This is a genomic window from Arthrobacter sp. UM1 (assembly GCF_020483305.1).
Taxonomy (GTDB): Bacteria; Actinomycetota; Actinomycetes; order Actinomycetales; family Micrococcaceae; genus Falsarthrobacter.
This window is the reverse complement of sequence record NZ_JACWAB010000008.1, coordinates 1-107,888: the sequence shown is the minus strand read 5'-3', so window position 1 is coordinate 107,888 and position 107,888 is coordinate 1. Positions and strand designations below refer to the sequence as shown.

93 protein-coding genes, 1 tRNA gene, 1 pseudogene and 1 riboswitch are annotated in these 107,888 nt (G+C 70.7%); of the genes and pseudogenes, 57 read left to right on the top strand and 38 right to left on the bottom strand.

Translation table 11 applies throughout. The features are described 5' to 3' along the window. From H9I38_RS09630 to H9I38_RS09620, 3 genes and pseudogenes are all read right to left on the bottom strand, one after another. A pseudogene (locus H9I38_RS09630) lies at window positions 1-1,650 on the bottom strand (hypothetical protein); the annotation flags it as partial. A gap of 13 nt (window positions 1,651-1,663) precedes the next feature. Next, a riboswitch (cyclic di-AMP (ydaO/yuaA leader) is annotated at window positions 1,664-1,869 on the bottom strand. A 210-nt stretch (window positions 1,870-2,079) separates the two neighbouring features. Further along, a complete protein-coding gene (locus tag H9I38_RS09625) occupies window positions 2,080-2,766 on the bottom strand; it encodes a DedA family protein (RefSeq protein WP_226338610.1) in 687 nt (228 codons plus the stop codon). A 98-nt stretch (window positions 2,767-2,864) separates the two neighbouring features. After that, a complete protein-coding gene (locus H9I38_RS09620; protein ID WP_226338609.1) occupies window positions 2,865-4,022 on the bottom strand; it encodes an ROK family transcriptional regulator in 1,158 nt (385 codons plus the stop codon). A 343-nt stretch (window positions 4,023-4,365) separates the two neighbouring features. Here H9I38_RS09620 and clpB point away from each other — a divergent pair, with 343 nt between their 5' ends. The 3 genes from clpB to H9I38_RS09605 all read left to right on the top strand — a co-directional run bounded on the left by clpB (window position 4,366) and on the right by H9I38_RS09605 (window position 9,146). After that, window positions 4,366-6,972, top strand: coding sequence for an ATP-dependent chaperone ClpB (gene clpB, locus H9I38_RS09615; RefSeq protein ID WP_226338608.1), 2,607 nt, complete (start codon window positions 4,366-4,368; stop codon window positions 6,970-6,972). 219 nt (window positions 6,973-7,191) lie between these two features. After that, window positions 7,192-7,413, top strand: a complete 222-nt coding sequence (locus tag H9I38_RS09610) for a DUF3073 domain-containing protein (protein WP_226338607.1) — start codon at window positions 7,192-7,194, stop codon at window positions 7,411-7,413. A gap of 206 nt (window positions 7,414-7,619) precedes the next feature. Further along, window positions 7,620-9,146, top strand: coding sequence for a sialidase family protein (locus tag H9I38_RS09605; RefSeq protein ID WP_226338606.1), 1,527 nt, complete (start codon window positions 7,620-7,622; stop codon window positions 9,144-9,146). A gap of 149 nt (window positions 9,147-9,295) precedes the next feature. Here the strand turns inward: H9I38_RS09605 and purM are convergent, their stop codons facing one another. From purM to H9I38_RS09570, 7 genes are all read right to left on the bottom strand, one after another. Then, a complete protein-coding gene (gene purM / locus H9I38_RS09600; protein WP_226338605.1) occupies window positions 9,296-10,414 on the bottom strand; it encodes a phosphoribosylformylglycinamidine cyclo-ligase in 1,119 nt (372 codons plus the stop codon). After that, window positions 10,407-11,993, bottom strand: a complete 1,587-nt coding sequence (gene purF, locus H9I38_RS09595; RefSeq protein ID WP_226338604.1) for an amidophosphoribosyltransferase — start codon at window positions 11,991-11,993, stop codon at window positions 10,407-10,409. Before purF ends, purM begins: the two co-directional genes overlap by 8 nt. Window positions 11,994-12,006: 13 nt before the next feature. Beyond that, window positions 12,007-12,465 carry an MFS transporter gene (locus tag H9I38_RS09590; protein WP_226338603.1) on the bottom strand — a complete coding sequence of 153 codons (459 nt, stop codon included), beginning with the start codon at window positions 12,463-12,465 and terminating at the stop codon, window positions 12,007-12,009. 10 nt (window positions 12,466-12,475) lie between these two features. Beyond that, entirely contained in the window at window positions 12,476-12,838 is a 363-nt protein-coding gene (locus tag H9I38_RS09585) for a sterol carrier family protein (protein ID WP_226338602.1), read from the bottom strand. Further along, complete coding sequence (locus tag H9I38_RS09580) at window positions 12,838-13,842, bottom strand: asparaginase (RefSeq protein ID WP_226338601.1); 1,005 nt, start codon at window positions 13,840-13,842, stop codon at window positions 12,838-12,840. Before H9I38_RS09580 ends, H9I38_RS09585 begins: the two co-directional genes overlap by 1 nt. Before the next feature lie 158 nt (window positions 13,843-14,000). Further along, window positions 14,001-14,570: a hypothetical protein gene (locus tag H9I38_RS09575; protein ID WP_226338600.1), complete on the bottom strand. Its 570-nt coding sequence runs from the start codon at window positions 14,568-14,570 to the stop codon at window positions 14,001-14,003. A 4-nt stretch (window positions 14,571-14,574) separates the two neighbouring features. Beyond that, window positions 14,575-15,663, bottom strand: coding sequence for an ImmA/IrrE family metallo-endopeptidase (locus tag H9I38_RS09570; RefSeq protein ID WP_226338599.1), 1,089 nt, complete (start codon window positions 15,661-15,663; stop codon window positions 14,575-14,577). A gap of 63 nt (window positions 15,664-15,726) precedes the next feature. On the opposite strand from H9I38_RS09570, the gene purD reads away from it, so the two are divergent. From purD to H9I38_RS09535, 7 genes are all read left to right on the top strand, one after another. After that, a complete protein-coding gene (gene purD / locus H9I38_RS09565) occupies window positions 15,727-17,067 on the top strand; it encodes a phosphoribosylamine--glycine ligase (RefSeq protein WP_226338598.1) in 1,341 nt (446 codons plus the stop codon). A 60-nt stretch (window positions 17,068-17,127) separates the two neighbouring features. After that, window positions 17,128-18,123, top strand: a complete 996-nt coding sequence (locus H9I38_RS09560) for a phosphoribosylaminoimidazolesuccinocarboxamide synthase (RefSeq protein WP_226338597.1) — start codon at window positions 17,128-17,130, stop codon at window positions 18,121-18,123. 129 nt (window positions 18,124-18,252) lie between these two features. Next, window positions 18,253-19,278 (top strand): hypothetical protein, encoded by a 1,026-nt coding sequence (locus H9I38_RS09555; protein ID WP_226338596.1) that lies wholly within the window; start codon window positions 18,253-18,255, stop codon window positions 19,276-19,278. A gap of 610 nt (window positions 19,279-19,888) precedes the next feature. Further along, window positions 19,889-20,596 carry a hypothetical protein gene (locus tag H9I38_RS09550; protein WP_226338595.1) on the top strand — a complete coding sequence of 236 codons (708 nt, stop codon included), beginning with the start codon at window positions 19,889-19,891 and terminating at the stop codon, window positions 20,594-20,596. A gap of 927 nt (window positions 20,597-21,523) precedes the next feature. Beyond that, complete coding sequence (locus tag H9I38_RS09545; protein ID WP_226338594.1) at window positions 21,524-21,928, top strand: hypothetical protein; 405 nt, start codon at window positions 21,524-21,526, stop codon at window positions 21,926-21,928. Between the two features lie 362 nt (window positions 21,929-22,290). Continuing rightward, window positions 22,291-23,283 carry a hypothetical protein gene (locus H9I38_RS09540; RefSeq protein ID WP_226338593.1) on the top strand — a complete coding sequence of 331 codons (993 nt, stop codon included), beginning with the start codon at window positions 22,291-22,293 and terminating at the stop codon, window positions 23,281-23,283. 488 nt (window positions 23,284-23,771) lie between these two features. Continuing rightward, window positions 23,772-24,635, top strand: a complete 864-nt coding sequence (locus H9I38_RS09535) for a hypothetical protein (RefSeq protein WP_226338592.1) — start codon at window positions 23,772-23,774, stop codon at window positions 24,633-24,635. 170 nt (window positions 24,636-24,805) lie between these two features. On the opposite strand, the gene H9I38_RS09530 is transcribed toward H9I38_RS09535, so the two are convergent. Beyond that, entirely contained in the window at window positions 24,806-26,083 is a 1,278-nt protein-coding gene (locus H9I38_RS09530; protein WP_226338591.1) for a DUF805 domain-containing protein, read from the bottom strand. 152 nt (window positions 26,084-26,235) lie between these two features. Here H9I38_RS09530 and H9I38_RS09525 point away from each other — a divergent pair, with 152 nt between their 5' ends. Beyond that, window positions 26,236-27,093, top strand: coding sequence for a hypothetical protein (locus H9I38_RS09525; RefSeq protein WP_226338590.1), 858 nt, complete (start codon window positions 26,236-26,238; stop codon window positions 27,091-27,093). Window positions 27,094-27,197: 104 nt separating this feature from the next. On the opposite strand, the gene H9I38_RS09520 is transcribed toward H9I38_RS09525, so the two are convergent. The 6 genes from H9I38_RS09520 to H9I38_RS09495 all read right to left on the bottom strand — a co-directional run bounded on the left by H9I38_RS09520 (window position 27,198) and on the right by H9I38_RS09495 (window position 35,857). Then, window positions 27,198-27,274, bottom strand: a tRNA-Pro gene (locus tag H9I38_RS09520). Between the two features lie 114 nt (window positions 27,275-27,388). Next, window positions 27,389-28,051, bottom strand: a complete 663-nt coding sequence (locus tag H9I38_RS09515) for a hypothetical protein (protein WP_226338589.1) — start codon at window positions 28,049-28,051, stop codon at window positions 27,389-27,391. 260 nt (window positions 28,052-28,311) lie between these two features. Then, window positions 28,312-30,102, bottom strand: a complete 1,791-nt coding sequence (locus H9I38_RS09510; protein WP_226338588.1) for an ABC transporter ATP-binding protein — start codon at window positions 30,100-30,102, stop codon at window positions 28,312-28,314. Continuing rightward, window positions 30,099-31,976: an ABC transporter ATP-binding protein gene (locus H9I38_RS09505; RefSeq protein WP_226338587.1), complete on the bottom strand. Its 1,878-nt coding sequence runs from the start codon at window positions 31,974-31,976 to the stop codon at window positions 30,099-30,101. Before H9I38_RS09505 ends, H9I38_RS09510 begins: the two co-directional genes overlap by 4 nt. A 624-nt stretch (window positions 31,977-32,600) precedes the next feature. Then, window positions 32,601-33,671 (bottom strand): metallophosphoesterase, encoded by a 1,071-nt coding sequence (locus H9I38_RS09500; RefSeq protein ID WP_226338586.1) that lies wholly within the window; start codon window positions 33,669-33,671, stop codon window positions 32,601-32,603. Between the two features lie 2 nt (window positions 33,672-33,673). Continuing rightward, a complete protein-coding gene (locus H9I38_RS09495; protein WP_226338585.1) occupies window positions 33,674-35,857 on the bottom strand; it encodes a transglycosylase domain-containing protein in 2,184 nt (727 codons plus the stop codon). A gap of 37 nt (window positions 35,858-35,894) precedes the next feature. On the opposite strand from H9I38_RS09495, the gene H9I38_RS09490 reads away from it, so the two are divergent. After that, window positions 35,895-36,050, top strand: coding sequence for a DUF4177 domain-containing protein (locus tag H9I38_RS09490; RefSeq protein WP_226338584.1), 156 nt, complete (start codon window positions 35,895-35,897; stop codon window positions 36,048-36,050). 39 nt (window positions 36,051-36,089) lie between these two features. Then, window positions 36,090-36,557 carry a RidA family protein gene (locus tag H9I38_RS09485; protein ID WP_226338583.1) on the top strand — a complete coding sequence of 156 codons (468 nt, stop codon included), beginning with the start codon at window positions 36,090-36,092 and terminating at the stop codon, window positions 36,555-36,557. 140 nt (window positions 36,558-36,697) lie between these two features. Here the strand turns inward: H9I38_RS09485 and H9I38_RS09480 are convergent, their stop codons facing one another. Next, window positions 36,698-37,375: a Crp/Fnr family transcriptional regulator gene (locus H9I38_RS09480; protein ID WP_226338582.1), complete on the bottom strand. Its 678-nt coding sequence runs from the start codon at window positions 37,373-37,375 to the stop codon at window positions 36,698-36,700. Between the two features lie 253 nt (window positions 37,376-37,628). Here H9I38_RS09480 and H9I38_RS09475 point away from each other — a divergent pair, with 253 nt between their 5' ends. Continuing rightward, a complete protein-coding gene (locus H9I38_RS09475) occupies window positions 37,629-38,813 on the top strand; it encodes a MarP family serine protease (protein WP_226338581.1) in 1,185 nt (394 codons plus the stop codon). Between the two features lie 11 nt (window positions 38,814-38,824). On the opposite strand, the gene H9I38_RS09470 is transcribed toward H9I38_RS09475, so the two are convergent. The 4 genes from H9I38_RS09470 to acs all read right to left on the bottom strand — a co-directional run bounded on the left by H9I38_RS09470 (window position 38,825) and on the right by acs (window position 43,264). Further along, the gene (locus tag H9I38_RS09470; RefSeq protein WP_226338580.1) at window positions 38,825-39,490 is read right to left on the bottom strand and encodes a hypothetical protein; all 666 of its coding nucleotides are present in this window, start codon (window positions 39,488-39,490) and stop codon (window positions 38,825-38,827) included. Then, window positions 39,487-40,077, bottom strand: coding sequence for a Panacea domain-containing protein (locus H9I38_RS09465; protein WP_226338579.1), 591 nt, complete (start codon window positions 40,075-40,077; stop codon window positions 39,487-39,489). The genes H9I38_RS09470 and H9I38_RS09465 overlap by 4 nt, the downstream gene beginning before the upstream one ends. Window positions 40,078-40,244: 167 nt before the next feature. Beyond that, entirely contained in the window at window positions 40,245-40,670 is a 426-nt protein-coding gene (gene aroQ, locus H9I38_RS09460) for a type II 3-dehydroquinate dehydratase (protein ID WP_226338578.1), read from the bottom strand. A 632-nt stretch (window positions 40,671-41,302) separates the two neighbouring features. After that, complete coding sequence (acs, locus tag H9I38_RS09455) at window positions 41,303-43,264, bottom strand: acetate--CoA ligase (RefSeq protein ID WP_226338577.1); 1,962 nt, start codon at window positions 43,262-43,264, stop codon at window positions 41,303-41,305. A gap of 164 nt (window positions 43,265-43,428) precedes the next feature. Between acs and H9I38_RS09450 the strand changes: the two genes are divergently transcribed. The 3 genes from H9I38_RS09450 to H9I38_RS09440 are packed head-to-tail and all read left to right on the top strand — an operon-like array spanning window position 43,429 to window position 45,791. Beyond that, window positions 43,429-44,325, top strand: a complete 897-nt coding sequence (locus H9I38_RS09450; protein ID WP_226338576.1) for a hypothetical protein — start codon at window positions 43,429-43,431, stop codon at window positions 44,323-44,325. Beyond that, complete coding sequence (gene nth, locus H9I38_RS09445; protein WP_226338575.1) at window positions 44,325-45,110, top strand: endonuclease III; 786 nt, start codon at window positions 44,325-44,327, stop codon at window positions 45,108-45,110. The genes H9I38_RS09450 and nth overlap by 1 nt, the downstream gene beginning before the upstream one ends. 9 nt (window positions 45,111-45,119) lie before the next feature. Next, window positions 45,120-45,791, top strand: a complete 672-nt coding sequence (locus H9I38_RS09440; RefSeq protein ID WP_226338574.1) for an NUDIX hydrolase — start codon at window positions 45,120-45,122, stop codon at window positions 45,789-45,791. 11 nt (window positions 45,792-45,802) lie between these two features. On the opposite strand, the gene H9I38_RS09435 is transcribed toward H9I38_RS09440, so the two are convergent. The 5 genes from H9I38_RS09435 to H9I38_RS09415 all read right to left on the bottom strand — a co-directional run bounded on the left by H9I38_RS09435 (window position 45,803) and on the right by H9I38_RS09415 (window position 52,435). Further along, the gene (locus H9I38_RS09435) at window positions 45,803-47,776 is read right to left on the bottom strand and encodes an ABC transporter ATP-binding protein/permease (protein WP_226338573.1); all 1,974 of its coding nucleotides are present in this window, start codon (window positions 47,774-47,776) and stop codon (window positions 45,803-45,805) included. A gap of 80 nt (window positions 47,777-47,856) precedes the next feature. After that, the gene (locus tag H9I38_RS09430) at window positions 47,857-48,966 is read right to left on the bottom strand and encodes a peptidoglycan-binding domain-containing protein (RefSeq protein ID WP_226338572.1); all 1,110 of its coding nucleotides are present in this window, start codon (window positions 48,964-48,966) and stop codon (window positions 47,857-47,859) included. Beyond that, window positions 48,963-49,631 (bottom strand): hypothetical protein, encoded by a 669-nt coding sequence (locus H9I38_RS09425; RefSeq protein WP_226338571.1) that lies wholly within the window; start codon window positions 49,629-49,631, stop codon window positions 48,963-48,965. The genes H9I38_RS09430 and H9I38_RS09425 overlap by 4 nt, the downstream gene beginning before the upstream one ends. Window positions 49,632-49,949: 318 nt before the next feature. Continuing rightward, complete coding sequence (locus H9I38_RS09420; RefSeq protein WP_226338570.1) at window positions 49,950-50,333, bottom strand: peptidase inhibitor family I36 protein; 384 nt, start codon at window positions 50,331-50,333, stop codon at window positions 49,950-49,952. A 344-nt stretch (window positions 50,334-50,677) separates the two neighbouring features. Then, window positions 50,678-52,435 carry a bifunctional 3'-5' exonuclease/DNA polymerase gene (locus tag H9I38_RS09415; protein WP_226338569.1) on the bottom strand — a complete coding sequence of 586 codons (1,758 nt, stop codon included), beginning with the start codon at window positions 52,433-52,435 and terminating at the stop codon, window positions 50,678-50,680. Between the two features lie 191 nt (window positions 52,436-52,626). On the opposite strand from H9I38_RS09415, the gene ssd reads away from it, so the two are divergent. From ssd to H9I38_RS09380, 7 genes are all read left to right on the top strand, one after another. Next, window positions 52,627-53,763, top strand: coding sequence for a septum site-determining protein Ssd (gene ssd, locus H9I38_RS09410; protein WP_226338568.1), 1,137 nt, complete (start codon window positions 52,627-52,629; stop codon window positions 53,761-53,763). Beyond that, window positions 53,756-54,931 (top strand): TadA family conjugal transfer-associated ATPase, encoded by a 1,176-nt coding sequence (locus tag H9I38_RS09405; protein WP_226338567.1) that lies wholly within the window; start codon window positions 53,756-53,758, stop codon window positions 54,929-54,931. Before ssd ends, H9I38_RS09405 begins: the two co-directional genes overlap by 8 nt. Window positions 54,932-55,071: 140 nt before the next feature. Further along, window positions 55,072-55,710 (top strand): hypothetical protein, encoded by a 639-nt coding sequence (locus tag H9I38_RS09400; protein WP_226338566.1) that lies wholly within the window; start codon window positions 55,072-55,074, stop codon window positions 55,708-55,710. Further along, window positions 55,707-56,243, top strand: a complete 537-nt coding sequence (locus tag H9I38_RS09395) for a type II secretion system F family protein (RefSeq protein WP_226338565.1) — start codon at window positions 55,707-55,709, stop codon at window positions 56,241-56,243. The genes H9I38_RS09400 and H9I38_RS09395 overlap by 4 nt, the downstream gene beginning before the upstream one ends. Before the next feature lie 210 nt (window positions 56,244-56,453). After that, a complete protein-coding gene (locus H9I38_RS11000; RefSeq protein WP_226338564.1) occupies window positions 56,454-56,618 on the top strand; it encodes a DUF4244 domain-containing protein in 165 nt (54 codons plus the stop codon). A 44-nt stretch (window positions 56,619-56,662) separates the two neighbouring features. Next, a complete protein-coding gene (locus H9I38_RS09385; protein ID WP_319002225.1) occupies window positions 56,663-57,040 on the top strand; it encodes a TadE family protein in 378 nt (125 codons plus the stop codon). Further along, window positions 57,037-57,426, top strand: a complete 390-nt coding sequence (locus H9I38_RS09380) for an Rv3654c family TadE-like protein (RefSeq protein WP_226338562.1) — start codon at window positions 57,037-57,039, stop codon at window positions 57,424-57,426. Before H9I38_RS09385 ends, H9I38_RS09380 begins: the two co-directional genes overlap by 4 nt. On the opposite strand, the gene H9I38_RS09375 is transcribed toward H9I38_RS09380, so the two are convergent. Continuing rightward, window positions 57,359-59,737 (bottom strand): DEAD/DEAH box helicase, encoded by a 2,379-nt coding sequence (locus H9I38_RS09375; protein ID WP_226338561.1) that lies wholly within the window; start codon window positions 59,735-59,737, stop codon window positions 57,359-57,361. The genes H9I38_RS09380 and H9I38_RS09375 overlap by 68 nt on opposite strands. A 29-nt stretch (window positions 59,738-59,766) precedes the next feature. After that, entirely contained in the window at window positions 59,767-60,471 is a 705-nt protein-coding gene (locus H9I38_RS09370; RefSeq protein WP_226338560.1) for a GNAT family N-acetyltransferase, read from the bottom strand. Window positions 60,472-60,619: 148 nt separating this feature from the next. On the opposite strand from H9I38_RS09370, the gene H9I38_RS09365 reads away from it, so the two are divergent. From H9I38_RS09365 to H9I38_RS09340, 6 genes are all read left to right on the top strand, one after another. Beyond that, window positions 60,620-61,522, top strand: coding sequence for a rhodanese-related sulfurtransferase (locus H9I38_RS09365; RefSeq protein ID WP_226338559.1), 903 nt, complete (start codon window positions 60,620-60,622; stop codon window positions 61,520-61,522). Beyond that, window positions 61,519-63,279: a methyltransferase gene (locus tag H9I38_RS09360; protein ID WP_226338558.1), complete on the top strand. Its 1,761-nt coding sequence runs from the start codon at window positions 61,519-61,521 to the stop codon at window positions 63,277-63,279. Before H9I38_RS09365 ends, H9I38_RS09360 begins: the two co-directional genes overlap by 4 nt. 35 nt (window positions 63,280-63,314) lie before the next feature. Then, complete coding sequence (locus H9I38_RS09355; protein ID WP_226338557.1) at window positions 63,315-63,998, top strand: ArsR/SmtB family transcription factor; 684 nt, start codon at window positions 63,315-63,317, stop codon at window positions 63,996-63,998. 181 nt (window positions 63,999-64,179) lie between these two features. Further along, window positions 64,180-67,023: a type I DNA topoisomerase gene (topA, locus tag H9I38_RS09350; RefSeq protein ID WP_226338556.1), complete on the top strand. Its 2,844-nt coding sequence runs from the start codon at window positions 64,180-64,182 to the stop codon at window positions 67,021-67,023. Window positions 67,024-67,031: 8 nt separating this feature from the next. Beyond that, entirely contained in the window at window positions 67,032-68,009 is a 978-nt protein-coding gene (locus H9I38_RS09345; RefSeq protein WP_226338555.1) for a Ppx/GppA phosphatase family protein, read from the top strand. Window positions 68,010-68,066: 57 nt separating this feature from the next. Continuing rightward, complete coding sequence (locus H9I38_RS09340) at window positions 68,067-68,864, top strand: sugar phosphate isomerase/epimerase family protein (protein ID WP_226338554.1); 798 nt, start codon at window positions 68,067-68,069, stop codon at window positions 68,862-68,864. On the opposite strand, the gene H9I38_RS09335 is transcribed toward H9I38_RS09340, so the two are convergent. Further along, the gene (locus tag H9I38_RS09335) at window positions 68,821-70,425 is read right to left on the bottom strand and encodes an alpha/beta fold hydrolase (protein ID WP_226338553.1); all 1,605 of its coding nucleotides are present in this window, start codon (window positions 70,423-70,425) and stop codon (window positions 68,821-68,823) included. The two genes, H9I38_RS09340 and H9I38_RS09335, sit on opposite strands and share 44 nt — an antisense overlap. Beyond that, a complete protein-coding gene (locus tag H9I38_RS09330; RefSeq protein WP_226338552.1) occupies window positions 70,422-71,654 on the bottom strand; it encodes a YncE family protein in 1,233 nt (410 codons plus the stop codon). The genes H9I38_RS09335 and H9I38_RS09330 overlap by 4 nt, the downstream gene beginning before the upstream one ends. A 125-nt stretch (window positions 71,655-71,779) precedes the next feature. Between H9I38_RS09330 and amiA the strand changes: the two genes are divergently transcribed. The 8 genes from amiA (at window position 71,780) to proC (ending at window position 80,905) form a co-directional block, all read left to right on the top strand. After that, window positions 71,780-71,881: a streptamidine family RiPP gene (amiA, locus tag H9I38_RS10830; protein ID WP_264177567.1), complete on the top strand. Its 102-nt coding sequence runs from the start codon at window positions 71,780-71,782 to the stop codon at window positions 71,879-71,881. Window positions 71,882-71,891: 10 nt separating this feature from the next. Next, window positions 71,892-72,842, top strand: coding sequence for a hypothetical protein (locus tag H9I38_RS09325; protein ID WP_226338551.1), 951 nt, complete (start codon window positions 71,892-71,894; stop codon window positions 72,840-72,842). Continuing rightward, a complete protein-coding gene (locus tag H9I38_RS09320; protein ID WP_226338550.1) occupies window positions 72,839-73,795 on the top strand; it encodes a CocE/NonD family hydrolase in 957 nt (318 codons plus the stop codon). Before H9I38_RS09325 ends, H9I38_RS09320 begins: the two co-directional genes overlap by 4 nt. Next, a complete protein-coding gene (locus tag H9I38_RS09315; protein ID WP_226338549.1) occupies window positions 73,792-75,150 on the top strand; it encodes a YcaO-like family protein in 1,359 nt (452 codons plus the stop codon). Before H9I38_RS09320 ends, H9I38_RS09315 begins: the two co-directional genes overlap by 4 nt. A gap of 11 nt (window positions 75,151-75,161) precedes the next feature. Then, entirely contained in the window at window positions 75,162-76,331 is a 1,170-nt protein-coding gene (locus H9I38_RS09310; RefSeq protein ID WP_226338548.1) for a hypothetical protein, read from the top strand. Further along, the gene (locus H9I38_RS09305; RefSeq protein ID WP_226338547.1) at window positions 76,328-78,013 is read left to right on the top strand and encodes an ATP-binding cassette domain-containing protein; all 1,686 of its coding nucleotides are present in this window, start codon (window positions 76,328-76,330) and stop codon (window positions 78,011-78,013) included. The genes H9I38_RS09310 and H9I38_RS09305 overlap by 4 nt, the downstream gene beginning before the upstream one ends. Then, on the top strand, window positions 78,010-79,668 hold the full coding sequence (locus H9I38_RS09300; protein WP_226338546.1) for an ATP-binding cassette domain-containing protein: 1,659 nt from the start codon (window positions 78,010-78,012) through the stop codon (window positions 79,666-79,668). The genes H9I38_RS09305 and H9I38_RS09300 overlap by 4 nt, the downstream gene beginning before the upstream one ends. Window positions 79,669-80,053: 385 nt before the next feature. Beyond that, window positions 80,054-80,905, top strand: coding sequence for a pyrroline-5-carboxylate reductase (proC, locus tag H9I38_RS09295; RefSeq protein ID WP_226338545.1), 852 nt, complete (start codon window positions 80,054-80,056; stop codon window positions 80,903-80,905). 152 nt (window positions 80,906-81,057) lie between these two features. Here the strand turns inward: proC and H9I38_RS09290 are convergent, their stop codons facing one another. Continuing rightward, the gene (locus H9I38_RS09290) at window positions 81,058-81,738 is read right to left on the bottom strand and encodes a potassium channel family protein (protein ID WP_226338544.1); all 681 of its coding nucleotides are present in this window, start codon (window positions 81,736-81,738) and stop codon (window positions 81,058-81,060) included. Further along, on the bottom strand, window positions 81,731-83,173 hold the full coding sequence (locus tag H9I38_RS09285) for a TrkH family potassium uptake protein (RefSeq protein WP_226338543.1): 1,443 nt from the start codon (window positions 83,171-83,173) through the stop codon (window positions 81,731-81,733). The genes H9I38_RS09290 and H9I38_RS09285 overlap by 8 nt, the downstream gene beginning before the upstream one ends. 142 nt (window positions 83,174-83,315) lie before the next feature. Here H9I38_RS09285 and H9I38_RS09280 point away from each other — a divergent pair, with 142 nt between their 5' ends. The 10 genes from H9I38_RS09280 to H9I38_RS09235 all read left to right on the top strand — a co-directional run bounded on the left by H9I38_RS09280 (window position 83,316) and on the right by H9I38_RS09235 (window position 91,197). Then, a complete protein-coding gene (locus tag H9I38_RS09280; protein WP_226338542.1) occupies window positions 83,316-84,506 on the top strand; it encodes an acetoin utilization protein AcuC in 1,191 nt (396 codons plus the stop codon). Window positions 84,507-84,623: 117 nt separating this feature from the next. Then, window positions 84,624-85,202, top strand: coding sequence for an ArsR/SmtB family transcription factor (locus H9I38_RS09275; protein WP_226338541.1), 579 nt, complete (start codon window positions 84,624-84,626; stop codon window positions 85,200-85,202). Window positions 85,203-85,410: 208 nt separating this feature from the next. Continuing rightward, window positions 85,411-85,509 (top strand): 30S ribosomal protein bS22, encoded by a 99-nt coding sequence (locus tag H9I38_RS09270; RefSeq protein WP_003792170.1) that lies wholly within the window; start codon window positions 85,411-85,413, stop codon window positions 85,507-85,509. Window positions 85,510-85,684: 175 nt separating this feature from the next. Next, window positions 85,685-85,969 (top strand): glutaredoxin family protein, encoded by a 285-nt coding sequence (locus H9I38_RS09265; RefSeq protein WP_226338540.1) that lies wholly within the window; start codon window positions 85,685-85,687, stop codon window positions 85,967-85,969. A 106-nt stretch (window positions 85,970-86,075) separates the two neighbouring features. Beyond that, on the top strand, window positions 86,076-86,762 hold the full coding sequence (locus H9I38_RS09260; protein WP_226338539.1) for a histidine phosphatase family protein: 687 nt from the start codon (window positions 86,076-86,078) through the stop codon (window positions 86,760-86,762). Window positions 86,763-86,835: 73 nt separating this feature from the next. Continuing rightward, on the top strand, window positions 86,836-87,468 hold the full coding sequence (locus tag H9I38_RS09255) for a TlpA family protein disulfide reductase (protein WP_226338538.1): 633 nt from the start codon (window positions 86,836-86,838) through the stop codon (window positions 87,466-87,468). Window positions 87,469-87,480: 12 nt separating this feature from the next. Continuing rightward, window positions 87,481-88,269 (top strand): cytochrome c biogenesis CcdA family protein, encoded by a 789-nt coding sequence (locus H9I38_RS09250; RefSeq protein ID WP_226338537.1) that lies wholly within the window; start codon window positions 87,481-87,483, stop codon window positions 88,267-88,269. A gap of 14 nt (window positions 88,270-88,283) precedes the next feature. Further along, the gene (locus H9I38_RS09245; protein ID WP_226338536.1) at window positions 88,284-89,906 is read left to right on the top strand and encodes a cytochrome c biogenesis protein ResB; all 1,623 of its coding nucleotides are present in this window, start codon (window positions 88,284-88,286) and stop codon (window positions 89,904-89,906) included. Then, window positions 89,903-90,916, top strand: coding sequence for a c-type cytochrome biogenesis protein CcsB (gene ccsB, locus H9I38_RS09240; protein WP_226338535.1), 1,014 nt, complete (start codon window positions 89,903-89,905; stop codon window positions 90,914-90,916). The genes H9I38_RS09245 and ccsB overlap by 4 nt, the downstream gene beginning before the upstream one ends. 29 nt (window positions 90,917-90,945) lie before the next feature. Next, window positions 90,946-91,197 (top strand): DUF4229 domain-containing protein, encoded by a 252-nt coding sequence (locus H9I38_RS09235; protein WP_226338534.1) that lies wholly within the window; start codon window positions 90,946-90,948, stop codon window positions 91,195-91,197. Between the two features lie 121 nt (window positions 91,198-91,318). On the opposite strand, the gene H9I38_RS09230 is transcribed toward H9I38_RS09235, so the two are convergent. Beyond that, window positions 91,319-91,750, bottom strand: a complete 432-nt coding sequence (locus H9I38_RS09230) for a helix-turn-helix domain-containing protein (protein ID WP_226338533.1) — start codon at window positions 91,748-91,750, stop codon at window positions 91,319-91,321. A gap of 261 nt (window positions 91,751-92,011) precedes the next feature. On the opposite strand from H9I38_RS09230, the gene H9I38_RS09225 reads away from it, so the two are divergent. From H9I38_RS09225 to H9I38_RS09205, 5 genes are all read left to right on the top strand, one after another. Next, complete coding sequence (locus H9I38_RS09225) at window positions 92,012-93,421, top strand: APC family permease (RefSeq protein WP_226338532.1); 1,410 nt, start codon at window positions 92,012-92,014, stop codon at window positions 93,419-93,421. Window positions 93,422-93,425: 4 nt separating this feature from the next. After that, complete coding sequence (locus H9I38_RS09220) at window positions 93,426-94,733, top strand: glutamine synthetase family protein (protein ID WP_226338531.1); 1,308 nt, start codon at window positions 93,426-93,428, stop codon at window positions 94,731-94,733. A gap of 88 nt (window positions 94,734-94,821) precedes the next feature. Then, on the top strand, window positions 94,822-95,937 hold the full coding sequence (locus H9I38_RS09215) for an amidohydrolase family protein (protein ID WP_226338530.1): 1,116 nt from the start codon (window positions 94,822-94,824) through the stop codon (window positions 95,935-95,937). A gap of 90 nt (window positions 95,938-96,027) precedes the next feature. Then, on the top strand, window positions 96,028-97,275 hold the full coding sequence (locus H9I38_RS09210) for a M20 metallopeptidase family protein (protein WP_226338529.1): 1,248 nt from the start codon (window positions 96,028-96,030) through the stop codon (window positions 97,273-97,275). Window positions 97,276-97,279: 4 nt separating this feature from the next. After that, window positions 97,280-98,122 carry a MurR/RpiR family transcriptional regulator gene (locus tag H9I38_RS09205; protein WP_226338528.1) on the top strand — a complete coding sequence of 281 codons (843 nt, stop codon included), beginning with the start codon at window positions 97,280-97,282 and terminating at the stop codon, window positions 98,120-98,122. Window positions 98,123-98,138: 16 nt separating this feature from the next. Here H9I38_RS09205 and H9I38_RS09200 read toward each other — a convergent pair whose 3' ends face one another. The 3 genes from H9I38_RS09200 to H9I38_RS09190 all read right to left on the bottom strand — a co-directional run bounded on the left by H9I38_RS09200 (window position 98,139) and on the right by H9I38_RS09190 (window position 101,411). Beyond that, a complete protein-coding gene (locus H9I38_RS09200; RefSeq protein WP_226338527.1) occupies window positions 98,139-99,050 on the bottom strand; it encodes a 1,4-dihydroxy-2-naphthoate polyprenyltransferase in 912 nt (303 codons plus the stop codon). Between the two features lie 175 nt (window positions 99,051-99,225). Continuing rightward, window positions 99,226-100,380, bottom strand: coding sequence for an AMP-binding protein (locus H9I38_RS09195; protein ID WP_226338526.1), 1,155 nt, complete (start codon window positions 100,378-100,380; stop codon window positions 99,226-99,228). Between the two features lie 71 nt (window positions 100,381-100,451). Further along, window positions 100,452-101,411 carry a 1,4-dihydroxy-2-naphthoyl-CoA synthase gene (locus H9I38_RS09190; protein WP_413463541.1) on the bottom strand — a complete coding sequence of 320 codons (960 nt, stop codon included), beginning with the start codon at window positions 101,409-101,411 and terminating at the stop codon, window positions 100,452-100,454. A 199-nt stretch (window positions 101,412-101,610) separates the two neighbouring features. Here H9I38_RS09190 and H9I38_RS09185 point away from each other — a divergent pair, with 199 nt between their 5' ends. From H9I38_RS09185 to H9I38_RS09170, 4 genes are all read left to right on the top strand, one after another. Next, complete coding sequence (locus tag H9I38_RS09185) at window positions 101,611-103,170, top strand: amino acid permease (protein ID WP_226338524.1); 1,560 nt, start codon at window positions 101,611-101,613, stop codon at window positions 103,168-103,170. 194 nt (window positions 103,171-103,364) lie between these two features. Further along, window positions 103,365-104,594 (top strand): thiolase family protein, encoded by a 1,230-nt coding sequence (locus H9I38_RS09180; protein WP_226338523.1) that lies wholly within the window; start codon window positions 103,365-103,367, stop codon window positions 104,592-104,594. After that, window positions 104,591-105,367 (top strand): enoyl-CoA hydratase/isomerase family protein, encoded by a 777-nt coding sequence (locus tag H9I38_RS09175; protein WP_226338522.1) that lies wholly within the window; start codon window positions 104,591-104,593, stop codon window positions 105,365-105,367. Before H9I38_RS09180 ends, H9I38_RS09175 begins: the two co-directional genes overlap by 4 nt. Beyond that, window positions 105,364-106,347, top strand: a complete 984-nt coding sequence (locus tag H9I38_RS09170; protein WP_226338521.1) for a 3-hydroxyacyl-CoA dehydrogenase family protein — start codon at window positions 105,364-105,366, stop codon at window positions 106,345-106,347. Before H9I38_RS09175 ends, H9I38_RS09170 begins: the two co-directional genes overlap by 4 nt. A 112-nt stretch (window positions 106,348-106,459) precedes the next feature. Here H9I38_RS09170 and H9I38_RS09165 read toward each other — a convergent pair whose 3' ends face one another. Continuing rightward, the gene (locus H9I38_RS09165) at window positions 106,460-107,074 is read right to left on the bottom strand and encodes a hypothetical protein (protein WP_226338520.1); all 615 of its coding nucleotides are present in this window, start codon (window positions 107,072-107,074) and stop codon (window positions 106,460-106,462) included. Between the last annotated feature and the right edge of the window lie 814 nt (window positions 107,075-107,888).

Here is a 107,888-nt window from a genome sequence, read left to right as displayed (position 1 = left end):
GTTCCACCACTGGGCGGGGGCGCTGGCGTCCACGTACGCCTTGGAGGCGGGAGCGGACGGCGCGGGCTTCGGCGCAGCCGGCTGGGCGGGCTTCGGAGCGGCGGGCTGCTGCACCGCCGGCGTCTGGGCCGGGGCGATCTTGTCAGCGGCCGCCTGCGCCTGCTCCTTGCTTCCCGTGGAGAAGAGGGCGTTGAGGTAGGCGTTGGCCTGCTTGCCGGTGCCGTAGTAGGTGCCCTTGGCGCCGTTGCCGTCCCAGTAGTTCCACCACTGGGCGGGGGCGCTGGCGTCCACGTACGCCTTGGAGGCGGGAGCGTAGGCAGCGGTCCGGGCCGGCTTCGACGCCGCCGGCTGCGTCGCGGCCTTGGAGGGCGCGGGCTGCTGAGCGGCGGGCTTCGAGGCGGCCGGCTTCTCGGAGGCCGGAGGCGTGATCGGGCCGAGCTTGGCCGCAAGCGCCTTGGCGGCCGCGAGGTCCCCGTTGCCGAGGTAGGCGTTGAGGAACACGTTGGCCTGCTTGCCCGTGCCGTAGAACGTGCCCTTGACGTCCTTCGAGTCGCCGCCCGTCCAGTAGTTCCACCACTGGGCGGGAGCGTCCGCGTCCACGTAGGGATGCTGGGCGCTCGTCTTGGCGGCCGCCGGCGACGACGGCGAGGTGGGCACCGCCGTGGACAGGGTGGCGTTCTTCGAGGCTGGAGCGGTCGAGGTCGTGGACTTCGGCGCCTCGGTGTTCGGGACCTGAGCGGAGGGAGCCAGCGAGACCGGCGTCTTCACGGGAGCCTTGGGCGCCTGGGCCTGAGTCTGGCCCTGGGCCGGAGCCGCGGGCGCGGTCTGCTGGGCCTTGGGAGCCGACGGCGCCGCAGGTGCGGAGGGTGCCTGCGGAGCCGGCGTCTTCTGGAGGGGAGCCTGCTGGACAGGAGCCTTCGGGGCAGCCGGGGCCTTGGCCTGCGGAGCCGGAGCCGTGGGCACCGCCGGAACGGACGGGGCCTTCGGGGCGGGCGACTGAGCCGCGGGGGCCTTCGGCGCCGTCGCGGACGTGCTCGGAACCGTGGGGGTGGTCCCGGAGGGCTTGGCGGCGGTGTTGCGCTGCACGGTGAGGTCGGCGGGGCTGCTGTGGGCCTCGCGGAGAGCCGACTGCATCGACTTCCCGGAGAACCACGCGTTGAGGAACGTGTTCAGCTGCTCGCCGGTGCCGGTGAACAGGCCCGTGACCGAGGTCTTGGCGTTCCAGTACTTCCAGACCTGGCGGCCGGCGCTCGGGTCCACGTAGGGGAGCTTGTCCTGCACGCGGGCCGAGTCGGCGGTGGTCTGGCCCGCCGCCATGAAGGCGTTGAGCTCGGCGCCGGTGCCGTAGTAGTAGCCGGTCCGGCTGTGGTCCTCGTTCCACCAGCGCCACCACTGGGCGGGGGCGGAGGCCGGGGCGTACTGCCGCGCGGCGGTGGTCGGGGCCTTCTTGGCGGCTGGCTCGGGTGCGACGCGCGGCGTGAACAGGTGGCTGCCGGCGGAGCGGCTGCTGTCCTGGAGGGCAGTGGCCGAGGGCAGGCTCGTGGAGATCAGGACGGCGGTGACGGCGCCGCCGGCCGCGGCAAGGCGGCCGATCGACTTCTGTGGGGCGGACGAGCGCGCGGGCGCTCTCCGGGTATCGATCAGGGGCATGAGTGGTCCTCCGCGCCTGCGAGGTGAGCTGTCGGATTCGCGCTCACACTTGGGTGTGGGCACGGTCCCTCAGCCGAGGCCCCGCGGACGGACGCGAGCACTCGGCCTTTCTCTGAGGGACTTCACCCCAAGGCACGGATCTTCCCCATCCATGCCGGGAATTCGGTTCCCCCGCTTCCACCTTCGAGGTCGATGCACGGACGCCGGTGGAACTTGGCGATGCGCCCGCAGTTGCCCGTAAATTCAAGACAACGGTTCAAAGTTACGGTTTGATCACGGGCCCGGCAAGGTTCCCATCAACCTCATGTAAAGGTTGAACCCTGAATCACCGGGCGGGGACGCCGCGTCTTTGAGTGAGGTTTCCTTCACGCTTTGCCGCCGTCGTCGCACCCCTGCTGAACGCCGTTCAGGGGGTGGGCGCCCGCGAATTCACGCGGATTCGGGCGAGTCTCCCCGTGCCGGCAGATCCGCGCCGGACTGCTCGGCGCGCTCCCGGGCCTCGAACGCCTTCACATTCGCCTGGATGCGGCGGTTGAGCACCGAGGCCGCGACGAGCGCGACCAGCAGCACAACGCCGAACCCGATCCAGGCGAACTCCTTGAGGTAGAGGTGCGCGGCCTCGCCGATGGTCACGATGAACCACACCGTGCCGAACGCCCATGCCAGGCCGCCGGAGGCGTTGGCGATGAGGAAGCGGCGGTAGTCGATCTTGAGCGTGCCCGCGAGCGGCCCGGCCAGGATGCGCAGCAGCGCCACGAAGCGGCCGAAGAACACAGCCCACGTGCCCCACCTGCTGAAGACGTGCTCCGCGTAGCGGATGTGCCCCACGGAGAAGTGGCGCGGGAAGCGCCGGGTCAGCCAGAGCAGCAGCCGCGAGCCGTACCGCCGGCCGACCGTGTAGCCGATGGAGTCCCCGATGACGGCGCCGAGGGCCGCGCTCGCCGCCACGAGCCACGGGTTGACCGCGGAGTCCTGGTGCAGGGAGAGGAGGGCGGCGGCGATGAGCGCGGTCTCTCCCGGCAGCGGGACGCCGATGCTCTCCACACCGATGACGAGCGCGATGAGCACATAGACCAGCAGCGGCGGGATGGCGGCGAGAAACGCGGTGAAATCCACTCGGCGGGTCCTCCTCGGTCTGCGGCGCGCGGCGGCCGCGCCGCGCATGAGGACACAGTTTATGCGCCGAAACCGGGGAAACCCCTGGACGGGGCGTCTCAGCGCGCGGTGGCGCCCCCGAAGGTGACCGTGCCGTTCCCGCGCTGGGCGTAGGCGCTCCAGAGCGCCTCCAGGCCGAGCTGCTGGGCGAGGATCTCGGCTCCCCGCATCGGCTCCTGCGTGCCGAGGCGCATCGGAGGGGTGAACTCGCCCAGGGAGGTGCGCGCCGCCTCGAGGATGCGCTCGGGAAGACCCTGCGCTCGGGAGAGGGGGCCGCCGAGAATCAGCAGATCGGGGTCCACCACCATGCCGAGGACGGCCGCCGCCTCGCCCAGGGCCTTGACGAGCCCTTCAAGGCGCTTGTCGCCGGGGTCCTCGGCACAGAGCCGCTTGATGAGCGCTTGGTCGAGGAGCGGCAGGTCCGGCGCGGTGAGCCCCAGGTCGAGGAGGATGCTGGAGAGCGTCCCGCCGCGGATGCTCACGTGCGAGAACTCGCCGGTGAGGCCGCGGGCGCCTCGGACCACCGTGCCGTCGACGACGAGCGCCGCGCCCACGCCGCCTCCGACGTGGAGCTGCAGGACCACGGTCTGGCCCACCGCGGCTCCCTCGGTGCACTCTGCGATCGCGGACAGGTTGACGTCATTGTCCACACGGGTCTGCTCGGCTCCCACGGCGGCGAAGGCCGAGGAGAGGTCCAGGCCGTCCGCGGGGAAGGGCCAGCCCGGAATCGGGTAGGGCCGCTGAGTCTTCGGGTACACCGGGGCCGTCAGCGCTGCGACTGCCGCCCGGCAGGGGGTGTTGAGCGAGGCGCTGAGCTCGGTGAGAGCCTGCGTCACCTGCTCCGTGACCCCGGGGCCGGAGGGGGCGGCGCCGAGCGGGAACTCCTTCTCCGCGAGCTGCTCCCTCCCGAGGGAGTGGGCCCGGATGAGGCAGCGGCGCGAGGTGAGGAGCAGGGAGAGCGTGTGCCCGGCCGCCGGGTTGATGTCGTACAGCTCCGGTGCGCGGCCCGGGCCGCCCTGGACCTTGCCGAGGTAGCGGAGGATGCCGGAGGCCAGGAGGCGCTCTGCCGCGTCCGAGGCGGTGGGGCGGGACATGCCGGTGGCGGCGGCGACGGCGGCGCGAGAGGAGGGGCCGTTCTGCCGCAGGTGTTCCACCATGGCCACGTCGCTGGCCGCAGCCGGCGGCGGCGAGAAGGGCTCAGGGGATGAGCTTGTCATCCGCGAGGCTGAGGTTCGGTAAGGCATGGGGGACCTTAGAAGACTGAGGGGGCGGGGACGGTGTTGCAGTTGTCACATGCTGTGGCGTCATCCTATCCGCAATTCCCGACGCCGCCGAACAGCGACGCTCCCCGTCTCGGTCTGGCGGGGGCGGCGGTCCGTCCCAGGGCGTGTGCAGCGGTCTGCCGCGGGACGGGGCAGGGCCCGCGGCTGAGCGGGAAGAGCGCCGGAAAAAAGTTGCAGATTCCCAGTGACTTTCAAACTTGAGCGGAGTAGACTCAACTTTAGAACGTGTCTTCCCGGGGACACCTGAAACCGAACATCCGTCAGAGAGAGGAGCGCCATGGACGCCCAGTTCACCACCACGTCCCAGCAGGCCGTGCAGGCGGCCGTCAACAACGCCAAAACCGCCCAGAACGGCGTCATCGAGCCGGTTCACCTGCTCAAGGCGCTCATGGACATCCGCCAGTCGGTCGCCGTCGCCGTCCTCAAGGCGGTGCCCGCGGACCCGAACGCCGTCTCGGAGGCGGCGAGCGAGGGCATCCGGACGCTGCCGCGCGTGAGCGGCGGGGCGGCGGAGCCCCGTGCCTCCCGCGCGTTCGGCGAGGCCGTGCAGGCGGCTCAGGCCGAGGCGGAGCGCCTCGGCGATACATACATCTCCACCGAGGTCCTGCTCCTCGGCATCGCGTCCGGCGGTCAGAATGACGCAGCCGCCCGGGCGCTCCATGACAACGGCGCCACCCGTGAGGCGCTGTCCCACGCACTCGAGACTGTCCGAGGAGGCAGAACTGTGACCACTGAAAACCCCGAGGCGACGCATGACGCCCTGAAGCAGTACGGAACGGACCTCACCGAGGTGGCCCGCTCCGGCAAGCTGGACCCGGTCATCGGCCGGGACCAGGAGATCCGCCGCGTCGTGCAGGTGCTCTCGCGGCGCACCAAGAACAACCCGGTGCTCATCGGCGAGCCGGGCGTCGGCAAGACGTCCGTCGTCGAGGGCCTCGCGCAGCGCATCGTGGCCGGGGACGTGCCCGAGTCCCTCAAGGGCAAGACGCTCATCAGCCTGGACCTCGGCGCCATGGTGGCCGGCGCCAAGTACCGCGGCGAGTTCGAGGAGCGGCTCAAGGCCGTCCTCGAGGAGATCAAGCAGGCGGAGGGGCAGATCGTCACGTTCATCGACGAGCTGCACACCATCGTCGGCGCGGGTGCCGGCGGGGACTCCGCCATGGACGCGGGCAACATGCTCAAGCCCATGCTGGCCCGCGGCGAGCTGCGTCTCATCGGCGCCACCACGCTGGACGAGTACCGCGAGAACATCGAGAAGGACCCGGCCCTCGAGCGCCGCTTCCAGCAGGTCTACGTGGGCGAGCCGAGCGTGGAGGACACCATCGGCATCCTCCGCGGACTCAAGGAGCGCTACGAGGCGCACCACAAGGTGCAGATCGCGGACGGCGCCATCGTGGCCGCCGCCGCGCTCTCGGACCGCTACATCTCCGGCCGCCGGCTGCCGGACAAGGCGATCGACCTCATCGACGAGGCCGCGAGCCGCCTCCGCATGGAGATCGACTCGGCGCCGGAGGAGATCGAGATGCTCCGCCGCTCCGTGGACCGCCTCCTCATGGAGGAGCTGGCCCTCAAGGGCGAGCACGACGCCGCCTCCCGGGAGCGCCTCGAGGCCCTCCAGAAGGACCTCGCGGACAAGCGAGAGGAGCTGGACGCGCTCAACGCCCGCTGGGAGAAGGAGCGCGAGGGCCTCAACGCCGTCGGCGATCTCAAGGTGAAGCTGGACGAGCTGCGCGTCCAGGCGGAGCGCGCCCAGCGCGAGGGAGACCTCGCGGCCGCCTCCAAGCTGCTCTACGGGGACATCCCCGCCGCCGAGGCCACGCTGCGCAAGGCCGAGGCGGAGGAGGGCTCCCCGGCGGACGAGGACCTCATGGTCCCCGAGGAGGTCAGCGCGGACGACATCGCCGAGGTCATCTCCTCCTGGACCGGCATCCCCGCGGGGCGCATGCTCCAGGGCGAGTCGGAGAAGCTCCTCGACATGGAGAGCGTGCTCGGCGAGCGGCTCATCGGCCAGAAGCAGGCCGTGGCGGCCGTCTCGGACGCCGTGCGGCGCTCGCGGGCGGGCATCTCGGACCCGGACCGCCCCACGGGATCGTTCCTCTTCCTCGGCCCCACGGGCGTGGGCAAGACGGAGCTCGCCAAGTCCCTCGCGGACTTCCTGTTCGACGACGACCGCGCGATGGTTCGCATCGACATGTCCGAGTACTCGGAGAAGCACTCCGTCTCCCGGCTTGTCGGCGCGCCTCCCGGATACGTGGGCTACGAAACGGGCGGCCAGCTGACCGAGGCCGTCCGGCGTCGGCCCTACTCCGTGGTGCTGCTGGACGAGGTGGAGAAAGCGCATCCCGAGGTCTTCGACATCCTCCTCCAGGTGCTCGACGACGGCCGCCTCACCGACGGCCAGGGCCGCACCGTGGACTTCCGGAACGTGATCCTGGTGCTCACGTCCAACCTGGGCTCGCAGTTCCTTGTGGACCCCTCGCTGGACGAGAAGCAGAAGCACGAGGCCGTCATGAATGTGGTCAACGCCTCGTTCAAGCCGGAGTTCCTCAACCGGCTCGACGACGTCATCGAGTTCGACCCGCTCAGCATCGAGGACCTCGGCAAGATCGTCGAGATCCACGTCCGCGCGCTGCAGAAGCGCCTCTCGGACCGCCGTCTCACGCTGGACGTCACCCCGGCGGCGCGCGAGTGGCTGGCGCTCAACGGGTACGACCCGGCGTACGGCGCCCGCCCCCTGCGCCGGCTCGTGCAGCGGGAGATCGGCGACCGCCTCGCCAAGGAGCTCCTGGCAGGGGAGGTGCTCGACGGCGACACCGTGGTGGTGGACACCGACGGCTCGGACTCCTCGCGCGGGCTCACCGTGGAGCGGCGGCCCGCGGAGTAGGCCGGGGAGTCCTTGCCGGGGCGCCCTCTGGGGGTGGCGGGTTAAGCGCTAAACCTGGGAGGTTCCCGGAGGGGGCCTGGACGGCGAGGTCCGCCAGCCGAAGTGCCTCAGGGCGCTCGAAGTTGTATTCTTGGTGGACGAAAAGTTTTGTTCAGGCACCTCCGGGACCTCACGTGCGCGTGACGAGCCCGGCTTAACGTATGCGAAGGGGGTCACGCCATGGGGCGCGGCCGTCAGAAGGCTAAGGCAACTCGCCAGGCTCGCGAGATCAAGTACTACAGCCCGGCAACGGATCTCTCGGCGCTGCAGAACGAGCTCGGCGGGTCTCAGACCACGTCGTCGCGTTCCGGCTTCGAGTCAGACGAGCCGGACTACTCGGAGTACGCGGACAAATACGCTGATGACTATGAGGATGACGTCGAGGGCGGACCTCGGCGCTGATCCTGGTGTGACTTGAGTCCGCGCGAGACGCGGACGGCGGCGGGGCCGCTCCTGGAGACGGGGGCGGCCCCGCCGTTCTGTGTGTGGGGTGAGTCTCGGTCCGCGCCGGCCGCATGCCCCCCCGCCGTTCGGCGGGGGGGGGGGGCTGTCCACAAAGGATCCCTCAATGAAAACACGAGCGTGTGTTTGACACGTACCATCGTCGCATGCTGTCTCGACTGCGCGCCGGCGCGCTCACCCTCCTCCTCGCCCTCGGCCTCTGCATCGAGGCGCCTGTGCCCGCTCGCGCGGAAGGGGGCGGGGCCGCGGGCGGTTCAGGCAGCAGGGCCGGCAGCGGCGCTGTGTCCGAGACCGGGGAGATCCGCGTGGGGCGGCTGCGCATCCTGGAGATCGAGCAGGTGCCGCACACCGGGGACCCCGGGGAGATCAGCCGCAGCGCCCTCCGGCAGTTCCCCTTCGCGGTGAGCCTGCCGCGGCCGGGATCGGCCCCGGGGGACCCTCGGGTGGTGCTCCTGTCCTACAACGGGAACTTCGATGCAGGGGAGTACGAGGAGCAGATCCGGCTCAAGCGCTCGGAGGACGGCGGCCGCACCTGGGAGAACATGCCGCAGGCGGTGCCCATGACCAACGTGGCTGTCCTCGGCGGCGGGGCCCTGTACTCGGTGAACTTCCGGACGGCCCCGCGCGGCAGCGCTGTCCAGGCTCCCGTGCCCCCGCGGGACGAGACCGCCTCGGACGCCCGGACTGACCCGGACGCCCGGCAGGGGGAGGAAGACCGGGAGAAGGCGGACCGGGAGAAGCCGGGCGGGGATCAGAAGGACGGGAAGAAGCCGGGCGGGACGTCCAAGGACAAGCCCGCCGAAGACTCGAAGGCCGCGCCCAAGTCCAATAAGGACTCGCAGCCCGGGCCCAAGCCCAACAAGGACTCGCAGTCCGCGCCCAAGCCCAAGAACGGCCCGAAGAAGGCCCACAAGGAGTTCACCACGCTGTACTGGCGTTCTGAGGATGCCGGACGGCGCTGGACGGAGCACCAGGGCAGGGCTTTCGTGACGGAGCCGTTCGAAAGCCTCTACTTCCATCGCGGAGTTCTCGTGGCGCCGGACGGGGAATGGCTCGTCCCCGCCTACGGCCACAAGAAGGGCCAGCGCCATTACACGTCTCTGCTCATGTCCAGCAAGGACAAGGGCGAAACCTGGAAAAGCGTCTCCCAATTCGGCGAGGGAGTCCACGGCGGCGAGGGCGTGACCGAGCCCTCGGTGGAGTTCAACTCCCGAGGCGAGCTCGTAGCCGTCTACCGGGTGCAGGCAACCGTCAATCCGCGTATCTGCCGCGGCAGGCATCGCGGCACGGCCTCCGTCATGACTGTGGTCTCCAAGGACCGCGGCCGCACGTGGGGTCCCGCACGGAGAGTGCGGGTGGACGGGCACCGGGTGGGCTCGGCTGACCCGCATCTGGTCCGGCTGCCGACGGGCCAGCTGCTCCTCAGCGTCGGCCGTCCGCTCAATCAGCTCCTCGTGTCAGAGGACGGAACCGGCGATTCGTGGACCCTCCACGCCGACACCGGGCCTTCCGTCACCTCCGGCTACACCTCGGTGGTGCCGTCCGGGCGCGGGTCCGAGCTGCTTCAGATCGGCGACCTCGGCTCCAACTGGTGCTTTTCGGGGCCTGCCGGCTCCAGGGCCACCCGATCGGCCGGCCTGTTCGTCCAGCCGTTCACGGTCTCGTCCCGGTAGGCCCAGTTCCGCTCGGTAGCCCGGTTGCGTCCGGGTCCCCCCCACCGCCTCATCTGTTGCGACTTGGAGGAATGAGCGCCCTTATTCCTCCAAGTCGCAACAGATGAGGTGGAGGTGTGTGTGGTGGGGGGGGGTAGGTCCGAATCCCCCTACGCGTACCGGCCCTGCATGAGCACGGCGCCGCCGTCCACGCCCTTGGCGCCCTGGACGTAGTCGTCGCCGGCGGACTCGGCCCCGGTGAGGCTCGAGGACACGGCCACCTCGCCCATGCGCCAGGCGGGCACGCCCCGCTCGGCCAGGAGGGCCAAGGCGCGCTGCTCGGCCTCGGCCGGCACCACGGCCACCATGCCCACGCCGAGGTTGAGGGTCCGCTCGAGGTCGGCCAGCGGCACGCGGCCCGCCGACTGGACCCAGCCGAACACCGGCGGGATGCTCCAGGTGGAGCGGTCCACCACGGCGGTGAGGCCCTTGGGAAGCACGCGTGCCAGGTTCGCCGCGAGGCCTCCGCCCGTCACGTGGGACAGGGAGTGAACGGCGTCCGCCTCGGCCAGCGCCAGGCAGTCTGCGGTGTAGATGCGGGTCGGCACGAGCAGCTCCTCGCCGAGGGTGCGCGAGAACTCGTCGATGTGGTCGCCGAGCTTGGCCCCCGCGTGCTCCACCACCCGGCGGACCAGCGAGTACCCGTTGGAGTGCAGTCCGGAGGACGCCATGCCGATGACCACGTCGCCGGCGGCAACCCGCTCAGGCCCAAGCACCTTCGAGGCCTCGACCACGCCGGTCGCGGCGCCCGCGACGTCGTACTCGTCCTCCGCGAGGAGGCCCGGATGCTCGGCCGTCTCGCCGCCGACGAGGGGCGTCTCGGCGAGGCGGCAGCCCTCGGCGATACCGCGGACGATGTCCGCGATGCGCTCCGGCACCACCTTGCCGCACGCGATGTAGTCGGTCATGAGGAGCGGCTTGGCGCCGACCACGGCGATGTCGTCCACGACCATGCCGACGAGGTCCTGGCCGATGGTGTCGTGCTGGTCGAGCGCCTGCGCGATGGCCACCTTGGTCCCCACGCCGTCCGTGCTCGTGGCGAGCAGGGGCTTGGTGAAGGAAAGGAGCGCGGAGGCGTCGATCATCCCGGCGAATCCGCCCACGCCGCCGAACACGGACTCGTTGTGCGTGGCCTTGACGGCGGACTTCATGAGCTCGACGGCGCGGTCTCCCGCCTCGACGTCGACGCCGGCGCCGGCGTAGGTGATCGCGTCATTCTGCTCAGTCATGGGTGCCTTTCAGAGGTGCGGATTCGACGGGGGAGAGGACGTTGGCGAACTCGGCGTCGGGTCCCGGGTCGCACCCGTCGGAGCCCTCGTGCTCGCCGTCGTTCGGCTCGCCGTCCGGCGTGCGCTCGAGGATGTTCTTGCCGCGGCGGGAGTCCTCGGGGAGCTGGATGGGGTACTCGCCGGTGAAGCAGGCCGTGCAGAGGCGCTCGCGCTTCTGCCGGGTGGCGGCGATCATGCCGTCCTCGCTGATGTACGCGAGCGAGTCCGCCCCGATCGAGGCGCGGATCTCCTCGAAGGAGGCGCCGGAGGCGATGAGCTCCGCGCGGGAGGCGAAGTCGATGCCGTAGAAGCACGGCCACTGCACCGGCGGGGAGGAGATCTTGACGTGGACCTCGGCCGCGCCGGCCTCGCGCAGCATCCGCACGATGGCGCGCTGCGTGTTGCCGCGGACGATCGAATCGTCCACCACCACCACGCGCTTGCCCCGGATGACGGAGGGCAGGGCGTTGAGCTTCAGCCGGATGCCGAGCTGCCGCAGCGTCTGGGACGGCTGGATGAACGTGCGGCCCACGTAGGCGTTCTTGACGAACCCGTGCGCGAACGGGATGCCGGACTCCTCCGCGTACCCCACGGCCGCGGGGGTGCCGGACTCGGGGACGGGGATGACGACGTCGGCCTCATGGGCGTTCTCCCGCGCGAGCTGGCGGCCCATCTCCACGCGGGACTCGTACACGGACCGGCCGTTGATCTCCGCGTCGGGACGCGCGAGGTAGACGTACTCGAACACGCAGCCGGCCGGGGTGGGCTGGGCGAAGCGCTGGGAGCGGACGCCGTTCTCGTCGATGGCGATGAGCTCGCCCGGCTCCACCTCGCGGATGAAGCTCGCGCCGACGGTGGCCAGGGCCGCCTGCTCGGAGGCCACGACCCACCCGCGCTCGAGCCGGCCGAGGACGAGCGGGCGGACGCCGTGGGCGTCACGGGCGGCGTAGAGCGTGTGCTCGTCCGTGAAGACGAAGCAGAAGGCGCCCTGGATCTTGGGCAGCAGCTCCATGGCGGCGTCCTCGAGAGACTCGGTCTCGAGCCCGCCGAGCAGCGTGGTCACAAGCGCGGTGTCCGTGGTGTTGCCCTGGGCGATCTCGCCACGCTGGGGCACGCCCGTCGTCGTGCGGATCATGTCCATGAGGTCCGCCGAATTGGTGAGGTTGCCGTTGTGGGCGAGCGCCACGGTCCCGTGGTGCGTGGCGCCGAGGGTCGGCTGGGCGTTGGACCAGTGGGAGGAGCCGGTGGTGGAGTAGCGGCAGTGGCCGATGGAGATGTGGCCGGTCATGGAGTTGAGCGTGGACTCGTCGAAGACCTGGGAGACGAGGCCCATGTCCTTGTAGACGGCGATCCGCTTGCCGTCCGAGACGGCGATGCCCGCGGACTCCTGGCCGCGGTGCTGCAGGGCGTAGAGCCCGTAGTACGTCAGCTTGGCGACTTCTTCGCCGGGGGCCCAGACGCCGAAGACGCCGCATTCGTCCTGCGGGCCCTTCTCATCCGGGAGGAGGTCATGGTTGAGCTGTCCGTCGCCGCGTGCCATGTGGCCTATTCTCTCACGGAGCTGAGGGGGCCGAATCGTCCGCGCGAGGCCCGTCAGTGCGCGGCTCGGCTGCGCGGCCCGCGGGCTCGCGAGACTCCTCCGCCTCCTCCACGGGGCGCAGGCGCACGGACTCCGAGCGCTTGAGGCTGATCCGGTCCAGGATGAGCGCGGCGAGCGCGCCGACGCCTGCGCCGATCATGCCGAACAGCATGGCGAAGTACCCGAAGGCCGCGCCGCGCGAGTAGTCCTCGCTGCCCGGGCCGAGCATCGCGCTGAAGAGCGCCACGAGGATGCCCAGCACCGCGCCCAGCCCCACGAACGGCATGATCCGGGGCGCCGTCCTCACGCGGGCCTGCTGCGGCTCGGCGTCCCGGGGTGCGGGTTCCTGCACGCGGCGCTCGTCCCCCGGCTCGGGGCGCTCGGCGTCCCGGGGCTCGGGCTGGACAGGGGTCTGCGGGGAATCGCTCGGCATGCCGTCCAGTCTAGAAGAGGGGGAAGTGCCGGGACACATCGGCGCGGGTGCCGGAGACGGAGAGCCGCCCCGAGGCGGTGGCCTCCTCCCATGTGAGCCGCCCGGAGGCGAGGCCCATGAACGTGGCGGCGTCCGTCTCCACGACGTTCGGGGGCGTCCCGCGCGTGTGCCGCGGCCCCTCAATGCACTGGGCCACGCCGAACGGCGGCACCCGCACCTCCACGGAGTTCCCGGGGTGGGCGATCGCCAGCTCCTCGAGCAGGTACCGCACCGCCGTGGCGAGCGTGGGCCGGGGCGCGCCCTCGGGATCCCGGGACCAGGCCTCGAGCGCGGCGCGGCCCGCGGCGGGCTCGATCCTGCGCTTGGCCGGCATCAGCGGAAGAGGTCCGCGACGGGCTCGCCGAGGCGCAGGGACCCCACCGGCCGCTCCCCGCCCATGACCGGCTTCATCACCTTGGAGAGGACCCCGCCGGCCTGCTCCTGCGAGATCGCGCCGACGGCGGCGAGGAGGGAGACGCCCACCATCGTCGTCGCGCGCTGCGAGCCGTCGAGGACCTTGAGGGCGACGGCGGTGCCGTCCTCCGCGCCGAGCACGAGCAGGCCCTCGGCCCCGAGCTTGGCGATGACGCCGAGGTCCTCCATGACCACCGTGTTCGGGAGGCCGTGGCCCTGGACGGCCCAGGGGTAGTCGAGCATCGTGGTGGCCACGGTCATGGCGCGGGCGTTGCGGGAGAGGTCCAGCCGGGACTGCGCCAGGGTGCTGAACGCGGCCGCGAGGCCCCGGAGGGACACGGCCGGCACAGGGGCGCCGCAGCCGTCCACGGACCAGGCGCTCGGCTTCTCCTGCGTGTACTCCTCGATCACCTTGGCCACGCGCTGCTGCACGGGGTGCTCGGGGTCGAGGTAGGTCTCCGTGTCCCAGTCGTTCTCGGTGCAGGCCCAGAGGAACGCGGCGTGCTTGCCGGAGCAGTTGAAGGCGAGGCGGGTCTGGCCGAGTCCGGAGCGGAGGGCCTCCTCCTTGGCGGCCTCGTCCTCCGGCCAGGCGGCGGGGCAGCGGAGGTCCTCCGGCGTGAGCCCCGCCTTGGCGAGCATGCCCCGGACCACGTCCTGGTGTTCGAGCGAGCCGCTGTGGCTCGCCGCCGCCAGCGCCACCTGCGGGCCGCGGAGGGGCACGCGCAGCTCCATCGCGGCGATCGCCTGGAACGGCTTGACCGTGGAGCGGGCGAACACGGGCGCGGTGGTGTTGCCGAGCTGCACCAGCGTCTCGTCGTCCGGCCCGATCACGACGGCGGAGCCGATGTGCCGCGATTCGACGAACTCGCCGCGGACGTACTGGGCCAGCTCGACGGCCTCGTCTGCTCGGAAGGTTTCAGCCATGCTGACCATTATGGCCGCTTCGGAGGCCTTTGCACTCCTTGCGCACCCTGTTCTCCCGCTTGCGCACCCGGTTCTCCCCCTTAAGCACCCTCTGGTGTCAGCTTTCGGGCGGAATCCTGACACCAGAGGGTGCACAAGCGAGCGGGCACGAGTCCGGGTCAGCGGTGGAGCCAGCGGGAGAACTCCTCCGGGTCATGGACAAAGCTTCGGGCAGGAACCCTCCCGTAGTAGCGGAGGTCGCTGCGAAACTGGTGCAGCTGGGCTTCGCTGACCAGGCCTTTCCTCAGGGCAAACCGCAGGATGTCCCAGGTGTCAATGCACCGTGGATTTCCTTGAGCATGCTTCGCCGCGCCGGCATCGTCGGTGACAAGGAGGGCCTCCAGGAAACGCTTGCGGATGATCGTGATGACCTCGGCTTCGCCCAGATGCTGGTCTTCCGCATCACCGGGGGAGGCCATGGACCGCCGCAGGTCTCGAATCGCGCGGTGCTCGGATTCCTCCGGCGTCAGCGGCTCCCCGAGGACACTGTCCACGGCTTCAGTGAGTCCGTCCAGCTGGACCCTGCTTAAGGGGTTTTCGCGTTCTCGCTTCTCGCGGTGGAGACATTCTCGCCGAACCGTCTGCGTCCACCGTCCGTTTCCCGGGGCGATCTGCTCCAGCAGGTCCAGCTGCCGGACGAGGAACAGATTGATGAGAGCGGTGGTGTCGGTGAAGACCAGGAGCGCCATGGTGTCAGCCGAGAAGGTCCTCGAGCTCCTGGACGGACAGCCGGGCTTCACGGTCCGGCTCATCGAGCTCCAGGTCCTCGGGCGGTGTGCCGAGCATCCACGCGAGTGATCCCTTGGCCAGGGATCCGGCCGCCACGCGCTCTGTGTGCGTGTTCACCAGCCAGGCTGGGAAGCGCCGGAGGTTCGCGGCTTCCATGCGTGCTGTGATCGGGTCGAGTTCGCCTGGGCCGTGGGCAAAGCCTCCGTGTGCGCGCAGGATGGCTTGGGTCTTGGCGCCGTCCAGCAGGTTGCGGGTCTCGGCCGGCAGGCCGATCCGGAGTGCGTTCAGCCGCGTCGACAAGGCCGCCGCCGAGACTCCGCTCGTCCAGAGGAAAGAAGCGAGGTCCCCCGGTCCGGGGTTGTCCTCGGCAAACGCTCGCACAGCGTCCTCTGGGAGGAGGAGGTCAGCGGCGAACGCGTTCGCCCGGCTTTCCAGCGCCGCGACCGGCTGTTCGCCCAGACCGGTGCCCGGGTGTCCGAGTGCGAGGTGGCCGAGCTCGTGAGCGAGATCCCAATTCTGGCGGAACCAGTTCGTCGAGGAAGGCACCACAATCAGATTGCGGCCGAGCAGGGATCCAGACCATGCGGTGCCGATCTCCTCGAGCCGAAGGACATCGACTCCCATGCTCTCCGCCTGGACGCCCAGCTCGCGGGGAAAGCCCGGGCCGAGAGCGGTCCGCATCTCTTCCCCCGAGCCGGGCAGGCGTGGCGAGGGCGGGACCGGATCAGCCTGTTTGTAGACCAGGCGAATCGACTCCAGGACGGTTCTGTCCTGCTCGAGCGAGGCCACTGCCCGCTTGCCCGTCGCGTGGTCATAGCTGTGACGCGCCGAGACGAGCAGGCGCGAGGGATCAGGCTCGCCAGTGATGAGCTGGTGCAGGTCCGCATCCAGCTCGCGTGCCAGGTCCGCCAGCTCGAGCGCACCGAATCCGCGGCTGCCGTTCAAGGCGCGCGAGAAGGCGTCAGGCTTCATCTCGATGGAGGCGGCGATGTCAGCTTGCGTGCGCGGGGAGGCCTCGACCAGGGCTTTGGCGCGCGTGGCGATCGTGCTCATGGAGGAATGCTACCCGCGAATTGGGAAAATCCCAACTTTTCAGCCCCCGGTAGGGTGGGGGACGTGAAGACCCTGGTGATCGGCCCCGGCGGCCGCGAACATGCCCTTGTCCGCGCACTCGCACAGGACTCCTCGGTCTCCGAGGTCCATGCTGCTCCCGGAAACGCAGGCATCGCGCAGGACGCGCCCTGCCACCCGGTGGACGCGCAGGACCCCCAGGCCGTGACCGCGCTGGCGCGCGAGCTGGGCGCCGAGCTCGTCGTCGTCGGCCCCGAGGCCCCGCTCGCGGCGGGCGTGGCGGACGCGCTCCGAGAGGCCGGCTTCCTCGTCTACGGCCCCAGCAAGGCGGCGGCCGAGCTCGAGGCGTCCAAGGCGTTCGCCAAGGAGGTCATGGCGGCGGGCGAGGTGCCCACCGCGATGGCCCGCGTGGCCTCCACCGAGGAGGAGGCCCGGGATGCGCTGGAGGCGTTCGGCGCTCCGCACGTGGTCAAGGACGACGGCCTCGCGGCCGGCAAGGGCGTGGTGGTCACGGATGACCTGGAGGAGGCGCTCGCGCACGCGCGCTCCTGCTTCGAGGCGGGCGGAAAGGTGGTCATCGAGGAGTTCCTCGACGGCCCGGAGGTCTCCCTTTTCGCGGTGTGCGACGGCGAGCGGGCCGTCCCCCTCGAGCCCGCCCAGGACTTCAAGCGCATCTTCGACGGCGACAGCGGCCCCAACACCGGCGGCATGGGCGCGTACTCGCCGCTGCCGTGGGCGCCGGAGGGGCTCGTGGAGGAGATCATGGAGCGCGTGGTCGAGCCGACGCTGCGCGTCATGGCCGAGCGCGGCACCCCCTTCGTGGGCACGCTGTTCTGCGGGCTGGCGCTGACCTCGCGCGGCCTGCGGGTCATCGAGTTCAACGTCCGGTTCGGCGACCCGGAGACCCAGGCGGTCCTCTCCCGGCTGCGCTCGCCGCTCGGCGTGCTCCTGCGGCGGGCCGCGGAGGGGCGCCTGTCCGAGCAGTCGCCGCTGGAGTGGGCCCCGAGCTATGCCGTGGACGTGGTCATGGCCGCCGGGAACTACCCGGACTCGCCACGCAAGGGCGATCCGATCGAGGGCATCGAGGCCGCCGAGGCCCGCGGCGCCTCCGTGCTCCACGCGGGCACGGCGGAGAAGGACGGCCGCACGGTGACCTCCGGCGGCCGCGTCCTGGCCGTGGTGGCGCAGGGCAAGACCCTCGCGGAGGCCCGAGACAACGCCTACGCCGGCGTGGACGAGATCCGCTGGGAGGGCGAGCAGCACCGCACGGACATCGCCCGCAAGGCGATCGACGGCGAGATCTCCGTGGCCGGCCCCATCGGCTTCCGCGGGGACCACCCCGGAGACCGCGAGGGCGCCAGCCCCTCCGGCGAGGCCGGGCTCTAGACCGCCGGCCGCGAGGCCCTGAGGAACGACGACGTCGAGGCAGACATGGAGGAGACGCCGATGAGCGCAGCGGAAGACCAGTCCCAGCGGGGCCTGAAGGTGACCGCCCCGGAGCTGCCGGGATGGCGGCACGTGTACTCGGGCAAGGTGCGGGACCTCTACGAGCCGGAGGACGCGTCCGTCACGGACCGGGTGCTCGTGGTGGCCTCGGACCGCATCTCCGCCTATGACCACGTCCTGACGAGCGAGATCCCGGACAAGGGCGCGGTGCTCACGGCGCTCAGCCTCTGGTGGTTCGAGCGCCTCGCGGAGCCCTCCGAGGGCCGCCGCCCGGTCCGCGGGCACGTCATCTCCACGGACGTCCCGGAGGCCGTGGCCGGCCGGGCGATGGTCTGCCGGAAGCTGGACATGTTCCCGGTGGAGTGCATCGCGCGCGGCTACCTGACCGGCTCGGGCCTTGCGGAGTACCGCGAGTCCGGCACCGTGACGGGCATCCCGCTGCCGGACGGGCTCGTGGACGGCTCCCGCCTGGACGAGCCGATCTACACGCCGAGCGCCAAAGCCGAGGTGGGGGAGCACGACGAGAACATCACCTTCGCCGAGACCGAGCGCCGCATCGGCGCGGAGAACGCCGCCGCCCTGCGGGACCTGACGCTGGACGTCTACGCGCGGGCGGAGGAGATCGCGCGGGAGCGGGGCATCATCCTCGCGGACACCAAGGTGGAGTTCGGCGTGGACCCGGCCTCGGGCGAGATCACCCTGGGGGACGAGGTCCTCACCCCGGACTCCTCGCGCTTCTGGGACGTGGAGGACTACGAGCCGGGGCGGGCGCAGCCGAGCTTCGACAAGCAGTTCGTCCGCGACTGGCTCACCGGCCCGGACTCCGGCTGGGACAAGGCCTCCGGCGAGGAGCCGCCCGCGCTGCCCGAGGAGATCGTGGTGAAGACCCGCGCCCGCTACATCGAGGCCTACGAGCGCCTCACGGGCCGCCGCTTCGAGTCACCGCGGCGGGAGGCGCAGCGGGGGGCCCAGCGGCCAGCGCAGCCGGGTCTATAGCACACCGGCTGCGGGCGTAGGAGTCCGTAACAAAGCTTCATCTTCTTGGCGGAATAAAAAACCACCGTGTACCTTGCTGTCTCGTCCTGATGACACCCGTCATCTCGCACGAGTCGAAAGATCACCCCCGTGACCCCCACCCCCTCCCAGGGAGCAGTGCGCTCCGAAACCGGCAGGATCTTGCCGAACACCTCTTCTGTCTCCACGTCCCGCCGGCGCGTTGCCGCGGCGGCGGTGTGGTCCGTCCCGGCCGTCATGGCGACGACGGCGGCCCCGGCCTCGGCCGCCTCAACGCCGCCCTGCAATCAGTCCGCGATCACGCGGCCGCGTCCCTACCGGGTCTCCAAGCCGAAGGGCGCGGAGCCCGTGGTGCCCACGCTGCGCCCGCAGCCGCGCGGCTGCACGGACAGCAACAACCGTCCTGACGCGACCTGCCGCACCTGGCGCACCGAGCGCCGGAACCGCGATGCCCTGGCGCAGCAGCGCGCCGAGTACCTGAAGCAGATGCAGGCCTACCAGGCCTACAAGGCGGACGACGCCGCCTGGGATGCCGAGAACCCCGGCTGCAAGAACGTGGTGACGCGCTCCGACAAGCCGGTGGCCTCGCCCTCGCCGAAGCCGACCCAGCCGACACGGCCGACCCAGCCGGTGCAGCCCACGCCGGAAGCGTGCACGCCGTGGAACCGCTGGTCGGTCCACTACACGGACATCATCCAGGGCGGCATCGACGGCTGGGCAGGCGTCACCGTCTCGCTCAACGTGGAGGTGCGGGAGAACACGCAGCCCGTCGGCGGCTGCGCAGCCCCGGTGGAGAACACCAGCTACGTGAGCAACTTCGAGGTGCTGCGCGCCAAGGGCGGTCAGAACCAGATCCGCAAGGTGCGCCAGATGAGCATCAACGCCCCGCGGGCCAACTACCTCAAGGAGCGCCTCGTCAAGGAGCCGAAGACGGGGGAAGCCTTCAAGCCGGGCGACGTCGTCTGGCACTGGCAGTTCGAGCTCAACCCTGCGGCGCTCTACCGGCAGCTCAGGAATCACAAGGCGCTCATCACCCTGCACGCCCGCGACGGCGGCGCGGGTGACCGCATCAACAACCAGCTTCGGATCGACGGCTCCGTGGTCACCTTCCAGAACAAGGGGGACACCTACTTCTGATCCCTGGCCGAACGCGGCTCTCCTCGCTGAGGCTCGCAGGCGCCCCGGAGGCTTGTGCCTCTGGGGCGCCTGCCTGCGGGGCGGTCGGTGGACGGGCGAGGTGCAGTGACGGGTGGTTCCAGCCGGAGGGGCTCCGGCAAGGGGCTGCCGGTTTGTGCGGATCGCGGCTGACCGGCGCACATGCGCACTGAACTCATCGCGAGGTTGATCAATGAAGGGTGTCTCAGCATTCACCTGGAGAAGTCACGGATACCTACCTTGATGAGTCGACGGGTGGCATCCGGCCGCCGTCATGAGCAGAAGGATCACCCCCGTGACCCATACCCCCAATCCATCCCCGGCACCAGGGGCGGAGCGTTCCGCCAGGCTCCTCACGAGTCGCCGCGTGGCTGTCTCTGCCGCGTGGGCTGCGCCCGCCGTCGCGTTCTCGACGGCGGCGCCGGCCTCGGCGGCATCACACCAGCCCCCGAAGCAGGTCTGTGACCCGAACAGTTTCACGCGTCCACGGCCTCGCCCGGTCCAGGAGCCCGAGGGCAGTCAGCCGCGGGTGACAACCGTTCCGGGGGAGCGGCCTGCGAACTGCCCGGACGTGCCGACCGGTAGCTCGAGCGTGGCATGTCAGACGTGGCGCAAGAACACTGAACAGCGCAAAGCCGAGGAGGCGGCCAAGGCTGCCTGGGATGCGCAGTCCAACGCGTACCTCGCGTACAAGGAAGACGACAACAGGTGGCTGAAGGAGAACCCGGGCTGCATCGACGTCGTGACGCCGAAGGAGCCTCCGGTCCAGCCCCAGCCGAGCCCAGAGCCGACCACTGAGACCCAGCCGGCGGTGTGCAGGCCGTGGAAGAAGTGGGAGATCAAGTACCTCGATGATGTCTCTCGAAGAGGTCGCATCGGGTTTGCCTCCCGCATGAGGATCCGTATCTGGGCTGAGCAGAACAGCCACCCGGGTGCCGGATACTGCTCGACCCCGGAAGAGAACAGCACGGAAGACCTGCTCCTCGAAATCGTTCGCGAAACAGGCAACCCTACGCATATCCGGGGTCAACGTCTCAGGAATTACCGTGCTGGAGTGTTCGTGGAGGAGGTGCTCTCCGCGGCCGCCCACCCCCTGGACCCTCCTCTGACCAAGGGGACCGTCAGCCATAGCTGGAGGATCCGGGTCAACGTTCCCGAGCTGGCGAAAGCGAGAACTCCTTTCAAGGACAGCGGCACCCACCTGGACGTCGAGGGAAAAGCGGCAGGCGGCAAGATCACCAACTGGCTGCGTCTGAACGGACAACGGCTTGTGTCAACGGATGGGGACCCGCTCTACTGACTTGCTGATTGAAAACGTCTTGCTCGCGTTGAACCGGAGCGCCCCGCAGGCTGCAGCCTGCGGGGCGCTTGTATGCATGGGGTCCGGTGGATGGACGGGGGATTGTGGGGTGACTGATTGAGCCAACTGGACGTTGTCCGGCAAGGGGCTGCCGGTTTGCGCGCGTCGCGTCCGATCGGCTCCGCGGGGGCGTGGTGCTCGCTGGGCCATTGAGATGTGAAGGCTGCCTCTCAGCCCATCAGGGGAATGAACGGATGCGTACCTTGATGAGTCGACGGCTGGCACCCGGCCGCCGTCCTGAGAAGAAGGATCACCCCCGTGACCTATACCCGCAATCCATCCCCGGCACCAGGAACGGAGCGCTCCTCCATGCCTCTCACGAGCCGCCGCGTGGCGGTCTCTGCCGCGTGGGCCGTGCCGGTTGTCGCAATGTCGACGGCTGCGCCTGCTTCCGCGGCGTCGAACCAGCCTCCTAAGCAGGTCTGCGACCCGAACAACCTCACACGTCCGCGGCCGTACCTGGTCAAAGAGCCCAGCGGCCCACAGCCGCGCGTGACAACTTTTCCGAGGAGGCGGCCTGTCAGTTGTCCGAGGGTGCCAACCGGCCGGTCTAGCGAGGATTGTCAAGCCTGGCGAAGGGAGACGGCGCAGCGGAAAGCCGAGGAGGAGGCTAAGGCTGCGTGGGATGCGCAGTCGGACGCCTATCTTGCCTACAAGCAGGATGACAAGAAGTGGAGGACTGAGAACCCGGGCTGCAGCAAGGTCGTGCTGCCGCAGGAAGCACCGGCGGCCCCCAAGCCTAAGCCGGCGCCCCAGCCAACGCAGCCCACGGAGACCCAGCCGGCCGTGTGCAAGCCGTGGAAGAAGTGGGATCTCCAGTACCTTCACGATGCCTCTCGTGAAGGTCTCCCCGGTCGCCTCTCCCACATGAGGTTCTATGTCAAGGCTGCGCCGAACAGTCACCCGGGTGCTGGGTATTGCTCGACCCCCGAAGACAACAGCACGGACTATCTGCTGGTGGAAGTCATCCGCGAAACGGGCGACCCGTCGAGTTCGCGAGGCCAAGGTCTGAAGCAGTTCCGCGATGGGCTGTTCTTCGTAGAGACGCTCTCTACGCCCACCTTCCCCGAGAAGCGTCCCCTGACCAAGGGGACCGTCAGCCATAGCTGGAGGGTTCGGATCAACGTTCCTGAATTGGCGAAGACGAGAACTGCGTCCGGGAGCGGCGCCGTGCTGGGCGTCTATGGAAAGGCGGCAGGCGGCAACATCACCAACTGGGTGCGTCTGAACGGACACCGGCTCGTTTCAAAGGGCGGACACTCCATCTACTGACCAGCGAGTCGAAGTCGTCTAGATCGCGACATTCGGGAGCGCCCCGTGGGCTGTCTCCGCGGGGGCCCCTGCTGGGGCGAGAGCCGGTCTTGCGATGCGGACGGCGCTTCGTTGCCGATTAACGCTGTTTGCAAGCCTGCTCGGCGCGGCATGGCTAGGGAGGGGCCGTTGAGACTGTCGTCGGGCGGTGAGGGCTCCTGACCATGGTCACGAGTTTGCATAGCGATCGTGTACTTTAATTCGTCGAGACGCGGCGTTGTGCCGCTGTCCTGAGAAGAAGGGTCACCCCCGTGACACATACCCCCAATCCATCCCCGGCAACAGGGACGGAGCGCTCCTCCATGCCCCTCACGAGTCGCCGCGTGGCTGTGTCTGCCGCGTGGGCTGTGCCGGTCGTCGCGCTGTCGACGGCTGCGCCGGCTTCGGCGGCGTCGGTCGGCAAGTGCGACCCATCGAAGCTCACCCGCCCTCGGCCTGCTCGGGTGAAGAAGGCTGCAGATGTCCTTCCGGCGGCGCCTGCGAAGCCGGCCAACCCAGAGAAATGCCAGGAGTACAGGCCGAACCGTGAAAAGACGTCGTGTGTCACATGGCGCAAGAACGTCTGGGATCCGTACCAGGAGAAGCTGGCCAAGTGGAATGCCCAGAAGAAGAAGGCGGATCAGGCGTACGCGGCGTACAAGGCCGACGACGCCGCTTGGGACAAGGAGAACCCCGGTTGCAACAAGGTGGTTCCGCGGTCGAGTGCCGCTCCCAAGCCCACGCCGACGCCGACGACAAAGCCGACTACTAAGCCGACCGCGCAGCCCACCCAGCCCACGCAGCCGACTCGGCCGACGCGGCCACGGCCGGATGCCGAGAGCTGCACGCCGTGGAACCGCTGGACCTCGGTGTTCGACAATGTTCGCCGATTCGGCACCGTGGCTTATCCGGGAACCCATGTTGCCTTCCATCTGGCGGTCTCGGAGAACAAGCGGCCGAACGGCGGGTGCCCAGAAGCACAAGACGAGCACGCGGAACAGACGATGACCGTTGAGGTCCTGCGTTCCCGTGGCGGAGGGCCGCGAAATCAGTGGACTTGGAGGCAGCAAGAGCTGCATACCACCCGGCCGAATTACACCAAGCGGTTGGAGATCTACAAGCCGCAAGAGGGAAAGATCTACCAGCGTGGAGAGGTCACCTACATGTGGGAGATCCGCTTCAAGCCGCGCGACGTCTTCAGCCTCAACCAGCACTACACCTACTTCACTGTTACAGGCAGGAGGTCGGGCAGCGGTGATGAGATCGCGAACAATATCCGTCTGAACGGAAAGTTCATCGATTCGTGGGTCAACCACCCGGGCAACAACGAATGGTGATCCAGCGCTGTTGACGCCAGTGGCGCCCCGCAGGCCATCGCCTGCGGGGCGCTCCCGCTTTCGAGGGGGAGAGGTGTCTGTCTCGCTCTGTGAGCGGTGTTTCGTTGCCGGTACGGGCCGTCCCTGAATGTGATTGACACGACATGACGGGGAAGTGAGCTGTTGAGACCGGTGCTGGGTGAGGCGGGAAGGGAATTGCGCCGCAAAGTTTACATAGCGAGCGTGTACTTTAATTCCTCGACATGCGGCGCTGGGCCGCTGTCCTGAGAAGAAGGGTCACCCCCGTGACACATACCCCTGAATCGTCCCCGCCCCATCGGGCGGGAGGCACGTCCCTGCCTACGACCAGCCGCCGCGTGGCGGTTTCTGCCGCGTGGGCCGTGCCGGTGGTCGCGTTGTCGACGGCTGCGCCGGCGTCGGCGGCCTCGCAACCCTCATCCAAGCCGGCGTGCAATACGTCGAAGATCACCCGTCCCCGGCCTGCGCGGGTGAAGAAGGCGGCAGATGTCCTTCCGGCGGCGCCTGCGAAGCCGCGCAACCCAGAGAAATGCCAGGAGTACACGCCGAACCGTGAAAAGCCGTCCTGTGTGACATGGCGCAAGAACGTCTGGGACCCGTACCAGGAGAAGCTGGCCAAGTGGAATGCCCAGAAGAAGAAGGCAGACCAGGCATACGCGGCGTACAAGGCCGACGACGCCGCCTGGGACAAAGAGAACCCCGGTTGCAACAAGGTGGTTCCGCGGCCGGCAACCGCTCCAGAGAAGCCCAGGGCTGTTCCTGAGAACAGGACGCCTCAGCCCACGCAGCCGACCCGGCCTGTTCAGCCCACACAGCCGACCAGCCCGACGCGCACGCGGGGCCAGTGCACGCCGTGGAACAAGTGGAATCTCTTCACGGACAACTTCAGGTCTTTCGGAGATCCCGGAAACATGGGCTCGCACGCTGCCTTCCACATCGCCGTCAAGAAGAACGAGCGGCCCCAGGGTGGATGCAATGAGCCGGTGGACAACCACACCGAGGTCATCCGTGTCGAGATTCTGCGGGCCAAAGGGGGTGGCCGCCCTGGAGTTCGGGACATCACCTACGACAGGGCGAACCGGGAGCTCTCGAGTCCGGTTCTTGTCTACGAACCGGACAGGAACCGGATCTATAACGAGGGCGACGTGACCTGGATCTGGGATGTCATCGTTCACCCCAAGGAGATCTTTGACACCTGGGGCATCCACAAGTACACGAACATCAACTTCCGAGGGATGTCAGTGGACAGGGGCATCACGAACAGGATCCGAGTCAACGGGTACGTTCCGGAGAAGTGGAATACGATCATTCCGCGCAAAACCAACACCTTCTAGGAAAGGATCGGTTTCCTGCGCAACAGGGGCGGCGCCCCGCAGATCATCGTCTGCGGGGCGCCGCTCCTGTCTGTGTGCCGGATCAGTCCTCTAACTTGACGGGCGCCTCAGCGGGTGAGGCCACGTCAAGGTGACGGTACTGAACTGCCCGGGCTGGAATCTCCAGGCTTCTACTGCCCGCTGTTGTTCGGGCGGTCCTGACCCGAGTCAGGTCGTTGACCGGGACCCTGCTGGGGCCACTCGCCGTTGCCGTGCCACTGACCGTGACCCTGCTCAGGGTTCTGCCACTGGCCCTGCCCCTGGCCGGGGTTCTGCCACTCGCTGTTCCCCTGACCGGAGTTCTGCCAGCTGTTCTGCTCGTGCCCGGTGTTCTGCCACTGGTTGGAGCGGTCCCACTGGCTGGAGTCCTGCCACTGCTGCGGCTGCTGACCCTGCTGGAAGGCCTGGCCCTGGCTGTGCTGGCCGACCTGGGCCTCCGCGGGAAGCGGTCCCGGAACCGGGGGAGAGGGAAGGCGGCCGCTGCCCATGAGGTCGAACCGTGCGCCCTCCGGCTTGGAGTCAGAGGCCAGCCAGACGATGAGCAGAATCGAGAATCCCAGAAGGAGCAGCCCGATCAGGATGATTCCGAGCATCTGACCGCCGATGTTGGGCGTTCCCGTGGTTCCGACTGCCTTCACCAGCTCGGCGAACATCGAGAAGATGAGGATCATCGTGAGGATGTTGGCGATGACACTGCCGATGATGAAGCCGAAGTACCACCACGCGGACCGGTTGACGTCATGCAGACGGCGCACCGAGATGCCGAGAAGGCCGATGCCCAGGGCCAGCTGGATGAGATAGCCGATGATGGTTCCGGGGTTGAACATGAGCTGAGTCAGCCGCTGCATCGCCTCGGCGTCCGACATGCTGCTGCTGCTCGAGGTGCTCGCCCCCAGGCTTGCGGACGTGATCATCTGCGTGATCATCGAGATGGCGAAGTACGCGAGGGCCCAGGTCAGGATGATCCACCAGTACTCGGACCGGGAGGCCCGTCCGCGGAAGACGAAGAGGTTGCTCCACCACAACTTGATCGCGCTGCCCCAGTCTGCGTGAGGCCGCTTCCAGGGCTCGCGGAACGCCACGGGTCCTCCGTAGCCCTGCTGCTGCGGCGAGGCGCCCTGGTACGGGTACGGCTGCATCTGCCCGAACTGCTGGCCCTGGGGATAGGGCTGCCCCTGCGGGTACGGCTGGTTCTGCGGGGATGACTGCCCCTGCGGGTACGGAGTCTGCTGCTGGCCCCAATTCGGCTGCTGCCCGTACTCCGGTGCGTGTCCGTACGCGTCTCCCTGACCCCGGTTCCAGGACTGCTGCCCCTGAGGCTGGCCCCAGCTCTGCTGCTCCTGGTGCTCCGGCTGCCGTCCGTCCGGGCCTGACTGGCCTGGCACGCTGCCCCCACTCGCGTGGCTCATGTGCTTCTCCTTCTGAGTGATGACTCTCTTCTCACGATGCTATCGGCCCGACGTGCTATTGACCCCTGGATTCAGTCACACCTTGGTATCAAAAGCGGGGAATTGTGCCCTTTCCGCTCGCGCAGACCGCGATTGAGTGCCATGCTCGCAGTATGGCTCCACTGAAGACCCGTCCGCGCCTGGGGTTCCAGGCCCTCTCCGCCGCCGCCGTCCTGGCCCTGTCCCTCACGGGCTGCGGGCTCAAGACCGACAACGGCCAGGCGCAGAGCAGCTCTGACCCCTCGGCGTCCACCTCGGGCGATGCGGCGGGCTCGTCTGCGGCGCCGTCGTCGTCGCCCTCCAGCAGCGCGCCGTCCTCGAAGCCGAGCGCTTCGCCGAAGCCGACCGCTCGCGAGACCACCGCGCCGCCGGCGCCCTCGGCACCGAAGCCCAACCAGCCGAAGCCGGACGCCAACGGCATGATCCGGTACGTGTCCGAGGATCGGGCGTTCGCGTTCTCCTACCCCGCGGGATGGACGGTGGAGGAGAAGAGTGCGGCGCTGACGCTCGTGCGGGATGAGAACGGCGAGGTCCAGGCCGCCCTCACCGCCAAGCCGATGGGGCAGGACAGCATCCAGGTGCCGCGCCACCAGACCCTGGCCGCCCAGCGGACGCCGGGCGCGCAGGCCGGGGCAGGCCTCGGCGTCAGCGGCGTGGGCGTGGCGAGCGGCGTGCACCAGGGCAAGAAGCCGGGCACGGCGGTGTTCGCCATGGGGCTGCTCGCCCCGCAGGACCCCGCCTCCCTGGTGCAGTTCCCCACGCAGTTCGCGCTGACGCAGGAGAAGGCGCTGTTCGGGTTCCAGGGGGAGCACGACGTCACGATCACGGGGAAGCTGACGGAGCAGAAGGCCGCGGCGATCGCGCAGGAGTATCGCGCGACCCCGCAGTTCGCCCAGCTGCAGCAGATGATGCTCAGCCTCACCGTGGACCGGGACGCGCTGCACAAGCGGCTCGCGGGGCTGAAGCAGTAGCCTCGGGTCCCGGCGAGCGAACCGTTGTGGCCGGAGCAGGCACGAGCGGTTTGTGGCCGGGACAAGCAGAAGGGCCGCAGACGATGTCTGCGGCCCTTCTGTGATGGTCGGGGTGACAGGATTTGAACCTGCGACCTCCTCGTCCCGAACGAGGCGCGCTACCAAGCTGCGCCACACCCCGAGGTCTGTTGGCTCCACGAGTCAGGCTCAGCAAAACCAACTTCTCTAGCTTACGGCGCACGGCGGGGGATTGCAAAATCGGGCGGGCGGCGACGAGGGCCCTCACGCGGTTGGGCTAGAGGCCGCGCGCGGTGCGCTCTCGCATGAGAGCGGGCACGCTGTTCTGGCCCGAAACCCACTCGCGGACGGCCGGCTCGATGAATCCGAGGAGGCGATGGGCGTCCTGCATGCGTTGCGAGAGGTTGGCGCGCAGCAGGGGCTCCATGTGAGAGACACGGTTGCGGAGCTCGTGAAGCCTGGTGACGATGCTGTAAACGGCCTTGCCGCCGTCCTCGGGCCCCTCGGGGAAGGCGTGCTTCAGCGCCTGATCCCAGAGGAACTGGCGGCCGACGTTGGCGGGGGCTTCCGGTGCGGAATTCTGAGCGTGATTGGGGAGAAGGTCTTTCCAAAGGCCGAACATGGTCTGGGCCAAGACATCATCGTGCGTCGGAGGGGCGCCGTCTAGATTGGCGGCAGCCTTCTTGGCGTTCTCCGCATGCCGGAAAGCTCGATCTGCTTTGTCTTTCACAAGGCCCATGAGCGGGGGTTCCATGGGGCGAGCGAGGAGCCAGCCTGGGTCGCCACGGCGCTGAGCATGCCAGTCTCGCAGCTCTCGGTCCATTGCATTGCGCAAGACGACTTCAAGCACGCTCAATTGAGCGTAGACCGCTTCGGAGGCGCGAATATTCCACTGGTAGAGCCAGAGGGCTTCTTTGCGGTTTCCTTGGGCACGGTCCATATAGGGTTTGATCCGCGGGGTGCTCAGCGCTGTCAGGACAGATTGTCTGTGAAGTTCGGTTCGCCGAGCCACAAAGCCTCCCCGTTGCCTTGCATCCGCTCACTGATGAGCGTACACTTTTCTGTACAAAGGTGAGGACAAGGATATCTCATCGTACCAAGAAGGGCATCTGCGAGACTCAACGCGCTCGGAGGTGCCCTTCGCCTTGCCCGGCGTGCTCAGTCTTGTCCAGGCGTGTTCAGCCGGGCCTGGCCCCCCCCTCACGCCAGGGACTTCTGCCACGCCGCGTCCAGCTGGGCGAACTCTCCGCCCTGCCGCACGAGCTCCGCAGGCGAGCCGTCCTCCGCCACGCGCCCGTCCCGGATGACGAGCACCCGGTCCGCGATGGCCACCGTGGAGAGGCGGTGCGCGATGATGAGCGCAGTCCGCTCGCCGAGCAGGGTGGCCAGGCCCTCCTGGACCAGCCGCTCGCTCGGGATGTCGAGGGAGCTCGTGGCCTCGTCCAGGATGAGCACGGCCGGGTCCGCGATGAACGCGCGGGCGAACGAGATGAGCTGCCGCTGCCCCGCGGAGACGCGCCCGCCGCGCTTGTTCACGTCCGTGTCATACCCGTCCGGCAGCCTCGAGATGAACTCGTGCGCGCCCACGGCCCGGGCCGCGGCCTCGATCTCCTCGGGCGAGGCCCCAGGCTTGCCGAGCGCGATGTTCTCCGCCACCGAGCCGGAGAACAGATAGGACTCCTGCGTCACCATGACCACGCGGCGGCGCAGGTCCTCGTCCCGCATGTCCCGCAGATCCACGCCGTCGAGCCGTACGGCGCCGCCGGTGACGTCGTAGAACCGGCTGATGAGCTTGGCCAGCGTGGACTTGCCTGCGCCGGTCTGCCCGACCACGGCCACGGTCTGCCCCGCGGGAATCCGCAGGTCCAGGTGCTCCATGACGGGCTTCTCGGGGGAGTAGCCGAAGGAGGCGTCCTCGAACACCACCTCGCCCGCCGGCTCGGGGAGGGGAGCGGGGCGCTCGGGGTCGGTGACGGTCTCCGGCTCCTCGAGGAGGCCGGAGACCTTCTCCAGCGCGGCCTGCGCGGACTGGAGCGAGGAGAGGTACATGAGCATGACCTGGACGGGCGCGAAGATGCGGCGCGTGGCCAGCGTGACGGCGGCGAGCGCGCCCACCGTGAGCGAGCCCTCGATGACCCGGACGCCGCCCCACGCGAGCACGCCCACCATGCAGAGGTTGCCGAGCGTCACGATGGAGGGCTGGAGGACGCCGAAGAGGCCGATCGACCCCATCGTGGCCTTCTGATAGTCCGCCGCCACGGCCGAGTACGCCGCGTCATTCGCCGGCTCCTTGCGGAAGGACTGGACCGCGCGGATGCCGGTGAACGTCTCCACGAACTTCACGATGAGCCGGGCCGAGTGCGTCCGCGTGGCCCGGAACGCCGCCTCCGAGCGGCGGAGGTACCAGCGCAGCAGGAGCGCCACGCCCACGCCGCACACCAGCACCACGAGCATGGACGGCGGGTCCAGGACCAGCACGAGCCCCAGCGTGAACACGAGATAGAGGAACGTGGCGATCACGTCCGAGGCGCCGCCGTCCAGGAACTCCTGGATCGAGTCCATGTCCGAGGTCTGCCGCGCGATGGCCCGCCCGGAGGTGTACGTCTCATGGAAGCCCATCGGCAGGCGCTGGACCTTGCGGAACAGCCGCTCCCGCACCTCCATGAGGAAGGACTGGGACAGCTTGGCCGTCAGCCACGTGGACAGCCAGAACATGAGGCCCATGACGGCGCACGAGACCGCGAACACGATCCCGATCACCCACAGCGGCTGCGCGTCCCCGCGGCGCATCGCAGGCAGGCCCACGTCCAGCCCCTTCGCGAGGAACAGCGGCGTCAGCGCCTCGAGCAGCGCCGCGATGACGGAGGTCACCGCCGCCGCGGTGAGCAACGGCCAGCGGGGCTTGAGCGTCCGGCCCAGCAGGCGGTAGGCGCGGGCGCGGGACTCCCGGGCCTCCTCCGGCGTGAGCTCGCTCGTCTCTGCGCGGGTCATCGGCCCTCCCGTCCGTGCTGCTCGGCGTCGCGGCAGGCGTCGTCGTCGAGCACGTCCTCCAGGGTGTCCTGGGAGTCGAGGCTCGCGATGACGTGCCGGTAGTGCTCGTTGGACTCCAGGAGCTCGTGGTGGGGCCCGACGGCGGTCACCGTCCCGTCCTCCAGCAGCGCGACCCGGTCCGCCAGCGCCACGGTGGACGGGCGGTGGGCCACGATCAGCGTGGTGGTGTCCGCGAGCACCCGGCCGAGGCCCTCGATGACGCGCTCCTCGGTGCTGACGTCGAGCGCGGAGAGCGGGTCGTCCAGCAGCATGATGCGAGGTTTGGCCGCTACCACCCGGGCCAGCGCGAGCCGCTGCCGCTGCCCGCCCGAGAGGCTGAGCCCCTCCTCTCCGATCTGCGTCTGCGCGCCCTCGGGGAGCCGCTCCACGAAGTGCGCCTGGGCTACCTCGAGCGCCTCCTCCAGCGCGGCCCTGCGCGCCTGCGGGTCCTGGTCCCGGACGCCGAGCAGGACGTTGTTCTCCACGGTGTCGGAGAAGAGCGTGGCGTCCTCGAACGCGACGGCGATGCGCGTGCGCAGGTCATCCGTGTCCAGCTCGCGGACGTCGGCGCCGTCGACGAGGACCCGGCCCTCCCCTGCCTCGTACAGGCGCGGTATGAGGTTGAGGAGCGTGGACTTGCCGGAGCCGGTCTCGCCCACGAGGGCCATGGTCTCGCCGGGGCGGAGGCTGAGGCTCACCCCCGTGAGCAGGGGCTCCGAGTCCGGCTTGGCGTCGGGGTAGCGGAAGCCGACGTCGTGCAGTTCGAGCCGGCCCTCCGAGGCGGGACGGGCCGGGGACTCGGGGGAGCGGATGTCCCGCTCCACGCCCATGATCTCGATGTGGCGCTGCAGGGCCGCCTTGGTGGAGACGAACATGCCGATGAGCTGGCCCATGTCCTGAAGCGGGTTGGTGAGCACGGCGGCGGTGGCGAAGTAGGCCACGAGCGTGCCCGGCGTCATCTGGTCCCGGGCCACGAGCACGATCCCGCCGATGAGCGCCGCCGCCATGGTCAGCGCCGGAACGGCCGTGATGAGGCCGATGAACCAGCCCAGCGTGGACGCCTTGTAGAGCTCCGCCTTCCGGAGGCCGGCGAGCTGCTGGACGAGCTGGCGGGCCGTGAAGTCCGCGCGGCCGAAGGCCTTGAGGACGCGGATGCCCTGAACCGACTCCTCCACCGTGGTGGCGAGGTCCCCCTGGAGGTCCATGACCCGGCGGGAAGCCCGGTTGAAGCGGGTGCGGAAGGCGAAGGACGCGAGCGCCATCGGCACCACGATCACGGCGTAGAGCAGGAAGAACCGCCAGTCCAGGAGGTACATCATGACGAGGCCCACCGCGATGAGAATGGCGCTCGAGACCGTCATGACGCCGCCGAACGCGAGGTATCGCCGGACGAGGCTGAGATCCGACATGGAGCGGGAGAGCAGCTGGCCGCTGGACCACGCATCGTGGAAACCGGCGGGAAGACGCTGGAGGCGGGCGTAGAGGTCCTCCCGCATGGCCCGCTCGATGGCCACGGCCGGCTTGATGGTGAACTGGCGGCGGGCCAGGTACATGGCGCCCTCGATGAGGCCGAGGAGGGTCATGAGGCCGACCCCGACGAGCAGGACGGAGACGGAGGGATGCGAGCCGAGGTCGTCGATGACGCGGCGGAGGACCTGGGGGATGAGCAGCGCGGCGATGCCGGCCAGGGCGGCGCTGGCCGCTCCGAGGGCAAGCCGGCCCGCCGTGGGCCGGACGTAGGCCCGCCACAGGTACGGGACCGGCTTCCCCTCCTCCGGGCGCGGCAGAGCCTCAGCCCGTGCGGCCAGGGGTTCGGGGGACGCCTGAGTCTTCATCAGGTCTTTCACTTTACCGGCGGGGAGGGTGCTTGGGTAGGAGTGGTTGGGAGAAATCTATGGGTTGTGGGGGGGGGTGGTGGGGTTTGGCCTTGGGAGGGCCCGTCTGGTTCGGGTGGGGCCTGCGGGAGGGCTTATCCGGTACGGGCGGGGCCGTGGGGTGGCTGATGTGACTCGGACTGGGGCTTCGGTGTGGGCTTGTGTGCCCTCGGACGTGCCCTCAGAGGCTTGTGCACCCGGATCGTTCGGTTTTCGGGGCTTGAACCGAACGATCCGGGTGTTCAAGGCGGAGAACGGGCCTGAACGGGTCTGGGCTGGCCTGTCTCCTGGGCCCGGTCCTGGGCTACCCGCCCTCGCATGCCCTCGTGCGCGGTTGCGCTTGGGATCCGCCGGGCCTCACCCGGAGGTTCAAGAGGTCTCAGCGGCTTGTGCACCCGGTTCTTTTCCTTGCGCACCCGGTAGGACGAGTTGTGCACCCTCTGGTGTCAGGATTCGCGGCAAATCCTGACACCAGAGGGTGCATAAGGAATGGGGGTGTGGGGAGGAGTGGCTTGGCGGAGAGATGGACTCGGTCAGGCCGGGGCGGCGGTTCGGCCAGGCCGTGAGCGGAGGCCGCGGGCGCAGTCAGGCGCGCGGGACCAGGTCCAGGACCACAGCTTCCGGGCGGCAGAAGAGGCGGACCGGGGCGAACCGGGACTGGCCCAGGCCGGCGGACACGTTGAGCGGGATCCGGCGGACGGGCTGGGAGGGGGTGGCGCGGCCGGCGTCGTCGTGCTCAGGGGCGGAAGCGGTGGGCGCTGAAACGGGAGAGGCTGCGGCGCCGGGGGCGGGGGAGACAGGCGCAGCGGTTGGAGAGACCGGTGGGTTCGAGGAAGCGGCGGAGGCGGGGGAGGCGGTCACGGCGGGCCCGGCCGGGGGCCACTGGCTGAGGCCGCGGGCGAGCTGGGGCGGGAGGTCGCAGTTGGAGACGAGGGCGCGTCCGCCCGGCAGGCAGACCTGGCCGCCGTGGGTGTGGCCGGCGATGAGGAGGTCGGCCCCGGCGAGGGCGAGCCGGTCCAGCACCCGGACGTAGGGCGCGTGGAGGACGCCGATGCGGACCTGGGCCTCCGGATCCCCGAAGCCCTGGACGTCCTCGAGGCCGAGGTGAGGGTCGTCGACGCCGGAGAACTCGACGCGGGTGCCCTTGAGCGTGACCGAGGCGCGGCGGTTGGTCAGCGAGTCCCAGCCGAGCATCCGGAACGCGGAGAAGAGCTCGCGCCACGGCAGCTCCGCCTCCCGCTCCCTGGGCGCCTTGGACGGACCGCGGAGGTAGCGGAAGGGGTTCTTGAGCTTGGGCGGGTAGTAGTCGTTGGACCCCGGCACGTAGAAGCCGCCCACGCGCGGCAGCTCGGCCAGCGCGCGGACGAGCGGGGGAACCGCGCCCATGTGGGAGAGGTTGTCCCCGGTGTTGAGGATGAGGTCCGGCTCAAGGCGGCCCAGGGCGGCGAGCCACGCGGCCTTGGAATCCTGGCCGGGGACGAAGTGGATGTCCGAGAGCTGCAGGATGCGGATGGGCTCCGCGCCCTCCGGCAGGACGGGGACGGTCTCGGTGCGGACGGTGAAGCGACGGGTCTCGACGACGGCGGCGGCGAAGACCGCGGCCCCCGCCGCAACCGCGGAGAGCGCGGTCAGGGCGAGGGCCTTGGGAGCGGTCACCGTCACTGGATCTGGTTCCGGGCCAGGGTGGGCCAGCGCGGATCGTTGACCATGTTGGCGGGCGGGTTCGGGAAGTCCCCGTGCGGGTAGAGCGGCGAGGCCTGCTTCATGAACGCCTGCCACGTGGTGCCCGCGAGGCCCGAGCCGTCCAGCTCCGGATCCGTGCGGCCGTTGATGCTCTTGTCCGCGATGGAGGTCGAGGACTCCTTGTAGTTGCCGAGCCAGACGGCGGTGGTGAGGCCCGTGGTCGAGCCGATGAACCAGGTCTGGGACCGGAAGTCATTGGTACCGGTCTTGCCCGCGCTCGGCACGTCCAGCTGCTTGCCGCGGCCGGAGCCGTTCTTCATGACCTGCTGCTGGGCGTAGAGCGTGCCGTGGGCCAGATCCGCCGGGATGACCTGCTCGCACTTCTTGGACGGGACGGGGTATTTCTTGCCCGAGGGGTCCGTGATCGAGTCGAACACCAGGTTCTGGCAGAGCTTGCCGTTGTTGTTCCAGGTGGCGTAGGCGTTGGCCATCGTGATCGGCGCGATGTTGTCCGTGCCGAGGAGGGCCGAGGGCTGCTCGCTGAGGGCATCGCGGTTCTGGTCCGTGCTGTCCCCCTTGTGGATGCCCATCTTGCGCGCCGTGGCCTGGATCTTGCAGAGGTCCACCTTGGCGGCGGTGGCGAACGTGATGGTGTTGAGCGAGCGGGCGAGGCCGTAGAGGGCCGAGAAGCTGCCGTAGTTCTCGTTGCCGTAGTTCTGCGGCGACCACTGGTCCAGGATGGTGTACTTCCCGTTGGCGAAGCAGGAGCCGCCGAAGGACTGGTCTCCCACGCCGTAGGTCTTGCGGGAGCCGTCCACGATCTCGTTCATCGAGTGGCCCTCGGCGAGCCACTCCGTGAAGGTGAAGGGCTTGTACGTGGAGCCGGGCTGGAAGCCGCCGGCGCCGCCGCCCGGGCTGGCCGGGTCTCCGTTGATGTTGGAGTCCACGTTGAAGTTGAGGTCCGTGGAGGTGGGGTCATCCTGCGCCCCGCCGAAGTTGGTGTTCTGCGCCATGGCGAGCACGCGGCCCGTGCCCGGCTGCACCGAGACGAGCGAGTGGCCCACGTCCGGGTCCGTCCGCTTGACGTCCGCCGTGCCGTTGATGGCGTTCTGGGCCTGGCCCTGGAGGCGGGAGTCCAGCGTGGTCTTGATGGTCAGGCCGCCGCGGTCCAGGAGCTTCTTGCGCTCGGCCACGGTCTTGCCGTAGGCGGGGTCCGCGAGGAACTGGTACGTGACCCACTGGCAGAAGTACGGGGCCATCTTGGAGCCGTAGCAGCCCTGGGAGCGCGGCGTCACCTTGAGCTCGATGGGCGCCTTCACGGCCTCGTTGTACTGCGCCTGGGTGATGCGCTTGGTCTCCAGCATGCGGTGCAGCACGATGTCCCGGCGCTTCTTGGAGGCCTTCGGGTGGGCGATCGGGTCATACACGGACGGGCCGTTGACGATGCCCGCGAGCAGTGCGCCCTCCTGGACGTTGAGGTCCTTGGCGGGCTTGCCGAAGAAGTACTGGCTCGCGGCCTCCACGCCGTACGCGCGGCCGTTGAACTGGACCACGTTGAGGTAGCCCTCGAGGATCTGGTCCTTGCTCATCTTCTTCTCCACGGAGACGGCGTAGCGGACCTCCTGGAGCTTGTCGAGGATGGTCTTGGAGCCGTTGAACGTGGGCGTCTCGCCGTTGGAGATGCGGATGTCGTTGAGCACGTTGGTCACGTACTGCTGCGTCAGCGTCGAGGCGCCGCGGGACGTTCCGCTCGTGGAGTTGGAGAAGAGGGCCGCCGCGATGCCCTTGGGGTCCACGCCGCCGTGGTGGTAGAAGCGGTCATCCTCAATGGCCAGCAGGGCGTTGGTCATGTTGGGGCTGATCTGGTTCAGCTTCACCGGAACGCGGTTCTCCGAGTACATCTCGGCGATCAGCTTGCCGTCACTCGACTCGATGCGGGAGGCCTGGGAGAGCTTCTGCGGGGAGAACTCCGCCGGAAGGTCGTCGAAGAACTGGATGGACCGGCTCGCGCCTGTGCCGGCCGCCGCGACCAGGGGGACGAGGAGGCCCGCGGTGAGGACGCCGCAGACCACGCTCACGAGGAGGAACGAGAAGAACTTCCCGAGCGTGGTGGCCGTGTTGAGGAGAGGACTCTTCGTGCCCCGGTTCGCTGAAGCCATAGGCACAAGTCTACAAGCGCGACTACGCTGAAGGACTATGACCACCTGGGAATATCTGACCGCACCGCTGCTCATCCACACCACCAAGCAGATCCTGGACAACTTCGGCTCTGAGGGGTGGGAGCTCGTCGCCGTCGTCCCCGGCCCGGACGGCAAGGGGCTCGTGGCCTATTTCAAGCGCCCCAAGCAGTAGCCGCCCCGCCCCCGCACCCCCTGATCCAAGGAGAAAACAGTGCCCTCAGCCTCCGTTGAACAGAAGCTCTCCGAGCTCGGCTACACCCTTCCCGAGGTCTCCGCGCCGGTGGCCAGCTACGTCCCGGCCGTGATCTCCGGCACCCATGTCTACACGGCGGGCCAGTTGCCGTTCGTGGACGGCTCGCTCGAGGCCACCGGCAAGGTCGGCGCCGAGGTGGACCAGGAGACCGCTGCGAAGCTCGCTGCCACGTGCGCGCTCAACGCCCTCGCCGCGGTCAAGTCCGTCATCGGCGATCTGGACCGCATCAAGCGCGTCGTCAAGGTCGTGGGCTTCGTGGCCTCCGACGTCTCCTTCACGATGCAGCCGCACGTGGTCAACGGCGCCAGCAACCTCCTGGGCGAGGTCCTGGGCGACCGCGGCGTGCACGCCCGCAGCGCCGTCGGCGTCGCCGTCCTCCCGCTCGACGCGCCGGTCGAGGTGGAGCTCGTCGTCGAGTTCGAGTAGCGGCGAGCCCGAGTCTCGGGGCGGCGACGCGCCCCGGGGATCGCCCCGAGACAGAGGAAGGGCCCAGGCTGGTGACCAGCCGGGGCCCTTCCTCTGTCTGTGCCGGCCGAGCGCGGGCTCGGCGGGTCAGCCCGCGTGCGTCAGCGCGAGCGGCCGCGCAGGCGGTTGAGGTCCAGGATGACGACGGCGCGCGCCTCGAGCCGCAGCCAGCCGCGCTGGACGAACTCGGCGAGGGCCTTGTTCACCGTCTCGCGGGAGGCGCCGACGAGCTGCGCGAGCTCCTCCTGCGTGAGCTCGTGCGGGACGAGGATGCCGTCCGGGGCCGGGCGGCCGAAGCGGTCCGCGAGGTCCAGGAGCGCCTTGGCCACGCGGCCGGGGACGTCCGAGAAGACGAGGTCCGCGAGGGACTCGTTGGTGCGGCGCAGGCGGCGGGCGAGCGCCTGGAGCAGCTGCATGGAGACCTCGGGGCGGGTCTGGAGGACGTCCCGGAGGTTCGAGTGCTTGAGCCCCACGAGGCGCGTCTCGGAGACGGCCGTGGCGGTGGCCGTGCGGGGGCTCGGGTCGAAGAGGGCCATCTCGCCGAAGAGCTCGCCCGGGCCGAGGACGGCGAGCAGGTTCTCGCGGCCGTCCGGCGCCTTGCGGCCGAGCTTCACCTTGCCGGAGACGATGAAGTAGAGCTCCTCGCCCTGATCCCCTTCCTTGAAGAGGGAGGAGCCGCGGCTCAGGTTGACCTCTGCGAGCTCCTTGGTGAGCAGGTGGAATGCGTCGTCACCGAGGGACGCGAAGAGCGGAGCGCGGCGCAGGACCTCGAGTTCCATGACTTCTCCTTGAAGGGATGGCTGGCTTCATGGCCGGTCGGGGGCTCGGGCTCTCACAGAGGGCCCGCCAGCGCGGCGGCCACGCGGATCAATTCCTTTTCATTCTGCCTGATTCCGCGGGCGAGTTGAACCCGTCACACACGGGGGTGAAGGTTTTTTCCTGCCTTCGTTCAGCGAACGGGCGGGCAAGACTGTCAGAGTTGGGGAGGCGCCTGGACCCCGACGGCGCTCGGAAAGGCCCGGTGACGCACCCATGAACCACGTGACGCTCCTCGACGGCGCAGTGATCCTCGGCATCGCCCTCGTGGTGCTGGCCGGGTACCGCCGGGGCCTGCTCACGGCGGGCGGAGCGCTCATGGGGCTGGTCGTGGGCATCGCCGCCTCGCTCACGGCGGCGCCGTGGGCGGCCTCGAAGATCGACTCGCAGTCGCTGCGCCTCATCGTGGTTGTGGTGCTCGTGGTCCTGCTCCTCTCCCTGTTCTCCAGCCTGGGCGCCAGGGTGGGGCACGCGGTCCGCGGTGCGTTCCCGTGGCGGCCCGTCCGCCTCCTCGACGGGATCGGGGGAGCGGCGCTGCACTTCGCCATGTCCATCCTCTTCATCTCGATGCTCGTGTTCGGCGCGAACTCGCTCGGCATGAGCTCCGTGACCAGGGCCGTCTCCGCCTCGCCGGTGCTGCAGACCATCCAGAAGCACACCCCGGCCGCGGTTCAGTCCCTCTTCGCCCAGCTCCGCTCGCCGGCCATCGCCGAGAACCTGCCCAAGATCCACGGCCGCGTCCTGCCGGGCAGCGTCCGGGCCGGCGCGGACTCCTCCGCTCAGACGGACGCGGTCAAGGCGGCGAGCGCCTCCACGGTCCGCGTGAGCGGCGTGGCCGCGCAGTGCTCGCAGTCGCAGTACGGCTCCGGGTTCGTCGTCGCGAAGGACCGGGTGGTGACCAACGCGCACGTCGTAGCCGGCGTCCAGGACGTGGTGGTGGAGATCCCGGGGGCGGAGGCCGTGCAGGGGCGGGTGGTGTACTACAACCCCGTCAAGGACCTGGCCGTGGTGGCCACGGACGGGCTCGAGGCGCAGCCGCTCAAGCTGAGCTCCGGCGCCGCATCCGGGCAGTCCGCCGCGTTCCTCGGGTACCCGCTCGGCGGTCCGCTCGCGATCCGGGCGGCCGCGGTCCAGGGGCTCACGAACATCGCCGTCAGCGGCGAGGACGGCGCCACGCGGCACGGGGTCCAGGTGTACTCCCTCTCCGGCAACGTGGAGCAGGGCAACTCGGGCGGTCCGCTCGTCAACCTCGACGGCGAGGTGGTGGGCGCCGTCTTCGCCAAGTCCACGTCTCAGGCGAACGTGGGCTACGCGCTGACCATGGACGAGCTGCGGCCCGTCATCGACCAGGCGCCGCACCTCACCGAGCCCGTCAGCGACGGCACCTGCGTGCGGGGGTAGGGGAGGGGCCGTTACGGTTCCAGGACCGCGTTCAGGTCGGCCCGGATCGCCGCGGTGGAGCGATACAGCGGAGTGGAGATGCTCTTCTTCTCGATGGGCGTGACGCTCTGGCGCCTTCGGGAGGACTGCGAGGCAGTCCGCACAGGGTCTGTGGCGGTTGAGGTGGAAGCGATGAAGCCGTACTCGGTGCAGTAGTAGGAGACCAGCCGTTCCTCGCGCACATTGAGGATCAGGAATTTGATCCCTGCCGCGTCAGAGGCCTGGACGTGTTTCGCAAAGGCGCCCAGCATCAGCATCGCCCCCAAGCCGCTCCCCTGAACGTCCTGGTCCAGTGCGAACTTTCCCAAGAGGAGTGCCGGGAACGCACCCTGGAGGGCGTTGGCCCACGGCCTGTTGGCCGAATGGGCGGCCCTTTCCGATCGTGCCACTTGTGCTGGGATGATCTGTGCGGCTGAGAGCGTGAAGAAGCCCAACGGCTTTGACTCATTGTCAAGGGGTGAGATGACCCACACGCGGCAGAGGTCCTCCTGCTGCCAGCGATGCGCCGTCGAACAGAACCAGTCCGTCATTCGGGGGTCCTGTCCGCAGTCGAATGCTTCGAGGCAGTGGTCCTCGTCCAGCGCTCGCAGCTGAAGCCCCTTCTCTGCCAATACACGGTTCAGAGCCTCGTTGTTCACAGTGCAGAGCCGTATGCGCGAACAGCGTCTGCGAAGCGGAGGTGCGGCCCCTCCTGCTTTTCCAGCTGTACGAGGGCGGTGGGTGAGACGCGGAAGACCGCTGGAGGAGGCAGCTCGAGTCCTTCGTCTGGGCGCGGCTCCCGGGCGAGGAAGTAGGAGATCAGGTCCGCATGGGGCAGCTCTCCCCGCTGCGAGGCTCCTCGGGACTTCCAGGCATCAGACCAGGCGCTCTCGGTGTGGGTGAGCCTGACAAGCTGTGAGCTCGAGGCGCTCCCGTATGCCTTCCAGACGGCGCCCAGCACATCCTTCGTGTACTCGTCCAGTGCCTGCGGGGGCTCGTCAGCGGTTTTCCGATGCGCCGAGATCGTGGAACCGTCTACTTGCCGCTGACCGGAGTGTGCGTGCAGGAGCTCTCCGACCACAGGCCCGAGCCGCAGGGCGTAGAACGTCTCAGGGAACAGGGGCTGTGCCGTGAGGTGGGCGTGCCATCCGAAAGAGTAGAAGCATAGCTTCTGCAGCTTGAGTGCTTCGATGGAGCCGCCTGCTCGCTCTGTGATGTCCGCAGCCACGTCAAAGACGCTCGTCACAACGCCTGCCTTCCCTGGAATGTCGCCGATGGAGACAAAGATAGTCCGCACATCTGTGCAAGGAAAGGCCTGGCGGCTTCCTACACCCTGAAACGTTCACATTGAGTGAGAAGTCACAGGTGAAGCGGGGGCAGTGCCCTTCCGCTGGCTGCCAGGGACCTCGTCCGCTACTCGCCCGCGAGCAGCTCGATCGCGAACCGGTAGCCCTGCGCCCCCGCGCCCAGAATGACGGCGCGGACCACGGGGGAGAGGAAGGAATGGTGCCGGAACTCCTCGCGGGCGTGGGTGTTGCTGAGGTGGACCTCGACGGCGGGGGCGGGCACACCGCTCAGCGCGTCCCGCAGGGCTACAGAGGTGTGGGTGTAGGCGCCGGCGTTGATGACGATGCCCTTGGCGTCCCGGGCGGCGTGGATCGCGTCGATGAGCTCGCCCTCGTGGTTGGACTGCATGAACTCGATCTCGACGCCGGTCGCCTGCCCGGCCTCGCGGCACAGGGCCTCGATGTCGGCGAGGGTCTGGGTCCCGTAGACCTCGGGCTCGCGGGTGCCGAGGAGGTTGAGGTTGGGTCCGTTGAGGACGGCGATGCGCTCCATGCCCTCAGCGTATCGCCCGGGGGGTTCGGGGCTGGAACGGGGGCGTCGGACCGGATCACGGGATCTGTGCGGGGCCGGAGCAGGGGTGCCGTGCGGTCCGGGGCGGGCGCTGTGCGGGCCTGGGCGGGGGAGGCGGGCTGAGGCGGGCTTGAGCTGAGGCGTGTTCAGAGGCCTGAACCGCGTTATGCACCCGGATCGTTCGGATTCAGCCCTGAAAACCGAACGATCCGGGTGCATAACGCGGGAGGGGGACACGAGCGAGAGAGGCAGGCGCGCACGCGGGAAGGGCAGGTGCGCCCGCGGGCGGTGGAGCAGTAGGGGTTGAGAGGCCTGGACAGCCTTGTGCACCCTCTGTTGTCAGGAATCGGCCTGAATCCTGACAAGAGAGGGTGCACAAGCAGCGGAGGCGGGTGCACAAGCGGGTGGGACGGTCACTCCCGAGGGAGGCGGGGTGAGGCGTGCTTGAGCTAGGGCGTGTTCAGAGGCCTGGACAGCCTTGTGCACCCGGATCGTTCGGAAATCGGCTGGAAAACCGAACGATCCGGGTGCACAAGCAACAGAGGCGGGTGCACAAGCGGGTGCATCTGCCGGGGCCGGCAGGTGCACAAGCGGGAAGGAAAAGGAGAGGGCCTCTACTTCTGCTTGTCCCGCATGTCCGCGGCGATCTGCTGCATGACGCTCGGGTCCGCGAGGGTCATCGTGTCGCCGACCTCGCGGCCCTCCGCCACGTCCTTGAGGAGGCGGCGCATGATCTTGCCGGAGCGGGTCTTCGGCAGCTCCGGTGCCACGAGGACGTTGCGCGGCTTGGCGATCGGCCCGATCTCCTGGCCCACGTGGGCGCGCAGGACGGCCTGCACGTCCTCGCCGTTCTTCACGGCCTCCTCGCCCTCGTCCTGGAGCATGACGAACGCGACGACGGCCTCGCCCGTGGTCTCGTCCTTGGCGCCGATGACCGCGGCCTCGGCCACATACGGGTGGCCCACGAGCGCGGACTCGATCTCGGTGGAGGACAGGCGGTGCCCGGACACGTTCATGACGTCGTCCACGCGGCCGAGCAGCCAGATGTCGCCGTCGTCGTCGCGCTTGGCGCCGTCGCCCGCGAAGTACATGTTCTCGAAGCGGGACCAGTAGGTGTTCTTGTAGCGCTCGGGATCGCCCCAGATGCCGCGGAGCATGGACGGCCACGGCTTGCGCACCACGAGGAAGCCGGACTGGCCGTTGGGCAGGGACTCGCCCATCTCGTCCACCACGTCCAGCTCGATGCCCGGGAACGGCTGCTGCGCCGAGCCCGGCTTGAGCGCGTTGACGCCCGGCAGCGGGGTGAGCATCTGGGAGCCGGTCTCGGTCTGCCACCAGGTGTCCACGATGGGGCAGCGGCCGGCGCCGATGACCCGGTGGTACCAGAGCCAGGCCTCCGGGTTGATGGACTCGCCCACGGAGCCGAGGAGGCGGAGGGAGCTGAGGTCGTACTCGGCGGGGATCTCCTCGCCCCACTTCATGAACGTGCGGATGGCCGTGGGCGCCGTGTAGAGGGTGGTGACCTTGTACTTCTGGACGATCTCCCAGAAGCGGCCCTTGTGCGGCGTGTCCGGCGTGCCCTCGTACATGACCTGCGTGGCGCCCGAGACGAGCGGCGCGTACGCCACGTACGTGTGGCCCGTGACCCAGCCGATGTCCGCGGTGCACCAGAAGACGTCGGTCTCCGGCTTGAGGTCGAACGTGGCCTGGAAGGTCTGCGCGCCCTGGACGAGGTAGCCGCCCGTGGTGTGGAGGATGCCCTTCGGCTTTCCGGTGGTGCCGGAGGTGTAGAGGATGAAGAGCGGGTTCTCCGCCTCGAAGGCCTCGGCGGTGTGCTCCTCGGAGGCCTTGTCCACGGTCTCGTGCCACCAGAGGTCGAGGTCCGGGTTGAACGGGACGTCCTCGCCGTTGCGCTTCACGACGACGACGTTCTTCACCGTGTGCCTCGGCTTCTCGAGGGCCTTGTCCACGGTGGGCTTGAGGCGGGTGGCCTGTCCGCGGCGGTAGGAGCCGTCCGCGGTGACGACGAGCTTGGCCTCGGCGTCGTCGACCCGCTGGCGGAACGCGTCCGGCGAGAAGCCGCCGAAGACCACGCTGTGCGCGGCGCCGAGGCGGGCGCACGCGAGCATCGTGATGACGGCCTCCGGGATCATCGGCAGGTAGACCGCCACGCGGTCCCCCTTCTCCACGCCGAGCTCCGCGAAGGCGTTGGCGGCCTTCTTCACCTCGCGGGTGAGGTCCGCGTACGTGTAGGAGCGGGAGTCGCCCGGCTCGCCCTCGAAGTGGATGGCCACGCGATCCCCGTTGCCCGCCTCGACGTGGCGGTCCAGCGCGTTGTACGCGGCGTTGAGCGTGCCGTCCGCGAACCAGCGGGCGAAGGGCGCGTCAGAGAAGTCCAGCGTCTGGGTGAACTCCTTGTCCCAGGTCACGACGGACCGGGCCGCGTCCGCCCAGAACGTCTCCGGGTCCCTGCCCGAGTCCACGAACTCCTGGCCGTACCGGGCGTTCTCCACGAACTCCTTGCTCGGAGGGAAGGTCTGCTCGGCTCCCTGGGCCGTGTCCTGCTCGGCGCTCATTGCTGTGATCCTTTCCGATCGATCCCCCTGGTGACGGGGATCACTGTTCCTCACTCTAAGCCAGTCTTAGCAGGTGAGGGAGCGCCAGCGCACGCCGAACGCCCAGCGTTCTCCGATAGCCTGGACAGCCCCGATCCGCCACAGCCGATGATCAAGGAGAGAGTGTGTCGTTTCGCGCCAGGGAGCGCTCGAGCGTGAGCGCCGTGCCGAACGGTCCGGACCCGGACTTCGTCCCGCCGGAGTCCCGGCGCACGGCGGTGGCCGTGTGGAGCCTGCGCGAGGCCGTCCTCGCCGGAGCCGTGGCCGTGCTGGCCGTCTGCGGCACGTTCGCCGTCAACGCGAGCTCCGCCCCGAGCCTCTACGGGCACGTGGCCCTCTTCCTCATGCCGGTGGCGATCGGCATGTGGATGCTCCTGCGCCCGCTCGTCCGCGGCGTCAACGGCCGCGTGGCCGGCCTCAACGTGGAGCAGTGGGCCACGGCGGTCTCCCTCAACGCCCTCCTGTACGCCTTGGTGCTCGCGTCCGAGGACATGTCCTTCCCGACGGCGCTCGCGGTCCTCGCCGCCGCCGCCATGACGGCGGCCACCGCCTTCGCCCGCTGGATCCCGGCCTTCTCCCGGGACCTCGGTCACGACTTCACCACGCGCGCCTCCGCCGCGAACCCCAAGGTGGCGGCCATGCTCCAGACCACCGCGCTGCCGAGCCTCGGGAGCACGACGGCGACGACGGCCTTCCCCGCCGCAGGCTCCGCCGGAGCGCAGCAGGAGAGCCGCCCGGCCGGACGCGGGGACAGCGCCCGCGGTCTGGGCCGCGCCGGGTCCCAGGGGGCCCGCGAGGAGCGTCCCCAGACCCGGCGGGAGCCGAACTCCCGGCAGCCCTTCTGGTTCGCGGTGCCCGAGCGCAGGGCGGTGCGGGACGCGCGGACCGGCGTCGTCGTGGGCCATGCCCGGCCCGGGATCTGGATCCTGGCGCGGGAGGACTGGGGAGACTCGCTCGTCGTCGAGCTCGAGGACGGGGCGCGGGGCACGCTCGCGGACCTCCGCGGGATCGAGCGCGCGTAGTGGCGCGGGAGGAGACGCGGCTGGGGCTCGTGCGGCGCGCGCGGAAGATCAACCGGATCCTCGCGGACTTCTATCCGTACGCGGTGCCGGAGCTGGACTTCGAGAACGCGTTCGAGCTGCTCGTGGCCACCGTGCTCTCCGCCCAGACCACGGACGTGCGCGTCAACGAGGTGACGCCGCGGCTGTTCGCCGCCTACCCGGACGCGGCCTCGCTCGCGGCGGCGCGGGTGGAGGACGTCGAGGAGATCGTGCGGCCCACCGGGTTCTTCCGGGCCAAGACGGGCAGCATCATGGGGATCGCGAGCGCGCTCGTGGAGCGGTTCGGGGGAGAGGTGCCGCCGCGGCAGGCGGACCTCGTGACGCTCCCGGGCGTGGGGCGCAAGACGGCCAACGTGGTGCTGCACGGCGCGTTCGGCGTCCCCGGCATCACCGTGGACACGCACTTCGGGCGGCTGGCCCGGCGGCTCGGGTTCACGGAGCTCGAGGACCCGGTCAAGGTCGAGCGGGAGGTCGGCGAGCTGTTCCCGCGCAAGGACTGGTCCGTGCTCTCCCAGAACCTCGTCTTCCACGGCCGGCGCATCTGCCACGCGCGGCGGCCGGCGTGCGGGATCTGCCCGATCGCGAAGCTCTGCCCCAGCTACGGGATCGGGGAGACGGACCCGCTCGGCGCGCAGGCGCTCGGCAGGTACGAGCTGGCGCCGGGGCGCGAGGAGCTGCGGGAGTTCATGCTCGCAGGGAAGACCCGGCGCGAGCTGCGGGCGATGGGATACCCGCTCTCGGCGTAGGGTGTCCGTGTGCCCGCCCCGACTGACTCCCGTGCCGCCCGCTCCGAGCTCGAAGCCCTCGTGGAGCGCGCCGCAGCCGGCCCCGTGGCGCGGCTCGCCCGCCTGAACCGGGACTACGCGAGGTCCGCGGCCCGCTCCGGGCGCCAGGCGAGCGTGCTCATGCTCTTCGGCGAGGTCGAGGGGGAGGTCAGCGTGCTCCTCACCCAGCGCGCCGCGACGCTCCGCACGCACGCCGGGCAGGTGGCCTTCCCGGGCGGATCCCAGGACCCGGCGGACTCCGGCGCGGTGGCCGCAGCCGTCCGCGAGGCCGAGGAGGAGACGGGGCTGCTCGAGGAGGACTACACCGTGCTCGGCGCGCTGGACCCGGTGCCCGTGCCGATCTCGGGCTTCCTCGTGACGCCGGTGCTCGCCTGGTGGGACGCGCCGCGGCTGCTGGCCCCCGTGGACCCGGGGGAGACGGCCCGCGTGTTCACCGTGCCCGTGCGGGACCTGGCGGACGCGAGCCTGCGCGTCACCACGGAGCTGCGCCGGGACTCCCACGTCTTCCGCGGGCCCGGGTTCGAGGTGGCGGAGACGCTCGTCTGGGGGTTCACGGGGTACCTCGTGGAGGCGCTGCTCGAGGAGCTCGGCTGGTCCGAGCCCGTGGCCGGGAGCCGGACGGTGGACCCGCGGGGGTATTAGGGGTCAGCTGTTCACAGACGCAGTCCGGCCGCTGGCTCGATGCGTGCGGCCTTCGACGCCGGCAGCGCGGCCGCGAGAGCCCCCACACCTGTTCCCGTGGCCAGGCCGAGTGAGGTCATCGCTGCAGGATCGAGCACAGGGGTCCAACCGTTGACGAGGCTGAGGGCAAGGACTGCCAGGATGCCGAACAGGATGCCCAGGGTCCCGCCCGCGAGGCCCATAACGGCCCCCTCTGCAATGAACTGTCTGGCGACTGATCCGCGGCTTTGTCCGAGCGCCCTGCGCAATGAGATCTCGCCCGTGCGGCTGACGACGGAGAGGTGCATGCTCGTGGCTGCGGAGAGCGAGGCCAAGAGGAGGAGGACAGCCGAGAGAACGCCTGCCATGACCGAGAGGTCACTGCCTACACCTCGACGCAGCGAGCGCAGGTCGGCGGTGGTCTGAACGTGGATCGCGCCCGGGGACCCCGGGCTGAGGGTGCGCGGAATCGCCTCGGCGAGCGCGGTGGTGAAGCCCGGCCGGGTTTCAACCGTGTAAGAGAGCCGGAAGGGGCCGGTTTTCCGCGCAGCGGCCGGATTCACAAAGACCCGGGAGTCCACGAGGGGATCGCCGCGCGGAGCGAGAACGCGAACCACGCTGGTGTGGGCGCTTCCGACATAAACCGTCACCTCGGGTGCGGCCCGGTCCACACTGAGGGCTTGCGCGGCGTCCGCGCCGAGGACCGCTTGGTCCCCGCCAGCCTCATCGTCCCAGAGGGGGAGCGGTGCCGGGTCGATCTGCCGCATCCGCCCCGCACTCGCGGCGGCGATGCTGACGGGCTTCTGCCTGTCAACGGTGTGGAGCCCTACGACGCGTGTGACCCCCTGAACGGGATCGAGGCCTTCGAAGCCCACGCTCACCACACCCGCCAGTCTGGAGACGGCTTCCTCGACTGCGTGAAGCTCGGAGGGTTCGGGGACGGCGCGGTACTGCTCCGCCTGCGGTGCGCTGTGACCGGGCTCGTGGGCGTTCGGAGCGGGCTTCCGCTCGTCCGTGAAGGCCAAGCGGCTGAGGGCTGCGGCGTCGATCCTGTCGGAGACTTGTGCTCGAGCGGTCTCAGCGAGGCCGGTGGATGCCACGAGTCCTCCCACCCCCAGGGCGAACGCCAGAATGAGCAGAAGGCCGCGCGTCGCAGAGGCCCAGACGGCGTTCACGGCGTCAGACGCGGAGTCGGCCGCTCGGGTGGCCAGACGGCGGGTCATGGGCTCTCCAACGGGTCGGCGCCGTGGGGGCCCCGTCCGCGCGGACCGTGCCCTGCCCGGGCGGGCGGCTTGCGACGTCGTCGGCAGCAGAGAGGCGGAGGGGAGGCCCTCGGCGGCGAGCGGGACAGCGTTCTCTGTCTGCCCGGCGGAAAGGCGTCCGTCCAGCATCTCGAGGCGGCGGTCTGCCCAGGCCGCCACAGACGGGTCGTGGGTGATGACGACGACGGCAGCGCCCTGTTCGGCCAGCGAGCGCAGATGACCCATGACGGTGCGGGCGTTGGCGCTGTCGAGGCTGCCTGTGGGCTCGTCGGCGAGGATGAGCGCGGGAGCTCCGGCCACAGCTCGGGCCACTGCCGCGCGCTGCCTCTCCCCGCCGGAGAGCAGCCGTGAGGGCGAAGACGCGCGGTGGCCGAGGCCGTATTCGTGCAAGAGCTCCACGGCGCGGTGCACTCGCTCCCGAAACGGGCGGCCCTGGAGGCGCAGGCCGAGCGCGACATTGACACGTGTGTTCTCGTGTCCCATGAGGTGGCTGGACTGGAACACGAAGCCGAGGTGGTTTCCACGGAAGCGGTCCCGTTCCCGTTCGGTCAGGGTCGAGACCTCGGTGCCGAGGATCTCAACGCGCCCGTCTGTGGGACGATCCAGAAGGCCCATGATGTTGAGCAGCGTGGACTTGCCGGAGCCAGAGGGGCCCACGATGGCGAGGACTTCGCCCGCGAAAGCCTCGAGAGACGCATGATCCAAGGCCACGGTCTCCGGGGCCGGCCCGAACACCCTTCGGACACTCTCCAGCCGCAGCACCGGCTCGGAAGGCTGGGGCAGCGTTACGGAATCCACAGAGTGTGGCCCTCCGAGAGCTCGCCCTCCAGAACGGAGACGGCTGCCCACCCCTCGGCCTGAGAGGTGACGTTGAGACGGACGAGCGAGGGCTCGGAATCCCGGTCTTTGGCGGCCAGAACGGCGTAGCCGCCCTCATGCTGCCGGAGCGCGATGAGCGGAACGGCAAGTCCGGGTGGTGCAGCGGAGGTGAGCTCCACGGTCACGGTTCGGTTGTCCGGCAGAGACGCGAACGAGGGGTCCGGGTGGACGGTGACGGCGCGGCCCAGCACCTGCTCCTCGTTCTTGGCGAACGGACCCACTTCGGCGACTCGGCCCGTCCCCGTGACCGTGCCCGCAGCGAGCTTGACGCTCGCTCCCGGGCTGAGACTGTCCGCGAGGGGCAGCGTGGCGAACCCGGAGACCGCCAGCCCGCCGGAGGAGACGGTGAGGAACGGGTTCTTCTCGCCGACCGTGCTCGCGACGGCGGCCGTCCGGATCACCGTGGCAGACCGAAGATCGGCTTTCACGAAGGAGGCCAGACGGATGACCGTCTCCTTGCGCGTCCTGGCGGGCGGAGGAACGAGCTGGTTCGTGTGGATGAGCTGAACGGCTTCCAACGTCACCTCGTCGACGACTCCCGTGGCCCGCACCCCGGGGAAGCCACTGGAGGCCAGTTCTCGCTGGAAGGCGAGCACGTCCCGGCCCCGGTCTCCGAGTCTGAGGTCCCGGTAGAGCGGGACCCGAGAAGACACAGCGAAGAGAGGGACGCCGGCGAGCTCGCCGAGGTAGTCGAAGGCATGCAGGGTGCGGCCCTCAGCCACAGCCATGTGGGTGACGGTGGCAGAGACACCGGAGGGCGGCTCCGTGAGGAGCGGCTGTTCGATTCCGCGGGTGATCTTGCCGGTGAACGGCGCGTGGGCGGTCACCGCGCGGCGCTCGGCCGAGGCAAACGCCTGAATTCTCTCCGGGGCAGAGTTAAGCGCTTTCTCCGTGGGGGTGGTGAGGGCGCCGCCCAGAAGGAACGAGCCGATCAGCGCGGCGACGACGGCGAGCACAAAGCCCGCGGTGAGCCAAGGCCGGTTGAGTCGCCGGGGTCGAGAGTGGAGTGCGGTCATGGAGTCGGTGTTTCGAGGGTGGGGTTCTGGGCAAGGTAGGCCTTGGCTTCGGCGATCTGTGTGTCGATGCGTTCGCGCCGCTGTTTCAGGGCTGCTTCGTTCTCGGTGATGACGGTGTCCTGGTAGGCGGCTTCGAGGTCGGCGAGGGTCTGGATGACGTTGTGCTTCTTCTTGCAGGCGATGTCGGCCAGGGCGATGCGGATGCTCTCGGGGGTGGTCTCGAGGGTGCCTTCGGGGGACCAGGTGTCGGGGTCGTCTTTGATGGAGTAGCCGGCGTCGCGGATGCAGGACTTCCAGGCGGAGACGGTCCGGTTCCATTGGGGGTCCTGGACTGCTGCGGCGTAGGCCCTGAGGCGGAGCTTCTCGTTGAGAGAGGTGAAATCAAATCCCTCAATGTCCCCGTGCTTGTTGAAGAACTCCTTTGAGCACCTCTCGTATTCGCGAAGTTCGGCGCTTCCGCTGCCCTGCGATTGGTCATCATTGTCGGAGGGGTGAGGCGGAAGGACATAACCATATTTTGCGGCATTTGACTCGTGCCAGATTCCGTAAATCCGGTCTTCAAATCGCGGTCTGCGTTCTGTGAACCGTCGGCCCTCGGCGGGGAGCCCCGATTCTCTCAGGCATCTGTTTGTCTTCTCATGGGCGAATTCACTATAGAGATTCATCTCTTCGACTGAAGGCCCAAAGCGGTCGATTGGAAAGTCAATGTGGCCCTTGCTCGGGTTGAGGTGGGCGGTTGCTTGTCCTTTAGAAAGCGTTTGGCTCCCATCAGTGGCAACCGAGCAGGAGGTCAACGAGAGGAGGGTTGCGCACAGCAGGGCGACTAATTCTGCTGAGGGGGACGTAGTCCGATGTGATTTGTTTTTCAACTGAGGGCTCTGTTTCAGCAAGTTTTCAAGTTCATTGATTGCGGTATGGGGGCGGGGAGCGCCTCGCGTCTTCTGCTGGGGGCGCTCCCCGTGTGGAATGTTCATTCCAAGCGGTCAGAATCGAACATAGCTCGAGATCTTGTCATTCCAGTTGCTGATCCAAGCGGGTGTGCCGGGGTGGTCTGCGTACTGGCGGAGATCATTGATTCCCATCCAAGGGCTGATCCCAAACCGCCTGCCCTGGAGATTTGCATCGCTGTACACTTGGACTTGCCGTCCGTGGTTGTTGTGCAAGCTGGTCGCTCGCTCGTTTGCGGCATTGACGAAGTTGACTTGGTCTGGGCTGAAGTTCCATTTGGATCCTGAATAGTTCAGGTGGTCCCACATGCACATTCTGTACCCACAGTCGAATGCAGCATTGGCGGGTGTGGCCGGCGTCAGCGCCAGAGGCGCCGCGACGGTGCCTGCCATGAGAAGCATGGCCAGTTTCTTCTTCACGAGAAGCTCCTTTGCTTTTCTGGTGTTCGGGAAGAGCTGGCGAGCGCCACATGGATGAAGTTACTGCACTTTCCTGTGGCCTCATTGCCGCCCATTTCGAGAGGGAACCTCAGAAATCGTGTAGGTTTCCTTCTGGATTTAAAGGGTGCGAACGGCCATTGAATCGGGAAAATCCCTGAAGATTCGGGGCGCAGCCCGTCGAATGAGTGTGGGCATGAGCATCGGAAGGCGGCGCCTTCAGCGCCAGAGGCCAGGAAAACAGAGCGCCAAAGAGGCGGAATCTTGCCGGAGAAGCTTCTGCAAAAACGGTGCCCTCGTCTCTTCTCAGGCCCCGCCTTCGCTCCCTACTCCTTCGTCTCTGCGTAGACCTGCACCGCGGCAGCCGTGAGCGGGAAGTCCACGGGGATCTCGCCGAACAGCGTCCGCGTAGCCTGGTCCGCCGCCTCCTGGACGAGGGCGAGAGCCCGCGGCACGGCGTCGTCGTCGGCATGGAGGATGACCTCGTCGTGGAGGAAGTACACGAGCTCGGCCGTGCCCGGGAACTCCTGGCGGAGGCGGGTGCGGAGGGTGCCGAGCCAGCAGAGCGCCCACTCGGCGGCTGAGGACTGCACCGCGAAGTTGCGGGCGAAACGGCCGTAGGCGCGCGCCGCCGAGGCGTCCTGCCGCTCGCGGGGAAGGGGGTCGAGGCTCTCGGCCTCGCGCTCGGAGAGCCCGTCCACGGGGGTGCCGCGGCCGAGGAAGCTCTGGACGGCGAGGCCCTGCTCGCCGCGGCGCGCCGCCTCCTCCACGAGCGCCACCGCGCGGGGGTATGCGCGCGTGAGCACGGGGACGTAGGCGCCGGCCTCGCCCGTCGTCGCGCCGTACATGGCGCCGAGGACGGCGATCTTGGCGTGGTCGCGGCGGCCCTCGAAGGCGTCGTCCGCGATGGCCTGGTAGAGGTCGTGCCCCCGGGCCGCCTCGGCGAGCGCGGTGTCCCGGCTCATCGCGGCGAGGACGCGCGGCTCCAGCTGGGAGACGTCCGCGACGACGAGCTTGCGCCCCGGCTCGGCTCGCACCGTGGCGCGCAGCTCGCGCGGCAGCTGCATGAGGCCCCCGCCGAGCGAGACCCAGCGGCCGCTCGGCACGCCGCCGGGCACGTACTCGCTGCGCAGCCGCCCGCCGTGGACCCACGTGTCCAGCCAGTGCCAGCCGTTCGTGGTGGCGAGGCGGGCGAGCTTCTTGTACTGGAGGATCGCCGCGATGGCGGGGTTGTCCTGCAGCGGCCGCAGCTCCCACTTGCGCGTGGAGGAGACCTGGAAGCCGGCCCGCTTGAGAGCGCGGAGGACGTCCGCGGGGGAGTCCGGGTTGACCTTGCCGACGCCGAGGAGGGACTCGATCTCCTGCGCCCGGCGCTCGAGCTCGCGCGGCCGCACGCCCTCGAGCTCGCGCGGCCGCACGCCCTCGGGCACGCGGGGGCCGAGGCGCTCGGTGAGGAGGCGCTCGTGCTCGGCGCGGTCCCACGGGAGCCCGTCCACCTCGAGATCCGCGGCGACGAGCCCGCCCGCCGACTCCGCCCGGACGAGCAGCCCGAGGCGGCGGGGGTCCGAGCTCGCGGCGACGGCGGCGGTCTGCGCCTGGAACTCGGCGACCACCTCCGCGAGGGTCTGGGCCACGGGCCGGTTGTGGCCGCGGGCGAGCGCGTGGGGCAGCCCCGGGAAGCGGTGGCCGCTCTGGCCGCCGAAGCCCTCGAAGAGCGTCTCCTGGGAGGCCTGCTCCTCGGTCATCCAGGGGCGGTCCTCGGGATCCGCGGCAAGCGGCGGCTCGGACTGGGAGCGGAGGGCGCGGGTGTAGTCGCTCGGCTGCACGAGCGGCGAGTTCCGCAGGATGCGGCGGGTGAGCCAGAGATCGTGCGCTCGGGGCAGGGAGAGTCCGGCGAGGCGCAGCTCGACGGCGGGGTAGCGGACGCGGTCGAACACCCAGAGCGCCGAGGCGTAGTCCGGGTGGCGGGCCATGCGGATGAGCCGGTCCACGGTGAGGGTCCTGGGCGCCGCGAGGGGACGGCCGCTCGCGTCCAGGGGCTGGACGTCATAGCCCTCCGGGGTGCGAGCGGCGGCGAGGATCATGCCTCCAGTATGGCGCGGGCGGACGTGGTGGCGAGACGCGGGCTGGGGGTGGCGTGCGGCGCGGGCGGTGCGGGACGCGGGACGGGCGCAGGTCCTCCACAGGCCGTTCCGCCGCGGCGCGGCGGGAACGCTGTCCACGTTTCGCGGAGGCCCGGCACCCGCGGGTCCCTTCCCGCGGTGGGGTGGAGGGCATGAACGACGACGAGCTGGCCGCCCTGGCCGAACCCGAGCCCCCGTGCGAGCCTCGCGGCTTTGATGAATTCACCGCCTATCCCGAGCCGTTCCGGGAACCGTACAGTCCTCCCGAGCAGCGGCAGACCGCCCCGCTGGTCCTGGTCACGCGGGACTGGAACCTCACCGAGGAGGCTGCCGCCGTGGTGGCCGCGGCGTCCTGTGAGCTCGGCGTGGTGACACGGCCCGAGCAGTGGGAGGGGCCGCCTCCCCTGGCGTGGTGGACGGATCCGGAGAGCTGCTATGAGGCGGGAAGGACCCTGCCGGACGTGGTGGTCTGCCGGGAGGACGCCCAAGATGCCGCCTGGCCCGCGGCGGAATGGGCGGGAGGCGTGCCCGTGGCAGTGCTGCCGAAAGCGGCGCCGTGGCTCGTGAGCCGACTGCTCCGGCAGGGCGCGGGGCCGCAGGGCCGTCTCATCGGGGTCGTCTCCGGATCAGGCGGGCTGGGGTGCACCACGCTGGCGGCTCTGCTCGGACTGTACGGGGCGCGCACCGGGGCCTCGGTCCTCCTGGCCGAGGCGGACGCGCACGGCTACGGAGTCATGGACGCGCTCGCCGCCGAGGACGCCTTCGGCCTGGGGTGGGAGGACTTCGGGCGCGTGCAGGGAAAGCTCAACCCCACGGAGATCGCCGCCGAGCTGCCCACCGTGGACAAGCTGGCCGTGCTGGGGCGGAGGTCTCCGAGCGGGGCCTTTCCGGACGAGGGGTCGCGGGACAGCATCCTGACCGCGGTCCGCTCTGCGTTCGAGACGGTCGTCCTGGACCTCGGGCGATCTCCGGCCGTGGACCCGTCCGTGGCCGAGGCCTGTGACGAGATCCTGCTCCTCGTCGCGCCCACCAAGCGGGGGATCGAGTGCGCCCGGGACATGGCCGCACGCGTCGGGCCGGAGAAGGCGGCCTGCGTGGTGGTCCAGCGCCGCCGCGGGTTGAGCCAGCCCTCGGCCCCGCTCGTGGCGGATCTCGTGGGGCTGCCGAGGCTGGGCGTCTTCGCCTACTCGAAGGAGATCGCGCTCGCGGAGGACGCCGGGGCGCTCTCTGCGCTGACCTCCCGTCCGGAGATCGCCCGGCTCTGCGCCAAGGCGATGCGCCGTGTCTGAGCGGCTGGCCCTGCTCGAGGAGAGCGGAGTGGTCGCCGGTGTGCGCGGCCGCCTCGCGGGACAGGCGGACGCGGGGCTCGGGCCGGTGGAGATCGGCCGTGCGCTCGCCGCACAGGGGAGGCTGCTGGGCTCGGACGGCGTGCTCGCCGCGGCTCCGGCGGTCACGGCGCACGTTCGCGGCCTGGGCGCTCTGCAGCCCCTCGTGGACGACCCGTCCGTCACCGACATCCTCGTCAACGGCCCCCTGAAGATCTGGGTGGACCGGGGCCAGGGGCTTGAGCGCATCCAGGCCCGCTTCTCCTCCGAGGAGGAGGTGCGGAGGCTGGCCCAGCGCCTCATCTCTCTGGGAGGCCGGAGGATCGACGACGCCCGCCCCTGCGCTGACGTGCAGCTGCGCGGCTGCCGAGTCCACGCCGTGCTTCCGCCCGTGGCCAGCCGGGGGACGCTCATCTCCGTCCGCGTGGCGCGCCCGCGGCGGACGTCGCTGGAGTCCTTCCTCGGGGAGGGCGTACAGGACGAGTACGCGCGCCACGTGCTGGAGGCGGTGGTCCGGCGGCGGAGGAACTTCCTCGTGTCCGGCGGGACGGGGTCCGGGAAGACCACGCTTCTCGGGCACCTGTTGGGGCTGGTCCCGGAGGACGAGCGGATCCTCCTCGTGGAGGACGCCGCCGAGCTGGATCCGCGCCATCCCCACGCCGTCTCGCTCCAGAGCCGCGAGGCCAACACGGAGGGCGAGGGCGAGCTGTCCGTGGCCGAGCTGGTGCGGCAGGCCCTCCGGATGAGGCCGGACCGCCTGGTGGTGGGCGAGTGCCGCGGCGCCGAGGTCCGTGAGCTCCTCACAGCCATGAACACGGGGCATCAGGGATCCGGCGGGACTCTGCACGCGAACTCCGCGGACGCGGTGCCGGCGCGATTGGCCGCTCTCGGGGCACTCGCCGGGATGGACGTGTCCACCACGGCGCTCTATGCGGCCTCGGCCCTGGACGCAGTCATCCACGTGCGCCGGGACCGCGGGAGCCGGAGGATCGAGCAGATCGGCGTCTTCGAGGCCAGCCCGGACGAGTCCGGACAGCCGCGGATGCGGGTGGTGCCCGCCCTCGTCTTCCACGGCGGGGCGTGGAGCGCCCGCGAGGGGATGGAGAGGCTGGAGGCGCTGTGCGGATTCTGAAGGCGCAGCAAGCGGGCCACGGGGACTGGCCGAATACGGCGAGGGGCAGCCTCGAGCCGAGCCCCCTCGGCTCGTCGGGGCGAGGCGGGCGAGGAGTGCTTCGCCCGGGCCGTCGCGCAGGAGGGCGATCAGCACTGGACGTGCAGCGCGCCGCCGCGATGCACCTGCACAGCATCGCAGGACTGGTCAGCGCGGGCGTTCCCGTGTGGGATGCCGTGGAACGCATCGCCGGGACGGCAGAGGGCCAGAGAGATCTCGCCGATGCGGAAGGATCGGGATTCCTGGGCGTGCTCCGCTCGGCGGCGCGGGCTGAGCGGCTCGGTGCATCAGGTGCCGACTGGCTCGCGGCTCTGCCTGAGGATGCGGAAGGGAGCTCGCCCGGACGTCGGGGCTGGAGGACCGCCTCCGCAGCCGCGTCCCCGGTGGCGGGCGGAGGGAGTCTCCTTCCGGATCTCGCGCTCTGCCTGCGGCTCTCTGCGAACCACGGCATCCCCGCGGCGGAAACCCTCGGGCACCTGGCCTCGACCGTTCAAGACCGTGTGGAGGCGGAAGAGCACGTGCAGTCAGCACTCGCCGGGCCGGAGGCCACCGCGAGGCTTCTTCTGTGGCTGCCAGCCATCGGTGCTGTGTTCGGCGTTTTTCTGCTGGGGCCGTCCTGGGTGGAGGCCCTTCTCTCCGTGCCGGGGCTCCTGCTCACCGGTGCCGGGCTCGGGTTCATCCTTGCGGGCCGGGCCGCCACCAGGGCCATCCTGGCCCGGGCTCGGGAGGTGGTCGCATGACTGCCCGTCTCGTTCGCTTCATGGCCGGCGCTTCCGCAGAGCGCCTTTCCGAGGGCGCTGAGGCCCCGGCGGAGGGGATGGATCCGGGTCTCACCCTGGTGCTGCTCGGAGCCCTCCTGCGCACAGGCATGGGGCCTGCCGCTGCGCTGGACGTCCTCGCCGAGGGGCGCACCTGCTCCGCGGCGGCTCAGATGCGCTGCGCCGCGCGCGGTCTCGCGGTCGGACTGGATTGGCACGAGGCGTGGGCCCGGGCGGAGACGGACGCCGCTGCCGGTCGGTTGGCTCCTGCCGCTCGGCTCGTTCGCCAGACGCTGGGGCCCGTGGTGGAGAGCGGCGCGGCAGGGACCGCCCTCTTCGCTCACGCCGCCCGGGCTCACCGCAGCGCCTGGTCTGCGGCTGCTCGACGGCAGGCGGAGCGGGCCGGAGTCCAGCTCCTGATTCCGCTTGCCCTGTGTTTTCTTCCTGCCTTTCTGGCCCTCGGCGTGGGCGTCTTCGCTCTCGGCCTGCTCCGCGGGCTGGGGAGCGGTCCGTGAGCGCGCAGGCCGAATCCGCCGCGTGGCCAGACCAGAACCAGATGCCATCACATTCCATCCCGACTGAAGGAGAGATCCGTGTCCCAGTGTCCTTGTGCCCGCTCGACGTCGAAAGAGCTCGCCCCTGCGCCACCCGTGCCTGCGGTGCCCGGGCCGGCCGTGCCACCCGGGCCGGCCGTGCCCGGAGGGCAGAAGGCGGCCCTTGCACGGGTGCCCGGCCCCGATGACCCCGAGCTCGGCGCCACCACCGCCGAATACGCGATCCTGACCCTGGCCGCTGTGGCCTTCGCGGGGATTCTGGCCGTGGTGATCAAGTCCGGTCCCGTTCAGCAGCTGCTCCAGGGCGTCATCGAGCGCGCCCTGTCCAGCCAATGACCCGAGAGGGCCGAGCGCCGCACTCTGCCGAGGACCGCGGCTCTGTGACGGCGGAGTTCGCGCTGACCCTGCCCGCCGTCGTGCTTCTGGCCGGGCTGCTCATCGCGGTTCTCGCGGCAGGGAACAGCTCTGCCAGCGTGCAGGAGGCGGCGCGGGCCGGCGCGCGAGAGGTCGCCCGCGGTGCGTCGGAGGCGTCCGTGGCCCAGGCGGTGGAGCATGCCAGTCCCGGCAGCGAGTGGAGCAGGACTCGCACAGGAGAGTTCGAGGAGGTTCGCGTCTCCCGCCCCGCTGTGCGAGTGGGACCGTGGAGCATCGGCACGGTTCAGGCCATGGCCGCAGCTCGGGCCGAGGATCACCGGGACTCGGACGCCTCCGAGCATGAGACCCACGCGGACCTTCCAGAGAACGCAGAAGATCCGTGAGCCGGGGACCGAACGGGGAGAGCGACGCGGAGGACGGCTCAGCGTCCGTTCTCATGCTCGGGATCTCGGCCGTGCTGCTCGCGTTCGTCCTCTGGGCGGCTGCCCTCGCCCAGGCGCGGGCAGCCGCAGCTCAGTCGGCCGCGGCGGCGGACCTGGCGGCCCTCGCCGCGGCCGACGCCGCACGGGGTCTGGTCCCCGGGGAGCCCTGTGATGTGGCGGCGCGGACGGCCGAGGCCAACCGCGCCGTGCTCCGAGAGTGCTCCCTGGAAGGTGAGACGGTGACGGTCCGCGTGGCTGCGGCCAGGGGCCTGCTTCTGATCACTCCGGAGCGGAGGTCCCGCGCGGGCCCGCCTCCTCACCCGAGCCGTCCACCGGCTCTGCCTTGAGAAGACCGCGGAGGAGCCTGAGCGCTCCCGACTTGGACAGGGGGTTGTTGCGATTTCCGCACTTCGGAGACTGAACACAGGAAGGGCATCCGGTCTCGCACTCGCAGGCCTCGATGGCCTTGGCCGTCGCCTCGAGCCAGACGGCCACCGCCTCGAAGGCCCGCTCGGTGAAGCCCGCGCCGCCAGGATGGCCGTCATAGACGAAGATCGCCGGTCCACCGGTGTCCGGATGGACGGCGGTGGAGACGCCGCCGATGTCCCAGCGGTCACTCGTGGCCACGAGAGACAACAGGCCGATCGCCGCGTGCTCGGCCGCGTGGAGGGCGCCGGGGAACTGGGGCTCCTCCACGCCTGCGCCGAAGAGCAGCTGAGGCGTGAGCTCGAACCAGACGGCCTTGGTGACGAGGTCCCTTGCGTCGAGGTCCAGGGGCTCCTCGCCCAGGACCTCGCCGGAGGCCACAGCCTTGCGCTGGAAGGAGACCACGCGGGTCTGCACGAGCACCTCGCCGAAGCACACCCGGGCGCCGTTCCACTCCCGTGTCCGCTGGACGTCGCGGACCTCGATGCTCGTGACGTCCCTGGCGGTCGTGTAGAAGTCCGGGTTGGCCCGGTGCACCAGCACGTGGTGGTCCCGCTCGTTGAGCTCGTCCACCAGATAGGACTCGCCCTGATGCACGTACACCGCGCCCTCGTGGGCCTGGTAGTGAGACTGCGGGGAGTCCATGGTGCCGAGGAGCGAGCCGGTCTCCACGTCGATGATGCTGAGCGGCCCGCCGCCGTCCGAGCGGAGGCTCACCATGCCCGCCGCGGACTCCGGATGCGTCCAGAACCAGCCTGCGGGACGCCGCCGCAGGAACCCCTGGGCCACGAGCAGCTCGAGCACCTCGGCCGTGGTCTCGCCGAAGCGCTCCAGCTCATTCGGCTGCAGAGGCATCTCCGCGGCCGCGGCGCAGAGGTGCGGCCCCAGGACGTAGGGGTTCTCAGAGTCGAAGACGGTGGCCTCGACTCCCGCGCCGAAGATCGCCTCCGGATGGTGGACGAGGTAGGTGTCCAGGGGGTCGTCGGAGGCGACGAGGACGGCCAGGGACTCCTGGTTGGAGCGTCCGGAACGCCCGATCTGCTGGAAGAAAGAGGCCCGCGTTCCCGGCCATCCGGCCACGAGCACGGCGTCCAGACCGGCGATGTCGATGCCCATCTCCAGGGCAGGAGTCGAGGCGATGCCGAGCAGCTCCCCGGTGCGGAGCCGGCGCTCGAGTTCCCGGCGCTCCTCCGGCAGGTACCCGGACCGGTAGGCGGCGATGCGCAGGCTGAGCGCAGGGTCCACCTCGTCCAGGAGGCGGAACACCTCGGAGGAGATGACCTCCGCGCCCTTGCGGGACTTGATGAAGGCGATGGTCCGGGTGTGCGAGGAGATGAGGTCCGCCATGAGGTCCGAGGTCTCGGCGATGGAGGACCTCCTCACCGGGGCGCCGTTCTCCCCGGAGAACTCCGTGAGCGCGGGCTCCCACAGGACCACGTGCTTCTCGCCGCGCGGGGACGCGTCCTCGTCCACCGCCGTCGCGGTCTCCCCGATGAGCTTGCCGAAGGAGTCGGCTGGGCTGGCCGTCGTCGCGCTGGCGCCGATGAACACCGGCTCGGAGCCGTAGTGAGCGCAGATCCGCTTGAGACGGCGGATGACGTTGGCCACGTGGGAGCCGAAGACCCCGCGGTAGGTGTGCGCCTCATCGATGACCACATAGGAGAGCCGGCGGAGGAGCCTGGCCCACTGGACGTGGTTCGGCAGGATCCCGTAGTGGAGCATGTCCGGGTTGGTCAGGACGACGTTCGCGTGGTTCTTGACCCATGCGCGCTCGCTCGGCTCCGTGTCCCCGTCGAAGACGGCGGCGCGGACGCCGCGGAGGCCGAGCCCGCGGAGGGAGTCCTCCTGGTCTGCGGCCAGGGCCTTCGTGGGGGAGAGGTAGATGGCCGTCGCGCCGCGGGCGTCGAGGGAGACGGCGTCCTCTTCCTCGCCGCGGAGGACGGCGTCCAGCACGGGCACCTGGTAGGCGAGCGACTTTCCGGACGCGGTTCCCGTGGCGATGATCGTGTGCTCGCCCCGGTGGGCGGCGTCCATGGCGGCCGCCTGGTGCGTCCAGGGAGACGCCACCCCGACCCTGCCGAACGCTTCGACGACGCGCGAGTCGGCCCAGTCTGGCCACGGACTCGCCGTCGCGGAGCGCGCAGGCAGGGTCGTGAGGTGGCGAAGCTGTTCAGGATCGTCGGGGCCTCGGTCAGGTGCGAGGCCGAGCGATCCGAGAAGAGTGGTGGGCACTCTCCGATTCAAGCACTCCGCAGGGGCTCTCAGACCCCGCTGTCCTCGGGAGCGCCGTGCGCCACGGGCTTCTCCTCGGAGAGCGGGGCGGACTCGAACACCGGAACCGAGGCCACCTCGTCCCACCCGAGATGCTGGTACAGGTGCCGTCCGTCCGGAGAGGCGGCGAGGAGCCCCGTCTCCACGTCCGCGTCCAGGGCCGCGTGCGTCAGCAGGCGCATGACGTACGAGGCGAGACCGCGGCGGCGGAACGCCTCCTGCGTGCCGATCTTGTCGAAGACCGCCACCTGGTCCACCACCGCGACTGTGCCGCGGGCGGCCTCCTGGCCGTTGACGGTGACGAGGATCCGGATGACGTGCGGGTCGGGGCGGTCGAGCTCGTGCTCGATCCCGTCCCCCGGAGGCAGGGGCGGCTCCACGTCATGCTGCTGGATGTCGGTGACCATGAGCGTGTCCGGCTCCGGCCGCGGAGCGAGTCCGGCGGACTGCCCGCGGGCGAGGGTCTCGGCGAGGTCCTGGGTGATGACCGTGAGGTGGTCCACCGAGTCCATGGACGAGCTCAGCTCGCGGAGCTCGTCTGCGCTGGGGCAGACGATGAGCTTCTCGACGAGTCCGTCCCGGTCATGGCGCTCCACGAGGAAGGCTCGGCCCTGGGTCTTCGGGGAGTACCCCCGAGCATGGGCCCAACCCTCCATCCACGTGGTCACGAGCTGTTCGAGGTTCTGTGCGTCCATGAGTCGAATGTACCCCTGTTCACGGTACCCGTCCCCGGTTCCCCGGGAATTGCCAGGTCACAATCCGGTCTCGCTCGGTCCTCACGCCGGATTCCCCGAGATTCTGCCGATCGCGAGCTCACGAGACGTCCCGCGTAGAATTGTGCCCGTGGCTCTCAACCGTATCGCTTTGTATTATGCCTTCGCCCCGCTCCAGGACCCCGAGGCGGTGCGTCTCTGGCAGCGCGCCCTCTGCGAGAAGCTGGGACTGCGCGGCCGGATCCTCGTCTCCCGGCACGGCCTGAACGGCACGGTGGGCGGACCTCTGGACGCGGTGAAGCAGTACGTCAAGACGACGCGTGAGCACCCGGCCTTCCGGGACATGGACGTCAAGTACTCCGAGGGCGGCGCCGAGGACTTCCCGCGGCTCTCGGTCAAGGCCAGGGATGAGATCGTCAGCTTCGGCGCACCGGACGAGCTCCGCGTGGACGAGTCCGGGGTCGTGGGCGGCGGCACGCACCTCACCCCGCAGCAGGTGCACGAGCTCGTCGAGGAGAAGAAGGCGGACGGCAAGGACGTGGTGTTCTTCGACGGCCGCAACGCCTTCGAGGCCCAGATCGGCCGCTTCAAGGGCGCCGTCGTCCCCGATGTGAGCACCACGCATGACTTCATCGCGGAGCTCGAGTCCGGGAAGTACGACCATCTCAAGGACCAGGCCGTGGTCACCTACTGCACCGGCGGCATCCGCTGCGAGGTGCTCTCAGCCCTCATGGTGAACCGCGGGTTCAAGGACGTCTACCAGATCGAGGGCGGGATCGTCCGGTACGGCGAGGCGTTCGGGGACTCCGGGCTCTGGGAGGGCTCGCTCTACGTCTTCGACCGCCGCATGAGCATGGACTTCACCGAGGACGCCGCGGTGATCGGCCGCTGCGCCGAGTGCGAGGCTCCCACCTCGCTCCTGCGCAACTGCAGCGACCCGGGGTGTCGGACCCTCCAGCCCTTCTGCGAGAGCCACGAGGACCGGAGCGCGGCGGAGCCGTGCGAGGTCTGCCGGGAACGGCGCGCGGCATGAGCGCCTCCGCGGGAGAAGGCGCGGCCGTGACCGCTGCGTGGGACTTCTCCGGCCCGCTGGACTCCAGCCGCGCCGAGGACCTGGAGTCCCTCCGCGCCGATCTCGCCGCCGCGGACTACAGCTCGGAGGGTGTCGAGGGGATCGTCGGCGCGCCCGCCTTCGAAGCCCTCCACGCCGAGCAGCTCGCGCCCGGCCGCCTCCTCCTCGCCGACTTCTGGGCGCAGGAGGACAGGGCGGCGCAGGTCGCCGGGGCGGAGGAAGACAGCCTCGCCTCGGCGTCCGGCGCCGGAGAACGGGCAGAAGCACAGCGCAGGGCGTGCGCCGTCATGGCCGGCTGGTGGGTGTTCGCCACGCCGCAGCCGGCGGAGCGGCTCGCAGCGGCCTTCCCCAGGACGGGGCTCGAGGGGCTCGCCCGCCTCGGTTTCCTGGCCCTCGAGGACGCCGAGGCGCCAGCGGGCGCATCCCTTCGTCCCCTCGCGGACCTGCGCCCGCATGAAGGGGACGACATCGGCCTCATCTGGGTGGCCTCCGACCTCGGCAGCCACTATGCGGAGAAGGCCCTGGACTCCGAGTACGTCCTCGGCGTGGGGCAGGCGTCCCTGACGCTCGCGCGGAGCATCGTGCGGACCCCTGCGCGCTCCGCTCTGGACCTCGGCACCGGCTGCGGCATCCAGGTCTTCCACCTCCTGGCCCACTGCGATCGCGTCACCGCCACTGACCTCTCCGAGCGGGCGCTCAACTACACCGCGTTCAACCTCCTCCTCAACGCGGACCGCCTGCGGCTGAGGGAGGTCGACGGCGCGCCGCGCGTCCGCCTCCTCCGCGGCAGCCTGCTCGAGCCCGTCGAGGGAGAGGCCTTCGACCTCGTCGTCTCCAACCCGCCGTTCGTCATCACGCCCAGGAACGCCCGGACCGACTCCTCCCGCTACACGTACCGGGACGGCGGCCTGCCGGGCGACCGTCTCGTGGCCGAGCTCGTCCAGACTCTGCCCCGGGTCCTCAAACCGGGCGGAGTGGCGCAGCTGCTCGGCAACTGGGAGATCGTCGGGGACGAGCCCTGGGACTCGGCGCCCCGCGCCTGGGAGGCGTCCGCCCGCGAGACGGCCTCCGCCCTCCAGCCGTCCGGCGGCGATGCGGACGCCTGGTTCATCCAGCGCGAGGAGACCGACACCCTCCAGTACGCCCTCACGTGGCTCTCCGATGCCGTGCGCACCTGGGACGCGGGCGCGCAGGAGGCGGCGCTCGCGGAGTACCGGGACGACTTCGCCTCCCGCGGCGTGACCCGGGTGGGCTTCGGCCTCGTGCTCCTGCGCCGGCCCCGCGGCCCCGAGGACGCGTGGCGGACGGGATCGGTCTTCGAGGAGATCACCCACCCCATCGAACAGCCCGTCGGTCCCAGCCTGGCCGCGGCCCTCGAGCGCCGCGCCCAGACGGCTCGGGCCGCGGCGGCGGGGAAGGCGGGAGAGCTGTTCGCCGTCGTCGCCGAGGACGTCACGGAGGAGCGCCACCAGCGGCCGGGAGCGGAGCACCCGGGCGTCATCCTGCTCCGCCAGGGGGCCGGACTGCGGCGGACCTGCCTGCTCTCGAGCGAGCTCGCGGGGTTCGTCTCGGCGGCGGACGGGGAGCTCTCCGTCGCTCAGATCGCCGGGGCGCTCGAGGCGATCCTCGAGGAAGAGGGGCTCGCCGAGCGTCTCGTTCCGGAGGTCCTGCAGCTCGTGGACGAGGGCTTCCTCGTGCTGCCCGCCGTCGAGGGCTGAGCGGCGGGACGTGACGGTGATTACAATGTCTGACCATGACCCCTGAAGAGCAGACTCCTGGCGTCCCCTCTGGCCGGGACCGGGAGAAGGGCGCGGCAGACGACGCCGTCATCCTCTCTGACCCGAAGGCCATCCGCGCGCTTGCACACGGCGTGCGACTCCAGGTGATCGAAGAGCTCTTCGACTCCGACGACTCGTTCACGGCAACCGAGCTCGGCCGCAAGTTCGGCCTCACGCCGTCGGCGATGAGCTACCACCTCCGCTCGCTCGAGCGCTGGGGGCTCGTCCGGCGCGCCGAGGGGCACGGCGACGGCCGCGAGCGGCATTGGCGCTCGGCGGGCTCCCACCTCACCATCGACACCTCGGAGGCGAGCTCCAACCCGGCGGCGCTCGGGTTCGTGGACATGCAGATCAACCAGCTGCGAGAGCGCATGTCCAAGCACCTCAGCCGGCCGGGCGAGTCGCTGCACGGGCAGTCGCTCCAGGAGGCCCGCCGTCTGCCCGCCACGAACCAGGGCAGCGTGTGGCTGACGGCCGAGCAGAGGGCGGAGGTCGCGGACCAGATCTGGGAGCTGCTCTCCCGGTTCCGCCGCACGAACGCCGAGAGCGCGGCGGCGGACTCGCACGCCGCGGGCGGAGACGGCTCGGACATCGAGAAGATCGACTACTACCTCTCGTTCGTCCCGGACCCCGACGCCCAGGCTCCTGTGGAGGGATGAGAGCCCTCCCTGTGGAGGACTGAGGCCTCCGAGTCCGGCTTCCCCGAGAGCGCGCGGAAGGCGCGCCCCGAGCGGGAGCACGGGAGGCGGCCCCCGGGTCCGGGGCCCTCATGCGGACATGTAATCTGTCATGGTGCGGGTGGCTGACGACGGCGCCCGAGCCCCGTGATCAAGGAGAATCGTGCCCACCAAGGCTGCATCGAGCGGACGCAAGCTCGTCATCGTGGAGTCCCCTGCGAAGAGCAAGACGATCGCGGGCTACCTCGGCGAGGACTTCGACGTCACCGCGTCGGTGGGCCACATCCGGGACCTCCCGCAGCCGTCCGAGCTGCCGACGGAGCTCAAGAAGTCCCCCCTCGGCAAGTTCGCGGTGGACCTGGAGCACGACTTCGAGCCGTACTACGTGGTCAACCCGGACAAGAAGAAGACCGTCACCGAGCTCAAGCGCCTGCTCAAGGGCGCGGACGAGCTCTATCTCGCGACTGATGGGGATCGCGAGGGCGAGGCCATCGCGTGGCACCTCCTCCAGGTGCTCAAGCCCAAGGTCCCCGTCCACCGCATGACCTTCACGGAGATCACCCGCGAGGCCATCACCCGCGCCCTTCAGAACGTCCGGGAGATCGACGACGACCTCGTGGACGCCCAGGAGACCCGCCGCATCCTGGACCGCCTCTACGGCTACGAGATCTCGCCGGTCCTCTGGCGCAAGGTGGCCCGAGGCCTCTCGGCGGGACGCGTGCAGTCCGTGGCCACGCGCCTCGTCGTCGAGCGCGAGCGGGAGCGCATGGCCTTCACGGCCGCCGAGTACTGGGACCTCACCGCCGAGTTCGAGCCGGTGGACTCCTCCAAGGGTGGGGCCTTCACCGCGAAGCTCGCCACGCTCGACGGCGCGCGGGTGGCCAGCGGCCGGGACTTCGACGACCAGGGCCGGATCAAGGGCAAGGCCGTCCTGCTCGACGGCGAGGGCGCCGCTGCGCTCACCTCGGCGCTCGAGGGCGCGGACTTCCGCGTGGCCTCGGTGGAGTCCAAGCCGTACCGCCGCCGCCCGGCCGCGCCGTTCACCACCTCGACCCTCCAGCAGGAGGCGTCCCGCAAGCTCCGCTTCTCGAGCCGCACCACGATGCAGCTGGCCCAGCGCCTCTACGAGAACGGCTACATCACCTATATGCGAACGGACTCGACGGCGCTCTCCTCTCAGGCCGTCAACGCGGCCCGGGCCCAGGCCAAGGAGCTCTACGGCGAGAAGGCCGTGCCGTCCAAGCCGCGCGTCTACGCCTCGAAGTCCGCCAACGCGCAGGAGGCCCACGAGGCCATCCGCCCGGCGGGAGACTCGTTCCGGCGCCCGTCTGCGGTGGCCTCCAAGATCTCCCGGGACGAGCTGCGGCTCTACGAGCTGATCTGGAAGCGGACCGTGGCCTCCCAGATGGAGGACGCCACCGGATCCACGGCATCGCTGCGCCTCGCGGCCCAGACGCGGGAGGACTCGCCGCGCGAGGCCGTCTTCGCCGCCTCGGGCACGGTCATCACGTTCCGCGGCTTCCTCGCGGCGTACGAGGAGAGCACGGACTCCTCGTCCGAGGAGAGCCACGCCGGGGAGCGGGAGAAGGAGTCCCGCCTGCCGAACGTCAGCGAAGGGGACCGCCTCGAGGGCCGGGACCTGGACGCGGCGGAGCACGTCACGAGCCCGCCGGCCCGGTACACGGAGGCCTCGCTCGTCAAGACGCTCGAGGAGAAGGGCATCGGGCGCCCCTCCACCTACGCGGCCACCATCTCCACCATCATGGACCGCGGCTACGTGCGCACCCGAGGCTCGGCCCTGGTGCCGAGCTGGATCGCGTTCTCCGTGGTGCGGCTGCTCGAGGAGCACTTCGGCACATACGTGGACTATGACTTCACGGCGGACCTCGAGGGGGACCTGGACTCGATCGCCCGCGGCGAGACCAAGCGCAACGACTGGCTTCGGGACTTCTACTACGGCAGCTCCTCGAAGCAGGGCCTCGAGCCGGTGGTGAACAACCTCGGCGAGATCGACGCCCGCGCGGTCAACTCCATCCCCGTCTCGGACAGCGTGGTGCTCCGCGTGGGCAAGTTCGGCCCGTACCTGGAGCGCACCGTGGACACGGAGACCGGCGAGCTCCCCGAGGGGGACCCGCAGCGCGCCAACATCCCCGAGGACCTGGCCCCGGACGAGCTCACGCCGGAGAAGGCGGAGGAGCTCCTGGAGCAGGCGTCCCACGGGGACAAGGTGCTCGGCCAGGACCCGGAGACGGGCCGGGACGTCGTCGTGAAGGACGGCCGCTACGGCGCGTACGTCACCGAGGTCATCCCGGAGATGACCGAGGAGGAGCTGCAGGCCTACCTGGACGCGCAGCCCACCGAGTACTACAAGAACGGCAAGCCGAAGCCCAAGAAGAAGCCGGCCAAGGAGAAGCCCCGGACCGGCTCCCTGTTCAAGTCGATGGACATCGCCACGGTGACCCTCGAGGACGCGCTCAAGCTCATGAGCCTGCCGCGGGTGCTCGGCACGGATCCGGAGAGCGGCGAGGAGATCACCGTCCAGAACGGCCGGTTCGGCCCGTACCTCAAGAAGGGCTCGGACTCCCGCTCCATCGAGTCCGAGGAGCAGATCTTCACGATCACACTCGACGAAGCCCTGCAGATCTACTCCCAGCCGAAGCAGCGCGGGGCCCGCAAGGCGGTGCCGCCGCTCGCGGAGTTCGGGGAGGACCCGTCCTCGGGCAAGAAGATCGTGGTCAAGGAGGGCCGCTTCGGCCCGTACATCACGGACGGCGAGACCAACATCACCGTGCCGCGCAACACCACCATCGAGGAGCTGAACCGGGACCGCGCCGTGGAGCTCCTCGCGGAGAAGCGCGCCCGCGGGCCGGTCAAGCGGCCGTCCCGCTCCACCGGCGCCAAGAAGCCGGCCGCGAAGAAGACGGGCACCGCGAAGACCGCGGCGAAGAAGACGGGCACCGCGAAGCGGACCTCGTCCTCCGCCAAGAAGACCGGTACGGCAAAGTAAGGGCCCCGATGCGTCTCGGCGTTCTGGACATCGGATCCAACACGGTTCACCTCCTCCTCGTCGACGCGCATCCCGGGGCCCAGCCCGTGGCGTACGGCAGCCACAAGCGTCCGCTCAGCCTCATCCGCCACCTGGACGCGGACGGCGCCATCACGGCCGAGGGGCAGGCGGAGCTCATCGGGTTCGTCCGCGAGGCCCGCGAGTTCGCCCGGGAGCACCGGGCCGAGGACTTCCTCGCCTTCTGCACGTCCGCGATCCGTGAGTCCGCGAACGGCGCCGAGGTGCTCGCGTCCGTGGAGCGGGAGACCGGCGTCAGTCTGACGGAGCTCTCCGGGCCCCAAGAGGCCGCCGCCACGTTCCAGGCCGTGCGCAGCTGGTACGGCTGGTCCGTGGGGAAGATCCTCAACCTGGACATCGGCGGTGGCTCGTTCGAGATGGCCGTGGGGGACGACGCCCTGCCCGTGGCCGCCGAGTCGGTCCCGCTCGGCGCGAGCCGCCTCACCCGGTCCCACCTTCCCGGCGATCCGCCGCGCCCCAAGGCCGTGCGCCAGGCCCGAGAGCACGTCGCCGAGCTCGTGGAGCCCGTGGCCCGGCACTTCTCCCGTTTCGGGACGCCGGACCTCGTGGCGGGCACCTCCAAGACGTTCCGCTCGCTGGCCAGGGTGACGGGCGCGGCGCCGTCGTCGGCGGGGCTGTACGTGCGCCGTGAGCTCCGGCGCGAGGACCTGCGCCTCTGGGCGCGCCGCATCGAGGCGATGCGCATCGACGAGCGGGCCGAGCTGCCCGGCGTCTCCACGGTGAGGGCTCCTCAGCTCCTTGCGGGCGCGCTCGTGGCGCTCGGCGCGATGGACGCGTTCGGGATCGACTCGATGTCCATCTGCCCCTGGGCCCTGCGCGAGGGCATCATCCTGCGCCGGTTCGAGTCCCTCATGATCGAGTCCGAGGAGCCGTTGGCGTACGTTGGAGTCGGACACGTGCAGTTCTAGTCCCCCGCGGAGCAGCACGCCCGCACGTACCGCCCCGCACACTGAAAGGCGAGAGCAATGGCCATCCCCGTCGGCCTCAGCACCAGCAGCGTCTTCCCGAGGGGAGTCGCGGACACGTTCTCCGCGGCCAGCGACCTGGGCTACGACGGCGTCGAGGTCATGGTGACGCACCTGCCGGACTCGCGGGAGATCGCCAAGCTCGAGCTCCTCTCAGACCGGCACAGCCAGCCGATCCTTGCCGTCCACGCGCCCACGCTGTTCTGGACGCAGCACATCTGGGGCTCGGCCTGGCAGAAGATGGAGCGCAGCGTGGAGCTCGCCAAGGAGCTCGGCGCGGACTCCGTCGTGGCCCACCCGCCCTTCCGCTGGCAGCCCGGCTACGCCGCCGGGTTCCGGGACGGCGTCCGGGAGCTCGAGGAGGAGCACGGCGTCGAGATCTGCGTGGAGAACATGTACCCGTGGCGCGTGGCCGGCCGCGAGGTGGAGATGTACCTGCCGCACTGGGACCCGGTGCCCCTCGAGTACGAGCACGTCACCTGGGACTTCTCCCACGCCGCGCTCGCCCACGCGGACTCCCGGGCGGCCTTCCAGGCCCTCGGCCCGCGACTGCGCCACATCCACGTGACGGACGGCCACAACGGCGGCACCGCGGACAACCACCTCCTCCCCGGGGACGGGGACCAGCACGTCGCCGAGGCCCTGCAGCTCGCCGCCCGCACCGGGTTCAGCGGCGTGGCCGTGGTGGAGGTCGGGACGCGGAAGGCCCGCCACGCGGGTGAGCGAGAGGAGATGCTCGCCCGCTCGCTCGAGTTCACTCGCCGGCACCTGGGCCAGCTGGCCGACGGCGCCGAGTAGCCTCAGCCCGCCCGCCGCCAGTCCGCTGCGCCCGCCCGCCGGCCGCCCCGGCTTCCCAGGCGAAGGCGAGCATTCGGGCCGCCCGCTCGTCGAGGACCCTGAGCAGGGCGTCCGCGTGCGCCGTGGCCGGCTCGCGCCGCACCTCCGCCGGACCGTGCCGGGCCCAGAGCTCCGCGAAGCGCTCCGGGTGCTCCCGGTTGAGCCGCTCCTCGGCGGCGGGCAGGCACAGCCAGAGCGGCGGCAGCGCCGTCGTCGTCCCCTCCAGAACGGCCAGGGGCGAGCACTCCTCGCGAGGCGACCCTGCAAACTCCTCCTCCCACCAGCGGCCGGCGGGGTGCTCGGAGAGGTCCCGGACGTCGAGCAGGGGAGCGGTGAGGGCCAGGCCCGCCACGAGATCGGGCCGGCGCAGCGCAGCGAGGGCGGCGAGCAGCCCTCCGTGCGAGGCTCCGAGCAGCACCGGCCGGGCGTTCGGCTCGCGCTCGCGGAGGTCCTCCAGAACGCGGAGGAGGTCCTCGACGCCGCGGGGCTTCCCCGGACCGCGCCCTGCGAGCGCGAACCGCCTCCCGTACTCGCCGCCGCCGCGCACCTGCGCCGTGACCGCGATGCCGCCGCGCGCGAGCCACGGCCTCACGGTGGGCTCCGCTTCGGGCCAGTGCGGCACTCCGAATCCGCCGTAGACGGTCACGAGGGCGGGAACGGGTCCCTCCCCGCCGGGGGACGCCTCGGCCGCCGGGGCAATCGGAGCCCCGGTTCCTTCGGTCCCCGAGGGGACGACGGCGCGCGAGCGGATCCACGTCGGGCCGGGCTCGCCGGCGGAGCCGCTGCCGAGGCGGAAGCGGGCGTGCTCGTGCGCGTCCGAGGACGGGTGCGAGGAGGGAGACGAACAGGGAGCGTCGAAAGGGATCCATGCGAGGCGGCTCGGTCCCTCCGCGGAGTCGAGGGCGGCCCAGGCGCCCTGCTCGTCGAGCGAGGCGTCCGCAATGCGGGTTCCCCAGGGCCATTCGGCGAGGAGCCGGCACGAGTCCTCCTCGCAGAGCCACAGCGCCGGGCGGCCGTCGCGCCTCTTGACGGCGAGCTGCCGGACCGGCGTCGGCCGGGGGCGGTCGAGGAGTCTGCGGTCGGGGGCGGCGCGGGCCTGCTCTGCCGTGAGCGGCTGTGCGTCCCAGCGCAGGGATCCGCCCCGGACCGCGGCCCGCCAGTGGCGGCGCTCGGCGCCGGAGGCGTCGCGGACCACGGCGAGGAGGACAGGGCCGTCGTCGTGCTCAGTGCCCTTCGCGGCGACGGACACGAGCACGGACTCCTCACCCCACGGCACCGGCGCCGCACGGCCCGGACGGCCGGCCAGGAGCTCGTCCCGAGAGGCGAGGAACAGCCGGGGCGCGTCCTCGCCACCGGGGCGGAACGCGTGGGCCCACAGGGCGCCCGCGCGCACGGGTGCGGACCAGCGGGGCTGAGCGGCGGAGGCGCGGAGATCGGCGAGGAAGCCCTCGAAAGCGGAATCGGCGGGCGCGCGGCCACAGCTCGCCTCGCGGCCGCCGCCGACCGCTCCGTCCACGCTCATCGGCCGACCCCGTCCAGCAGCTCCGCCGGCGAGGGGCCGGGGAGCCAGGCGAGGTGGCCGCCGTCGTTCAGGGGGCCGGGGGTCCGCACGAGCACGTCCGGCTCGCCGCCCAGCGGATCCACGAGCAGCACCTCGCCGTGGCCGCCCCGGGTGACGGCCACCCGCTCGCCGTGCGGATCTGCGGCGACGGCGCGCCGGTCCGCGGCGTCCCATGGCTCCCGCCCGGGGCGCGGGCCGCGCTCCATCGGCTCGAGCGGACGCCGGGAGAGGACCGAGCCGTCCTCGCGGCTGACCGTGACGAGCTCGTCGCCGTCCGGGTGCAGCCGCGAGACCGCCACCGCGCTGCGGGAGAGCGCGCAGCGGAACACGAGCCCGGGTCCGATCTCGGTCTCCAGGGCGCAGCCGGTCTCGAGGTCCGCGATCCAGACGGAGTTGGTCCACTCGGCCCAGCGCTTCGGGTCGGCGGGGCCGCCGCGGAGGGTCGTCGCGAGCTGGCGCCGCCGGCCGCAGAACCGGAGAAAGAAGGCTCGCCCGGCCGAGGTCGGCAGGATGCCGCGGGGAACAGGCCGGCCGCTCTGCGCATCAGGTCCCGGCGCCCCCGCGCCCTCCGCCCCCGCGCCCTCCACGGCGAAGCTCTCCACGCCGCGCTCGGAGGCGGTGTAGAAGACCCCGGTGAGGGGATCGAGGACGTCGCCGTGGGCCATGTCCGAGACGTCCTCGCAGACCTCGCCGCGCAGCACCGGCACGTGCGGACCGGCCGCGTCCACGGCGGACCACGGGATGAACTCGATGCCGCCCGGCTCGCGGTGGCGGAGAACGAGGCCGGCGTCCAGGGCGGCAGCCCCCGGCTCGCCCGTGCGGCAGCGGACGCGCCGGGAGCGCCACCGGCCCTCGCGGAGGGTGAGCACCGTGACCTGGTCGCTGAAGGCCTCCATGTTGGCGCCCAGGCCGCTCGTGAGGACCATGCGCGTCCCGTCCGGGGAGACGGCGAGGTGCTCGGCCGGGATCGCCGCGGGCACGCGTGCGAGGGCCTCGGCCCGGGCGGGGTCGGCGATGACGACGGCGCCGGCGTCGTCGTCCGCGTACGCGAACGAGCCGTCCGCGAGGGGGAGGACGCCTGCGTGTTCCGCGAGCACGGACGCGGCGGACAGCTCGGTGAGGCGGCCGGACACGGGATCGAGGAGGTCGATCCGCCCGGCGCGCTGGTCCGCGACGACGATCTGGGACACGGTTCTGCTCCTTGGGTTGTTATTGAGAAAGATTCTCAACTAGAGTAGCAATCGTCCAGCTGCAGCGGACTTGCACGGTTCGGGCCGCCAGGCCCGGACAGGAATCGAAATGAAAGGTGGACATCATGTCGAACGATGTCATCCGCGAAGTCGAGGAAACCGAGCACCTGGCGCATCTCTCCGCGTCGCACAGCAACGCTCTCGTGGAGAACCCCTTCGAGGCGTAACGGCCTCCGCATGGGGATGGGGCGGGCCCTCGCACTCTGCGGGGGCCCGCTCTCCCCGTTCCTGACCCCGTCCGCCGCCAGCCAGACCGCCGAGGAGGCCGCCGTGGCGCCCCGCCGCACCACACATCCCGCCGCCCAGTCCGCCGACGCTCCCGCCGCCGACCCCGCCCCGGACGTCATCCGCGCCGACGACGGCGCCTTCCTCCGCCTCGGCCCCGCCGCCCGCGACCCCGAGACCCTCCGGTCCGCCCTCGCCGAGCGCGCTGCCCGTCGGCGTCCCGCCCTCGGCCGCATCGACGCCGAAGGGCTGCCCGCGGGCACGCTTCTGCGGCTCGACGCCCTGGCGGGGGCCCTTCTCCGCGGCGCTCCGGGGAGCGATCCCCTTGGCGCTCCGGGGAACGACGACGGCCGGCCCGCCCGCGTGCTGCGCGTCCGGGGTCTCCTGGACCGGGAGGACGCCGACGAGCTCGACGCCTGGGCCCGCAGTCTGGACCGCGGCGTGGAAGACGCGGGGATCGGCGTCTTCCGCGAGCAGGGCGTCCTCTGGGCGATGCCGCTGACGGCGTCCGGCGCAGCCCGGCGCGCCACGGTCCGCGACCTCATGCGCCGCCGCCTCGCCGCCTCGAGCGCCCCGGAGGCCTTCGCCCGCGAGGAGAGCCGCGGGTGGGACCCTCTGACCGGGCCCCACGGCCCTGGGCCCGCCGGCGAGGTGCTGCTCGAGGCGGCACTGCTGCCCCTGGCCCTGGCCTGGATCGCAGAAGCGCTGGACGACCCTGCGGGCCCGCACGCCGTCCGGGCGGATCTCGCCACGGGCAGGCTGAGCCGCCACCCGGTGGTGCCCGTGCCGGACGTGCCCCAGCCCGTGAGCCCTGGGGCTCCCGGCCAGGCAGGATCGGCCGCTCCCGCTGCCCCTTCTGCTGCCTCCCCCGCTCCTGCCGCCTGTGCGGCCCTCGGGGCGTGAGCGCGCCCGCGGCGCGAGAGGCGGAGCCGCGTGAGCCCGAGCCCCTGCACGCTGAGCCCCTGCACGCCGAGCTTCAGGACGGGGCCGTGCTGCGCGGGCTCCTCGTCCGGGCCGCGAACCCGGGGAGGCTCGTGCTCCTGCGCACCCCCTACGGCGCAAGCCGCCATCTGCCGGAGGCCCGGTCCTGGGCCGCGGCGGGGTGGACCGCCGCCGTGCTCGACGTCCGCGGCCGCTATTCCTCGGACGGCGTGTGGGACCCCTACGCCCGCGAGGGGCGGGACGGCGCCGAGGCGCTCGTCGCCCTGACCGCCCAGGGCCTCGGCGGCTCCGGGATCCTGCTCGCCGGATCCTCCTACGGCGCCCACTGCGCCCTGGAGACCTCTCTCGCGTGGGGGAGAGCGCCGGGCGTCGTCGGCGTCGTCGCCATGGTCCCCGCCCTCGGACGGTGGGAGACCGCGCACGCCGCGGACGGCACCCCGCACATCCGGGACCGGATCGGCTGGTGGGCCGAGCACGGCTTCGGCCGGCGCTCCGAGCCCGGCCTTCAGACAAGCGAGCTGGACCGCCTGACGGCCCTCGCCGAGCGGGAGGGCCCCGAGGCCGTGTTCGACGACGAGCGCTGGCGCGCCCTCTGGTCCTCGCCCCGCGTGCCGCCGGCCGAGCGGTACGGGAACGCGGTCCACCCGCTCCTCGCCGTCGGCGGGGACGCGGACTTCTTCGCGGACCACACCCGTGAGCTGGAGGCCGCCTGGGGCGGACCCGTCTCCTCGCTCTGGGGGCCGTGGGGGCACACGCTCGCCGGCGGCCTCCCGCCCGGCCACCCGGACCGGGAGGCGCTGCGGCCGGCAGGCGGCCTCATGGGGGTCGTGCGCCGCTGGGCCCGGAACCCCGCCCGCACCGTCCGCCTCCGCGCCGAGGGCGGACGGCTCATCACCACGGAAGGACACCGATGACGCACTGGCCCCTCGACTCGCTCGTCGACGAGCACACCGGAATCATCCGCCGCGTCCGCGAAGTGCTGCGCCCCGAAGGCGCCCCGGACGCCTACGTCTCCCTCACGGCCGAGGTGGCGGACGCCCGCCGGCTCGGCGAGTGGCCCGCGGACCGGGTCTCGCTCGGAACCACCTTCGGGGACCGGGAGCAGGCGAGGATCGCGGCCGTCGCCGAGGCGTGCGAGCGCTACTGCGGCAACCTCCTGCCGGAGGACCTGCCCGAGGGCACGCGCCGCGAGCTGCGGGAGCAGGGCCGCGAGGTGGTGGAGCTCGAAGGCCTGCCGCGGTTCGCGCCCTGGCAGCTCGAGCGCGAGGGATTCGAGTACGAGGACCTCACCGAGGACACCCCCGCCCTGTGGGCGCCCTGCCGGGAGCGGCTGCCCGACGGCGGCGAGCGGGACGTCCTCGTCCCCGCGAGCCTCGTTTACCTGAACTGGAGGCTGAGCCGCTGGCGGCACCTGCCCCGCGTGCACCACCTCAACTATGCGGGGATCGCCACGGGCCAGGGGCTCGAGGACGCCGTGAGCCGGGCCCTCTACGAGGTGGCGGAGCGGGACGCCCTCGAGGTCTGGTGGCACCTCGACGGCCCCGCGGACGCCGTGGACCCCGCCTCCCTGCCCGGCGTGGCCGAGGCGATGCGGGGGTGCGATCTGGAGTGGAGCGTCGTCGTCATGCCCTCGGAGTTCGCGCCCGCGATGGCGGCGCTCGTCCGCGACCCGGCCACGGGACTCTTCGCGGCGGGCTTCGCCGCGAAGCCGACGGCGGAGGAGGCCGCCCGCAAGGCCGTCCTCGAGGCCGTCCACACATGGATCTACACGAAGGGCACGGCGGAGGCGGACGGCTGGGTCTTCGAGGCGATCGAGGCCGGGCTCATGGCCAAGGGGCTGCACCTGGAGCACCGGGCGGACGGCCGCTACCTCGACTCCGCCGGGGAGCACATGCGCCGCGTCCGGGACCTCGGCGCGCACGTGCAGGTCTGGCAGGACGAGCGCCTGCACTCGCTCGCACGCCGGTGGAGCGCCCCGGGCGGCCGGACGGTCCGGATCGAGGACGTGCCGGACGTGCCCCCGGAGGAGCTGCGGCGGCGGATCGCGGCGAGCGGCCGCTCCGTCATCGTCAAGGACCTCACGACGCCGGACGTGCGGCCCACCGGGCTCGCGGTGGCGCGGGTGATCGTCCCCGGCCTGGTGCCGAATGCGCCGGCCGCGTTCGGCTACTACGGGATGCCGCGCTACCGGCAGGCGGCGCAGGAGCGGGGCTGGCGCGTGCCCGGCGGCCCGGAGGACCTGCTCCTGGCCCCGGCGCCGCACATGTGAGAGGAGAGGGAATGCTGAGCTGCTTCGAGGACAGGCCGCTGCCCGCGCCGGGTCCGCCGGGCCCGCGCGAGGGGGACTGGGCCGCGCTGGGCGCGGAACACGTGCCTCGGGGCTTCCGCCCGGGCGTCGACGCGCGAGCCGGCGAGGTTCCCGCCGACGGGGCGCCCGCCCAGGCAGATCATTCTGCGCAGGCCCTCCGCTTTGTCGAGGGCTGTGCCTGGGGCGCCGAGTTCCACACGGACGCGGCGGGCCGGCCCACGAGCGTCCGCCGCCGCTGGGTCCCCTCCGCCGGAGGGCGCTACCCGCTCCAGTGGCACGTGGACCTGCCCGGGGAGCACCTCGTGGCGAACCCCGAGACGGGCGGCTGGCGGCGGTTCGCCTCCGCAGCGTGGGAGGAGCTCGCGCGCCGAAAGGCCCCCGGCTGGACTCCGCCCTCAGTCGAGGAGGGCACGGTGCGCATCACCCTGACGGCCCTGGAGCAGCGCACGCGGGCGACGTACGGCCACCGAGCCCCCGCCCTCGTCCTCGCGGACGCCGCCTACGCCGCGACCTTCGCCGACGCAGCGCTCGGGATCCGGGACCTCCGGCTCGCGGGCGGGGCCGGGGAGCCGGGAAGCGCGGACAGCGCCCGTTCCTCCGACGAGACGCCCTCCGCTCCTGCCGGGCCCTGGCGCGCGGCCGGAGAGGAGGAGGTCTGCTCCTTCACTGTCCACCTCGCCGCTGGTCTCGCCGCCGGGACCTCCGCAGAGACGGCCGCCCGCGAGGGCGTGTTCCGCCTGCTCGCCTCCCGCCGCTCGCCGCAGCCCCCAGAGCTCGTCGCCCCGGCTCGGCCCGCCCCGGCCCGCACCGCCCCGGCCTGCACTGCTCCGGCTCGCACTCTTCAGGAGAGCGCCGTCCCGCATCCCGGACTCGGCGCCCGGTTCGCGGACCAGCACTGGCTGGACCTCTGCGAGGAGGTGGAGCTCTTCCACGGAGCGCCCACCCGGCAGGGCGTCTGGGACGTCCACACCCGGGCCGCCCGCAGCCTCCTCGAGGGGCTCGCCGCAGGCCGCCAGGCCCGCCCGGTCTCCGGCTGCACGGTATCCCCGGAGGAGGCAGCCCGCGGCCCGGTCCTCCTTCACGCCCTCGCCTGGGCCCCGGCGAGCAGGACGGCGCTCCCGGCCCCGGGAGGCGCCCGATGACCCGCCTCGCCGCGCTCGCGGACGCGGGCATCCGCCGGATCGTGGACGGCCGCATGTGGGACCTCACCGCCGGGCACCGCCGCGACTGCGCCGTGCTCACCGCCCTCACCTGCGCCCGGACCCTCCTCTTCTGGGCCCAGGCCCTCTGTCTCGCGCTCGCCCTGAGCGGCCGGCCCGTGTTCCTCTGGGGGCTCGCGGCGGCCGTCGTCGTGCGCATTCCGGTGGGGCAGGCCGTGGCGCGCCGCGCCGCCGCCTTCGGGGACGCCGCCCGCGCCGAGATGCGGCAGAGGCTCCTGCGCGCGTTCGTGGCGCCCGGGGCGCTGCACTCCTCGGACGCCCGGCTCGGCGCGCGGCGGCTGGCCCTCACGGACGGCGTGGACGGGCTGGACGCGTACCTCAGCCGCTACATCCCCGCCGCGCTGCAGGTGTGGATCCTGTGCCCGGCCGTGGTCATCGTGCTCGCGGTCCTCAACCCGTGGGCCGGGCTCGCGGTCCTCGCCGGGCTCGCGCTTGCGGTGCTCGGCCCCCGGTGGTGGCGCTCCCGCCTCGCCGCCGCGGGCGAGCAGCACTGGGACACCTACGAGAGCCTCAGCGCCGACGTTCTCGAGTCCCTCCGCTCCATGTCCTCCCTCCGCTCGCTCGGGGCGGTGGGCCGCGTCCGCGCCCGGCTCGAGGAGCGCTCGCGGGCCCTCCACGCCCGGACCGTGGCGGCCATGCGCGTCTCCCTCGCGGACACCGCCCTGACCGACCTCGGCATCCAGGCCGGCCTCGGCGCCGCCGCCCTGCTCGCCGCCGTCCAGTCCCTGCGCGGAGACGCGCCGGGGCCCGCGGGGGCGTACGCGGTGCTCGTCCTCGCGAGCGAGGCCTTCCGCCCCGTCCGCGATCTCGCCACCCAGTGGCACGCCGGCTACCTCGGCCTCTCGGCCCTCTCCTCCTTCGAGGCGGCGGGGGCGACGACGACGGCGCTCCGACCGTCCCCGCCTGGCGCCTCCGGCGAGGGCGCCTCGCAGACGGACGGGCCTGTCAGGGCCAGCGCCCCGGCCGGACGCCGCGTCCTCGGAGACCCCGCCCGGGGCCTGCGCGCCGAGGGGCTCGTCTTCGGTTACGAGCCCGGCGCCCCCGTGCTCCGCGGGGCGAGCGCCGCCTGGGAGCCCGGGAGGCTGCACGCCCTCGAGGGCGAGTCCGGCGCGGGCAAGTCCACCCTCGCGGACCTCCTCCTCGGCCTGCTCGAGCCCTGGGAGGGCACGGTCACCGCGCCGCAGCGGCTCGGCGTCGTCGCGCAGCACTCCGTCCTCTTCCCCGGCACCGTGGCGGAGACCCTCCGCACGGACGCCCCGGATGCGAGCGAGGCCGAGCTGTGGCAGGCCCTGGAGGAGGTGGCCCTCGCCGGCGAGGTCCGCGCCCGCCCCGGCGGCCTGCAGGCCGTCCTCGGGGAGGGAGGCCTCGGGCTCTCCGGCGGGCAGCGGCAGCGGCTCGCCATCGCCCGCGCGCTGCTCTCCGGCGCGGACGCCCTCCTCCTCGACGAGCCGACGAGCGCCCTCGACGACGCCTCGGCCGCCGCCGTCCTCGAGGCCCTCCGCCGGGCCGCCCGGGAGCGGACCGTCCTCATGATCGCCCACCGGCCCGAGGCGCTCGCCGCCGCCGAGACCCGGACCGTTCTGGCCGAAGGGAGGCTCGCATGAGAACCGTCTCGGACCTCGCGGCCCTCGTCCCCGCCCTGCGCGGAGAGCGCCGGGGCATCGCCTGGACCCTCGCCGTCAGCCTCGCGAGCAGCCTCGCGCTCGCGGCCCTCGCGGTGGTCACCGCGCACATCGTGGCCACCGCCGTCCTCGAGCGGAGGCTCGACGGTCCCGCCTGGATCGCCGCCCTGCCCGCCCTCGTGCTCCTGCGCGCCCTCCTGACGTGGCACGAGATGGACGTCTCCCACTCGATCGCCTACCGCGTCCTCGCGGTCCTGCGGATGTCCCTCTTCGACGGGTTCGCCCGCGGCGTGCCCTCCCGCGCCGGCGTCCACACGGGCCGTCTCGCGGGGACGGCCATGCGGGACATCGAGAAGCTCGAGTTCTTCTACGCGCACACCGTGGCGCAGATCGGCTCCGCGCTCATCATCGCCGGGGCGGCCCTGCCCGCGGCCTTCGCGGCGGACCTCCGGCTGGGGCTCGTCTGCGCGGGCTCGCTCGCCGCGGTGGTGCTCGTGTCCTGGCTCGCGGGCCGCACGTCCCACCGGCTCGGGGAGCAGCGCCAGGAGGCTGCGGCGGGTCTCTCCGAACGGGTTCTGGACGTCCTCGCCGGCACGCGGGAGGTGCTCGTCTTCGGCCAGGCCGAGCAGGCCCGCCGGACCGTCCTCGGCGCGGCCGCCGAGAGCGACGCCCTCGACGCCCGCCTCCGCCGCTGGCAGCAGCTCGGCGACGACCTCCGCGACGCCGTCGCCGGCCTCACCGTGGTGGGGGTCCTCCTCGTGGCCTTCCGGGTCGAGGGGCTGCCGGCCGTCTGGGCACCGTGCCTCGCCACGGGGGCGCTCGCGGTGCTCGCCCCGCTCTCCCAGGCCGTGGCCGTGACGGCGCAGGTCCAGCCTCTGCGCGCGAGCGCCCGGCGCGTGGCCGAGGGGCAGCGCCTCGCCTCCGAGGGCGTCCCCGAGGGCGTCTCGGAGGCGGGCGAAGGGGCTGCGGCGACGACGACGCCGTCGGCCTCCGCGCCCGCCGGGCCCGTGGGGCTGGAGGCCGTCGGGGTCGGCTTCTCCTACGACGGCCGCACCCCCGTTCCCCTCCCGGACCTGCTCCTGCGGCCGGGGGAGAAGGCGGCGCTCTCCGCGCCCTCGGGGTCCGGGAAGTCCACGCTCGCGCACCTGGCCACCGGGCTCTGGGCGCCCGACGACGGCGCCGTCCGACTCCTTCTGCCCGACGGCTCGGCGGCCTCGCCCACGGGGATGCCCGCGGGGGAGAGGGCGCGGCTCGTCCAGCTCGTGGAGCAGGAGGCGGGGCTGCTGCACGGGACACTCGCGGAGAACCTCCGCCTGGCCCGGCCCGAGGCCACGGACGCGATGCTCGAGGACGCCCTCCGGGCCGCGGGCCTTCCCCTTCCGCTCCAGACCCAGACGGGCGAGGGCGGAGGCTCGCTCTCCGGGGGACAGCGGGCGCGCGCCGCGCTAGCCCGCGCCCTGCTGCTGGAGCCGGGGCTGCTCGTGCTCGACGAGACCACGGCCGCCCTGGATCGCCGCACGGAGGATGACCTGCTGGAGACGGTGCTCGCGCTGGACTGCACGGTGCTCGCGATCTCCCACCGGGAGAGCACCGTGGCCCGCTTCCCGCGGCGCATCCGCTGGCCCGCCCGGACGTGAGCCGGTCCGGGAAGGAGACGGCGCGGGTCTGACCCCCGCGGACATGAGAAGGCCCGGACGGGGACCGGGTTCTCTCAACCGGTCCGTCCGGGCCTGCTCTGCCGGGCGGCTCTCCAACCGTCCCGGCGACTCATCACTCACACCTCCATGAGGCGTCTTCGACTCTAGGAGCCGATCCTTCAGCACAGCCAAGCGGAGTGTGGGCGCTTCCTGGGAAATCCGGCCGTCTGGGCCTTCGGAGGCCGGATCCACGGAGCGCGCGTCCAGATATCCCCGCTGCGTTCACGGGGTGTTCCCCGAAGTCTCAGCATGCTCCCAGCGGAATTCCGGCGCCGGAGCGCGGGAGCAGGTGGCGTGCTCGCCGCCAGTGGGACAGACTCGCAGTATGAGCACCGATACGAGCACCTCGAAGAACATCGCCTTCCTCGGCACCGGCAACATGAACGGCGCCATCCTCCGCGGCGTCCTCTCCGCCGGGTTCCCGGCCGAGTCCGTGCGCGCCACGACCAACTCCCGCGAGTCCGCGGCCGCCCTCGCCGAGGAGACCGGCCTCACCGTGCTCGCGGCAAGCGAGGACGAGGAGGCGAACCGGAAGCTCGCCGAATGGGCCGACGTCGTCGTGCTCGGCGTGAAGCCGAAGGGGATCGTGGACCTCTGCCGGGAGATCGCGCCCGCAGTGGACGAGGACACCGTGGTGGTCTCCGTGGCCGCAGGCGTGACCATCGCGATGATGGAGAAGGCCCTGCCGGACGCGGCGATCGTGCGCTGCATGCCGAACACCCCGAGCACCCTGCAGATGGGCGTCCTCTCCCTCTCCGAGAACTCGAAGACGAGCGAGACGCAGGTCTCCGCCGTGGCGTCCATCCTGGGGGCTGCCGGCGAGGTGGTCCGCATCCCGGAGGAGAAGATCAACGCGCTCATCGCGGTCTCCGGCTCCGGCCCGGCCTACGCGTTCTACCTCGCGGAGGCGATGGCGGACACGGGCGCGCAGCTCGGCCTGGACGAGGACCTCGCCAAGAAGCTCGCCGCGCTCACCGTGCGCGGCGCGGGCGCGATGCTCGGGGCCAACCACGACGCAGCCGCCCTCCGCAAGGCCGTCACCTCCCCGGGCGGCACCACGGACAAGGCCATCACGTCCTTCGACGACGCCGGCATGCGCGAGGCCATCGCCGCCGGCCAGCGGGCCGCGTCCGAGCGGGCCGCCGCGATGGAGAAGGAGCTCTCCGAGGGGGAGTAGGGGCGGACCGGCCCCGGACGGGCCGGGGGCCTGCCCAGGCGGCTTGTGCACCCGGTTCGCCTGCTTGTGCACCCTCTGGTGTCAGTATTTCCCTCGAATCCTGACACCAGGGGGTGCACAAGCGTTTGAAGAGGCGGAAGCGGACCGGCCGGTCAGACCTGCGCCGCGAACCGCTCGAGCAGCTGCACCTGGCCGGCCACGATGAGCGTGTCGTCGCCCGCCACGAACGTGTCCGCCTGCGCGTAGGTGAAGTCCTGGCCCGGCGACTTCACGCCGACCACGGTCACGCCGTACTTCCGGCGGATCTGCGACTCGGCCAGCGTCATGCTGCGGACCTCGCGCGGCGGGTACATCTTGACGATGGCGAAGCCGTCGTCGAACTCGATGAAGTCCAGGAGCCGGCGCCCCACGAGGTGGGCGGCGCGGGTGCCCGCGTCCGCCTCCGGGTAGACCACGTGGTTCGCGCCGATGCGGGTGAGGATCTTGCCGTGGGACGGCGTGATCGCCTTGACCCAGATGTGCTCCACGCCGAGGTCCACGAGGTTCGCGGTGATGAGCACGGAGGACTCGATCGAGGTGCCCACGCCGACGACGGCGGAGGTGAACTCCTGGGCGCCGAGCTGCTCCAGGGCCTCGATGTTGGTGGCGTCCACCTGCACCACGTGGGTGAGGAGGCCGGAGAACTTCTGGACGAGCTCCTGGTCCCGCTCGATCGCGAGGACCTCGCGGCCCTGCTTGACGAGCTGCTGAGCGGTGGCCGCGCCGAACCGGCCGAGGCCGATGACGAGGACGGGGCCGTCGAATTCGCGTTCGGTCTTCGGGGTCTTAGCCAATGATCGGCCTCTCTTCCGGGAAGTGGTACAGGGCCCGGCGCTCGCGCAGGGCGAGCGCGGCGGCCAGCGTCACGGTGCCGACGCGGCCGAAGAACATGAGCAGGGTGAGGACGTACTTGCCGCTCGGCGGCAGCTCCGCGGACAGGTTCGTGGACAGGCCGCACGTGGCGAACGCCGAGATGACCTCGAAGAGGACCCGGTCCAGGCTCTGCCCCGAGATGCGCAGGACGAGCAGGGTGCCCACGGCCACGATGGTGCCGCCCATGACGATGACCGAGATGGCCACGCGCATGGCCCCCGGCGGGATGGTGCGGCCGTAGACCTTGACGTCCTGGTCGCCGCGCGCCTCCGCGAGGATCGCGAGGAACATGACGGCGATGGTGGTCACCTTGATGCCGCCCGCCGTGGACGCCGAGCCGCCGCCCGCGAACATGAGCATGTCCGTGAGGACCATCGTGTCCGAGTTGAGGTGGTTCATGTCCACGATGTTGAAGCCGAGCGAGCGGGCCATGACGGAGGCGAACATGGCGTGGACGGACTTGTCGAACGGGTTGAGGTGCCCGATGGTCCGGTTGTTGTCCCACTCCATGAGCCCCCAGAGCACGGCGCCGACGGCGAAGAGCACGAGGCTCATCTGCACCGTCAGCTTGGCGTGGAGGCTCCACCGGCGGAACGCGAGGCGCTTCTGGATGAGCACGAGCAGGACGGGGAAGCCCAGCGAGCCGATGAACCCGCCGATCATGATGGGGATGAGGATCCAGAGGTCGTACTCGTAGGGGATGAGTCCGTCCGAGTGCGGCGTGAACCCGGCGTTGTTGAACGTGGAGACGGCGTAGAAGACGCCGTGCCAGGCGGCGTCCGGCAGCGACTCCCCGAGCGTGAGGAACCGGACGAACAGCCACAGGGCGATGGCGCCCTCGCAGGAGATGGAGACCGCGATGACGGTGCGCAGCAGCGTGCCCACCTCGCCGAGCGGGCTGCTCGAGTTCATGGCCTCGGCCGCCACGAGCTTGCCGCGCACGCCGAGCCGCTTGGAGACGATGAGCGCGAGGATCGAGGCGAGGGTCAGCGTGCCGAGGCCGCCGATGAAGATGCCGAGGAGGATGACGGCCTGCCCGAACCCGGACCAGTGGTCCGCGGTGGAGACCACCGTGAGCCCCGTGACGCAGACCGCGGAGACAGCGGTGAACATCGCGTCGTGCAGCGGCGTCACGTAGCCCGTCCGGGACGAGGCCGGCAGCATGAGCAGGGTCGTGAAGAGCAGCACGATGAGGATGAACGCCATGATCGCGAGCCGGGCCGGGGAGGAGTTGATGGCCGACTCGATGAGGTTCCGGCTCGAGACGAAGCTCGAGAGCACGGTGCGCTGAGGCCGCGCAGGCGCCGCGACGGCTGTCGACGTCGCCGCCCGCTGGCGCGAGTCGTCTGTCAGCATGCGGCTCCTCGCAGGGACGGGGTCATCGGTGGGCTTTCCGTGGGGAACGGGGCGTCTCGCAGGGCTGGCCGCGGCCGCTCCGGCGCCTCGCCGTCGTCGGCCGGGATCCACAGACCCCAGCCCTTAGCGTAGCCTGTCCGACATGTACAGTCCCACGGGTTTCGCGTATCCGGCGGTCCCCACCTCGATCGTCTACTCGGATTCGCTGCTGCGCTACAAGTTCGCCCACCGGCACCCGATGCATCCGATGCGGCTGGACCTCACCGCCCGGCTCGCCTACGACCTCGGGGTCTTCGACCTCCCCAACGTGACCCGCGCCCGCCCGCACACCTCCTCGCACGGGGAGCTGGAGCTGGTGCACGACGCGGCGTACATCAACGCCGTCCAGCTCGTCAGCGCGGACCCCCGCCGCTCGGACGAGAAGCGGGGGCTGGGGACGATGGACAACCCGGCCTTCGCGGACATGCACGTGGCAGCGGCCACGATCTTCGGCGGATCCGTCCAGGCGGCGGACCTCATCGCCTCGGAGAAGGCCAAGCACGTGGTCAACTTCGCCGGCGGCATGCACCACGCCTCCCGCTCCGCGGCCTCGGGCTTCTGCATCTACAACGACGCAGCGGGCGCGGTGGCCCAGCTCCTCGAGTCCGGCGTGAAGCGCGTCCTCTACATCGACGTGGACGCGCACCACGGTGACGGGACCCAGTCGATCTTCTTCAACGACCCCCGCGTCATGACGGTCTCCCTCTTCCCCGGCAGCGGCTTCCCCTACGAGACGGGCGGGGGAGACGCCCCGGGCACGGCCGTCAACATCGCGCTTCCGGCGGGGACCTCGGACTCCGGCTGGCTGCGGGCGTTCCACGCGGTGGTCCCGCAGGTGGCGGGGGCGTTCGAGCCGGAGGTCATCGTCTCCCAGCACGGCTGCGACGCCCACACGGAGGACCCCCTCTCCAACCTGCGGGTCAGCGTGGACGCGCAGCGGATGGCGGCCATCTCCATCGCGGGGCTCGCGCACGACCTCTGCGAGGACCGCTGGATCGCCACGGGCGGCGGCGGGTACGACGTGGTCAACACGACCCCGCGGGTGTGGAGCCACCTGTGCGGCGTCGTCGCCGGCGCGCCCATCGGGGTCTCGGAGCCCACGCCGCAGTCCTGGCGGGACTACGTCAAGGAGAAGTACCGCAAGGATGCGCCCGAGCTCATGGGCGAGGACGCGGACACGTGGTGGCGCTCGTGGGAGGTGGGCTACGACCCGAACGACGCCGTGGATCGCGCCATCATGGCCACCCGCAAGGAGGTCCTGCCCCTGCACGGGCTGGACCCCTGGTTCGACTGACAGCCGCCTCGACTGACGCCCGGCCCACGAGGCCTCGGCCGGGCTGGCGAGCAGCCCGGCTGACATCACGTCCGCCCTTTCCCGGCGCGAGCGGACCGGCTCGATAGGCTTGGATCCATGACGGAACGGATTTCCACTCACGCGCGTCTCGAGAGCATCCTCGGCAGCCTCGGCGAGCCGACGCGGCGGAGGATCGTGGACGCGCTCGGCTCGGAGCAGCTGTCCGTCACGGAGATCGTGGAGATCGTCGGCATCTCGCAGCCGGCCGCGTCCAAGCACCTCAAGATCCTGCGCGAGGCCGGCGTCATCCTCATGCGCCCCGACGCCCAGCGCCGTCTCTACCGCGTCTCGCGGGAGGCCTTCACGCTCCTCAGCACGTGGTCCGGCGAGATCGCGGCGAACGCCAAGCCCGCCGGCGCCCTCCACGAGGACCTCACCGTCCGCCCCGATCCCGTCCCCACCGCGCTCACGGAGACGGACCTCCCGGCCGCCTCCGGGGGAGCGGACGACGACGACGCTGCCGCCGCGCAGCCCGCACCGCCTGCGGCGGCGGCCGCGGCCCACGGGGGATCGAGCCCGGTCCGTCCGGCCGCTCCGCAGACGCCGGGGCAGCAGGCCCAGGCGGATGGGGCGCCCTCCTTCCTCCAGAACCTCGCGGGCCTCTCCCGGCTGGCCCGCCGGCGGAACGGTCGCTGACCCGGCTCGTGACCCGCGCCGGAGGGCAATTCGCTCCCAGCCGGGTTTCAAAGGTATGCTCGAAAGTCGGGTGTCCAAAGGGTTAACGCCACAGCGGCAACCCGGACGTGGACCATTGTTCGTTTCGCGAGAGCGAATCCGAGCGTGCCGAGCACGGCTGCGCCGCGCAGCCCGGGCCGCCGGCACCGACTAGTTTGTGAGGAACCGCATGGGCTCTGTGATCAAGAAGCGCCGCAAGCGTATGGCGAAGAAGAAGCACCGCAAGCTTCTCCGCAAGACGCGCCACCAGCGCCGCAACAAGAAGTAGGACGCGGCGCCTCGCTCGAGGCGCTCGTCTGAGCAGGGCCGGCTCTCCTCACGGGAGGCCGGCCTCTGCTGTCTCCGCTGACCTGTTCCATCCCTTCCGCCGCACAGCCTGCGCGCCCCATCCCGTGGGCAGCGCCGAGCGCCCGCGCCGCCGGGCCCCCGACCGAGGAGAATCCGTGGACGCCGTTCCCTCTGACGCAGCCGATCCGCTCAAGGCGGGGCCCGTGGTCCTCGTCACGAGCGCGAGCTGCACCGCCTGCGCCCAGGCCAAGCCCGTGGTGGAGGAGGTCTCGGCCGAGTTCGGCCTGGCCCCGCTGGAGGCCCGCGTGGAGGACTTCCCCGAGCTCGGCCCGCGGCACGCGGCAGAGATCCCGGTGCTCGTCATCGACGGCGTCCCGCGGGACTTCTGGGTGATCGACCCGGTGCGCTTCCGCCGCCTCCTCTCCGCACGGCAGGGCTGAGCAGGGCCCGACCCGGCCTGATCCGGGGGCGGGTGACGACGCCTCGGCCGGCGCACCCGCCGGAAAGCCCAGCGAACTGCGCCCCGAACCTGGCAGACTCGTGTCCATGACGAACCAGCTCCGCACCACGGTCCACGTTCTGCGCCACGGCGAGGTCCACAACCCGGAGGGCATCCTCTACGGGCGCCTGCCGGACTACCACCTCTCCGAGCTCGGCCGCCGGATGGCGGACGGCGCCGCGGACTGGTTCATGATGCTTGCGGCGCAGGGGGAGCACATCACCTACCTCGTCTCCTCGCCGCTCGAGCGTGCGCGGGAGACCGCGGAGCCGACGGCGCGCGCCCTCGGCCTCCCCGTCCACATCGACGAGCGGCTCATCGAGGCCGGCAACAGCTTCCAGGGCCTCAGCGGCATGACCTCCCGCGTGCGCAACCCCCGGTACTGGCCGCTCCTCTGGAACCCGTTCCGCCCCTCGTGGGGCGAGTCCTACGCGTCCCAGGCCTCCCGGATGGCGAGGGCCATCGACGCGGCCCGCGAGAGCGCGGAGCGCGCCGCCGGGGTGAGGGAGCCGGGCACGCGGGTGGCCGCCGTCGTCGTGAGCCACCAGCTGCCCATCTGGATGGCCCGCCTGTCTGCGGAGCGCAAGCGCCTCTGGCACGATCCGCGGCAGCGGGAGTGCTCGCTCACCTCGGTGACGAGCTTCGATTTCGCGGACGGGGCCCTGACCGGCGTCCGCTACGACGAGCCGAACCGGGAGCTGACGAACGGGGCCGCGAGCATCCCGGGAGCCTGACGCAGAGGGCGAGAGCCCGCGAGGGCTGACCCCGGTGAGTGAGTTCTCAGATTGGGTTGGCATACTGGAGGGTATGCCTGCCTTCCGTCTGCCCGAGGACCGCCGTGTGCCGTCCGGCCCCCAGCGCAGCCGCCGTGCGGCCCTCGGGGTCGCCGCCGCCGCGCTCGTGCTTCCGCTGGCCGCGTGCGGAGAGAAGTCTGACCTGGCCAAGCAGGCCCGGTCCGGAGACGGCAAGAACTACATCGCCGGTGACGGCTCCATCGAGGAGTACGGCAAGGACAAGCGCGGCGAGCCCGTCTCCTTCGAGGCGCCCCTCTTCACGGGCAAGACCGTCAAGGCGGAGGACTACCGGGGCAAGGTCCTCGTCATGAACTTCTGGTACGCCGCCTGCGGGCCGTGCCGCAGCGAGGCGCCCACGCTCAAGAAGGCCGCGGACGAGTTCAAGGGCCAGAAGGTGGAGTTCCTCGGCGTCAACGTCCGGGATGAGAAGCCCACGGCGGACGCGTTCGACCGCACCTTCAAGATCTCCTACCCCTCGGTGCGGGACCTGGAGGGCAAGGTCCTCATGGCCATGTCCAAGTTCGTGCCGCCCACGGCCGTCCCCACCACGCTCGTCATCGACCCGGAGGGCAGGGTGGCCGCCCGCATCCTCGGCATCGCGGACAAGGGCACGCTCTCCACCCTCATCAAGTCCAACCTTCCGTAGCGCGTGATGACCGTGCTCCACCCCCTCCTCGGCGCCGTGGGCGCGTCCGCGGGCAACGGCTTCGCCGAGCTCGTCCGGGACGGCTCGCTGCTCGTGGCGGCGCCGGTCGCGGCCCTGGCGGGCCTCGTCTCCTTCCTCTCGCCCTGCGTCCTGCCGCTCGTGCCCGGATACCTCGGCTACGTCACGGGGCTCTCCGGCGAGGAGCTGGACTCCGGGCGGAAGTCCCGGGTGGTGCCGGCGGTGGCGCTGTTCGTCCTCGGCTTCTCGGCGGTGTTCGTCCTGGCGGGCGCCGTGTTCGGGCAGGTCTTCCTCTGGCTCAAGGGGGAGGGGGACTGGATCGTCCGCCTGCTCGGCGTGCTCGTCATGGTGCTGGGCCTCGGGTTCATGGGCGTCATCCCGTGGCTGCAGGGGGAGGCCAAGGTGCGGTGGCAGCCGCCGCGGGGCCTCATCGGCGCTCCGCTGCTCGGGGCCACGTTCGGCCTGGGCTGGGCGCCCTGCATCGGCCCCACGCTCGCGGCGGTCCTCGCCATGTCCAGCGCGGGCAGCACGGACCCGGGCCGCGGCGCGTTCCTGGCGCTCGCGTACTGCCTGGGCCTCGGCGTCCCGTTCATCGTCATCGCCTTCGGCGTCCGGCGGGGCCTCGCCCGGATCAGGGCCCTGCGCCGGCACCGCGCGGCGATCATGCGGGCGGGCGGCGTCCTGCTCGTGCTCCTCGGCCTGCTCATGGCGCTCGGCTGGTGGACAGACTGGATGAACGCCCTGCAAAACTGGTTCGTCTCCGAATACACGGCCCCGATCTAAGGAATCTCTCGACGATGGCTCACGCTTCCCGCGACGTCGCCCAGCCCAGGCTCGGGGTCCTCGGCTGGCTGCGCTTCTTCTGGACCCAGCTGACGTCCATGTCCACGGCGCTGTTCCTCCTCCTGCTGCTCGCCGTGGCCGCCGTGCCGGGCTCGATCTTCCCGCAGCGCTCCGTGGACGCCACGAAGGTGACCCAGTACAAGGCCGACCACCCGGACGTGTTCCCGGTGCTGGACAAGCTCCAGTTCTTCGACGTCTTCTCGAGCTACTGGTTCTCGGCGATCTACCTGCTGCTCTTCGTCTCCCTCATCGGCTGCGTCATCCCGCGCGCCCGCGTGCACTACAAGCACTGGCGCTCGAAGCCGCCGAGGACTCCCGCGAACCTCGCCCGCCTGCCCGAGCACGGCGAGCTCTCCCTCTCCGCTCCCGAGGGGGCCGACGACGCCGCCCGCCGCGCCGCCGACGCCCTGAAGAAGCGCGGGTACCGCGTGGACGTCCGCCCCGCGGCGGAGGGCCGCCCGGCCTCGGTCGGCGCCGAGCGGGGACTGTTCAAGGAGCTCGGCAACCTCGTCTTCCACGTGAGCCTCGTGGGCGTGCTCATCGCCGTCGCCATCGGAGGCCTGTACGGATACAAGGGCCAGCGGATCATCGTGGAGGGGGACACGTTCGTCAACACGCTCGTCTCCTATGACACGTTCTCTCCCGGCAGCCGGTTCTCGGACGAGAAGCTGACGCCGTATTCCATCCGGCTGGACAAGTTCCACGTCCAGTTCGACCGCGAGTCCAAGACCCACTACGGCCAGCCGCTCGACTTCCGCGCGGACGTCACCACGAACTACGGCTCCCAGGAGAAGAAGCAGGCCCTCAAGGTCAACGAGCCCCTCAAGATGGGCCAGGACCAGGTCTACCTCGTGGGCAACGGCTACGCCCCGATCGTCACGGTCAAGGACGGCAAGGGGGACGTGTCCTACCAGGGGCCCGCCGTCGCTGTCTCGCAGGACGGCATGTACACCTCGCTGTTCGTCCTCAAGGTGCCGGACGCCCAGCCGTCCCAGCTCGCCTTCTCCGGCTTCCTCCTGCCGACGACGGCGCGCAACGCCCAGAACGTCTCCTACTCCGCGGACCCGGACCCGTACGCGCCCACGCTCACCCTCAACTCGTATGAGGGGGACCTGGGGCTGGACAAGGGCAAGCCGCAGAACGTGTACGTTCTCGACACCAAGAGCCTCAAGGAGCTCAACAGCCGCAAGCAGGGCAACGGGATCGTGCTCAAGCCCAACCAGACGGCCAAGCTCCCGGGAGGCAAGGGCAGCATCGAGTTCTCGGGCCTCAAGCGGTACATCGCCGTGGACGTGCACCACGACCCGGGCCAGGGTCTGGCGGCCGTCTTCGCGGGCCTCGCGTTCTTCTCCCTCATCGCGTCCCTGTTCATCGCCCGCCGTCGTTTGTGGGTGACGTTCCGGGACGGGGAGAATGGAACAGTTGCCGTCGCCTACGGCCTGCTGGCCCGCGGCGAGGATCCGCGCCTGGCCCACGAGGGCAAGGCCGTGCGGGAGCTCCTGGAGAAGGCGTTCCCCGCGGGCCCCCAGGCGCACACGCAGGCCGCCACCACTGACGAAACGGACAATCGCGCATGATCGCACCGGTGAACGAGCAGCTCGGGCAGTACGCCGAGTACTTCATCTATTTCGCTGCGGCCAGCTACGCCGTCTCCTTCATCATGTTCGCGCTGGACTTCGCCAAGTCCGCCGCCGCCCGGCCCGTGGCGACCGGCGCGGGCACGGGAGCGGTCGCCGTCGGCGGGGCCACCGGGGGAGGGGGCTCCGCGGCGCTCCCCGCGGGCGGACAGTATGCCGACTCGGAGATGAACTACACGCGCGGCGAGCTGAGGCCGCAGGGCCGCGCCGCCGTGGCGGTCATGGTGATCGGCGCGCTCATCCACGGCGCCGCCGTCATCAGCCGCGCCATCGCCGTGCACCGCGTGCCGTGGGGCAACATGTACGAGTTCTGCACCTCCGGCGCGTTCATCGTGGCCATCGTGTTCCTCGCGGCCCTCGTCAAGAAGGACCTGCGCTTCCTCGGCACGTTCGTGACGGGGCTCGTCACGCTCATGCTCTGCGCCGCCGCCATCGGCTTCCCCACGCCCGTGGGCAACCTCGTGCCGGCGCTGCAGAGCTACTGGCTCGTCATCCACGTGTCCATCGCGGTGTTCTCGTCCTCGCTCTTCACGCTGACGTTCGCCATGGCGGTCCTCCAGCTGCTGCAGTCCCGCCGTGCCGCGAAGATCGACGCCACCGGCAAGGACACCATGCCCGTCCTGAGGAAGGTCCCCTCCGCCCTCGCGCTGGAGAACCTCGCGTACCGCATCAACATCGTGGCCTTCATCCTCTGGACGTTCACGCTCATCGCCGGCGCCATCTGGGCGGACAAGGCGTGGGGCCGCTACTGGGGCTGGGACACCAAGGAGGTCTGGACGTTCGTCATCTGGACCGTGTACGCGGCGTACCTCCACGCCCGGGCCACCCGCGGCTGGACCGGCGTCCGCTCCGCGTGGCTCTCGATCGTGGGCTACGCGTGCATCATCTTCAACTTCGCCGTCGTCAACGTCTTCTTCTCCGGCCTGCACTCCTACTCGGGCCTGAAGTAGACCGGCTGGCAGATCCCCAGGAGAGTCCCATGCCGTTCATCAAGTTCACGCTGCTCCGGTTCGGAGTCGCCGTCGTCGTCTTCCTCGCCTGCGCGTACCTGAAGGTGGGCGTGATCATGGCCGCCGTCGTGGCGCTGCTCGTCTCGTGGGCCGTGGGATACCTGTTCTTCCCGAAGCTCCGGACCCAGGCGGCGGGGTACCTGCAGCGGCGCTACTCGCCGAACAAGCCGCACCGCCTCAAGTCCGAGGCCGACGACGCGGAGGCCGAGGACCGGCTGTAGAGCGGCCGGGGGTTCAGCCCCCCCCCCGCCCAGGCACCGCTGACCGCCCTTGTGCACCCGGATCGTTCGGATTCTGGCCCCAGAACCGAACGATCCGGGTGCACTGGCATGTGAAGGGGCTTCAGCCTTCCTGCGGGGTGGACGCCGAGCCCGCGATGTGAGGACTGGGGCCCGCCCCTTGAGCGAGTCTTTCCTGCCTGCGGCGTTCCAGCTCAACCGTGATCTTGGAGGGAGCCGCCCACTCCCGGACGTAGTCCTTGAAAGCCTCCGTGACCTCCGGTCCGAAGACAGTCGCCGCGTCCTGCGCGGACGCTTCTGCGTCAGATCTGTCCTCTGGGGGCAGTTCGAGGCTCAGGGAGACTCCGAGCGTCCGGAGCAGGCCGAGGATCTTGTTCAGCTCGGCGCCTTTGCGCTGACCCTGCTCCACGCCGATGAGCCAGCTGCGGGACACCCTGGCCTTCTCGGCCAGCTGCTGCTGCGTCAGGCCGTGATGGTGCCGGGCGTCCACGATGACGGCGCCGAGCTCGCGCGCTGTGCGGACGGAACGGGACACGTCTCCTCCAGGGGGTCGAGCAGGCGGGTGTCGAGGAATATCGACATTCATCAATGTAGACGATCGTAGACATCCTAGAAAGTCTAGGTTCGTAGACATGATGGAATGTCGACGTATGTAGACACCTGGGTGCGGGGACTCCTGCCTGACGAGGCAACCCCTCTCATGTAATGGACGTTTCACAAAAATGCTTGACTCCGGATCGATGTAATGAATGAATCGGTGAACCAGTCATTGTGACCTAGATCATCCGGAGGGGACATGTCCTCAGAGCAGGGCTCGCGCCGCAAGATCACATCCGTGGAGGCCGCTGCGCTCTCTCTCGGATTCATGGGGCCGGTCATGGCCATGGCGCTCAACGGGATCGGGGTCGCCGGCCTGGCGGGGACCGCCGTTCCCCTCGTGTTCGTCATCGCGTTCGCCGGCGCGCTCGTCGTCGCCTACTCCTTCGCCCGCCTCACCTCGAAGTACACCCACGCCGGCTCGGTCTACGCGCTGACCGGCGTCACCATCGGTCCGCGCTCCGGCTTCTTCGCCGGCTTCGCGCTGCTCGGCACCTACCTGTTCTTCGCGGCCTGCATCCTCGGGGCCTGCGGCACGTTCTTCGAGTCCTGGCTCGCCGCCACCGGCTGGGGGATCAGCGTCCCGTGGCCGCTCGTCATGGCGGTGTCTGCCGTGCTGGCCCTCGTGGTCAGCCTGCGCCAGACCTCCGCGGTGACCACCGTGCTGCTCGTCATCGGGGCCGTGGGCATCGCGCTCATGCTCGTCCTCGGAGTCGTCGTGCTCGTCAAGGTGGCCCACGGGGAGGCGCCGCAGCACGAGCCCCTCAGCCTCTCGCCCTTCACCGGCGGAGGAGCGGGCGTGTCCCCGATCATGACGGCCTCGGTCTTCGCCTTCCTCTCCTGGGCCGGCTTCGAGTCCTGCACCTCGCTCGCGGAGGAGACCCGCAGCCCCAAGCGGGCCATCCCAGCGGCGCTCGGCGGAGCCGTCGTCGTCGGCGGACTCGTGTACGTGTTCGTCATGTACGCGCAGACGGCCGGGTTCGGGATCTCGGAGGCGGGCGCGCAGCGCTTCGCGGCCTCAGAGTCCTCGCTGACGGACATGGCGGCCGCGTACATCGGCCCGGGGTACTCCCAGCTGCTCGCGTTCTCCGGCTTCGCGGTGGCCTTCGCCTCGCTCCTCAGCTCGACGACGGCGGCCTCCCGCCTCCTCTTCGCCCTCGCCCGGGACGGGTTCGGCCCGGCCGCGCTCGGCCGCGTGCACGGGCCCTCGGAGGTTCCCCGCACCGCCGTGACCGCGGTCTGCGCGGCGGCCCTGCTGCTCGCGGGCGCCCTCGCCGTCTTCGGAGTCGGGGCGTTCGACACGTACTACTGGTACGCCACCATCGCGGTGCTCTGCCTCATCGTGGCCTACGCGATGACGTCGGCCGGGGCCGTCAAGGCCATCCTCGGCCGGCGCCACGGCATCCCGACCTGGGAGATCGTCTTCCCCGTCCTCGCCCTCGCCTACCTCGCCTATGTCTATGCGGTGCAGGTCATCGGGCAGGAGCCGCCCTACACGTACTTCCCCTGGATCGCAGGGGCATGGTGTGCCGTGGGTCTCGTCGTCGCGCTCGCGCGGCCGGACCTCGCACGCCGCATCGGAGACCGACTCCTCACTGAGGAAGGATAGAGACATGGCACGTCAGGAACTCGCATTCATCGCCACGAACGATCTCGCCGCGCAGACGCGGGGGCGCTCGATGCTCGTGGACGAGGTGGACCTCGAGACCGGCTGCGGCTGGGTTCCGGCCAACCTCGGGATCGGGCCGTTCGGCAAGATCGTGGAGACGAGCGGCTTCGGGTCCACGGGAGACCTGCGGCTCGTCCCGGACGAGCGCTCGCGGCTCGTGGTGGACGGCGTCCCGAACCGCCCGCGCATGCACCTCTACATGGCGGACATCAAGAACACGGACGGCAGCGAGTGGCCCTGCTGCCCGCGGACCTTCCTCCGCCGCGCCGTCCAGGACTTCACGGAGGAGACGGGCCTGACGCTTCTCTGCAGCTTCGAGCACGAGTTCATGCTCCGCAGCGAGGAGAGCCCCGAGCCGCCCTTCTCCCTCCAGGCCTTCCGCCGGATGGAGCCGTTCGGCACGGACCTCGTCAACATGCTCCAGTCCTCGGGGCTGCGCCCCGAGACCTGGCTGCCCGAGTACGGCGAGCACCAGTGGGAGGTGACGATGCGCCCCGAGGACGCTCTCACCGCGGCGGACCGGGCCGTGGCCCTGCGGGACCTCGTCCGGGACTTCGCCCACTCGGTGGGGCGGGACGCCACGTTCGCGCCCCTGCTGGACCCCGAGGGCACGGGCAACGGCGTGCACATCCACTTCAGCTTCCTGGACCGGGACGGCAAGCCCGTCATGCATGATCCGAGCCGCTCGGGGGAGATCTCCGAGCTCACCGGATCCTTCGCGGCCGGCGTCCTCCGCCATGCCTCCGCGCTCGCCGCGATCGCGGCGCCGAGCGACGTCTCCTACCTGCGCCTCGCCCCTCATCGCTGGAGCTCGGCCAACGCGTTCCTCGGCCGCCACAACCGCGAGGCGTTCCTGCGCATCTGCCCCACGGTCAGCATGGAGGGCCGTGACCCGGCGTCCCAGCTCAACCTCGAGTTCCGGGCCGGGGACGGCACGGGCAACCCGTGGCTCGTGCTCGGCTCGCTCATCCGCGCGGGCCTCGAGGGCGTGCGGGAGAAGCTCGCGGCGCCCACGGTGGTGGACTGCGACGTCGAGGAGATGGACGAGTCCGAGCGCGAGTCCGCAGACATCCGCCCCCTGCCCCGCAGCCTCGAGGAGGCGCTCACCGCGCTTGAGCAGGACACGACGGCGGCCGGCTGGTTCCACCCGGACCTGCTGCGCGTGCACACGAGCATCAAGCGAGACGAGATCGACCAGCTGCGGGACTTCTCCAGCACGGAGAAGTGCGAGCGGTATGCGCGGGCGTACTGACCCGCCCGCACCCGCCCAACGCCCGGCGCCCGTCCTGAACGGCGGCGCCGTATCCGGCCTCCGAGACCGGCGAGGAGAGAGGAGCTCCATGGACCGCCCCCTGGCCGAGGGCCTTTTCACCGACCACCACTGTCACGGCGTCATGGCCCATGACCTCTCCCGGACGGAGTTCGAGGGCCTTGCGAGCGAGTCCTCCGCCCCGCCGCCCGAGGGGGCCACGGCCTTCGACTCGCAGCTCGGGTTCCTCATCCGCTCCCGCTGCGCGCCGGTGCTCGGGCTCGAGCCGCACGCGTCCCCCGAGGCGTACCTCGAGCGGCGGCGCGCCCTCGGCGCGGACGAGGTCAACCGGCGCCTGCTCGGCGGAGCGGGGATCGGGGCCTTCGTCGTCGAGACGGGCTACCGCGGCGGGGCCATCACGGACCCGGAGCAGACTGCGGCGTTCGCAGGAGGCCGCGCGGCGGAGGTGGTGCGGCTCGAGCGGATCGCCGAGGAGGTCTTCGAGTTTACTCGGGCGGACGACGACTTCTGCGCCGCCTTCCGCCTCGCCCTCGAGGAGCGCCAACGCGAGGCCGTGGGCTTCAAGTCCATCGCGGCCTATCGCTGCGGCCTCGAGATCGCGCCCGAGGCCCCGGCCGAGGAGGACGTCCGCCGAGAGGTCCGCGCCTGGCGGGAGAGCGGCTCCGGCCGCCTTGAGAGCGAGACCGTCATCCGCTTCCTCCTTCAGGAGGCGGTGCGGTTCCGCAAGCCGATCCAGTTCCATGTGGGCTATGGCGACGACGACGTGGACCTCCACCGCTGCAGCCCCCTGCTCATGACGGCGTGGCTGCGGACGCTCCGCGGCGCCGGCGTGGACGTCACCCTGCTCCACTGCTACCCGTTCCACCGGGAGGCCGGGTTCCTGGCCCACGTCTTCCCGCACGTCTACGCGGACGTGGGACTCGCGGTGAACTACACGGGCGCCCGGTCCGGGGCCGTCGTCGAGGAGTTCCTCGAGCTCATCCCGTTCCACAAGGCGCTTTTCTCGAGCGACGCGTTCGGGCTGGCCGAGCTCTACTGGCTCGGAGCGCACCTCTTCCGCCGCGGCTACGAGTCCGCGGCCCGCCGGTGGACGGAGGGCGGCGACTGGTCCCCGGAGGACGCCCGGCGCGTCTTCCGGATGATCGCGAGCGAGAACGCCGCGCGGGTCTACCGGCTCGGCGGCTGACCCCTCCTGGGCCCTGTCCCGCCTCGGGCCCGGCGCCGGTCACGGACCGGACCGGACCCGCCTGCCACCACCGACACTCGAAAGGCGACGATGCACACGCGAGAACTCGCACAGCTCCTCTGGGCGGCCATCGACGAACAGGCCGAGGAGCTTGTCTCCCTCCGACACGAGATCCACCGCCACCCGGAGGTCTCGGGGGAGGAGGCGGCCACCGCTGCCCGCCTGGCGGAGGCCGTGGGGCTGCCCGTCACGCCCGTGGCCGAGCACGGGTTCGTCTGCCGCGCGGGCGCGCCGGATGGGTCGGCCGTCGCGGTGCGGACGGAGCTGGACGCCCTCCCCGTGGCCGAGGAGACGGGGGCGCCCTTCGCCTCCCGGAACGGCGCGATGCACGCCTGCGGGCATGACGTCCACCAGGCGGCCTTCGCCGGGCTCATGCGAGCCGCCGCGGGACTCGGGGAGCGGCTGCCCGTGCCGCTCGTCGGGCTCGCGCAGCCACGCGAGGAGACGTACCCCTCCGGCGCGCAGGAGATCGCCGAGTCCGGTCTGCTCGAGGCCAACCGGGTCCGGGCCGTCCTCGGGATGCACGTGCACCCCGGGGTCCCCGCAGGATGCGTCTCCACGGGGGCGGGCGGCATCAACGCCTCCGCGGACGAGTTCCGCATCGAGGTGATCGGCCGCGGCGGCCACGGCGCCTATCCGCATCTGGCGCAGGACCCTGTCCCCGCCGCCGCGCAGATCATGGCCGGCCTGCTCTCCCTCGTCCGCAACCGCGTGGACCCCATGCAGGCGGCCGCCTTGAGCATCGGGTCGGTCCACGGCGGCCAGGCCGCCAACGTCATCCCGGACTCCATCCGGGTGACGGGGACCGTGCGCGCCATGAGCCCGGAGGTCCGCGCCCTGCTCCTCGCCGAGGTCGAGCGCCTCGCCCGCGCGGGCGCGGAGGCCGCGGGGTGCCGGGCCGAGGTGGAGATCGTCCGCGGCGAGCCCGTGCTGGAGAACGACGCCGGGGTGGTCCGGGCGATCGACCCCTGGCTCGAGGCCGCCGGCCTGCGCGTGGTGGAGCCCATGCGCAGCTGCGGCGCGGACGACTTCTCCTTCTTCTCCGAGCGTCTGCCGTCTGCGATGTGCTTCGTCGGCGTCGAGACCTGCGGAGGGGACCCGGACGCGCACCTGCACTCGCCGCACTTCCTGCCGCCGGACTCGAGCGTGATCACGGTGGCCAAGGCCATGGCGGCCGCGTACGCCGCCCTGGCCTGCGGCGGTCTCGAGGAGAGCCCCCGGGACGGGCGGGAGGGCCGCCGAGGGGACGCCGATCCCCAGGGCGGGCTGGGAGACTGAGGGCATGAGCCCCGCCATGACCGTCAAGTCCGCCATCCACGCCCGCCTCTCCGAGCTGAGCGCGGGGGAGCGGAAGGTGGCGCGGGCAGTGCTTGAGCGCTATCCGGGGTCCGGCCTCGGCACGGCGGCGGAACTCGCCGCCGCGGCGGGGGTCAGCGCGCCCACCGTGGTCCGGTTCGCGGACCGGCTCGGGTTCGAGGGGCTCTCCGGCCTGCAGCGCGCCCTCAAGGCGGAGCTCGGGAACGAGCTCGGCTCCCCGCTCAGGCAGTACGAGGCCAAGGCGCGCGGCAGCGCAGTCGGGCTGGTCGAGGAGATGCACGCGAGCCTGAGCGGGCTGCTCGAGCGGACTCAGGCGGACCTGCCCCGCTCGGAGTTCGACCGGCTCGCGGCGCTCCTCGCCGACCCGTGCCGGCCCGTCGTCGCGCTCGGGGGCCGGTTCACGGCGGTGGCCGCGGACTACCTGTGCTCCCACCTCGCCCTCTTGCGGCCGGGGGTGGACGCGCTGCGGACGGACGGGATCTCCGGGCGCGCGGCGGTCATGGACGTGCCGCGCGGCGCCGTCGCCGTCGTCTTCGACGTCCGGAGGCACACAGCGCAGACGGAGGAGGCCGCGCGGAGGCTCGCGGAGCGCGGGGCCGTGGTCGCGGCGGTGACAGACGCGTGGCGCTCGCCCGTGGCGCAGTTCGCGGACCTCGTGCTGCCGGTGCACGTGGAGTCCCGCTCGCCGTTCGACTCGATCATCGGGGTCATGGCGCTCGTGGAGTCCCTCATCGCCTCCGTGACCGTGGAGCTCGGGCCGCAGGGCGAGGAGCGGATCGCGGAGTACGAGCGCCTCTGGAGCGAGTAGGCCCGCTCAGGCCCGTTCAGGCCCCCGCCACAAGGGCTGCTGCGAGGAGCACGCTGAAGACGAGCGAGAGGATGCCCGTGGTCTTGAGCACCGGGATGAGCTGCGCGCGCTCGAGGCGGCCGTGGGAGAGCATGACGCGGATCGGAGCCGCGGCCAGCGCCCCGGAGAGCAGGGGCAGCAGGGCCCAAGCGCCGATCTGCGGGACAAGGACGAGCGGCAGGAGCACGCCCACGGCGCACATGAGGACGAACGCCCAGCGGGCCTTCGAGTCACCGAGGCGCACGGCGAGGGTCATCTTGCCGACCTCCCGGTCCGTGGGGATGTCCCGGACGTTGTTGGCCATGAGGAGGGCCGTGGCGAAGAGGCCCACGCTCACGGCGCCGACCCACGCCCCCGCGGAGAGCGCGAGGACCTGCGTGTACGCCGTGCCGAGCGTGGCCACGAGGCCGAAGAAGAGGAAGACCATGACGTCGCCGAGCCCCATGTAGCCGTAGGGCTTCGAGCCGCCGGTGTACCCCCAGGCCGCGAGCACGCAGAGCACGCCCACGGCGATGAACCACCACTGCCCGCACGCGGCGGTCAGGACGAGCCCGAACACGCCCGCGAGGCCGAAGCAGAGGAAGGAGGCCCGCTTGACCGTGGCGGGAGCGGCGAGCCCGGAGGCGGTGAGGCGGACGGGGCCCACGCGCACGTCGTCGGTGCCACGCACGCCGTCTGAGTAGTCGTTGGCGTAGTTCACGCCGATCTGGAGGAGGACGGAGACGAGCGCGGCGAGCACGGCGCGGACCCACGCGGGGATCGGGCCGGCCTCGAGCCATCCGGACGGGTCGGCCTGGTAGGCGGCGGCGGTTCCGGCGATGACGGGTGCGAACGCCATGGGCAGGGTCCTCGGGCGGGCTCCCTCAGCCCACTCGGCGGCTGTGGCCATGTGCGCGGTCCTCGTTCTCTCGTGCGGCGTTTTCTCGGGCGGCGTCACGGGAGCGGTGCGTCCACGTGCGCGGTGTGCCCAGCGTCCGATCCTACGCCGAACGCGGCGGAACCGCCCGTCAGCGGGCTTCGGTGCGCAGGCCCGCCGTCGTCGTCCCTGCTCACGGGCCGGGGTCTCAGCCGGCCCCGGTGCTCGCCGCCATGGCGAGCGCGCGGTTCATGCTGACCCTGTCCTCCTTGCCGTTCGGCAGCAACGGGAGGTGCGGGGCGGTGAGGAGGAGCCTGGGCTTCTGCGGGCCCGCGAGGCGCGCCTCGGTCTCGGCGAGGATCTCCGAGGTGGGACGGGCGGTGGCCACGAACGCCACCACGCGCTGCCCCCACTCCGGGTCCGGGACGCTCGAGACGAACGCCGCCCGCACGCCGGGAACCGTCTCCAGGACGTCGCGGACCGCGACGGCGGAGACCTTGACGCCGCCCGTCATGATGACGTCGTCCACCCGCCCGGTGACGCGCAGGCGGCCGTCCTCGCCGAGCTGGCCGTTGTCCGAGGTGCGGTACCAGCGCATCTGCCCGTCGGAGCGGAAGGCCTGCTCCGTCAGCTCGGGGGCCCCGAGGTAGCCCGCCGCGACCATGGGGCCGCCGAGGAGGATGCGCCCCTCCTGGAGGTCGATCTCCACGCCGGGCAGCGGCACCCCGTCATAGACGCAGCCTCCGCAGGTCTCGGCGGAGCCGTAGGTCTGGACCACCCGGACGTCCTCGCGCCTCGCCGCCGAGAGCAGCGCGGGGGAGGCCGGGGCGCCGCCGAGCAGCACGGCGTCGAAGCGGCGCAGCGCCGGGAGGGCCGCCTGCTCCGGATCCTCGAGGAGGCGGGAGAGCTGGGTGGGGACGAGAGAGACGATCCGCTTCAGCCCCGTCATCGCCGCGGCGGCCTCCGCGAAGCCCTCCGCGGTGAAGCCGCCCCGGAGCACCGAGGGGTCGACGACGGGCCGCGTCCCCGCGTGCACCGAGCGCACGAGCACCTGCAGACCGGCGACATAGTGCACCGGCAGGGCCAGCATCCACTGGGCCTCGAACCCGAGCCGCTCGGCCGTTGCGGCGGAGGACGCGGCGAGGGCGTCTGCGGTCAGCATCGTCTTCTTCGGCGTCCCCGTGGACCCGGAGGTGCAGACGACGGCGGCGACGTCGTCGTTCGGGAGGGGATCCGGGAACGCGAGGTCCTGCTCGTGGTGGGGCGCGACGGCGGGGCCGTCTCCCGCCAGCGCGCGCTCGAGCGGATCGAGCAGCGTGAGCGGGTCATGCCCCTCGGGAGTGTGGATCGGGATCAGCTCCACGGGTGTCCTTCCCTCGCGCCGTCGCGTCCGGCCGGGCCCCGCGGAGCCTCGTCCGGTCGCCCGGCTCGGCTCTAGAAGTAGTACGGGTGGCTGGACCAGTCCGGCTCCCGCTTGGAGAGGAACGCGTCCCGGCCCTCGACCGCCTCGTCCGTCATGTACGCGAGGCGCGTGGCCTCTCCGGCGAAGACCTGCTGGCCGGCGAGGCCGTCGTCCGCCATGTTGAACGCGAACTTGAGCATCCGGATGGCCTGCGGGGACTGGCGGGCGATGTCCCGGGCGTACTCGAGCGCGGTCTTCTCGAGCTCCGCGTGGGGGACCGCCTCGTTGACGGCGCCCATGCGGACCATGTCATCAGCGGAATATTCCCGTGCGAGAAAGAAGATCTCGCGGGCGTTCTTCTGTCCGATCTGGCGGGCGAGGAGGGCCGAGCCGTAGCCGGCGTCGAAGGAGCCGACCGTGGCGTCCGTCTGCTTGAACCGGCCGTGCTCCTTCGAGGCGATCGTGAGGTCCGAGACCACGTGGAGCGAGTGGCCGCCGCCTGCGGCCCAGCCGTTGACCACGCAGAGGACCACCTTGGGCATGGTGCGCATGAGGCGCTGCACCTCGAGGATGTGGAGGCGGCCGGCGCGGGCCGGGTCGATGGTCTCCCGCGTGTCTCCCTCCGCGTAGCGGTATCCGTCCCGGCCGCGGATGCGCTGGTCTCCGCCGGAGCAGAAGGCGAAGCCGCTGTCCTTGGGGGAGGGGCCGTTGCCGGTGAGGATGACGCAGGCGACGTCGGGGGTCATGCGCGCGTGGTCCAGCGCCCGGTAGAGCTCGTCCACCGTCTTGGGGCGGAAGGCGTTGCGGACCTCGGGGCGGTCGAACGCGATGCGGACCGTCGGCAGGTCTTTCACGATTTCACCGGCGGCGTCCCGCTCCACCTGGCGGTGGTAGGTGATGTCGTCGAAGCCGAATCCCTCGACCTCGCGCCATGCGGAGGGATCAAAGGTATCGGAGACCTGGCGGGGGAGTTCGCGCGATGAGGTGTTCACAGGATCCATCGTAGCGAGGGGCCCTCGGGCGGGCCGCGGGCCGTTCATGAGAGGGTGGTGCCCGTCCGGCCCGAGAGGTCAGACAAGCTGTCAGTTTCACAATTGCGGGTGGCGTGGTTCACACTAGAGAGGTTGCTCCTTAGGATGCCTGGGGAGCGGAAACCAGTTCTTCCCCCGTTCCTCAAGAATTGAGACTCACATGTCCTCAACTTCCGCCGAGCCGAAGCAGCACGGCATCGACGAGTACGAGCTTTCCGCGGAGGGCTACGCGAAGGCGCTGAGCAGCCGCCAGGTGACGATGATCGCCATCGGCGGCGCCATCGGCGTCGGCCTCTTCATGGGTGCCGGCGGACGCCTCGTGTCCACGGGCCCCGCGCTCATCTTCTCGTACGCGATCGCCGGCCTTCTCGGCTTCTTCCTCATGCGCGCCATGGGCGAGCTCATCATGTACCGCCGCACCTCCGGCTCGTTCGTCTCCTACATGGGCGAGTTCTACGGGGGCAAGGGCGCCTACATCTCCGGCTGGGCGTACGTGCTCAACTGGGGCATGACCGGCATCGCCGAGCTCATCGCGATCGGCCTCTACATCAACAACCTGCTGCCGTCCGTCGGCTGGCTGGTCTCCTCGATCATCGCGCTCGTCCTCCTCACCTCGGTCAACATGATCTCGGTGAAGATCTTCGGCGAGTTCGAGTTCTGGGCCTCGGTCTTCAAGGTCTTCGCCATCGTGGCGTTCCTCCTCATCGGCACGTTCCTCGTGGTGACGCAGGCCAACATCGCCGGCCACACCGCGGGCATCCACAACCTCACCGCGGTGGGCGGCTCGATGATCCCGAACGGCTTCTTCGCCATGATCCTCGTCCTCTCCGGCGTGGTGTTCGCCTACAACGGCATCGAGATGATCGGCGTGACCGCCGGCGAGATGCAGGACGCCGAGAAGGAGGTCCCGAAGGCCATCCGCGCCGTCGTGGTCCGCATCCTCGTGTTCTACGTGGGCTCGGTGACGCTGCTCGCGCTCCTGCTGCCGTCCAACATGTACAAGGCGGGCGTTTCGCCGTTCGTCTCCGTGTTCGAGCGCCTCGGCTGGGGCTGGGTCGGCACGCTCATGACGCTCGTCGTCGTGACCGCCGCGCTCTCCTCCTGCAACTCGGGCCTGTACTCGATCGGCCGCGTGTTCCGCCAGATGGCGCACAACGGCCACGCTCCGCAGTGGCTGACGCGCATGTCCAACCGCCACGTCCCGTACGCCTCGATCCTTGCGATCGCCGTGTTCTACCTCGTGGGCATCTTCGTGGCGTTCGTCGTCACGGGCGGCAAGGGCGAGGGCTCGACGGCGTTCGACCTGGCCCTCGAGACCGCCTCCGTGGGCGTGCTCCTGTCCTGGGCGGCCATCTTCCTGTCCCAGATCGCGCTGCGCCGCCGCTACGGCAAGGCCTCGAAGCTCCCGATGCCGGGCGGTGCGCCGGCCAGCATCATCAGCCTCATCGCCATCGCGGGCATCCTCGTGCTCATCACCTTCAACACGACGAAGCTCGATGACGGCACCGTCTTCCCGATGGGCCTCTTCACGGTGGCCTCGCTCCCGGTCTTCCTCATCCTCCTTGCCGTGGGCTGGGTGTTCGTGCGCAAGAGCTACCCGGAGCGCCAGAAGCAGGAGTGGTATGACCGCCAGGCGCGCATCGAGCACGAGTCCGTGATCGAGCACGCTGAGCACCAGGGGCACGACGACGCTGCCTCGGGTCACACCAGCAGCGTCTGACCCCTCGCGGGAGGCGGCTCCGCCCGCTTCTCCGGACACCGCGCTGACCAGCCGCACGCGGCTCGAGCGCAGTCCGCTCTCTGAGACGGCCCCTCGGATTCTTCGGAACCCGAGGGGTCGTCTTGTGTCTTGGCGCACATCGGTGAGAACCTTTAGTGAACGATCGGTCAGTAATTCTCGAGGAGCTTGAAGACATGGCAGACGCGTTTCTCGTCGGGGGCGTTCGCACGCCCGTCGGCCGCTACGGCGGAGCGCTTGCACAGGTTCGCCCCGACGACCTCGCCGCCCTGGCGATCAAGGAGGCCGTGGAGCGCGCCGGCGTTCCGTCTGAGGCCGTGGACGAGGTTGTGTTCGGCAACGCCAACGGCGCCGGCGAGGAGAACCGCAACGTGGCCCGCATGGCCTGGCTGCTCGCCGGGTTCGAGGACACGGTCCCCGGCATCACCGTGAACCGCCTCTGCGCGTCCGGCATGTCCGCGATCGCCCTCGCCTCCCAGATGATCCGGGCCGGCGACGCCGAGATCGTCGTCGCCGGAGGCGTCGAGTCCATGTCCCGCGCTCCCTGGGTGCAGGCCAAGCCGACCGCCGCGTTCGCCAAGCCGGGGGAGCAGTTCGACACGGCCATTGGCTGGCGGTTCGTCAACTCCCGCTTCGCAGAGGGCGGGGACCTGGACCGCGACGGCAAGATGACGTTCTCCATGCCCGAGACGGCCGAGGAGGTCGCCCGCGTGTACGGCGTCTCCCGCGAGGACTGCGACGAGTTCGCCGTCCGCTCCCACGCCCGCGCCCTGGCTGCCATCGAGGCCGGCCGCTTCAAGGACGAGATCGTCCCCGTGACGGTGAAGACCCGGAAGTCCGAGACCGTGGTGGACACGGACGAGGGCCCGCGCCCCGGCACCACCCCCGAGGTCCTCGCCAAGCTCAAGCCCGTCGTCAAGGGCGGCAGCGTCGTGACGGCCGGAAACGCGTCCTCCCTCAACGACGGCGCCTCGGCCGTCATCGTGGCCTCGGACGCCGCGGTCGAGAAGTACGGTCTCAAGGCACGCGCCCGCATCCTCTCCTCGGCCAGCGCAGGCGTCTCGCCGGAGGTCATGGGCATCGGCCCGGTTCCGGCGTCCAGGAGGGCCCTTGAGAAGGCCGGCGTGGATGTGGACCAGCTCGGCGCCGTCGAGCTCAACGAGGCCTTCGCCTCCCAGTCCCTCGCCTGCATGCGGGAGCTCGGGCTGGGTGAGGAGATCGTCAACCGCGACGGCGGCGCGATCGCCCTGGGCCACCCGCTCGGCTCGTCCGGCTCCAGGATCGTCATCACCCTGCTCGGCCGCATGGAGCGCGAGCTCGGCGACGCGGAGCGGCCGCTGGGCCTCGCAACGATGTGCATCGGCGTCGGCCAGGGCAGCGCCATGGTGCTGGAGGGCGTGAAGTGAGCGAGTTCAGCACGCTCCAGGTGACGCGGGGCGAGCACGTCACCGTCCGCCTCAACCGGCCCGAGGTCCGCAACGCGATCGACCAGGCCATGGTAGACGAGCTCCACGCGGTCTGCCAGGAGCTCGAGCAGGACCCCAAGGTGCTCGTCATCATGGGCTCGGCCCCGCACACGGACGACGACGGCCGCGAGCACAAGGGTGTCTTCGCCTCCGGCGCGGACATCGCCCAGTTGCGCGAGCGTCGGCGGGACGACGCCCTGGCGGGCATCAACTCCGGCGTCTTCGAGCGCATCGCCAAGCTCCCCATGCCCGTCATCGCCGCCATCGACGGATACTGCCTCGGCGGCGGCGCGGAGCTCGCGTACGCCGCGGACCTGCGCATCGGCACGCCCGACCTCCGGATCGGCAACCCCGAGCCCGGTCTCGGCATCCTCGCCGCGGCCGGCGCTTCCTGGCGGCTCAAGGAGCTGGTCGGTGAGCCCCGGGCGCTCGAGATCCTTCTGGCCGGCCGCGTGGTCAACGGCCAGACCGCGTTGGAGTGGGGACTCGTCACCCGCCTGGTGGACTCAGCTGAGCTGGAGTCCGCCGCCGCCGAGCTCGCCGGCGCCGTCGCGGCCCAGGACCCGCTCGCGATCCGCCTGACCAAGGAGGTCTTCCACGCGCCGCGCTCAGCGCACCCGATGGTGGACCGGGCCGCCCAGGCCACCCTGTTCGAATCCCCGGCCAAGTTCGAGCGCATGACCGCGTTCCTCGAGAGGAAGAAGAAGCGATGAGCGAGAAGACCAGCCAGTCCTCCCAGACACCTCAGCCCTCCCCGAACGGCTCGAACTCCTCGGCGAGCGGCGGTGCGAAGGGCGGCGAAGCCGTTCGGCAGCCTGCGGGCGCGGGAGGGGCCGGCGTGCCCGAGTCTCGGATTCCGGGCAGGGTCGGCGTCCTCGGCGGAGGCAGGATGGGGGCGGGCATCGCCCACGCCTTCCTCGTCAAGGGCGCCAACGTCGTCGTCGTCGAGCGCGACGACGAGGCCGCCGCAGGGGCGCGCAAGCGCGTCATCGACGCCGTGGAGAAGTCCTGGGACCGCGGGCTCCTGGAGCAGGGTGCGGACTACTACGAGGCCCGGCTGAACGTCAGCACGGACGCCGCCGACTTCCGTGACTGCGAGCTTGTGGTCGAGGCGGTTCCGGAGGACTTCCAGCTCAAGGTCGACTCCCTGCGCCGCATCGAGGCCGCCGTCGGAGAGAGCGCGTGGATCGGCACCAACACCTCCTCGCTGTCCGTGAGCGATCTCGCCGCTGCGCTGGACCGTCCTGAGCGCCTCGTGGGCCTGCACTTCTTCAACCCTGTGCCGGCCTCGACCCTCATCGAGGTGGTGGTGGCGGAGAAGAGTGCCGAGGAGCTGGTTGACGCCGCCCGGGCATGGACGGCGGGACTCGGCAAGACCGCCGTCGTCGTCAAGGACGCCCCCGGCTTCGCGAGCTCGCGGCTCGGCGTCGCCATCGCCCTGGAAGCCATGCGCATGGTCGAGGAGGGCGTGGCGAGCGCCGAGGACATCGACAACGCCATGGTCCTCGGTTACAAGCACCCGGTGGGACCGCTCAAGACCACGGACATCGTGGGCCTCGACGTCCGCCTGGGCATCGCCGAATACCTGGCGTCCACCCTCGGCGAGCGGTTCACCCCGCCGGCTGTGCTGCGCGAGAAGGTGGAGAAGGGCGAGCTCGGGCGCAAGTCCGGGCAGGGCTTCTACACCTGGTGATTCGGCTCGGCGCGCCGAGGGATCTGACGCTGGCGCCTGTGTGACCGACGGCGAAGCGCGTGGGGCCCGACGCCTCGCGTTCTTCCCCGCGTACGCCATCTTCATGTGCGCCTCATGCGCGCTGCGCCCAGCGGCTCAGCCTGAGCGACGCGGCGTCCGAAGGGCTTCTCCGGGCGCGTTCCGGGACGCCCGATTCCCGAAGAATCCCGAACAGGCGCACCGGCGTGACGAGGTCCTTCCACATCCACCGGACCACCCTGAATCCGGCGCGCTCGATCTCGCGCTCGCGGTCCCGTTCCTCGGCGATCCTCTGCTGCGCCCCGCGTGAGCTGCCGCCCTCCGCGGTGTACTTGGCCAGCCCGTCGAACTCTCCCGCAATCCCCGCTTCCGGCCAGGCGAAGTCCACGCGGAAGGTGCGTCCCGAGTCCCCGCGGACCTGGTGCTGGAGCAGAGGCGTGGCGAACCCGAGCTCGTGCATGATGGCGCGAGACAGACTCTCGCCGGCAGACTCGCTGAGGGGCGAAGCGAAGGCGAGGGCCCGGCGCGCGACTGGCTTGCCCCGGCGCCAGCCCGCTCCTTCCAGCTTGGCGCCCACCTCATCCAGGGAGGGGATGAGGGCGTGGAGGCGGTCCGGGATCTCTGCACGGTCTGGCAGATGGGGACTGTGCACCAGAGCATGCGCGCGGGCCAGCGAGTCGGCGGTGATGACGGCTTGGGGGAAGGCCATGAGACAGAGAGCCTTGGCGAGGGCGAGAGCCGGCTCTTGGCACCGGGACTCCCCGATGAAGACGGAGGAGTCCTCCAGTTCCGCTCGGCTCTGAGCCGTCACATGCCTGCGCAACGGGTGCGGAAGCCGAGAGCGCGGAGCTCGGCCCGCGTGCCCCGCAGACCACGTTCCGACATCCACCGCATCTGGTGACGGCCAGACGTCCAGCCCCAGGAGAACCGCGACCGAACGGCCCGTGAGCACATGGCGCGCCCCACTTGCCTGGACGGAGAGCCGATAGCGCTCCCAGGGTGCGAGCCCCCGCCAGGCAGCCGCGTCCGTGTACCGTCCGGGTGCCAAACGGAGCATCTTTCCCGCCTTGGCGTCCCGCCGTACCGCCGGGTTCGTCGAATAGATCTCTGTGTGCATGAACAGGATCGTCTCAACGGGGCTGAGCACGGCGCGGGCGAATCCGAGCAAACGTGGACAACTTTCTGGCGTTCAGCGAGTTGTCCACAGCGAGGCGGGGGAGCACTGGGCTGTCAGGCTGAAATGATCCCCTCCAAGGCGGCGATCTAGTCAGATGAGTGATCCGGTCCGGCAGAGTTCTGCCCCCCCGCTCCCGGCAACCCTGCCTTCCTGGCCGCCGCTGCCCGCCTCGACTCCCTCGGCCTGCCTCGACTCGGTCTGAGTTGGTTCCCTTGGCTTGCCTCGATTCCCCCGGTCTGCCTCGGCTCTCTCGACTAGCTACACCCCTTTCCGCCATCGCACCCGGTTTCAGGCGAATACACCCGTTTCCGAGCAGGATTTTGAGCAGAAACGGGTGTGGTTAGGC

Excerpts from the sequence above, each read along its gene's own strand:
- H9I38_RS09205 (WP_226338528.1), top strand. The coding sequence starts at position 97,280 with ATGAGCCCCGCCATGACCGTCAAGTCCGCCATCCACGCCCGCCTCTCC.
- proC (WP_226338545.1), top strand. The coding sequence starts at position 80,054 with ATGAGCACCGATACGAGCACCTCGAAGAACATCGCCTTCCTCGGCACC.
- H9I38_RS09275 (WP_226338541.1), top strand. The coding sequence starts at position 84,624 with ATGACGGAACGGATTTCCACTCACGCGCGTCTCGAGAGCATCCTCGGC.
- H9I38_RS09360 (WP_226338558.1), top strand. The coding sequence starts at position 61,519 with ATGAGCGCCTCCGCGGGAGAAGGCGCGGCCGTGACCGCTGCGTGGGAC.
- H9I38_RS09255 (WP_226338538.1), top strand. The coding sequence starts at position 86,836 with ATGCCTGCCTTCCGTCTGCCCGAGGACCGCCGTGTGCCGTCCGGCCCC.
- H9I38_RS09610 (WP_226338607.1), top strand. The coding sequence starts at position 7,192 with ATGGGGCGCGGCCGTCAGAAGGCTAAGGCAACTCGCCAGGCTCGCGAG.
- H9I38_RS09430 (WP_226338572.1), bottom strand. The coding sequence starts at position 48,966 with ATGACCGCACTCCACTCTCGACCCCGGCGACTCAACCGGCCTTGGCTC.
- H9I38_RS09560 (WP_226338597.1), top strand. The coding sequence starts at position 17,128 with ATGAGCGCAGCGGAAGACCAGTCCCAGCGGGGCCTGAAGGTGACCGCC.
- H9I38_RS09590 (WP_226338603.1), bottom strand. The coding sequence starts at position 12,465 with ATGCCGAGCGATTCCCCGCAGACCCCTGTCCAGCCCGAGCCCCGGGAC.
- H9I38_RS09335 (WP_226338553.1), bottom strand. The coding sequence starts at position 70,425 with ATGAGCGTGGACGGAGCGGTCGGCGGCGGCCGCGAGGCGAGCTGTGGC.
- H9I38_RS09580 (WP_226338601.1), bottom strand. The coding sequence starts at position 13,842 with ATGGCTGAAACCTTCCGAGCAGACGAGGCCGTCGAGCTGGCCCAGTAC.
- H9I38_RS09245 (WP_226338536.1), top strand. The coding sequence starts at position 88,284 with ATGGCTCACGCTTCCCGCGACGTCGCCCAGCCCAGGCTCGGGGTCCTC.
- H9I38_RS09530 (WP_226338591.1), bottom strand. The coding sequence starts at position 26,083 with ATGAGCCACGCGAGTGGGGGCAGCGTGCCAGGCCAGTCAGGCCCGGAC.
- H9I38_RS09505 (WP_226338587.1), bottom strand. The coding sequence starts at position 31,976 with ATGAAGACTCAGGCGTCCCCCGAACCCCTGGCCGCACGGGCTGAGGCT.
- H9I38_RS09325 (WP_226338551.1), top strand. The coding sequence starts at position 71,892 with ATGGGGATGGGGCGGGCCCTCGCACTCTGCGGGGGCCCGCTCTCCCCG.
- aroQ (WP_226338578.1), bottom strand. The coding sequence starts at position 40,670 with ATGGAGCGCATCGCCGTCCTCAACGGACCCAACCTCAACCTCCTCGGC.
- H9I38_RS09395 (WP_226338565.1), top strand. The coding sequence starts at position 55,707 with ATGACTGCCCGTCTCGTTCGCTTCATGGCCGGCGCTTCCGCAGAGCGC.
- H9I38_RS09310 (WP_226338548.1), top strand. The coding sequence starts at position 75,162 with ATGCTGAGCTGCTTCGAGGACAGGCCGCTGCCCGCGCCGGGTCCGCCG.
- H9I38_RS09285 (WP_226338543.1), bottom strand. The coding sequence starts at position 83,173 with ATGCTGACAGACGACTCGCGCCAGCGGGCGGCGACGTCGACAGCCGTC.
- H9I38_RS09180 (WP_226338523.1), top strand. The coding sequence starts at position 103,365 with ATGGCAGACGCGTTTCTCGTCGGGGGCGTTCGCACGCCCGTCGGCCGC.
- H9I38_RS09315 (WP_226338549.1), top strand. The coding sequence starts at position 73,792 with ATGACGCACTGGCCCCTCGACTCGCTCGTCGACGAGCACACCGGAATC.
- H9I38_RS09260 (WP_226338539.1), top strand. The coding sequence starts at position 86,076 with ATGACGAACCAGCTCCGCACCACGGTCCACGTTCTGCGCCACGGCGAG.
- H9I38_RS09355 (WP_226338557.1), top strand. The coding sequence starts at position 63,315 with ATGACCCCTGAAGAGCAGACTCCTGGCGTCCCCTCTGGCCGGGACCGG.
- H9I38_RS09475 (WP_226338581.1), top strand. The coding sequence starts at position 37,629 with ATGAACCACGTGACGCTCCTCGACGGCGCAGTGATCCTCGGCATCGCC.
- H9I38_RS09305 (WP_226338547.1), top strand. The coding sequence starts at position 76,328 with ATGACCCGCCTCGCCGCGCTCGCGGACGCGGGCATCCGCCGGATCGTG.
- H9I38_RS09200 (WP_226338527.1), bottom strand. The coding sequence starts at position 99,050 with ATGGCCACAGCCGCCGAGTGGGCTGAGGGAGCCCGCCCGAGGACCCTG.
- H9I38_RS09480 (WP_226338582.1), bottom strand. The coding sequence starts at position 37,375 with ATGGAACTCGAGGTCCTGCGCCGCGCTCCGCTCTTCGCGTCCCTCGGT.
- H9I38_RS09215 (WP_226338530.1), top strand. The coding sequence starts at position 94,822 with ATGGACCGCCCCCTGGCCGAGGGCCTTTTCACCGACCACCACTGTCAC.
- ccsB (WP_226338535.1), top strand. The coding sequence starts at position 89,903 with ATGATCGCACCGGTGAACGAGCAGCTCGGGCAGTACGCCGAGTACTTC.
- H9I38_RS09585 (WP_226338602.1), bottom strand. The coding sequence starts at position 12,838 with ATGCCGGCCAAGCGCAGGATCGAGCCCGCCGCGGGCCGCGCCGCGCTC.
- H9I38_RS09170 (WP_226338521.1), top strand. The coding sequence starts at position 105,364 with ATGAGCGAGAAGACCAGCCAGTCCTCCCAGACACCTCAGCCCTCCCCG.
- purF (WP_226338604.1), bottom strand. The coding sequence starts at position 11,993 with ATGGCACGCGGCGACGGACAGCTCAACCATGACCTCCTCCCGGATGAG.
- H9I38_RS09495 (WP_226338585.1), bottom strand. The coding sequence starts at position 35,857 with ATGGCTTCAGCGAACCGGGGCACGAAGAGTCCTCTCCTCAACACGGCC.
- H9I38_RS09220 (WP_226338531.1), top strand. The coding sequence starts at position 93,426 with ATGGCACGTCAGGAACTCGCATTCATCGCCACGAACGATCTCGCCGCG.
- H9I38_RS09340 (WP_226338554.1), top strand. The coding sequence starts at position 68,067 with ATGGCCATCCCCGTCGGCCTCAGCACCAGCAGCGTCTTCCCGAGGGGA.
- acs (WP_226338577.1), bottom strand. The coding sequence starts at position 43,264 with ATGAGCGCCGAGCAGGACACGGCCCAGGGAGCCGAGCAGACCTTCCCT.
- H9I38_RS09425 (WP_226338571.1), bottom strand. The coding sequence starts at position 49,631 with ATGAATCTCTATAGTGAATTCGCCCATGAGAAGACAAACAGATGCCTG.
- H9I38_RS09300 (WP_226338546.1), top strand. The coding sequence starts at position 78,010 with ATGAGAACCGTCTCGGACCTCGCGGCCCTCGTCCCCGCCCTGCGCGGA.
- H9I38_RS09225 (WP_226338532.1), top strand. The coding sequence starts at position 92,012 with ATGTCCTCAGAGCAGGGCTCGCGCCGCAAGATCACATCCGTGGAGGCC.
- H9I38_RS09235 (WP_226338534.1), top strand. The coding sequence starts at position 90,946 with ATGCCGTTCATCAAGTTCACGCTGCTCCGGTTCGGAGTCGCCGTCGTC.
- H9I38_RS09345 (WP_226338555.1), top strand. The coding sequence starts at position 67,032 with ATGCGTCTCGGCGTTCTGGACATCGGATCCAACACGGTTCACCTCCTC.
- H9I38_RS09165 (WP_226338520.1), bottom strand. The coding sequence starts at position 107,074 with ATGGCCTTCCCCCAAGCCGTCATCACCGCCGACTCGCTGGCCCGCGCG.
- H9I38_RS09605 (WP_226338606.1), top strand. The coding sequence starts at position 7,620 with ATGCTGTCTCGACTGCGCGCCGGCGCGCTCACCCTCCTCCTCGCCCTC.
- H9I38_RS09185 (WP_226338524.1), top strand. The coding sequence starts at position 101,611 with ATGTCCTCAACTTCCGCCGAGCCGAAGCAGCACGGCATCGACGAGTAC.
- clpB (WP_226338608.1), top strand. The coding sequence starts at position 4,366 with ATGGACGCCCAGTTCACCACCACGTCCCAGCAGGCCGTGCAGGCGGCC.
- ssd (WP_226338568.1), top strand. The coding sequence starts at position 52,627 with ATGAACGACGACGAGCTGGCCGCCCTGGCCGAACCCGAGCCCCCGTGC.
- H9I38_RS09490 (WP_226338584.1), top strand. The coding sequence starts at position 35,895 with ATGACCACCTGGGAATATCTGACCGCACCGCTGCTCATCCACACCACC.
- H9I38_RS09510 (WP_226338588.1), bottom strand. The coding sequence starts at position 30,102 with ATGACCCGCGCAGAGACGAGCGAGCTCACGCCGGAGGAGGCCCGGGAG.
- H9I38_RS09570 (WP_226338599.1), bottom strand. The coding sequence starts at position 15,663 with ATGAGCACGATCGCCACGCGCGCCAAAGCCCTGGTCGAGGCCTCCCCG.
- H9I38_RS09515 (WP_226338589.1), bottom strand. The coding sequence starts at position 28,051 with ATGGACCGTGCCCAAGGAAACCGCAAAGAAGCCCTCTGGCTCTACCAG.
- H9I38_RS09545 (WP_226338594.1), top strand. The coding sequence starts at position 21,524 with ATGAGGTTCTATGTCAAGGCTGCGCCGAACAGTCACCCGGGTGCTGGG.
- H9I38_RS09270 (WP_003792170.1), top strand. The coding sequence starts at position 85,411 with ATGGGCTCTGTGATCAAGAAGCGCCGCAAGCGTATGGCGAAGAAGAAG.
- amiA (WP_264177567.1), top strand. The coding sequence starts at position 71,780 with ATGTCGAACGATGTCATCCGCGAAGTCGAGGAAACCGAGCACCTGGCG.
- H9I38_RS09525 (WP_226338590.1), top strand. The coding sequence starts at position 26,236 with ATGGCTCCACTGAAGACCCGTCCGCGCCTGGGGTTCCAGGCCCTCTCC.
- H9I38_RS09415 (WP_226338569.1), bottom strand. The coding sequence starts at position 52,435 with ATGATCCTCGCCGCCGCTCGCACCCCGGAGGGCTATGACGTCCAGCCC.
- H9I38_RS09280 (WP_226338542.1), top strand. The coding sequence starts at position 83,316 with ATGTACAGTCCCACGGGTTTCGCGTATCCGGCGGTCCCCACCTCGATC.
- H9I38_RS09575 (WP_226338600.1), bottom strand. The coding sequence starts at position 14,570 with ATGGCGCTCCTGGTCTTCACCGACACCACCGCTCTCATCAATCTGTTC.
- H9I38_RS09370 (WP_226338560.1), bottom strand. The coding sequence starts at position 60,471 with ATGGACGCACAGAACCTCGAACAGCTCGTGACCACGTGGATGGAGGGT.
- H9I38_RS09620 (WP_226338609.1), bottom strand. The coding sequence starts at position 4,022 with ATGACAAGCTCATCCCCTGAGCCCTTCTCGCCGCCGCCGGCTGCGGCC.
- H9I38_RS09210 (WP_226338529.1), top strand. The coding sequence starts at position 96,028 with ATGCACACGCGAGAACTCGCACAGCTCCTCTGGGCGGCCATCGACGAA.
- purM (WP_226338605.1), bottom strand. The coding sequence starts at position 10,414 with ATGACTGAGCAGAATGACGCGATCACCTACGCCGGCGCCGGCGTCGAC.